Source organism: Terribium retamae (assembly GCF_022347545.1).
GTDB classification, from domain to species: Bacteria; Pseudomonadota; Alphaproteobacteria; order Rhizobiales; family Rhizobiaceae; genus Mesorhizobium; species Mesorhizobium retamae.
This window is the reverse complement of the sequence record NZ_JAKREW010000022.1, coordinates 1-87,521: the sequence shown is the minus strand read 5'-3', so window position 1 is coordinate 87,521 and position 87,521 is coordinate 1. Positions and strand designations below refer to the sequence as shown.

The window sequence follows — 87,521 nt, the reverse complement described above, 5'->3', positions numbered from 1 at the left end:
TGCCTCCGCCGATCAGCGGGCCGGCCGCGCGGGCCGGACGCAGCCGGGTGTCGCCATTCGGCTCTGGCGAGCCGAACAAACCGCGGCGCTGCCAGCCTTCACTCCCCCCGAGATCCTCGAAGCCGATCTGTCGGGCCTGATGCTGGACTGCGCCGCTTTCGGCGTCGCGGATCCGACCAGCCTTTCTTTTCTGGACACGCCGCCAGCGCCGGCGCTGGCGGAAGCGCGCGCCTTGCTGAAAGCGCTGCATGCGATTGATGAGGCGGGGCGTTTGACGGCAGCCGGCTCCGCCATGCGCAAGCTCGTACTACCGGTACGGCTCGCCCATATGGTTGCCGAAGCAGCCAACCACGGTCGCGCGCAGGATGCCGCGCGGCTCGCGGTTTTGCTTACCGAACGTGGGCTCGGCGGGGATAGCGCCGACCTGGAGCGGCGGATGACGCGTTTCGCCTCGGATCGGTCGCCGCGCGCCAACGCGGCACGGCAACTTGCGGAGAAGCTGGCGCGCTCTGTCTCTTCCGCTGGACATGAAACCGGTACAGCGGGCGCACTGCTTCTCGATGCCTGGCCCGACCGCGTCGCCAAGGCACGTGGCGAGCGCGGCCGTTTCGTGCTCGCCAATGGCTCCGGTGCGATGCTGGATGCAGCCGACCCGCTCGCCGGCGAGACATTCCTCGTCGTTGCCGACCTGCAGGGCAAGGCACAGAATGCCCGTATCACGGCTGCGGCACCCGTTAGCGAGGCGGAAATCCGCGACGCGCTTTCCGATCGTATCGAAACCCGCCGTGAAACCAGCTTCGATCGCGAGAAACGTTCGGTGCGCGTGCGGGAAACGGTTCGCCTCGGCGCCATCGTGCTGGCCGAGCGGATGCTCCCTGCGCCAAAGGGGGCGGATGCCGACAATGCCGTCCTTCAGGCCGTCCGCGAACACGGCCTTGCCCTGCTACCGTGGAGCAAGGACGCGGAAAGCCTGCGCAATCGTCTCGCCTGGTTGCATCGGGGTCTCGGCGCGCCGTGGCCCGACATGAGCGACGATGCGCTGATCGAGCGGCTGGATGATTGGCTGGCGCCTTTCCTGACCGGCGAACCTTTGCTCAACGCCATTTCGAGTGGAGCATTGACCAGCGGCCTGACCGCGCTGGTACCGCATGACCATCAGCGCAAGATCGAGACACTCGCTCCAACCCATTTCGATGCACCATCCGGCAGCCGCGTGCCGATCCGCTACGATGGCGAAGCGCCGGTGCTGGCCATTCGCGTGCAGGAGCTGTTCGGCCTCGATCGCCATCCTTCGATCGCCAACGGCACCGTGCCGCTGACCCTTGAACTGCTGTCTCCCGCACACCGGCCGATCCAGATGACACGCGACCTTCCCGGCTTCTGGCGCGGTTCCTGGGCCGATGTGCGTTCCGACATGCGCGGCCGCTACCCGAAACACGTCTGGCCGGAGAACCCGCTCGAAGCTGCCGCCACCAGCCGCGCCAAGCCGCGCGGCACCTGATATCTTGCCAAGCGCGACGAACTGGCGCTGCCAAGGCGCCCGCGATAGAAGACCTGATGATCAATATCCAGCGCTCTCCCGACTTCCAGCCGACCGACCGCTTGCGGCTCAACACGTTGATCTGGCTGCGCTGGCTCGCCATCGTCGGCCAAAGCATCACCGTCCTGGTCGTCGCCTATGGGCTGAAATTCCCGCTGCCGGTCAGCTTCTGCTTCACGCTGATCGCCTGTTCCGCCTGGATGAACCTGTTCCTGGCCTTCCGCTACCCTGCCGCGCACCGACTGGCACCCCCGGCCGCCTTCGGCATCCTGGTGTTCGACAGCCTGCAGCTCGCCGGTCTGCTCTACCTCACCGGCGGCCTGACCAATCCGTTCGCGCTGCTGCTTACCGTACCGGTCGTCATCTCGGCGACATCGCTGCCGCTGCGGCTCACCGCATTGCTCGGCGCATTGGTCGTTGCTGCGGCGACACTGCTCGTCTTCTTCCACGAGCCTTTGCCCTGGTATGAAACCATCACGCTGGTGATGCCTGTTCCCTACGTGGCGGGTGTGTGGGTGGCGGTTTTATGCTCGATCGCCTTCACCGGCATCTACGCATTCCGCGTCGCCAAGGAAGCGCGGCAGCTGGCCAACGCACTTGCCGCCACCGAACTGGTGTTGCAGCGCGAACAGCATCTGTCGGCACTCGACGGACTGGCCGCCGCCGCCGCGCATGAGCTCGGCACCCCGCTCGCCACCATCACGCTGGTGGTGCGGGAAATGGAAAAGACGCTGGGCAAGAATCCGAAATACCGTGAGGACGTTTCCCTGCTGCGCACGCAGAGCGAGCGCTGCCGCGAGATCCTGAAACGCCTGACCAATCTGTCGTCGGAAGGCGAACCGCTGCTGGCGCAACTGTCGCTGAGCTCGCTGGTCGAGGAAGTAGTCACGCCGCATCGCGACTTCGGCATCCGAATAGAGCTGCAGCCGGGAGAATGCATCGGCCCCGAACCTGTCAGCCGCCGCAACCCCGGCGTGCTCTACGGGCTCGGCAATCTCGTCGAGAACGCCGTGGACTTCGCCCGCTCTTCGATCACCGTGCGCTGGGGCTGGAACGACCAGCATGTCACATTATCGATCACCGACGATGGCCGCGGCTTTCCGCCGGAGATCATCGACCGCATCGGCGAACCCTATATGTCCACCAGGCAAGGCACGGAACGCGGCGGGGGCGGGCTGGGTCTGGGCCTGTTCATAGCCAAGACCTTGATCGAACGCTCGGGCGCGAACATCGAATTCCAGAACTCGGGCGGTCCGGGCGAGGGGGCAGTCGTTCGCATCGACTGGCCGCGCGAGGTGTTCGTCAACGCCAAGGTCATGTATCCGGCAGGCCTTGATGCGGCGGAATAACGCAGAATAGCTCCAGAACCAGCTGAAAACCGCTCGAAATTGGACAATTAAGGCGTAGTCGCTATATCTGGGCGGAAAATAAAGAAGAAGGACAAGACCCAATCATGAGCGCTGAAGATGCCCATGGCAGCATGGTGACGGGCGACGATACCTCCCTGCTGATCGTCGAGGACGACAAGCCATTTCTCACCCGGCTTGCCCGCGCCATGGAAGGACGCGGCTTCGCGGTCGAAACTGCCGAAAGCGTCGAGGAAGCCCTGGTGAAGGCCCGTGCCAATCCACCCGCCTATGCGGTGGTGGACATGCGCCTCGGCGACGGCAGCGGACTGGATGTGGTGGCAGCTATTCGCGAAAAGCGTGCCGATGCGCGCGCCATCATCCTCACCGGCTACGGCAACATCGCCACCGCCGTGACGGCCGTGAAGCTCGGCGCGGTCGACTACCTTTCCAAGCCGGCCGATGCCGACGACATTTTCGCGGCGTTGACGCGCACCGGCAGCGAACGTGTCACGCCGCCGGAAAACCCGATGTCGGCTGACCGCGTGCGCTGGGAACATATCCAGCGTGTCTATGAAATGTGCGAGCGCAACGTCTCGGAAACTGCACGGCGGCTGAACATGCACCGCCGCACGCTGCAGCGTATCCTGGCCAAGCGTGCGCCGCGCTGATTTCAAGCGACGGCTTCTACAAGTTCGCCCCAGAGCATTTTGCCGCCAAGTGGAATCACTTGGCGTTACAAGAATGCGACGAAAACAAAAACTTAGAGCGTTTCCGCGTTTCCGTGAAAATCGGAACGCCCTATTGTCGCAGACAGCGCGGCTTTGCTTGCCGCGCCTCTCTGCCTTAGGCATCATCCGCCCAGCCGCAACCAGACCTAGAGCGTTTCTGTTTTTCATGGAAACGCGGAAACGCTCTAACATTTTTTGTTTTACGCAATTCCGGACGCAAAACTGTTACGCGCTTTTGCTGGAATTGCTCTAGGAGCAGACATGGCGAATGACAACCCGCGTCCAATCTCGGTTTTCCGTGAGTTTCTAGACGGCGAGGCCGCGGGCGGCATTATCCTGATCGCAGCAGCGGCGCTTGCACTGATCGTCGCCAATTCGCCCCTAGCGGAGACGTATTTCGCGGCTTTGCATGCCTATCTCGGACCGCTCAGCGTGCTGCATTGGGTGAACGACGCGTTGATGGCGGTTTTCTTCCTGCTCGTCGGTCTCGAAATCAAACGCGAGATGCTGGACGGACAGCTGTCGACCTGGCCACGCCGCATGCTGCCCGGCATTGCAGCTGCCGGAGGCATGGCCGTGCCCGCGCTGGTCTATGTCGCCATCAACCGCGACAATGCGGCAGCCCTGCCCGGCTGGGCGATCCCGACCGCTACCGATATCGCCTTCGCGCTCGGCGTGCTTTCGCTGCTCGGCAACCGCGTTCCGGCCTCGCTGAAGGTTTTCCTGACAGCGCTTGCCATCATCGACGATCTCGGCGCCGTCATCATCATCGCCCTGTTCTACACAAGCGGCCTCTCGCTCGCCTATCTTGCTGCCGCACTCGCCGTTATCGTCGTTCTGATCGTGCTCAACCGTATGGGCGTGTTGTCTCTTGCCCCCTATCTCGTGCTCGGCGCCGTGCTGTGGGTGCTGGTGCTGAAATCCGGCGTGCATGCGACCTTGGCCGGCGTTGCCCTGGCGCTGACCATTCCACTCAGAGCAGCGCCAGGCATCGCCCATGATCTGGAGCACTCGCCGCTGCACCGGTTGGAGCATGCACTGCACCGCTTCGTACCGTTGATCATCATCCCGATCTTCGGCTTCGCCAATGCAGGGGTCTCCCTGGCCGGGTTCACGCCTGCGACGCTGGTCGAGCCGCTGACGCTCGGCGTCGCCGCCGGCCTCGTTGTCGGCAAGCTGGTCGGTGTGCTCGGCGCCTCTGCACTGGCCATCAAGCTCGGTCTCGCCGACCTTCCGATGCGCGCCGGCTGGATGCAGATGACCGGCATCGCGCTGCTGTGCGGCATCGGCTTCACGATGAGTCTGTTTATCGGACTGCTCGCTTTCGCCGACAATCCGGCGCTGCAGGACGCCGTCAAGGTAGGCATTCTCGCCGGTTCGCTGGTCGCAGCGTTGGCAGGTGCGGCGCTGCTTCTGGCGGCGCCAGGCGTGGCAGATCAGAGCGAAGACGAATAGGTGAAAAAGCCGGCGCTCGATCACAAGACGCCGGCTTTTGGTTTGAAAGCTGCCGGTTACTTGACGGGATTGGCCGCCAGCCAGGCCTGCATTTCCTTGATTTCGGCCTCCTGAGCGGCAATCACTGCTTCCGCCAGCTTGCGCATCTCCGGATCCTTGCCGTTGGCCAGAAGCACCTTGGCCATGTCGATGGCCGCCTGATGATGCGGGATCATGCCGCGCGCGAAGTCGACATCGGCATTGCCCGAATATTCGATCGCCGCCATCGCTTTGTGCATCTTGTCCATCGCTTCCTTGTAGCCGGTGGTCGATGCGCCTTCCGCGCTGGTGGCCATGGCGCCCATATCGTGGCCGCTATGATCTTCCTGGGCCGGCGCGGTTTCCACCAGCACGGCTGCCAGCATGCCGGCCGCCATCAAGGCGAGGACAATCTTCTTCATCAGGTTCATTCGGTTTTCCTTGTTGTGGGTCCTAGTTGGGGTTCATGCCATCTTCCGTCCAGAGGCTTGACTGCCGCAGGAATCAGAGCTTCAGCGTGCGCAATCTCAACGAATTGGCGATGACCGAGACCGAGGACAGACTCATCGCCGCCGCTGCCAGCATCGGCGACAGGAGCGCGCCGAACACTGGGTAGAGCACGCCGGCCGCGACCGGTACGCCAGCGACATTGTACAGGAACGCGAAGAACAGGTTCTGGCGGATGTTGGCAAGCGTGCCTCTGGCCAGCCTGCGCGCCCGCACGATACCCGTGAGGTCGCCCTTCACCAGCGTGATGCCGGCGCTTTCCATCGCGACGTCCGCGCCGGTGCCCATGGCGATGCCGACGTCCGCAGCGGCAAGCGCCGGCGCGTCGTTCACGCCATCGCCCGCCATGGCGACGATGCCGCCGCGGCTGCGCAATTCCTCGATCAGCGCGCTCTTGTGCTCAGGCAGCATGTTGGCACGCACCTGGTCGATGCCAAGCCGCTTGGCGATCGCCTTGGCGGTGCGTTCATTGTCGCCCGTGGCCATGACCACGGTGATGTTCTCGTCATGCAGGGCGCGGATGGCCTCGGCTGCTGTGGCCTTGATGGGATCGGCGACAGCGACGATGCCGGCCAGCTTGCCATCGATCGCCACATACATTGCCGTCTTGCCCTCGCTCTGCAGCATACCGGCGCGATCGGCGAGAGCGGCGGCATCCAAACCGAGTTCCGTCATCATGGCGGGATTGCCGAGCGCCACCTTGCGGCCGGCCACGGTGCCGGACACACCCTTGCCGGTCACGGCCTCGAAATCGGCGGCAGCCACCACCTTCTGGCCGCGCTCCTCAGCGCCACCAACGATCGCTTCGGCAAGCGGATGCTCGGAGCCTTTTTCCAATGCTGCCGCCAACCCAAGAAGCTCGTCTTCGGAAACACCATCCGTGGCGATGACATCGGTGAGTTTCGGCTTGCCTTCGGTGAGCGTGCCCGTCTTGTCGACCACCAGCGTGTTGACCGAAGCGAACCGCTCCAGCGCCGCAGCGTCCTTGATCAGCACGCCGGCCTGCGCACCGCGCCCCGTGGCAGTCATGATCGACATCGGTGTCGCGAGACCCAGCGCACAGGGACAGGCAATGATCAGCACCGACACGGCTGCAACGATGGCGAACACCAGGCTGGGTTCGGGCCCGAACATAGCCCAGGCGATGAACGCAACGATGGCGACCAGCACCACAGCGGGCACGAAGTAGAAAGAGACGCGATCGGCCAGGCTCTGGATCGGTGCGCGGCTGCGCTGTGCCTTGGCCACCAACTCGACGATGCGGGCGAGCGTCGTTTCCGAGCCGACCTTTTCAGCCAGCATGACCAGCGAGCCATTCTTGTTGAGCGTACCGCCTGTCACCGCATCACCTTCGATCTTTTCGACCGGCACCGGCTCGCCGGTGATCATCGATTCATCCACCGAGGAACGGCCGTCCAGCACGACGCCATCCACCGGCACTGCCTCGCCCGGCCGCACGCGCAGCCGGTCGCCGCCCTTCACCTGATCGAGCGGCACATCCTTCTCGGAACCGTCGGCGTCGATCAGCCGTGCCGTCTTCGGTGCGAGGTCGAGCAATGCCCGGATCGCCGAGCCAGTCTTTTCGCGGGCGCGCAGTTCCAGTACCTGGCCGAGGAAGACCAGCGCGATGATGACGGCGGCGGCCTCGAAATAGACTGGTACCGCGCCGCCATGGCCACGGAACTGATGCGGGAAGATGTCGGGGAAGAGCGTGGCGACCACGCTGTAGATATAGGCCGCTCCAACGCCGAGCGAGATCAGCGTCCACATGTTCGGGCTGCGGTTGACGATTGAAGCCCAGCCGCGTTCGAAGAAGGGCAGTGCCGCCCACAACGCGACGGGCGTCGCCAGGACCAACTCGACCCAGACAGCAGCCTGTTCGCCGAGCCAATCACGCAGGAAAGGCAGCCCAACCATCGGCCCCATGGTGATGACCAGCAGCGGAATCGAAAGCACGGCACTGACCCAGAAGCGGCGGGTAAAATCGACCAACTCAGGATTGGGGCCTTCCTCACCCGTCGGCATCATCGGCTCCAGCGCCATGCCGCAGATCGGGCAGGAGCCGGGCTTGTCCCGGATGATCTCGGGATGCATCGGACAGGTGTATTGCGTGCCCTTGGGCAGCGGCGCGGGTGTCGGCCTGTCGCCGAGATAGGCCTTGGGGTCGGCCTCGAATTTCTTCTGACAGTTTTCCGAGCAGAAGTAGAACTTCTCGCCCTCATGGCGCAGGAAATGCCGTGCGCTGGCGCGATCTACGTCCATGCCGCAGACCGGATCCTTGGCGGTGAGGAATTCTTCTGGATGAGCTTCGAACTTGCCCCGACAACCTTCCGAGCAGAAGTGGAAGAGACGGCCGCCATGTTCGAAAGTCGGCTTGCCGGCATTGGGGTTGACCTCCATCCCGCAGACCGGATCGCGCAGGATATCTTCGCCACCCGATTTGATGCCGCCACTCGAACAGCACGAGCCGTCCTTGGCGTGGTCATGATGGCTGTGGCCGTGATGCCCGTGGTGCGCGTTCGTCATTGCAAAAACCTTCGGATCTTCCGCTTTTGATCGCAGATAGGGCTTCCAGCAACTGGAAGGTCAAGGGGCAAATCAGGCTTTGATTCGAGGCTCGCGCGTGCCCATACCCATAGCCGTCAAAACAGGCTATAGACGCCGCCGGAAAGGCGCTACCGAAGGCCAATGGCGAAGATTCCCCTCAAGTTCGACGAGATCATCGACGGCAGGCTGCTGCGCGAGGAATTGTCGGCGCTGACCGCCGAGACAAATGGCGACGGGTCCGGCCAGCCAGTGCGGACGGCCGTCCTGAAACTGCTCAAGACCAGGATGGCGGAAGGCCGCAAAGTGGCTGAACGCCTGCTGATGGATGACGGCGGCGGCACGGCTTGCGCTGCGAGGCTTTCCCATCTGATGGACGAGATCATCGCTGCGCTCTACGACTTCGCAGTCACCCACGTCTATCGCGCCAAGAACCCGTCCGTTGCCGAACGCATGGCGATCGTCGCCGTCGGCGGCTATGGACGCGGCACGCTGGCGCCCGGGTCCGACATCGACCTGCTCTTCCTGTTGCCTTACAAGCAGACCCCCTGGGGCGAGCAGATCGTCGAATACATGCTCTATATGCTGTGGGATATGGGGCTGAAGGTCGGCCATGCCACGCGCAACATCGAGGAATGCCTCAGGCTGTCGCGATCGGACATGACGATCCGTACCGCCGTATTGGAGGCGCGTTTCATCTGGGGCGAAAAGCCGCTCTGCGACGAGCTGATCACCCGTTTCGACCGAGAAGTGGTGCGCAATACCGGCGCCGAATACGCACAGGCCAAGCTCGCCGAGCGTGACGAACGGCACCGCAAGGGCGGCGAGAGCCGCTATCTGGTCGAGCCCAATATCAAGGACGGCAAGGGTGGCCTGCGCGACCTGCAGACGCTGTTCTGGATCGGCAAATATTTCTACCGTGAGCGCACGGTGGAGGAGCTGGTTGCCCAGGGGGTGTTCACACGCGACGAGTTCAACCAGTTCCAGAAGGCTGAAGATTTCCTATGGGCCGTGCGCTGCCACATGCACTTCCTGACCGGAAAGGCCGAAGAGAGGCTGCATTTCGATATCCAGCGCGATATCGCCGACCGGCTCGGCTACAAAAGCCATCCCGGCCTCTCGGCCGTCGAACGGTTCATGAAACACTACTTCCTGGTCGCCAAGGATGTCGGCGACCTCACCCGCATCTTCTGCGCGGCGCTGGAGGAAGAGCAGGCCAGCCACGTTTCCGGCTTCAACCGGCTTTTCCTCACCTTCTCGCGCCGGCGCCGCAAGCTGGCCGGCACCGCCGATTTCATCGTCGACAACGACCGCATCAACATTGCCGACAACAAGGTGTTCGATCGCGACCCGGTGAACCTTTTGCGCCTGTTCTGGTTCGCGGACAGGCATGCGCTGGAATACCACCCGGACGCGCTGAAGCTGGTGACCCGCTCGCTCAAGCTGGTCGACCGCAATCTGCGCCGCGATCCTGAAGCGAACCGGCTGTTCCTCGACATCCTGACCTCGGATCGCCAGCCGGAGCTCAATCTGCGCCGCATGAACGAGGCCGGCCTGCTCGGCAAGCTGATCCCCGATTTCGGCAAGATCGTCGCCATGATGCAGTTCAACATGTACCACCACTACACGGTGGACGAGCATCTGCTGCGCTGCATCGACGTGCTATCCGAGATCGAACGGGGCGGCGGCGAAAAGATCCATCCGCTTTCGCACAAGCTGATCGGCGAATTGAAGAACCAGCGCGAGGCACTCTACGTCGCCGTTCTGCTGCACGACATCGCCAAGGGCCGGCCGGAGGATCATTCCGAGGCCGGTGCGAGAATTGCCCGGCGTCTTTGCCCGCATATGGGACTCTCCACCACCGACACCGAAACCGTCGCCTGGCTAGTGGAGAACCATCTGGTCATGTCGATGACGGCCCAGACACGCGACCTCAACGACCGCAAGACGATCGAAGATTTCGCCAATGTCGTGCAGTCGGTGGAGCGGCTGAAAATGCTGCTCATCCTCACCGTCTGCGATATCCGCGGCGTCGGCCCCGGGGTGTGGAACGGCTGGAAGGGCCAGTTGCTGCGCACCCTCTACTACGAAACCGAGTTGCTTTTGACCGGCGGTTTCTCCGAAGTCTCGCGTGCCGAGCGCACGGCCGCGGCGCGCGAGCAACTGGAGAATGCCTTGTCGGACTGGCCGCGGGAAGCACGCAAGCGCCTCGTCGGGCTGCACTACGAGAACTATCTGCTCACCGTCGACCTGAAGGATCAGCTGCGTCACGCCGCTTTCGTGCGCGAAGCCGACGCAGCGGGCAAGAAGTTGGCCACCATGGTCAAGACGCACGAATTCGAGGCGGTTACCGAAGTGACGGTTCTGGCGCAGGATCATCCGCGCCTGCTCTCCGTGATTGCGGGAGCCTGCGCGGCCGCCGGCGGCAACATCGTCGATGCGCAGATCTTCACCACCGCTGACGGGCGGGCACTGGATACGATCCTGATCAACCGGGAGTTCGATCGCGACGAAGATGAGCGTCGGCGCGGCGAACGGGTCGGCAAGCTGATCGAGGACGTCTTGTCCGGCCGCGCCTGGCTGCCGGAAATGATCGAGAAGCGTACCAAGCCGAAACGCGGTGCCAAGACATTCCGCATCCAGCCGCGCGCCGAGATCCGCAACACGCTTTCCAACCGTTTTTCGGTGATCGAAGTCGAAGGGCTGGATCGGCCCGGCCTGCTCTCCGAGATCACCGGCACGCTGTCGGATCTGTCGCTCGACATCGCTTCGGCGCACATCACCACCTTCGGCGAGAAGGTGATCGACACTTTCTACGTCACTGACCTGACCAACCAAAAGATCGAAAGCCAGAACCGCCTGAAGACCATCCGCGAGCGGCTGATTGCCACGCTGGAAGGAACCCATGCCGGGCGCGGCAAGACGAAAGCAGCCGCTGAATGAGACAAGTTCAGAGTATCTCCCCCCTTAAGGGAGAGATGTCGCCGAAGGCGACAGAGGCAGTTGTCTCAGAAGGCACCGCCATAAAGCAATTCCAGGAAAAGTGTGTAGCGGTTTTCCGTCCGGAATTGCGTAAAAACAAAGGACTGGAGCGTTACCGCGTTTCGGTGAAAAACGGAAACGCTCTAGTGTTGAGCACTGCCGCATCGACCCTACCCGACCGCTGCGCGGCTACCCTCCCCACAAGGGGGAGGGAAGACGCATGAGCCTCGTCAAGAAATTTGCCACCGTCGCCTCGGGCACGCTGATGAGCCGCATCCTCGGCTTCACGCGTGAGATGTTCATGGCGGCGGCGCTCGGCACCGGACCGGTCGCGGATGCTTTCAACGCCGCCTTCCAGCTGCCCAACACCTTCCGCCGGCTGTTTGCCGAAGGTGCTTTCAACGCCGCCTTCGTGCCGCTGTTCTCCAAGGAAATCGAGGCAAACGGCATCGACGGCGCCAAGCGCTTCTCCGAAGAGGTCTTCGGCGTGCTGTTCTCAGCGCTGCTGGCGCTGACGATCGCCATGGAACTGGCAATGCCGCTGATCGTTCGCTACCTGGTGGCGCCCGGTTTCGCCGACATTCCCGGCAAGTTCGACGTGACGGTGCGGCTTGCCACCATCATGTTCCCCTATCTCATCTGCATGTCGCTCGGCGCCATGATGGCTGGCATGCTGAACTCGCTGCGCCGCTATTTCGCAGCCGCTGTGGCACCGGTGTTCCTCAACATCATCCTCATCGCGGTGCTTGCCTATGCCTGGTACGAAGGCAAGGACGCGCATTATGTCGGGTACGGGCTGGCCTGGGGTGTGCTTGCGGCGGGCATCGTTCAGCTGACGATCGTATGGATTGCCGTTCGCAACGCCGGCATGCGCGTCGGCTTTCGCCGCCCGCACATCACGCCAAACGTCAAACGGCTGCTGTGGCTGGCGCTGCCGGCAGCGATCACCGGCGGCATCACCCAGATCAATCAGCTGATCGGTACGGCTATCGCCTCTGGCCAGAACAGCGCTGTTTCTTCGCTCGCATATGCCGATCGCGTCTATCAGTTGCCGCTCGGCGTCGTCGGCATCGCCGTAGCGATCGTGCTTTTGCCGGAACTGTCGCGTGCGCTGAAATCCGGCAACATGGTCGAGGCCGCCAACCTGCAGAACCGTTCTGTCGAGTTCACCTTGTTCATGACGCTGCCGGCGGCGGCCGCATTGCTGGTGATGTCCGAACCGATCGTGCGGCTGCTCTACGAGCGCGGAGCTTTTGCAGCAAACAACTCGACACCGACGGTAGCCGCCATCCTTGCGATCTTCGGGCTCGGCCTGCCGGCCTTCGTGCTGATCAAAGCCTTCACGCCAGGCTATTTCGCGCGCGAGGACACGCGCACGCCGATGATCTTCGCAGCGATCTCGGTAGTGGTGAACATCACCATCGCGCTCACCTTATTCCCTTCGATGGGCGCACCGGGCATCGCGGTGGCCTCCGCTGTTGCTGGCTGGCTCAATGCCGCGATGCTGCTTGCCGTGCTGATCAAGCGCGGCCATTGGGGCCGGGACGTGCCGCTGCTCACCCGCATTCCGCGACTGGTGCTGGCCGCGGCGCTGATGGGCGTCGCGCTCTATTTCGGCGAGCGATGGTTTGCCGAGGAATTGTCATCGGCATCGCATCTGGCGACCAAGGCCATCGCACTAACTGCGCTGTGTGCGGTGGGTGCCATAGTCTATTTCGTGGTCGCGTTCGCCACGGGCGGCGCCGATCTTGGCATGATCCGCCGCAACATCAAGCGCGGCGATGCCAAGGCGCCATCGACGCCCGGCGAGATGGAATAGGAGAACAGGCCGATTTTTTAAGTTTTCGCGCATATCAGAAGCGAGATTCGCCAGAGCACCGGCCTGGCGCAAAGAGGGCGCGGGGCCCATGCAAGATACCAGGCTTCACTATATCGACTGGCTGCGCGTCTCGGCCTTCGGCCTGCTCATCCTCTATCATTCGTCGTCGGCGTTTCTCTACGACCTCGACTGGCTGTTCAACAGCCCCGAGAAAAGCCAGGCACTATCGCTGGTCACGCTGTTTCCCCGGGCTTGGCGGCTGGCGCTGCTGTTCTTCGTCTCTGGCATGGGCACCTGGTTCGCCTTCCGATCGCAGACGGCTGTGGAGTTCCTGAAAGGCCGTTTTGTGCGGCTGTTCCTGCCGCTCATCTTTGCGATGTGTGTGATCATCGTGCCGCAGGTCTGGTACGAGCGCCTGCTTGACGGCCGCTTCCAGGGCTCGCTGCTGGAATTCTGGGTGACGCGTTATTTCACCGAGGGTCGCTATCCGACCGGCAATTTTTCCTGGGCGCATATGTGGTTCGTCGCCTATCTGCTGGTGATGACGGTTATCTGCACGCCGATCTTCTGGTTTCTCACCCATGCCTCAGGTCGCGGGCTGTCAGACTGGTTCAAACGGACGGCGCGCACGCCAGCCATCTACCTGTTCGTCCTGCTGCCGCTGGTGCTGCACCTGATCTTCCTGCCGTTCTTCCCGCGCGAAACCAATGTGCTCTACAATGACGGCGCCTGGTTTGCCGTATGGGCGAGCTGGTTCGGTCTCGGTTTTCTTGTCGCCAAGCATCATCAGGCGGTGGTGCCGGCCATCATCTCGAAACGGTGGATGAGCTTTACCATCGCCGCCATCCTGACCATCTGTCTGTGGCGATATTCGTGGGTGACCAAAGCCGCCGGTATCGGGGGTGAGACCGGCGGCATGCAGATGGCGCTCTACAAGGCGCTGACCTTCTCGCTGGCCTGGACGGTGATCCTCACCGCCGTCGGTTTTGCAGCGGTCCATTTGAATCGCAAAAGCACCGCACTCACATGGCTGAATGCCAAGATCTTCCCTCTCTACATCGTCCACCAGACCTTCGTGGTGATGGCGCTGTATTATGTGCTGCCGCTTGATCTGTCGCTCTGGAGCAAACTCGCTCTAGTGGTTGGCATCACCACGTTCTGGTCGATCCTTGCAGCGATACTCGCCGACCTTTGGCCCGCGCCCTACCGCATCCTGGTCGGCCTGCCGGATCGGCGCAAAGCCTCCAGCGCAGGCCGGAAGTTCGCGACCGCAGACAGCGGTTCGTCTGGCTGAGATAGTCTTTTTGCGCCTCTGCCGACGCGTCCGGAACAAAGTCGTCCTGCGCCCTCTTGATCGGCATCGCCGCGTCGGCCATAACGCGCCGTCCGAAATTTCGCCGCGCGCGAAACGGCCCTCCACAAGCCAAGGAAACCGCCATGACCGCCTTCAAACCGCTTATCTTTTCCGGCGTCCAGCCAACCGGCAATCTGCATCTCGGCAACTATCTCGGCGCGATCAGGAAGTTCGTCGCGCTGCAGGAAACGATGGACTGCATCTATTGCGTCGTCGACCTGCATTCGCTGACCGCCCAGCTCGTGCACGAAGACCTCAAGGACCAGACCCGACAGATCACCGCCGCCTTCCTGGCCGCGGGGATCGACCCCGACAAACACATCGTCTTCAATCAGAGCCGGGTGATGCAGCACGCCGAGCTTGCCTGGATTTTCAACTGCGTGGCGCGCATCGGCTGGATGAACCGCATGACGCAGTTCAAGGACAAGGCCGGCAAAGACCGCGAGAACGCCTCGCTCGGTCTGCTCGCCTATCCAAGCCTGATGGCGGCCGATATCCTGGTCTACCGCGCCACCCACGTTCCGGTGGGCGACGACCAGAAGCAGCATCTGGAACTGACCCGCGACATCGCCCAGAAGTTCAACAATGACTTCTCCGACCGCATCGCCGAACTCGGCGTCGGCGTGGAGATCCAGATGGGCGACGAAACGGTGAACGGCTTCTTCCCGTTGACCGAGCCGGTCATCGGCGGGCCGGCGGCACGCATCATGAGCCTGCGCGATGGTTCCAAGAAGATGTCGAAGTCGGACCCATCCGACCTGTCGCGCATCAATCTCACCGACGACGCCGATACGATCTCCAAGAAGATCAAGAAGGCGAAGACCGATCCGGAAGCACTGCCTTCCGAAATCGCCGGCCTGGCAGGTCGCCCGGAAGCTGAGAACCTAGTCGGCATCTATGCCGGGCTCGCCGACACCAGCAAGGAAGCCGTGCTGAAAGAGTATGGTGGCCAGCAGTTCTCGGTATTCAAGCCGGCGCTCGCCGACCTTGCTGTCGAGAAGATGGCGCCTATTGCCGGTGAAATGCGTCGCCTTATGGCCGAACCCGGCCATATCGACAGCGTTTTGCGCAACGGCGGCGAACGCGCTGGCGTGTTGGCCGAGGCCAATATGAAAACGGTGCGCGACATCATCGGCCTGCTGCAGGGCTGAGCCAGACGCAGATCAATCCCACAGGGCGGCAACTCAAGGCCGCCCTTCTTTTTTGAAGTGCCTCCGCCTGACCGCATGGCGGGCCGCTTGCAAGGCACCCTACGCGAGTGGCAGATTGCGGGCGAAGCCATCAAACAGGAAAGCCATGGTCTCCAAACGTCTCAGCCGTGAAGCCGGCCACCGCCGCAAATTCCTGTCGGTCATCGACGATACGCCGGAATGCGAGCGCGCGGTTGCCTATGCCTCGAAGCGGGCGCAGAGCACGGGCGGAGTTCTGGTGTTGCTCTATGTCATCGAGCCGGACGATTTCCAGCATTGGCTGGGCGTGGAAAAGATCATGCGCGAGGAAGCCAATACCACGGCCCGCACCGCACTCGACGCCTACGCCGGAAAAGTGCGCCAGAAGGCCGGCATAGAACCGGAACTGGTGGTGCGGGAAGGCAAGCGCGCCGAGGAGATCCACAAACTGATCGAGGAAGATCAGGACATCGCCATCCTGGTTCTGGCGGCCGGCGCTGGAAAGGAAGGACCTGGCCCGCTGGTTGCCTCGATCGCAGGCAAGGGCGCCGCCTTTCCTATTCCGGTCACCGTCGTGCCGCAAAACCTTTCCGATGACGATATCGAAAGCCTGGCCTGATCTCCCTATATTAGATTCGACAGCCTCTCCGGCTTTTGCTTGAATGCCCGCCGGATTGGGCCTATTTAGAACCATTCCAAACTATCGCCCGTGCTTCGCGGGCCGGAGACCGCCATGTTCATCCAGACCGAGTCGACGCCAAACCCGGCGACGTTGAAGTTCCTGCCCGGCAAGGAAGTGTTGCGTGAAGGCACTGCGGATTTCCGCGACGCCGACGCTGCGGGCGAAGCTTCGCCGTTGGCTGGGCGGCTGTTCGACATCCCAGGCGTGACCGGCGTTTTCTTCGGTTACGACTTCATCACGGTGACAAAGGACGGACCCGACTGGCAGCATTTGAAGCCGGCAATCCTTGGCGCCATCATGGAGCACTTCATGTCGGGCCAGCCGGTGATGGCCAGCACCGCTCCATCCACGACCGCCGACCACGAGGGCGAGTTCTACGACAAGGAAGACGAAGAGATCGTCGTCACCATCAAGGAGCTGCTCGACACCCGCGTGCGCCCCGCAGTCGCGCAGGACGGTGGCGACATCACCTTCCGCGGCTATGAAAAGGGTACGGTGTTCCTGCACATGAAGGGCGCCTGCGCCGGTTGCCCATCTTCGACCGCAACGCTGAAGCACGGCATCCAGAACCTGCTCCGCCACTTCGTGCCTGAAGTGGAACATGTCGAACAGGTAGCATAAGCGCCGACATCCCTGCGATGACGAACCCCGAGATGACCTCTCGGGGTTTTTTGTTTCCGCACACAGCTCCAATCAACAAAAAACCGGGCTTCATGCCCGGTCTTCTGTCTGGGACGTCCGTGTTGCCTAGACGGTCCGCGTACGAACTCTTGCCCGTCCCGTTTCGGACGGACGAAATCACATCACGATGACCTTGGCGCCGACTTCGGCGCGGTTGTAGAGATCGATGATGTCCTGGTTCATCAGCCGGATGCAGCCGGAAGACATGGCCTTGCCGATCGACCACCATTCCGGGGTGCCGTGCAGTCGATAGCCGGTGTCGCCCTTGTTGAACAAATACAGCGCGCGGGCGCCCAGCGGATTTTTCAATCCAGGGTCCATGCCGTTGCGGAACTGAGCCAGTTCCGGTTGGCGCTTGATCATCTGTGCCGGCGGCGTCCAGGTCGGCCATTCGCGCTTGATCGCCACGCGTGCCGTGCCGTTCCACTCGAAACCCTCGCGGCCGACACCGATGCCGTAACGCACGGCTTCGCCTTCCGGCAGTACGAAGTAGAGGAATTTGTTGCTTGTATCGACAACGATCGTGCCAGGCTTCTCATTGGTGTCGTAGGCGACGATCTGGCGATGATACTTGCGCGGCACCTTTTCGATCGGAATGCGCGGCAGTTGGTAGCCCGCGTCGCTTACACCACCATAATCGTTTGAGAACAGCCGCATCTGCCCGATAGTGCTGCAGCCGGCAAGCGAGGCGGCCAACGCCGCAACGACAATGGCAGATTTCAAGCGCATGAACCGTTTCTACGCTCCGTCCCGTTGATCCGCGGCGATTCGGTAAAAATCGTTAACGCATTCATGCTGGCATTTCTTTTGCTTGCCAAGCAGCCGATGCTTATATGGATGGGTGTGCCTGCCGGTAAGGCTCCGGCTATGGCATTTTGGCAACATCTACCGTGGGATTATCAAACAAAAACAAAGAAAGCGGTCCGAGGAATACTCCCCGTTGAGACCGCCAGAGGACGAAATCATGAATATCGGCGATGCCGCGCGCCGTTCCGGACTGCCGGCCAAGACCATCCGTTACTACGAGGAGATCGGACTGATCTCGCCCGAACGCTGTGACAACAGCTACCGCGACTATTCGAGTGACGACGTACACCGCCTGGCCTTCCTGAAGCGCGCCCGCAACCTTGGCTTTTCCATCGACGACTGCCGTCAGTTGATGGCGCTTTATCAGGATCGAGAACGTGCCAGCCAGGATGTACGCGCAATCGCATCGGCGCATGTCGCGGCGATCGAGGAAAAGGTCCGCGAACTGCAATCCATGCGCGCGACCTTGAACAAGCTGATCCACGCCTGCCATGGCGACAAGCGTCCGGATTGCCCGATCCTGGAAGAGATGGCAGGGGAGGTCGAAACGGTAGGCTGAGCAACAGCGGTAGCGGATGTCATCCGCGAGACGCTCGATCGCTCGAGCACGGTCATCTAGGGTGCCGCACTGACTGGATCGTCAGCAATTCGATTCGCCGAGGCGTTGCGGCTACAAACTAGCCGGCAGTCGGCGCGATGCTGGGCTCAGTGAGCTGCCGAAGCTGTTCGGCGCCGATTGTTGCACGCAACTGTTCGGCACGGTTGCTAAGCGGGCAACCTTTTCGGGCGAGGATTTCGATCGCCTCGGCGGCGTTTTCGAGACTCGCAGCGTTGCCCGCGAAATTGCGCCAGGATCCGTGAAAGTCGATCACGATGTTGACGGTGCCGATTGTTGTCCTGACATCGACCCGCGATACATCCGAATAGGGTCGCGACTTGAAGCGGATGACCCGGTATTCCAACCGATCCGGGCCGAGACGCAGAAGCGGCGCGATGTCGGAACTCGTGGCGGCAATCCACGGGAGGCCCTTCCATCCGCCAAAGGCGGCGGCAAGAGGGACTTCGACGTAACCATCGGAGCCGAGGGAAAGCTTCTGCGCCGCAACGCGCCCAAGCTTCGCTCGGGTCAGCGCGAACACAGCCCAGAATATCATCCCGAGAGTGAGTACCACGACGACCGTCAAGACGAGGAACAACGCTTCCGGCATCTTCTGCTCCAATGGGGACAGGGCTCAAACGGCGGCCATCATCGCCGCTAATATCGCTATCGTCACGCCCAAACGTCGTTTGTGCGTAGACGGGTTCAAACCGTGAACGGAATCGGGCATTATGAGCCATGCCCATTGTTTCTCCGGTTTTGCAAAATCCCCTGATCGACGGTCGCCAGTCGGAGCGCGCCATGCTGGTGCGGCGCGGTGTGCAGCGGCTGCTCACTCAAATGGGCGCGCATGTGTTGCCTGAACTCTCTCTGGCGACGGGGCGGCGCGCCGACCTCGTTGCGCTTACCCGCCAAGGGGATATCTGGATCATCGAGGTCAAATCGTCGATCGAGGATTTTCGTGTCGACCGCAAATGGCCAGATTACCGGCTGCACTGCGATCGCTTCTTCTTCGCAACACATCCCGGTGTGCCTGCCGATATCTTCCCCGACGAGTGCGGCTTCATCCTATCCGATGGCTATGGTGCCGAAATGATGCGTGACGCGCCGGAACACCGCATGGCCGCCGCCACCCGCAAGGCACTGATGCTGAGGATCGCGCGCGCCGGAGCTGCCAGGTTGCTGGCCGCCGAGCTTGCCGGCGTTTCCGTACCGGCGCTGGACGGCGAAAGCGAATAAAGCCTGCCAGCAGGCTCCCGAAAGACAGCCTCATCTATCGCAGCGTTCGTGCAATCTTGACTCTGCGCCATTTCGTAACATATAAAGTTGCATGAAAAGAGACAGTCGACTCTCCGGCGTCCTGCACGTCCTGCTTCATATGGCCGAAGAAGGCCGGCCAATGACCTCAGAACAGCTTTCCAAGACGCTCAGCACCAACCCGGTGGTGATCCGGCGTATCATGGCCGGCCTGCGCGACATGGGCATCGTGCAGTCCGAACGCGGCCATGGCGGCGGCTGGACGATCAGCCGGGACCTCGCCACAGTGTCCCTGCGCGACGTTTACACGGCACTCGGCGAACCGATGGTCTTCGCGCTGGGCAACCGGCAGGAGATGCCGGACTGCCTGGTGGAGCAAGCTGTCAACGCAGCGCTTGATGATGCTTTCCAGGCGGCGGAAGCGCTGTTGATCCAGAGGCTCGGCGAGGTGACGCTGGCCGACCTGGCGGCCGATTTCCACGAGCGCTGGAAGCACAATAAGACAAAAAAGGCGAATCCCCATGCAGCCTGACATGCAGATGTTTGCAACGCCCTTCGACGCCGTCGTGATCGGCGGCTCCTATGCCGGCCTGTCCGCAGCCATGCAGATCGCACGCGGCCGCCGCAACGTGGCCGTCATCGACGCCGGCAAGCCACGCAACCGCTTTGCCACTGCCTCGCATGGCTTCTTCGGGCAGGACGGCGCCGAGCCTGCCCGCATGATCGAGTCGGCCCGCGAAAAACTCACCGCTTATCCGAATGTCTATTTTATCGCGGACGAGGCCGTCGGTGCGTCCGGACAGGAGGGCGCATTTGTCGTCACCCTGGCCTCAGGACCCATGCTGGAGGCTTCCCGCCTCGTGCTGGCGACCGGCATTGCCGATATCCTGCCGGATATGCCGGGCCTTGCCGAGCGCTGGGGCGTCAGCGTGCTGCATTGCCCTTACTGCCATGGTTATGAATTCGGCGGCGCGCCGCTTGGCGTGCTGGCCACCACGCCGCATTGCGCGGAAAAAGCGATGATAATCACCGAATGGGGCCCGACGACGCTGTTCCTCAACGGCCAGCCGATGCCGGACGGCGACATCCTGGCAAAGCTTGCAAAGCGCGGCGTTACGGTCGAGCCGGTAGCCGTCGACACTTTGGAAGGCGAGGCGCAGACGCTGCGGACCGTCGTACTTGCCGATGGCCGCCGTATTGCCATGACGGCTCTCTACTTGACCCCGCGCACGGTGATGGCCAGCCCGCTCGCCGAAAGCCTGGGCTGCGCCTTCGAGGACGGCTTTTTCGGCCCGGTCATTGTCACTGACGGCAAGAAGGCGACCAGTATACCCGGCGTTTTTGCCGCCGGCGATGCGGCGCGCGGGATGCACAATGCCACCTGGGCTTCGGCAGACGGCGTCACTGCCGGTGCCGCCGTCCATCACAGCCTGATCTTCGAGGGTCTGGACGCAGCCTGAAAGCGGACGCCCGACGCATCAGATATCGGCAGCGCCCAGCCGTTCGCGGATGCTCGCCATCGTGCGGGAGAACACGTCGGGATCGTCGAAAGCCCGTGCCAGCGTCAGCGCGCCCTGAATGCCGGCGACACTCTCCTCGGCTAAACGTTCGGCTTGCGCCTCTTGCCGGCCTGTTCGCCGCAGCGCACCGGCAAGGTCCGCGACCCACCGTCCAAAGTAGGACCTGATCTCGGCGGCAAAACGGTCGCGTGCGTCATCCAGCGCAAAGGCACCGACCAGGCAGACGCGACGGCCGGAATGGAAATAGGCGTCTGTCGCCGCAAGCATGCGACTTATGCCCTCCTGCGGGTTTTTCGTTTCACGCAGCGGCGAGAACACTTCGTCCTCGAACCAGTGGTCGATATGCGCCATTACCGCGGCCGCCATCTCATCCTTGCCGCCGGGAAAGAAGTTATAGAGGCTGCCCTTGCCGAGCCCCGTCGCCTCGGTGATCAGCGCCAGGCTGGCGCCGGCATAGCCATGCGCGCGAAATACTTCGGCAATCGCCGCTATCAACTCGTTCCGGCCCGACGCACCCTTGCGCATCTAGAGCCCGAGATCGCTGAGGCCGGGATGATCGTCGGGCCGGCGGCCGAGCGGCCAGTGGAATTTGCGCTCCGATTCGGCAATTGGCAGGTCGTTGATCGAAGCGACACGCCGGCGCATCAACCCGGCGTCATCGAATTCCCAGTTCTCGTTGCCGTAGGAGCGAAACCAGTGGCCGCTGTCGTCGCGCCATTCATAAGCGAAACGCACGGCGATGCGGTTCTCATTCCAGGTCCATACTTCCTTGATCAGGCGATATTCCAGCTCACGCGCCCATTTGCGTGTGAGGAAGGCAACAATCTCCGGCCGGCCCCTGACAAATTCGGCGCGGTTTCGCCAGAGACTATCCTCGGTATAGGCGAGCGACACCTTCTCGGGATCGCGGCTGTTCCAGGCGTCCTCAGCCTTGCGCGCCTTTTCGGCGGCGGTCTCGGCATTGAATGGCGGAAGTGGCGGACGACTCATCGCGGTCTCCTTCGGCTCTTGTCAGGCGCATTGCGATGTTTGTACCGATTGGTACAAACGAGTCAACTGCTCTGAAACCGATTTGCGCGTGAAGCCTTTACGCGTCCCACATTTTGCGCGATCTCACTGTTATTCCGGGGAGGGCAGCCATTCCATGTTCAATGTCCTGAGCATCGCTCCGAAATGGGGGGCTTCAGCCATTGTCGGAATTCTGACGGTGATATCGGTCACGAAAGGCAATGCCGCACCTGCCTGTGGCGAGCTGACCCTGGCTGGCGAACGAGCCAGGATGACCAAGCTGCTATCGGCCACTGGCTATTCTAGTGAACAGACCTCATTCCTGATACGCGGCTATCGCGCTGCATTTTATCCTTTTCCCGCCGCATCGATGACACCTGAAGCTAAGACATGCGGCCGAATGGCCATTCAGGCCTTGGTGCTCAACTGCACAGGCAGCATGCTGAAATCGTCGCTTGCAGAAACATCCGACCCCGATGCGATGAAGGCGGTCAGCTATTGGGGTCGAAAGAAGCTCGCGGTACGAGAACTGCTTTTCATTGGACTTTTTCATGCCTGCCAGGCCGCCGCTCGCGAGCGGTTCGAGAGGCGATGATTTCTTCGCATGCTGCGTTCGCAGCTGAGGCAGGCTGTGTATACCGTCGTGGCTTTAGTGCCGCTGACGCTCGCCGTGCGACGCTGACCGAGGCGTGCTGAGCGACTATATTCCGCTTAACACCCATCACGGACAAGCCATGCAGCTCAGGCATTTGAAGACATTCGTCGCCGTTGCGTCCGACCTCAACATCACGCGCGCTGCGGAACGCATCCACCTTGCCCAGTCGAGCGTGAGCGAACAAATCCAGTCGCTGGAGGCGGATCTGAATGCCCCGCTCTTCGACCGGACTGGGCGCAAGCTGAAACTGACCGAGGCAGGCCAGCGCCTGCTCGATCATGCTCACGATCTTCTGGCCCGCACCGAGGAAGCGCGGGCGGCGGTGGCAGCAGCCACCAACACAACGGCTGGCACACTGGCGATCGGCGGGCTGGAAACGCTGTGTGCCAGCTATCTGCCACCGCTCCTGGCGCATTTCGGTGCCGCGCACCCGGCGGTGCGGCTGCAACTGAAAAGCGCCGGCAGCGGCGAGCTGCGTAGCGGTGTGAAAAGCGGCGCACTCGACATTTCCTTCGCGTTCGGCGAACCGCCGCAGACGCCGGAACTCAAACATGAGGTGGTGGCCGAAGAGGAGCTCGTCGTCGCATTGCCGGCCGGCCATCGGCTCGCCGGACAAGTCACGGTAGGCCCCAGCGACCTGCGCACCGAACCCTTCCTGGTGACGGAGCAAGGATGCGTCTATCGCCAGATGTTCGAAACCGCTTTCGCGCAAGACGGGATCCGGCCACGCATTGCTCTCGAACTCGGCTCGATCGCAGCGATCCAGAAGCTGGTGGCGGAAGGCGCCGGATGCGCCCTGATCCCACGGGTTGCCGCATCCGGTGACGGGCGTATCGTGACGCTGCCGTGGACCGGTGACAATTCGCAGGTCCCCGTCTCCATGATCTGGCATGGCGGGCGCGGCAAACGGCCCGCTGTGCGTCTCTTCCTGGAGGCTGCGCGCCAGCAATTCAAACCAGGCGATGCCCGCCCTCGGCGTGCAACACCGTTCCGGTGACGAAGCCGTTCCGCATCAGGAACCGGATGGCATCGGCGATATCTTCCGGCTGACCGATGCGGCCCACCGGCAGGCGGGCAGCCATGGCATCCAACGTGGCTGCCTTGGCATCGCCGGCGACATGCCGCCAGATCGGCGTATCGACCCAACCGGGCGAGACCGCATTGACGCGGACCGGCCCGAGTTCGACCGCAAGGGCACGCACCAGCGAAGCGAGCGCGCCGTTCATCGCCGACGTCACCGAACCGCGCGCCGCCGGACGATAAGCATTGATGCCCGATGTGAAGGTGATGGAACCCTTCCCGGACAACACCGGCACGCCGTGCTTGGCGAGCAGCAGCGGCCCGAAGAATTTCGAATCGACGACCCTGCGCGCTTCCGCGATGTCGAGTTCCGGCAAAAGCCGATAGGATGCACCGATGTCGGCCGCGGTCGAGACGATGTGATCCAGCTGGCCAGTGCCGGCAAAAAGCCGGCTTACCTCACCTTCCCTTGCAATGTCGGCGACCGCGACGTGCAAAGTGGGCGGATTGCCGAGGCTGCCCCTGGCTTCATCCAGTTTCGCTTGTGAGCGCCCAACGATCGTTACCTCCGCGCCCTCGGACAAAAGCTGCCTCGCGAGCGCCAGACCCATGCCCGAGCTGCCGCCGACGATGAGCACGCGCTCGTCGATGTTTCCAATAGATGTGTTCATGGACTCTCCGTTGTGACCGCCGATCGATGGGGCGGCTCTGTTCGGGAGTTGTCTGCTCGAAAGGGTGCGAAGGGAAACGGGAAGATACGAATGTTTCCATCGGAAACTCCGATGATGGCATTCGACCCACCGCCGATTGCACATTCGCCAAAGCGCAATATGGTGTTCCTACAATTCTCGGGGCTGCACCGGACGCGAGCCTGTTCCGCTCAAGGAAGGACGAAACGATGACCCTTTCGGGTTTCCTGGCCTATTCCGGGGCGCTGGCCATCGCTGCCGCCATTCCCGGCCCGCAGATTGTCGCCATCGTCGCGCAGGCGATGAAAAGTGGCTACCGCCAGGCCATCTGGATGACGCTGGGCATGGTGGTCGGCGACGTTCTCTATCTCGCCGCGGTGCTGGCTGGCTTGGCCTATATCGCCGAGAGCTTCACGCTGGCGCTGATCGTCATCAAATGGGCAGGCGTGGCCTATCTCGTCTGGCTGGCATACCAATACTGGACCGCCGATTTCGACATCAAGACCGAAGGCACGGAAGCCGGCGCCGGCGGCCGTTGGCGCGCCCTGACCTCCGGTGTGCTGGTGACCTTCGGCAATCCGAAGTCCATCCTGTTCTACATCGCCATCCTGCCGACCATCATCGACCTGAATGCGGTCACGATCTTCGATGTTTTCGTGCTGGTGGCACTGACCGCGACGATCCTGACCCTGGCGCAGCTACCCTTCGTGCTGGCCGGAGCCAAGGCACGCCACGCATTGAAGTCGCCGAGAGCCGTGCGCCTGATGAACCGCAGCGCCGCCGTGCTGATGGGCGGCGCAGCAGCGACAATCGCTACGAGGCAGTGAGCCTGTTCGTCGGCACTTTACGAGAGGGCCGGCGTTCATCCGGCGCTGCGTGCCACCACCGCCAAAATGACCTGATAGAGTTCCTCGCTGGCGTCTTTAGTTGTGATTTCGCCCGAGGCGGCGGCCGCAGACAGGCCTGCAGCAGCTCCCAGCATGCCGCATAGGCGCGCCGTGGTGAGGCCGCGCGCAAAGGGCGCCAGCGCTGTGCGGCATTTCTCCAGGAATGCGGCTTCATGCTCGCGTTTCATGGTCGCCAGCTCCGGCGTGCCGACAAGGGCTGCGACCACACCGGGGATTTCGCGGCCCTGCTCCAGCACGCAATCGACATAAGACGAAGCGATCACTCGCGCGCGCCCCTCGAGCGTCGGCTCGCTGACTGCCAGGGCGGCGTCGATCACCATGTTCTGGTGCTCGTCGAATTCCTGGTAGAGCGCTGCAAACAAAGCGGGGCGCGTTGGGAAGTGATCATAGACAACGGGTTTGGTCACCGCCGCCTGTTCAGCCAGCCGGCCGAGCGTCAATGCCTCGGTGCCGTCTTCCCGCGCGATGCGCCAAGCGACATCGAGAAGCTGGCGATGCCGCTCTTCCCGCAGCAGGCGCTGACGGCGCGGACGTCCATCCTTCACATGACCGCTTGACATTGCTATATACCAAAAGTAACTTACTAAAAGTATATAAGACGAACCCTTTTTCTGCAACACCTCCCAGGGAGCCCTGCCATGCACGCGCTCATCGTCGTCGCGCACCCCGATTCCAAGTCGCTAACCCACGAGATTGCCGCTAGCGTCGGCGAAGGCGTCGTCGCTTCGGGCAACAGTTTCGAGATTGCCGATCTGGCCGCCGAAGGTTTCGATCCCCGCTTCAACACAGCCGACATCGCCACCTTTCAAGGCCAGGCGCCGACCGCAGACGATATCGCCGCAGAGCAGGCGCGCATCGACCGCGCCGATGCATTGGTGCTGGTCTATCCGGTTTACTGGTGGTCGATGCCCGGACTGCTCAAAGGATGGATCGACCGTGTGTTCATGAACGGCTGGGCTTATGACGAGCCCCCGGGGGGCAAGCTGACGAAGAAGCTGCAGCGGCTGAACGTGCATTTGGTCGCGATTGGTGGGGCCAGCCAGCGCACCTATGCCAGGCACGGTTATTTCGGCGCTATGAAGACCCAGATCGACCATGGCATCTTCGATTATTGCGGCGCCAAGGTGGTCACGTCCGAACTGCTGCTTTTTCCTGAGGCGCAAGATCATGCACAACTTCCCGCGGAAGCCCGCGGGATAGGTAACCGGCTGTTCCTGAAGCAGCAGCGCGCCGCGGCATAGAATCCTCCACCGCACGGGAACTCCAGGGGAAGCTCCCCTACGGAACCCATATCAACCCTGCAAAGGGAACCGTTTCTCCCCGAGCGCATGCGCTTGTCTTTCAAACTTGTTATGTTACAACATAACGACTGCTGAGCGATTATTCTCCTCGGCAGAATTCCACGAACTTTGGAAACACGCATGCCCACGCACGATCGAAAGCGCCTCCCGGTAACCGTCCTTTCCGGCTTCCTCGGTGCCGGCAAGACCACGCTTCTCAACCACATCCTGCACAATCGCGACGGGCGCCGGGTTGCCGTCATCGTCAACGATATGAGCGAGGTGAACATCGATGCCGCACTGGTGCGCGAAGGCGGCGCCGATTTGTCGCGTACGGACGAACAGCTGGTCGAGATGACCAATGGCTGCATCTGCTGCACGCTGCGCGACGATCTCCTGGCCGAAGTACGCCGTCTCGCCGGACAGAACAGGTTCGATTACCTGCTGATCGAATCGACGGGGATTTCGGAACCCCTGCCCGTCGCCTCGACTTTTGAATTCCGCGATGAGGCGGGCAACAGCCTTGCGGACGTTTCCCGCCTCGACACCATGGTGACGGTTGTCGATGCCGCCAACCTGCTGAAAGACTATTCCTCATCGGATTTCCTGCGGGATCGTGGCGAAGCACTCGGCGCTTCGGACGAGCGCGTCCTCGTCGATCTTCTGGTCGAGCAAATCGAGTTTGCCGATGTCATCGTGCTCAACAAGATTTCGGAGAGCTCGGCCAAGAACCTCGATCTCGCCCGCAAGATCATCCGTTCGCTCAACCCGCAGGCCGAACTCATCGAAACGGACTTCAGCCGTGTGCCTCTCGAGAAAGTGCTCGACACCGGACGTTTCGACTTCGAGCGGGCTGAACAACATCCGCTCTGGTTCAAGGAGTTGAACGGCTTCAAGGATCATATTCCCGAAACGGAAGAATACGGCATCCGCTCCTTCGTCTATCGGGAGCGTCGCCCTTTTGACCCGACAAAACTCAAGGCATTCATCGACCGGCCCTGGCCGGGTGTGGTGCGCGCCAAGGGCTTCTTCTGGCTTGCGACTCGTCCGGATCATGTCGGTGAATTGAGCCAGGCCGGAGCCCTGGTGCGGACCGGCAGACGCGGCCTCTGGTGGGCAGCGGTTCCACGCAACCGGTGGCCCGACAATCCGTCCTGGCAGGAGGCGATGCAACCCTATTTCGATCCGATGTGGGGTGACCGCAGGCAGGAACTTGTCTTCATCGGCTGCGACCCGATCGACGAAAGCCTTATTCGCGCCGAACTCGATGCCTGTCTCGTCGATGATCCGGTCTTCGCGCCGCAACTGTGGCGCGGCTTGCCCGATCCGTTTCCGAATTGGAATGGGCAAGCGGCATGATCGTCAAATCACTGCTCGCCTTGTTCAGGAGCCATCAGCCGGGCTGCGACTGTCATCCGCGACGCGCTCTCTACACTCCGCCGGCAGAGCGACACGCGACGAGGGGTCCCGACCAAGAATCGCCATTGCCACGAGCGAGCGGTCACAATAGGGTCCCCCGCGATGGTGCCTCGAATCGAAAGGTCCGGGGTGAAAAGGGAATACGGTGAGGTTCCACAAGAACCAAGACCGTGGCTGCCCCCGCAACTGTAAGCGGTAGCAAAGTCCGAAGACGCCACTGGCCAAGCGCCGGGAAGGCAGGACAGCGCAACGATCCGCGAGCCAGGAGACCTGCCATCACAGTGAGTTGACCGGACGGGGTGTGCCGGGAGGAAGCTGCAAGGGCGCCCGCCGCCATTCTGGCCATCCTTCCGCACCTGATCGAACGAGGGATCAGTTGGAAGGCTTTGGCGTTTTTCACCGCGATGTCGTCCTGCAGGCGCGCGACCTTTGCTATCGGCCGGAAGCGGGCGTCACACTTGTCGAACATGTCGACCTTGATGTACGGGCCGGCGAAAGGCTCGCCATCATCGGTCCGAACGGCGCCGGCAAGACGACGCTGATGCGCATGCTGTGCGGCATGCTCAAGCCCGGCAATGGTCTTGTGCATCTCGATGGCGAATCCCTCGATCGGCTGCCAATGGCGGAGCGGGCGCGCCGCATCGCCGTGGTCGGCCAGTCCGACCAGCCGGACGCCCAGCTTGCCGTACGCGATTATGTCGGGCTCGGCCGCATTCCACATGCCGGTCTCCGCCGCCGCAGCGACGACCGGGACGTGGTGCTCGACGCGCTGGAGCGAACCGGCCTGCTTGCCCTGCGAGAGCGTCGCATGGGATCCCTATCCGGCGGCGAGCGCCAGCGTGCGCAGCTTGCACGCGCCATCGCGCAGCAGCCGCATTTGCTGTTTCTCGACGAGCCCACAAACCATCTGGATCCACGAGCCCGCGGTGAACTGCTGGAATTCGTTGCCAGGCTGGACATCGCCGTTGTCACCGTGCTGCACGATCTGCCGCTGGTTGCTCCCTTCGCCACGCATGTCGCCGTGATGAGCAAGGCACGCCTCGTCGCGCTCGGCACGCCGCGCGAGACCTTGACCGCAGCACTGGTGCGCGAGGTCTTCGGCATCGATGTGCTGAGACTGCCTCACCCCGACGAACATGACCGCGAACTGACGGTCTTCGACGTCCCGATCCGCCTTTCCCGCTGAACCCATCTCCGACGGAGCCGCTATGACACGCCTCGCCCTTTGCCCAAGCAGACTTACGTGGCTTCGCCAACGCTTCGTCAGCCTGGCTTTTTATATTGTCGCAGGTTCTTATCGCAAAAGCGTGAGCCGCTTTTGCGGAACCTGCTTGGCCGCCACGCTTGTTTCGTCGGCGGCATTTGCCTTTCCGGTCACTGTCGACAATTGCGGCGTTCCGCTGACCTTCGACGCTGCGCCGAAACGCGCCGTGATCAACGATCTCAACATGTCGGAAATGGCTTTTGCGCTGGGCCTGCAGCCGGAGATCGTCGGCCTGACCGGCATCACCGGCTGGTACAAGGTCGATGACGCATTCAAAAAGGCGCAAGGCTCCATTCCGGAACTCGCGCCGAAATATCCGACCTTGGAAAACCTGCTGGCTGTCGAGCCCGATTTCTTCTTTGCGGGCTGGTACTACGGCATGAAACCCGGTGGTGACGTGACGCCCGACACCCTGGCGCCGCACGGGATCAAGACACTGGTGCTCAGCGAAAGCTGCATCCACCTCGACAAGAACCGGCCGGCGGCTTCAATGGATCTCTTGTTCGGCGATGTCGAAAAGCTCGGCAAGATCTTCGGCAAGGAGAACGAAGCCAACGCCCTGGTTGCCGGATGGAAGGAAAGACTTTCCGACATCGTCGCCAAGGTCGGTGCCCGCAGCGGCACGCGTGTGTTCCTCTATGATTCGGGCGAGGACAAGCCTTTCACCGCCGGCAAATTCGCGATCCCGACCGCGATGATCGAAGCTGCCGGTGGCAAGAACATCATGGCCGACATGGAGACCAACTGGGGCAATACCGATTGGGAAACGGTCGCAACCCGAAACCCGGAATTCCTGATCCTGCTCGACTACCAGGACGACGCCGGCTACCGAAAGCTGCTGAATTTCCTGAAACAGCATCCGGCCATGAAAGAAACGGATGCCGTGCGGAACGAGCGTTTCATTGCGCTGCGTTATGCGGAGCTGACGCCCGGCCCAGCCAATATCGAAGCCATCGACAAGATCGCAAAGGCAATGCACCCAGAGGCATTCTGAGCGTGCCCAGCCGATCCTACGGTGCATCCATCGGTATAGGCCTGGCGCTCGTCGCCTTGCTGGCGCTGCTGTCCATTGCCTATGGTTCGACCGTCATTCCCCTCGGCGACGTCATCGCAGCGCTTGCCCATGCCGTTGGGCTCGACGCAGGAAGCGTGACCGCGCCGGTGGAGAAGATCATCGTCGATCTCAGGCTGCCGCGCGCCATCCTCGCCATCTGCGTCGGCGCCGGTCTTGCCGTCGTCGGGGCGCTCCTGCAGACGGTGACACGCAATGACCTGGCCGACCCGTTCCTGTTCGGCCTGTCGTCGGGCGCCGCCGCCGGTGCGGTTTCGGTCATCACCGTCTTCGGCGACCGCCTGGGCTTGTGGACGCTTCCGGTCGCTGCTTTTGTCGGCGGCATCCTCACCGCCCTCGTCGTGCTTCTGCTCGTCAACCGCATTCGTGGCCAAGGGCCGGAGCGGCTGATCCTTGCCGGCCTTGCCGTATCCTTCCTGTTCGCGGCGCTGACCAACTATCTGATCTTTGCCGGGGACCAGCGTGCAGCCCATTCCGTGCTGTTCTGGACAATGGGCGGATTGGGGCTCGCACGCTGGGGCAATATCGGCTTGGCGGTCGCCGGACTTGCCATCATCCTTTTTTTCGCGCTGCGCTATCATCGCTGGCTTGACGCCTTCCTGGCCGGGGAGAACACGGCCGAAAGCCTCGGCGTTCCGGTGGCGCGCTTCCGCACACTGACGTTCCTGGCCGCGGCTTTGTCGACGGCAATCCTGGTTTCTGTTGCCGGTGTCATCGGTTTCGTGGGGTTGATGATCCCACATATCGCGCGCCGCTTTGCAGGCCCGCTGCATCTGCGGCTGGCCATTGCCTGTGCGGTCTTCGGGGCAGTGCTCCTGCTCGCAAGCGATCTTCTGGCACGCACATTGCTGCCGCCCCAGGAACTGCCGATCGGCATTATCACCAGTTCGATCGGCGCCTTGTTCGTGGTGGCCACCCTGTTGCGCAAACGGTTCTGAGCAGCCCTCATTCGGCGCGATCCGGAATAGCGCCACACTTGTTACTCACACTGCTCGGCCTCCGAGGGCACACTGACACCAGCACCGAGTGACGCGCGACCGCGCTTCGACCTCGAGGCACGACGTCGCCCAGACAAGGAGGTTCAGAACGATGACTGCATCAACCGAAAAACGTGACAGCAAGCTGGCGGCCATGCACAGGCCACCGGTGGTCACACCAGAGGCTTGGGAGCAAGCGCGCCAGCAGCTTCTCGTGAAGGAAAAGGCCCACACCCGAGCCCGCGATGCGCTGGCAGCCGAACGGCGCCGCATGCCCTGGGTGGAGGTGACCAAAGACTATGTGTTCGAAACCCCGACCGGCAAGGCAAGCCTGCGCGACCTGTTCGCCGGCCGGCGCCAGTTGATCATCTACCGCGCCTTCTTCGAGCCAGGCGTCTACGGCTGGCCGGAGCACGCCTGCCGCGGCTGCTCGATGGTAGCCGACCAGGTCGCCCACGTCTCGCATCTCAATGCTCGTGACACCACGCTGGTCTTTGCTTCCCGCGCGCCGCAGGCAGACATCCAGCGCGTGAAGGCGCGGATGGACTGGGACCGCATCCCATGGGTGACCATCGTCGACAGTTTCGATGCCGACTTCGGCGTGGACGAATGGCACGGCCACAACGTGTTCCTGCGTGACGGCGACCGTATCTTCCGCACCTATTTCATCGCTGATCGCGCCGACGAGCAGATGGGCGGCACCTGGAACTATCTCGACATCACGCCGCTTGGCCGCCAGGAGGTCTGGGAGGATTCGCCTGAAGGCTATCCGCAGACCCCGGCTTACAAATGGTGGAACTGGAACGACAGCTACGTTGCCGAAGCCGAACCCGACAAGGGATGGGTCGAGATTTCGGACGCTGGCGAAGAGGCCATGCGCGCCAAAGCGACGAGTGCGAAGTCATGAGCCGCTCCTGCTGTTCGATCTGGTCCGACGAGGAAACACCTCCTCGGACCGGCACCAGTACAGCCGAGGACGTGAAGGCCGCCGGCAATGCCGCCGTGCTCACAACGACGACCGGCGAGACAACCAGCCGCGCCCTGACGGGCTCAGATTGGCTGGGGCTGGCGGCGTCGCCGACCTTCGCTGCCATGGCTCTGCTGACCGGCGTCACGAGCGGACCAGCCGAGATGCTTTGCTCATCCGGAGCGGGCATGCCGCTCGGCAGCATGGTGGTGATGTACCTTCTGATGAGCGCCTTTCATCTGGCGCCCTGGTTGAGACTCGCGCGGACAGCTATCTGACGGCATAAGTCTGACCAAGGCGGAACGGCTCGAACATGCCGCCCGCCACCGCCGACATCAGAGCTGTCCAGCGATCGCTGCCTTGTCGATGATCGACCAGACCCTTTCGATCCGGGCTCCGGCAAATTCGTAAAATACGTTCTCGTCGAACTGGACACGCCTGCCGTTGACGGGCAGGTCGAACAAGGTACCGACAGGCGTGCAGTCGAAATGCAGGCGGCTGGCGATGCGGGGAGGATCGCAGATCAACAAGTCGATCTGGAAGCGAAGATCGGGGATCGCGCGAAAATCGCCCTCGAGCACCGAACGGTACCCATCGAGACCCACCCGGATGCCGTTGTAGTGGACGTCGTCGTCGACGAGCTCGCCAAGTTCGTCCCAGTCTTGCCTGTTCAGGCAGTCGATGTATCGGCAATAGATTGTGCGGAGTTCGTTGCGGGTCATGGAATGTCCATGCTGTTTCGAAACAAACAACGCAGCGACCGCCATCCGGTTGCCGGATCCCACGATTCACCCAACCCGTCAGGTCCCGCGTAGCACCTTGATCACCGCACTCGGTTCTTCAGCGCCAAATCCAGCGTCCTTCGCACGCTGGAAAATGCCAGCGGCGAAATTGGGAAAGGCCGTTTCAATCTTTAGATCGCGTGAAGCTTCGACAAGGCCGCCAAGGTCCGACGTGACGGTTTTGATCGTGGCTTCGGGTTCATCGAAGCGGTCCTCCGCGATGACACGCCCCATGTGGCGCAAATCTTCGCCGAAAAACGGCGCCATGTCTGCCATAACTCCACTGAAGGTGCCGACATCGATGCCCTCCGCCTCGCAGACCGCAGCGCCATGGCTGAAGCCGATCCAGTGTGCGGCAAAGTAGGCCAGGCCAGCATTGGCCAGGGCTTTGGCATGACCGATGTTGGGCCCGACATAGCTGAGGCCTCCGCCAAGCAGCTTCAAGAGGGGCTCGGCTGACGTAAACACGGCCTCATTGCCGACGATGAGCAGCCCGGCTTCCGGCCCGCCGATCTGACGTGGCCAGGCGCCGATGGCGCCGTCGAGATAATTCGCACCGTTCGCTACCGCCAACGCGTCGAGTTCGCGCGCCTGGCGCGGTGTTCCCGAACCCAGTTGCACGATCAACCGGCCACTGAGATTCTCAGAATCGACCTCGCCGAGCAGGTGAGAAGCCGCTGCATAGCCGGACAGGCAAATCACCACGACCGGGCTGGCCGAGACGGCGTCGGCAACGGTGGACTTCGGTAGGGCGCCCAGTTGCTCCAGGGTTGCGGCTTTCGCTGGCGTACGGTTCCAGACGGTGACGGACTTTCCACCCGCCAGAAAGGCACGGGCAAGCGCGCTGCCCATCTCGCCAAGGCCGATGACGGTTACATCGCTCACAGCACATCCTTGCTTGCTTCTAATTCCTACAAAGTGTAACTTACAAAATGTAGAAATCAAGCGGGAGACATATCCTGGTCAAGCTGCCGAAAGACAAACGCCGCGAACAGCTGCTCGATGCAGCCATGGCGATCGTTCGCCAGGACGGTGCCGACGCATTGTCGCTCGTCACGCTTGCTGCAAAGGCAGGTGTGAGCAGGCCGGTGGCTTACGACCATTTCTCGACACGCGCCGGGTTGCTCCTTGCGCTCTTCCAGCGGCTGGAGGCCCAATATGTGCAAGCGCTGCACGAAGCGCTGGCCACAGCCCCCCCGGAACTTGACGCGACGGCGGACATCATGAGCAAGGCTTATTTCAATTGTCTCGCCAATCTGGGCCCGGAGGCACCGGCGATTTCGGCCGCTCTCAAGGGCAGCGAAGAGATGGCATCGCAGCAGCGCGCCATGATCGACGAGTATGTCGGGATCATGTGCCAAGCCTTGAAGCCGTTCACTGGGCTGGACAGCAAAGGATTGCGCCTTGCCTGCATCGGTCTGCTGGGAGCAGCCGAAGCGATCGCACGCGAGCAGCAGGAGGGACGGACAAAGCAAGCGGCCGCAATCGCCGCCTTTTCCTCGTTGATCGCCAAAAGCGTTGGGAAATGACCGGGCGAGAACCGAAATCGGGCAGGCAACGGACTCGACCGCATTAACTATTGGCGCTATCAGAATATTAGCGATTGCTTGGCAACGTCTGCGGGACCGGCAGTTGCGGTTTGGATGCGGCAACAACCAAACGACAATTGTCCTGACATAATGGCGCCGAGGGGGGCGTTATTCATGCGTGTCGTCTCATGCCTCGTCACAGAGCATAATCCGTGGCTCGTATTGCTTGCTGTCTTCGTCTGCATTGCAGGCAGCTGGGTCACATTCCGGCTCTTCCGGCAGGCTGAGGCGCGCGGCGGCTGGCCACGAGCCGGCTGGATCTTTCTCGCAGCGCAGGCGGCTGGTTCTTCGATCTGGTGCACCCATTTCATCGCCGTCATTGCTTATGAACATGATGCCCCTGTTACTTTCGACCCGACATTCACGATGATATCCCTGCTGGTCGCTGTGGCCGGCTGCGCCTACGGTTTCTGGCTATCCCTCAGTTTCCGCTTTCCCCTGGCCGCGGAGATCGGAGGAGGCGTCGTCGGCATCGCCATATCGGCGATGCACTACAGCGGCATGCTGGCCTATCGCGTCGACGGCCTGATCGAATGGAACACCGACTATGTGCTGGCATCGATAGCGCTATCAGTTCTGTTCGGCGCCATCGCGATGCGGCAGGCGGCGAAGCCGCTATGGGGCGAGACCAAATATGTGCCCGTCGGCTTCTTCGTACTTGCCGTGGCTTCTCTCCATTTCACCGGCATGACCGCCATTTCGGTGACGCCATTCTCGACTGCAACCGACAACACCGCCTCGTCGACGCTGGCCGCCTTCGCGGTCGTCGGCGTCGGCATGCTGGTGCTTGGAGCAGGCGTGATCAGCTATCTGATAGACGAACAGACCTCGCAGGAAGCATTTGATCGGCTGCAGAAGCTGGCGCTGACCGATTCCCTCACCGGCCTGCCAAACCGCGCCAGCGCCATCGAGCATCTGGATCGCGCGCTCGAACAAGCTCACTATACCGCCGCAAAGGTCGCGATCATCGGCATCGACCTCGACCGGTTCAAGGAAATCAACGATCTGCGCGGGCATCAGGCCGGCGATACGGCGCTCGCAACGATCGGCTTTCGTCTTGGCCATCTTCTCCAGGACAGCGAATTTGCCGCTCGCATTGGCGGCGACGAATTCATGTGCGTCAAACGCTTCGTCGACCGCCATCAGCTGGACAATTTCCTGACGCGCCTCGAAGAGGCCTTCTCGCAGCCGCTTCGCATCGGCAATGTCGATTTTGCCGCGGGTGCCAGCCTCGGCGTGGCGCTCTATCCCGATGACGGTCACGACCGGCAGGTCCTCATAAGCAATGCCGATCTGGCCATGTATCGCGCTAAGAGCGACATCACCCGTGCCGTCTGCTTCTACGAGCCCCAGATGGACAAGGCGGCGCGCGAACATCACGCTTTGGCCTCGGATCTCAGCCACGCCCTTGAGCTCGGTCAGCTCGAACTCCACTATCAGGTGCAGAAGTCTGCCCAATCCGGAGATGTGCTGGGATATGAGGCACTGCTGCGCTGGAGCCACCCAAGCAGAGGGCCCATTTCGCCTGCCGTTTTCATACCCATCGCGGAAGAGACCGGCCTGATCCTTGCCATCGGCGAATGGGTGTTGAGAACGGCCTGCCGGGACGCCGGCAAGTTGGGCAAGCCCCACAAGATTGCCGTCAATCTTTCGCCGGTCCAATTCGTGCACAATGACCTGGCCGGTCTGATCCGCGACATCCTGGTCGAGACCGCGTTGTCGCCAAGTCGGCTGGAACTCGAGATCACGGAATCCACTTTCATTGCCGACAAGGCCCGTGCTCTGCACGTCCTGCGCCAGATCAAGGCGCTGGGCGTGAAGATTTCGATCGACGATTTCGGCGTCGGCTATTCGTCATTCGACACCCTGCGCAGCTTTCCCTTCGACAAGATCAAGCTGGATGGTTCCTTCACACGGGAAATGGAGCGCAACGCGCAAGCTATGGCCATCGTCCGTTCCGTGCTCGCACTGGGACAGAGCCTGGGAATTCCGGTGCTGGCCGAAGGTGTGGAAACGGCGGCCCAGCTGCAAATCCTGCGCGTCGAAGGCTGCCATGAAGCCCAAGGCTATTATCTCGGGCGACCTGGGCCTAAGGAAAACATCCTCCCGACCGCGGCGGACCAGCTCCAGAAGGTGATTCCAAATCGCGGAACGGGCCTCTCGGTCTCGACCGCCTGAGGGCGGTCCCTACATCCATCCAATGAAAAACCCCGGCCACGCAGCCGGGGTTTTCATACCTAGAGCGTTTCCGTTTTTAACAGAAACGCAGAAACGCTATAAGCTTTTGTTTTCGCCGCATTTTTGTAACGCCAAGTGATTCCACTTGCTACAAATGCTCTAGATTAACGCCATACCCGTTCGCGCCAGCAACGAACGCGCCAGCGGCCGCGGCGCCAGACACGACGGCAGACGCGCCGCCAGCGGGGCCTGCGCCAAGGCCGACGTCCCGGACGATGCCATGGGCGATGGTAGACGAGTTCGGCATCGGCATCGTTCTCGTCATCGAGAACAGCCGCCTCCGCATGTGATTGTTCCAGCTCGTCCAGTATACCGCCACGCGCTGCAGGCACACCTGCAACCGCCTGAGCTGGACGCATTGCCGTAGCGACGACTGCGGCCCCCGCAACGCCGAGTATTCCCGTCAGAAATAGCCGTCGATCCATTGGTTCCTCCAATCTGTGCTCCCCGCCACCCCGGTTAACATAGCGGCAACCGAATTGTTCCTGAATGGTTTTTCGTTGGGCCTGTCCGTTAACGGATTTGCCGAGCCTATGGGGTGATGCGCTATCAGAATTGCGAGCTCAACCCGCCCCACCGGAACCGAGCGCCGGCGCAGTCGTCCTCAGCGTCCGATCAAACCCTTGAGTCGATAGATTGCTTCCAGCGCCTCGCGTGGCGTCATCTCATCGGGGCTGAGGGCAGCCAGTGCCTCGCCAAGTGCATCGGACTGGACCGGCTTGGGCGCTTCCCGCTTCACCGCCACCGAAAACAGCGGCAGGTCGTCGACCAGCCGATCGGCCTTGCCCGAGGTTTCGCCTTCCTCGAGCTGGTGCAGCACCTGCTTGGCGCGCGCCACCACGGCTTCCGGCAAACCCGCAAGCCGCGCTACTTGCACGCCATAGCTGCGGTCCGCAGCGCCCTTGCCGACCTCATGCAGGAAGACGACGTCGCCTTCCCATTCCTTGACCCGCATGGTGACGTTGTGAAGCCGGTTAAGCTTGTTGCTCAGCGCCGTCATCTCGTGGAAATGGGTGGCGAAAATCGAGCGGCAACGGTTCTTCTCATGCAGATATTCGACCGCCGCCCAGGCGATCGAAAGCCCGTCGAAAGTGGCGGTGCCGCGACCGATCTCGTCCAGGATGACCAGTGCGCGTTCACCCGCCTGGTTGAGGATGGCGGCGGTCTCGACCATTTCGACCATGAAGGTCGAACGGCCGCGCGCGAGATCGTCGGAAGCGCCGACGCGCGAGAACAGCCGGTCGACCACCCCGATATGGGCGCTTGCCGCCGGCACGAAGGAGCCGGTCTGGGCCAGGATGGCGATCAGCGCATTCTGGCGAAGGAAGGTCGACTTGCCACCCATGTTCGGGCCGGTGAGCAGCCAGATGGCGCCGTTTTTGGCATCGCCTTCCGGTGACAGGTCGCAATCATTGGCGACGAAAGGTCCTTCTCCGGTGCGGCGCAGCGCCTGCTCCACCACTGGGTGGCGGCCACCGACCACTTCGAAGGCAAGCGAGGCATCGACCTGCGGCCGGCACCAGTTCTCGCTCGCCGACAGAGCAGCGAGTGCGGCCGACACATCGAGCACGGCCAGTGCATCGGCACCGGCGCGGATGGCATCCGCCTCGGCCACGACTTCGGCAAGCAACCGATCGAAGGCGGCAAGTTCGATGGCAAGCGCACGGTCGGCAGCGTTGGCGATCTTGGTCTCCAGCCCCGCCAGCTCCGTCGTGGTGAAGCGCATGGCATTGGCCATGGTCTGACGGTGGATGAAGCGCGCCTTGGCTTCGTCGGTACCCGTCATGATCGCCTGATGGTTGACCGTCACCTCGATGTAATAGCCCAGCACATTGTTGTGCCGGATCTTGAGCGAACGGATACCGGTCTCTTCGATGAGGTCGCGCTCCATGCCGGCGATGACCTTTCGCGTCTCGTCGCGAAGCGCCCGCATCTCGTCGAGCTCGGCATCGTAGCCGCTGCGCAGGAAGCCGCCGTCGCGTTTCAGCAGCGGCAGTTCGTCGGCCAAGGCTCCGGCGAGATGTTCGGCAAGCGGCTTCGGCAGCGCGTCGATCGCGGCAAGTGCGCCAGCCAGTTCAGCAGGCGGCGCGACACGCGCAAAGACCCGCGCTATTTCGCCGGCTGCAAGGAAACCGGCGCGCAACGCGCCGAGGTCGCGCGGGCCGCCGCGGTTCAGCGCCAGCCGCGACAGCGCACGCGGCATGTCGGCGACACCTTTGAGCGCCATCCGCAAGGCCTCAGCAAGACGCGTCTCTTCGCGGAAGAAGGAAACCGAATCGAGCCGTGCTCCGATGGCCGCCGCGTCGGTCAGCGGCGCCATCAGCCGGTCGGCCAGCAGCCGCGCGCCACCGCCGGTGACGGTGCGATCGATCGCCTTGAACAGGGACCCCTCGCGGCTGCCGGAAAGGGTGCGCAGGAGTTCCAGATTGGATCGCGTTGCCGGATCGATGAACAGCGTTGCCCCGTTCTCCTCGCGCTCCGGCCGCGACAGCGGCGGGCGCTCGGCCTTCTGCGTCTTCTCGACATAGGCAATCGCGCCGGAGATGGCGGAAAGCTCGGCGCGGCTGAACGTGCCGAAGGCGTCGGGCGTCGCCACGTTGAAGAAGCGGGCGATGCGCGCCGTTGCCGAGGCCGAATCGAAAAGGCTGGCCGGCTGCGGACTCGCGACGCGACCGAGCACGTCGAAAACAGGCTTCAGTTCGGGATCGTAGAAGACCGGTTCGGCAACGATTAGCTCGCGCGGATCGACGCGGAAGATGTCGGCCAGCAAGCGCTCGGCATTGGTTTCGGCGACACGGAAGACGCCGGTGGAAATCTCGATCCAGGCCAATGCGAAGCTTTGGTCGGCGCCGCCCTTGATCCGGCCGAGCGTCATCAGGAAGCTCGATTCCGAAGGCGCCAGCAATTTGTCTTCGGTGATGGTGCCCGGCGTGACGAGACGGATGACGTCGCGCTTGACCACCGACTTCGAGCCGCGCTTCTTGGCCTCGGCCGGATCTTCGATCTGCTCGCACACCGCCACGCGGAAACCGAGCCCGATCAGCTTCTGCAGATAGTCGTCGGCAGCATGCACCGGCACGCCGCACATCGGGATCTCGGCGCCCTGATGCTTGCCACGCTTGGTGAGCACGATGCCCAGCGCCTGGCTTGCCTTCTCGGCATCCTCGAAGAACAACTCGTAGAAATCGCCCATGCGATAGAACAGCAGCGAATCCGCATTCGCCGCCTTGATCTCGAGATACTGCTCCATCATCGGCGTGGCGCCGGCCGTGGAAGGTACCGGCGCCGCACTTGCCGGCAGCGGTGCGCTGTCTTCCGTCGCGATGGGGGTTTCGTCGTTCAAGAAACTGTTTCCAAAATTTCCGAAGGCAATTGCTTGGCGCTTTACTCACCCGAAGTGTAGCCTTAATCCCGAACGCTCCACAAAGAAATTGAGTGCGCCTCAGGCACGCCGAAGGGGAAGAAACAAAAGCATGGCTCGCAAGAATGGACAGGACGGACAAGGCCCTTCGGTAAGCTCCGAGGAGGCGCTGGAATTCCACGCCATGGGGCGGCCGGGCAAACTGGAGATCGTGCCGACCAAGCCGATGGCGACGCAGCGCGACCTGAGCCTCGCCTATTCCCCGGGCGTCGCCGTACCGGTCAAAGCGATCGCGGAAGACCCATCGCGCGCCTTCGACTACACCACGCGCGGCAACATGGTCGCCGTCATTTCCAACGGCACCGCCATCCTCGGCCTTGGCAATCTCGGCGCGCTCGCCTCCAAGCCGGTGATGGAAGGCAAGTCGGTGCTGTTCAAGCGCTTCGCAGACGTCGATTCGATCGACCTCGAAGTGGCGACCGAGGATGCCGACGAGTTCATCAACTGCGTCAAATTCCTCGGCCCTTCCTTCGGGGGCATCAATCTGGAAGACATCAAGGCGCCGGAATGCTTCATCATCGAGCAGCGCCTGCGCGAATTGATGGATATTCCGGTCTTCCATGACGATCAGCACGGCACCGCCATCATCGCGGCCGCGGGCCTGATTAACGCGCTGGCGATCACCGGCCGCGACATGAAGACGACGAAGCTCGTTTGCAACGGCGCCGGCGCCGCCGGCATCGCCTGTATCGAGCTGGTGAAGTCGATGGGTTTCTCGCCGGAAAACGTCATCCTTTGCGACACCAAGGGTGTCGTCTACCAGGGCCGCACGGAAGGCATGAACCAGTGGAAGTCGGCACATGCTGTGAAAACCGAGGCACGCTCTCTGGCCGATGCGCTGGACGGCGCCGACGTGTTCTTCGGCCTTTCCGCCAAGGGCGCGCTGACGACGGCGATGGTGCAGTCGATGGCCAAGAACCCGATCATCTTCGCCATGGCCAATCCCGATCCGGAGATCACACCGGAGGAAGTGGCCGAGATCCGTACCGACGCGATCATGGCCACCGGCCGTTCGGACTATCCGAACCAGGTCAACAATGTGCTGGGTTTTCCCTACATCTTCCGCGGCGCGCTGGACGTGCGGGCCACCACCATCAACGACGCCATGAAGGTTGCCGCGGCGCAGGCTCTCGCCGAACTCGCCCGCAAGGATGTGCCGGACGATGTTGCTGCGGCCTATCAGGGCAACCGGCCGAAGTTCGGTCCCAACTACATCATCCCGGTGCCATTCGACCCGCGCCTGATCTCGGCCATCCCGATCGCGGTGGCGAAGGCGGCAATGGAAACCGGCGTGGCGCGCAAACCCATCCTCGATCTCGATCGCTACGCGCAGGAACTGTCGGCTCGCCGCGACCCGATCGCATCGACGCTGCAGCGGATTTACGACCGCGTGCGGCGCCAACCCAAGCGCATCGTCTTCGCCGAGGGTGAAGAAGAACAAGTGATGCGCGCAGCTGTCGCCTATGTGAACCAAAAGCTCGGCACCGCCATCCTGCTCGGCCGCGATGACATCATCAAGGAGAACGCTCGCCATGCCGGCATCGAGCTGGACAAGCCGGGACTGGAGATCATCAATGCGCGGCTGTCGCGCAAGAACGGCATCTATGCCGACTTCCTCTACGAGCGACTGCAGCGCAAGGGCTACCTGTTCCGTGACAGCCAGCGCCTGATCAACAACGACCGCAACCATTTCGCGGCCTGCATGGTGGCGCTGGGCGATGCCGACGGCATCGTCACCGGGGTGACGCGAAACTATTCGACGGCGCTCGACGACGTGCGCCGCGTCATCGACGCCAAGCCGGGTCATCGCGTCATCGGCGTTTCGATCGTGCTGGCCAGGGGGCGCACCGTCCTGGTGGCCGATACTGCCGTGCACGACATGCCCAATGCCGAACAGATTGCCGACATCGCCGAAGAAGCAGCCAACTTCGCCCGGCGCATGGGCTATGAGCCGCGCGTGGCGATGCTCGCCTATTCCACCTTCGGCCACCCGCAGGGGGAACGTTCGGAGCGCGTGCAAGAAGCCGTGCGCATCCTCGACCGGCGGCGCGTCGATTTCGAATATGACGGCGAAATGGCCGCCGACGTGGCACTGAACCCCCGCGTGATGGCCCAATATCCGTTCTGCCGGCTGACCGGACCGGCCAATGTGCTGGTGATGCCGGCGTTCCACTCGGCTTCGATCTCGACGAAGATGCTGCAGGAACTCGGCGGCTCGACCGTGATCGGTCCGCTTCTGGTCGGCCTCAACAAGCCGGTGCAGATCGTCGGCCTCAATGCCAAGGACAGCGATATCGTCAACATGGCGGCCATCGCGGCGTATTCGGCGGGGACCTGAGACGCATTTCAATTTGACATCCATGTTCCATTCTTGGGGCCATGACCGACGAACCCATCGTCATTGAAATGAAACGCACCGACCAACTCGCCGTTTTCATCGCAACGGTGATCGGCGGCGGTGCGTTTGTCGCCTTCCTGCCCGACCTTGCTGGTTGGCTGCTGGAGTTGCCTTGGGTGCCATGGCACGACCCGCTCAGGCTTGCTTTGACGCTCGGCCAGAAACTGTCCCCCTGGGCGCTTGCCATCATCGGCGGCCTGCTCGGCGTCGGCGCCGGCTTCCTGATCGTGCATGGCGAACCGACGGTGAGCGCCTCGGTCGGTGAGCTGATCATCCAGAGGGGTGATAGGCGCCACCGCTTCGCGCGCTCACAGGTGCGCACGGCGATGATCTCGAACAAGCGTCTCACCGTGCGCGACCGTGACGATGTCGAATTGCTCTCCATCAAACTCCACCCGCGCAGGGAGGTGGCCACGGCACTGCGCGAGAAGGGCTGGACGGTGGGTTGATCCTTGCGTTCTCACGCCTCGACAGCGTCGGACAGCACCTCCGGTCCGGTCTTCCGCCCCATGAACAGGAACACCACGACCGCCGTGACGATCGTGATGACGGTGAGCACAACGAGCAGGCTGGAAAAAGCGAAACCGTACTGCGCCACCACTTGGTCGTGGCCAGCATCCGGCAGCAATATCTGCGCAGCTGAAAGATCCCCCGTAACCAGCCGCTGCGCGGCCGCCATCAGTTTTTCCGACGGCGCGTGGGCGGTCGCGGCGAGATGGCCGGCGGTAAACGCCGACAAAACAGCGCTGACCACGGCCAAAGCCAAGCCTTCCCCGGCAACACGGGTGGTGTTGAAGATGCCGGTGGCCATGCCGGCGCGCTCGGTCGGCACCACTGAAACAGCAAGCCCGTCCATCAACCCCCAGGGCAGGCTGATGCCGACACCGATGGTGAGCATGGGCAGGACCAAGGCCGCTGCAGGCGCACCCGCCGGTACGCCGGACAACCAGAACAGGCCTGCGGCTGAGACGAGGAGGCCGGTGGCGCACAGCACCGAGGCCGGCAGCCACCGCGTCAACCAACCGGCCACCAGCGGCAGGATCAGCAACGGGGCCGACAATGCGATCATCAGGCGGCCGGCGGCGATCTCATCCATTCCCTCGACGCCGACAAAGCGAACCGGAAGCAGCACCAGCAGCACCACGAAAGCATAAGCAGGCGCGGCGGCCAACAATTGCACGCCGACAAAACGCGGATAACGGAACAAGGAAAGGTCCAGCATCGGCCGCGCCACCTTGCGCTCGATGATGGCGAAGATGGCGAAGGACAACACGGCACCGGCGAGCAGACCAATTACCGCCGGATCGCTCCAGCCAGCTTCCGGTGCCTTGAGGAAGCCGTACGTCAGCAAAGCAAGTGCGACGGTGAAGCTTGCGGCACCAGGCCAGTCGAGACCGGTTGCGGCGGGATCCCGACTTTCCCGCATGAAGCGGGCGGCAGTCAGGAAAGCGAAGGCGGCGGCAACGACCACGGGCAGGAAGATCGAAGCCCAGCCGAAGGCATCGATCAACAGGCCCGAGGTGATCGGGCCGAAAGAGAGACCGATGCCGAAAGAGGTGCCAAGCACGGAAAAGGCACGCATGCGCCCGGCCCCCTCGAACTCCTGGGCCAAGGCCGCTGCACCGCCTGCGAAGGCAAGCGCGGCAGCCAGGCCTTGTGCGGCACGGGCAAGGTCGAGCCAGATGATGGATGGCGAGACGGAAGCAAGCGCCGAAAACAGACCAAAGGCGGCGACACCGGTCAGGAACATGCGCTTGCGGCCATAGGCGTCAGCCAGGGCGCCAGCTGCCATCAGCGACGAACCGAAGGTAAGCATAAAGGCGTTCGTCACCCAGTTGAGCGCGATCGGGCTGCCGCCAAGCGCGCGGCCTATCGCCGGAAGCGCCACGGCAGGCCCGGTGAAGGTAAGCGGCATGGAAAGTGCTGCAAGGCACACGGCGACGAGGACGAGCGCTTTTTCGGCCGCGCCCGCGGCCTTGTACGAATTTGCCATGATGTCCACGGAGGTTGCCGTGACGGCCGCGTCGCGCGAACCAATCAACGGGGTTGTTAAAGACTGGGCTCTTGTTGACAGACTGACCCATGATAAATTTGCACTAATACAAGCAGAATAGAGCTCTCATTCCGCATATAATGGAGAAAAACGCTCGAATGGATCGTTCACTGGACCGGCTGAGCGGACTTGCCGCTTTCGTGCGTACTGCCGATCTCGGCAGCTTCGTCGCCGCTGGACGGGTGCTGCGGCTTTCACCATCGGCGGTCGGCAAGGCGGTGACCAAATTAGAAGAGCAACTGGGTGTCCGCCTGCTGCAACGTTCGACGCGCAGCCTGAGGCTGACCGAGGAAGGGCGATTGTTCCACGATCGTTGCCGGCGCGTGCTGGACGATCTCGACGATGCTCAAGCGATGCTGGCCGAGGCGATCGAGACACCGCGCGGGCGCCTGAGGGTCAGCGCGCCGGTGGTGAGCTATCACCTTTTCCTGCCGGTGCTGCCAGAGTTTGCCGAGCGCTATCCCGAGGTCGAGCTCGATCTCGATTTCAACGACCGCATCGTCGACCTGATCGACGAGGGCGTCGATGTCGCGCTGCGCAGCGGCGACCTGCCGGATTCCCGGCTGATGACGCGCTCGCTGCGGCCATTCCAGCAATTGCTGTGCGCGGCGCCCGCCTATCTCGAGCGCCATGGCACACCCACCTGTCCGCGCGATCTCGACGGCCATCACTCCGTCCGCTTCCGTTTCCCCAACAGCGGCAAGCTTTATGATTGGCCACTCGTTTTGCCGGCCGGCGAGGTGGAGCCGCGCCCCAGGATCGTCCTGACCTGCAACAATATGGAAGCGCTGCGCGGCGCCACCTTGGCCGGGCTCGGCATCGGTTGCATGCCGGACTTCCTGGTGCGTGGGCCGATCGCCAGGGGCGAACTGGTAACGCTGCTCGACCGCTATCTTGATGCGCCCGGCCAATTCCGGTTGCTGTGGCCTTCCAACCGGCAGTTGTCGCCCAAGGTCAGGGTGTTCGTGGATTTCCTGTCGGAGCGGCTCTTCGCCGATCGCTGCGAGACACTCGCCCGGCCGCAGCCAAATGCCGCCGCCTTATAACCAGCAGAGCCAGATCAACTCTGGTTCCAGCGGCGAACCACCGGCTCGCTCATATCGTGCTCGTAACCGAGGACGGAGATGCTTGCCGTATCGAGCACGAACAGCGCTCCTTGCGAAGCCGGCAGGCCAAGCCAGCGTGCGGTGAGCGTGCGCAGGAAATGGGAGGAGGAGAAGACGAGCACGTTGCCGCCCGTTTCGCGCAGCGCCTGTACGATCCGGTCGGCGCGTGCGCCCGCATCGGATACACTCTCACCGTCCGGGCAACCGTCCCGGAACAGACTCCAGCCGGGGCGCTCGACCAGGATTTCCTTGGTCTTCAGCCCCTCATAGGCACCATAGTCCCATTCGGCCAGATCCGGTTTGATTTCGGCCGAGCCGAAACCGGCCAATTCCGCGGTACGACGGGCGCGGGAAGACGGGCTCGACCAGATCGCGGTGAAGTCCTTGCCTTGCAGCCGCGTGGCAAGACCGGCTGCGGCTTCTTCGCCTTTGGCCGTCAGCGGAATGTCACTGCGGCCGGTGTGCTTGCCGCTGGCACTCCACTCGGTCTCGCCGTGCCGAACCAAGGTGATTTCGGGGTAGGGGCTGGCCATGACCTTGTCCTTGCTTCTGGTTAGACCAGCCCGGCCTGTTCGGCTTCGCGCTTGAGGTTCTGACGTGGGCGCGGGCCGATCTGCTGGATGACGAGGCCAGCGGCCAGCGAGCCAAGGTCGCCGCAGGTCTTGAGATCGCGGCCCTGAGTATAGCCGTGCAGGAAGCCTGCTGCGTAGAGGTCGCCGGCGCCGGTCGTATCGACCAGCTCTCTTATTTTGGTCGCCTCAATGACGAAAGTGTCGTCGCCGCTGACAATGACGGAGCCTTTTTCCGACCGGGTCACCGCGGCGATACGGCAATCCTTGCGGATCTGCGCCAGCGCCTCATCGAAGGACGACGTCTGGTAGAGCGACTTGATCTCGTGGCTGTTGGCGAAAATGATATCGACCGTGCGCGAACGCATCAGGTCGAGGAACTCGGCTCGATAGCGATCGACGCAGAAACTGTCCGACAGCGACATCGAGACCTGACGACCGGCAGCGTGCGCGTGCTGGGCGGTGAGGCGGATGGCTTCCTTGGCGCGCGGCGGATCCCACAGATAGCCTTCGAAATAGGTCACCGCCGCGCCCGACGCCTTGTCTGACTCCACATCCTCGGGACCGAGCTCGACACAGGCGCCGAGATAAGTGTTCATCGAGCGCTCTCCGTCTGGGGTGACGAAGATCATCGAACGCGCCGTGGGTGGTGTGCCGACCAGGGGCTGGGTATCGAAGGCAACGCCCTGGGCCTGGATGTCGTGGGTGAAGATCTCGCCGAGATGATCCCTGGAGACCTTGCCGAAATAGGCCGCACGACCACCGAAACTGGCAATTCCGGCTGCCGTGTTGCCGGCGCTGCCGCCGGAAGCTTCCACAGCAGGGCCCATGCGACGGTAGAGAAGTTCCGCGCGCTCGGCATCGATCAGGTTCATCGCACCCTTGATGATGCCGTTGTCGGCGAGAAAGGCCTCATCGCATTGGGCGATGATGTCGACAATGGCATTGCCAATGCACAGAACGTCGTAATCCGGCATCCGGGTCTCCGCGCGCGAGCTCTTATGGCCCAAAACCCTGGCTTTCTGCCACGCCGGCCGGGCGCGGGTCTAGCCGAATGCCGATTTTTTGCAAGCTATTGCTGTGGCGCTGGAGGGATTTCTGATGGATCGAAAGTGACAACAATTTCGCTCCATACTTCGGGATCATATGGCAGCAGCATTGTATAGGGAGCACATTTTTCAATGGCTCGGATGGCGCTGGCTGCGAACAATTGAAAAGTTTTTCCCTCTTTTGATCTTCGGACCACCGGCTTTTCGGCCAACGAACCATCTGGCCTAAGATGGACGACGATCTCAGTCTGAAACGCATCGAGCTCTTCAGGAACGGCTTTGGCGGGTATTGACCAACATCCGGAGATTTTATCTCTCATGGCAGCCATCGCTGCCACGCTGACTCTTCCCTTGGCGGGAGACGTTTTGCTCTCAGCGCAGGCAACCGATGTCAAAATCCACGTCGAAGAGATCGCTAGAACGCACCAAATCCATGATCGCATGCCGCTGCCCCCAACCGATACCTACTGTGCTCATCGTAGATTGAACTAGGATCTGCACACAATGATCGTTTCGAACAGCATGGGTGCTATCTAAAATACCGGCGCGAAGTTGAGCTTCAGCTCACGCCAGCGCTCATAAGGAACACGGGTGCGTTTCATGCTGCGGAAAGGCGCGCACCGCTCCACGGCGCGCACCGCGCTGGCGGCGAGCAGCTTAGCCTCCTTCGCCTTGGGCGGGTTTTCAACCGTAGGCCTGGCGGCCAGCGACCCGTCGCGCTTGAGGCGCACCTTGACGACAATGGGCCCGGGTTTCGCGCCTTTCATATCCGGCGGCATCCAGCAGCCTGCGATCTCGTTGTGCAATGCCTCGACCAGCGCGGCAAACTCGCCCTTGGTGTCGGCGAGCGCCGCGGAGCCGGAACCAACCGACAGCGCGGCGGCGAAAAACACGGCACGTATCGCAACATTCATCTGAGCAGGACCCTTGGCACGCCATCCGCCTTGATGATGAAGTCGGCGCGACCGCCATAGTAGGCGCCAGCGCCGACCTCTGCAACGATGGCCGCATGCGGGCCTGCTCTAGTTCTACGCGACGGTGCCCGACGACAAGAGCTCGGTCATCCTCCTGTAGGTCATGGTGTTGGACCGATTGAAGGTGAACGACCCGACATCGAGCAGCTCGCGACCTGCCCGCTCGAGCGCACTGAAGGCGACGCAAGCAAGCTGCGAGCCGACGGAAATGCGCCTGGCACCAGCCTGTGCCAGCGCTGGAACGGTGAAATCTGCCGTCGACAGCACGTTGACCGGCTTATCCAGGGCCTGACAGACCGCGCGAACCGATGCGATGTCGGAAAGACCCGGCGCGTAAAGCACGTCGGCACCTGCCTTCTCATAGGCTTGCAGGCGTCGGATGGTGTCGTCGAGATCGGGGCGACCATGCAGAAAGTTCTCGGCGCGCGCGGTGAAGACGAAATCGCGCTTCAAGGCGCGCGCGGCTTCTGCCGCTGCAGCGACCCGCTCCACCGCCTGCGTAAAATCATAGATGGGCCTTTCGGCATCGCCGGTGTGGTCCTCGATCGAACAACCCGCCAGCCCCGCCGCCTCGGCGGCGAAAATGGTCTCACCGGCGCTCTCTGCGCTGTCGCCCTTACCCTTTTCCAGGTCGGCCGAGACCGGCAGGTCGGTCGCCGAGACGATGTCACGGCAATGCTGGATCATCTCCTCGAAACCGATCGCGCCATCCGGGAGGCCACGCGAGAAGGCATAGCCGGCACTGGTGGTGGCCAACGCCTTGAAGCCCATGGAGGACAGCAGCTTGGCCGAGCCGAGATCCCACGGATTGGGAATGACAAAGGTCTCGGCGTGCAGGTTTCGGAAAATCTTGCCCTTATCCATAGAAGTCTCTCCACAAAGACGCGCCGGCCACAGTTCAGGTCTGATGATTTTCGATGTTTGCACCCCCGACCCAGCGCGCCGAGCGAACTGCGAAAACCCAAACAACAGGCTGTGGCAAATTTCAGGACTGGAACCCTAGCGAGCGAACTTTGGCCCGGCAAACAAATGCGATTGGTTCAGGCGGCCAGTGCGGAACACTCCTGCCAATGCGCTGGCAGCAGGCGAGATGAAACCGTCATGAAACCAACGATGAGGGCGCTTAGCGCAGCGGCACCAGTCCCGGCAGATCGCGCATGTCCGAGAACAGAACGCCGCCCGCCCTTTCCAAACCTTCGGGATCGGAATGCGGATCGCCGTGGTAGGAAAACACGCGCATGCCAGCGGCAATGCCGGCTGTCGTACCGGCCACCGAATCCTCGATGACGATACAATCGGCTGGGTTCACACCCATTTCCCTGGCGGCGTGCAGGAACAAGTCCGGGAACGGTTTCGAGCGCCCGACCATGGTGGAGCTGAACATGGCGTGCTCGAAGAACGGAAGCAGCCCGGTGACGCCCAGCGTTATATGCATCTTGGACACGCGCGCCGAAGAGGCGACACAATAGGGAAGGTTGGCCGCTCGTACGGCATCGATCACGTCGCGCACATATGGAATCTCGTCGACACCGTTCGCAAAAAGCTCGGGCAGGCCAACATTCCAGCGGTCGGCGAAATCTTCGCCAAGATCGATGCCTGCCACTTCCAGGATCTCGTTGCGCACGGAGATCATGGAGCGGCCGGAAAACTGCTTGCGGCAATAGTTGAAGTCGACGGGATAGCCGGCTTCGGTGAGCCACAGCGCCAGACGTTCGTTGGCCATGTTCTCGGTATCGACCAGGATACCGTCACAGTCGAAGATGACCAGCCCGGGCAGCGGCATCACGCGGTTCCGGTCGATCCGAAACCGCCGCCGCCACGCTCGGTGCCGCCGGCGAGGCTGCGCTCTTCGGAGCGGACCTGGACCGCGGGAGCGAAGACGATCTGAGCGATGCGCATGCCGCGCTCGACATAGAACTCTTCGTCACCGTGATTGATCAGCAGCACCTTCACCTCGCCGCGATAGTCGCTATCGACGGTACCGGGCGTGTTGAGGCAGGTGATGCCATGTTTCAGTGCGAGGCCGGAGCGAGGGCGAACCTGACCTTCCAGGCCTTCCGGTATTTCCAATACCAGTCCCGTCGGCACCAGCGCACGCTTGCCGGGCAGAATGAGCAGTGGCCGATCCTCCGGAACGGCAGCCCTGAGATCCATGCCGGCAGCGCCGGCGCTTTCGTAGGCCGGCAACGCCAGCCCTTCGCCGTGCGGCAGGCGGACGAAACCGACCGTCTGGCCGAAGACGGATTGATTTTGAGGTGTCGGGTGCATGGCGCGATCCTATCGGGCGAGCAGTGCATCAAGTCAACCGGTTACGGGTATTTCAACGCGAATCTTTCATTGAGGCATCGACAGCCGGGCTCGCAACGGCAGCAGGCCGACGAGCGCCACAACAGCAAAAACGGCGCCGGCAAGGAAGGTGGCTTCAGGACCAAACTGATCCCACAGGAAGCCTGCCAGCACGCTGGCGACGAGCAAGGCGATGCCGGTGATCAGATTGAACATGCCGAATGCAGTGCCGCGCAACTCCGCCGGCGCTGCATCCGCAACCAGCGTTGCCAGCAGCCCTTGCGTGAAACCCATATGCAGTCCCCACAGCACGACGCCGATGAGGAGCCCGACGATGTCTGGCACAAGGGCGAGGACGAGATCCGCTGCCACGAGGAAAAGAAGACCGACGGCGAGAAGCATAGACCGGCTAAAGCGATCGGCGAGCACGCCGGCAGGATAGGCCGACAGCGAGTAGGCGAGGTTCATCACCACCAGCACGACCGGCACCAAAGCCAAGGAAAGGCCGATCGACTGCGCGCGCAAGATGAGAAAAGCTTCGCTGAAACGGGCGAGCGTGAAAACCGCCGCCACGGTTACCACCAGCCAGAAGCCCGCGCCCAGAAGGCGCAGCTCGGAGCGCCTTAGCGGCATGCGAACCTTGCGCTGGCCCGCCGGGCGCTCGGGCTCCCTCACCGCAAAGACGATCAGGGCAACGGCGGCAAAAGCCGGTAGGACGGCGATCCAGAAAACCGTCTGGAAATGATTTGCAGTTGTCCACATCAGCGCGATGGCCAGCAGCGGGCCGGCAAAGGCGCCGATCGTGTCGAGCGATTGCCGCAGGCCGAAGCCGGCACCACGCTGTTCCAGCGGCGTGATGTCGGCGATCAGCGCATCGCGCGGGGCGCCGCGGATGCCCTTGCCGATGCGGTCGATGAACCGCGCCGCAACCAGCCAGCCGATCGATGGCGCCAGCGGAAAGATCGGCTTGGTGATCGCCGCCAACCCGTAGCCCAGCGCCGCCAGTAGTTTGCGCTTGCCGAGCCAGTCGCTCAGTGCTCCCGAAAAGATCTTGGTGATCGAAGCGGTTGCCTCGGCGATGCCTTCGATGATGCCGACGGTAAGGCTTGCGGTGCCCAGCACAGCCACCATGTAGACGGGCAGCAGCGCGTGGATCATCTCCGAGGAGATATCCATGAACATCGATACGAAACCGAGCGCCCAGACACCGGCGGGAAGACTGCGGCGGGTCACCGGGGTGATGTTGTTGGTAGAACTCATGCCTAGCGCACTTCCACCGGCACCACCGTCGTTTCCTTGATCTCCTCCATGACGAAGGAGGCGGAAACGTCGGACAACGGCACCTTCGCAATCATGCGCTGATAGAGCCGGTCGTATGCCTTGACGTCCGCAACGCGAGCACGAAGCACATAGTCGAGATCGCCGGACATACGGTAGACACCGGTGATCTCGGGAAAAGATGTCACCGCGGCCCGGAACTTGGCCAGCCAGTCCGGATCATGGCTCGACGTGCGCACGATGATGAACACCGAAAGACCGAGGCCAAGCTTGTCGGCATCGACCAGCGCAACCCGGCCGGTAACGACACGCTCGTCCTCCAGCCTTTTCACCCGGCGCCAGCAGGCATTGCGAGACAGGCCGACGCGTTCCGAGAGCTGGTCGACCGACAAGGTTCCGTCCCGCTGCAGTTCCGCAAGGATTCTTCGATCAATCGTATCGATTTCATAAGCCATGTTGGGATATTTGTCCCAATTCTAGATGCACAACAAGGACAAATTGGGATCGATGTTCCGACATGGCATGGGAGGATAGTGCAGAGAATGGGAGAATCACCATGACGACGCGCATCGCCCGCCTTTTCACCGACCATCCGCACTCGGTCGATGAGAGCTACTTCGAACACATGCGCTTCGCCGGCTGGTTTGCCAGCAGGTTGTTCATGGCCGGCGGCGCCGCACTCATTCATGCTTTTTTACCCTTCCTGTTCGAGACTACGGCTAGCAGGATCATCCGCCAGCTCTACGAGCGTACGCACAATCGCCGTCCGCAGGCATGATCCCGAGGCCGGCTGGAGCCGGCCACTGTCCAGACGTGCCTGAGGGGCGTTGACGCATGTGCCGATGGGCGGCCTATCTCGGTGAAGAGGTCTTCCTCGAAGACATCGTCAGTGCGCCTTGTCATTCGCTGATCGCACAGAGCCATTGCGCGCAGGAGGCGAAATCGCCCACCAATGGTGACGGTTTCGGCCTTGCCTGGTATGGCGGGCGCGCGGAACCCGGTCTCTACCGCGACATCCTGCCGGCCTGGTCGGACCCCAATCTCAAAAGCCTCTGCAAGCAGATCCGCTCCGGCCTGTTCCTGGCGCATGTGCGCGCCTCGACCGGCGGCGCAACCAGTCGCGCCAACTGCCATCCCTTTGTCTCCGGCCGCTGGTCGTTCATGCACAACGGCCAGATCGGGGGCTTCGAGCGTATCCGCCGCGCGCTCGAGGCAGCCTTACCGGACGCACTCTACGATCAGATCGAAGGTACGACCGATTCCGAACTGTTCTTTTTCCTGATGATGGACGCGGGGCTGGAAACCGACCCGCAAGGCGCGCTGGAAAGGGCAACCTCCCAGGTGATTGCGGCCGCCGAAAGGGCGGGTGTTGATCCAGCCCTGAAGTTGACCGCCGCCTTTTCCGATGGGCAGGCCGTGCACGCGGTGCGCTATTCGACTGACGGCCAAGCACCAACACTCTACACCTCCGCATTCCATGGCGGTCGCTGCATCGTGTCGGAACCCTTCGACCGCGAGAGTGCTGAATGGCAGGCCATTCCGCCGGCGAGCTTCGTAACCATGACGAGGGCGGGAATCCGCATCCGTCCGTTCGCGCCGGCTTCAGGGATGGCGATCGCGGCCGAGTAGGCGGAGGTCAGCCGGCGAGCCTCACCGTCCCATACGGATTGAACTTGAACTCGTCCTTTTCGTACTGGGATTCGAAAGAGAGGCGCGCTCCGCGTTTCCTCAGCACCTCTTCCAGGCCGCGCACGGCAATTTCGTCCGCGACAGCGTCCATGGTCGCCACAGCCTCGCGCTCGCTCGCCTGGGATATCGGCACATAGACTTCCGGCAATCCCACGAGGTGGAAGCCGACACTTTCCAGATATTTCTTGGCCGACAGTGGGCGCTTGGCGAAGGCGAGCCGGCCAATGCGCCTTTGTGCAAGAGCATCGTCAGCCTCCAGGGCAGCAGCACCCTGGAGCGCAAGCCGTTTCCAGCGCGCCAGCCCATGGGCGATGCCCGCACTTTCGCCCTTAACGGCCACCGCGCCCTTGTCGACCATGTGAGCGACGAGGAACAAGGCTCCGATGGAAACGGTGACCGCATTGTCTCTCGTCATCGGCGGGCCGAGCACATAGAGAACGGATCGATGGCTGGCGACGGCAGCTTCATCGGCCTCGGTCCAGGCATCTGGCTCGACGCGGTCCCAACACACATCGAAGGATCGGACCATGCGGTCATCCGGTTCGGCCTGAGAATAAGTGTGGTCCACGCCGAAACCGGTGGCGAATTCTTCAATGCCGCCCAGGGCTGCGTCCGACAGCCGAGACAGATCGCGATCCTTGCCCAGGAAGCAAAGAACATGTCGTGGTTTCACCACCTCCGACTCGGATGGTTCCATCGGTTTCTCCTTCGTCCCGAGCTTTGCCGCAAATGAGGATCGCCAGGCCGGCAACGTCCCCATCAGCCCCAGAAATGCGCGCCGCCCGATACCCACGAAACTCTTCTCCCGATGATTCAAACCGCCGCTCACTTGCGGGACATCATAACGGTCAGTCGATTGCACGACGATGAAATAGGAATCCGCTCGGATTTGGTCATTCCAACATTGCGCGGCATGGTATAGCCGAGGGCCAGTCAGCCTGCGGAGGTACCATGACCGAAAAACTCATCCTGGCATCAGGCAGCCCGTTTCGGCTGGCCATGCTGAAAAATGCCGGCGTCCATGTCGAAGCGGTACCGGCAAAGGTCGACGAGCGCGCGCTTGAAGCGCCGCTGGAGGACAGCGGCGCCTCCCCGGAAGATGTCGCGACGATCCTGGCCGAAGCGAAGGCGACCGAGGTGAGCGAGCGGATGCCGGGAGCCCTGGTGCTGGGCTGCGACCAGACGCTGTCGCTGGGCGACGAAGTGTTCCACAAACCTGCCGACATGGAGGGCGCCCGCCGCCATCTGCTGGCTCTGTCGGGCAAGACCCATCAGCTGAACAGCGCCGCGGTGCTGGCGCGGGACGGCGCGGTGTTGTGGCGCCATGTCGGCATTGCCAATCTCACCATGCGCAGACTCGATCCCGCCTTCATCGGCCGCCATCTGGCACGGGTCGGCGCGAAAGCGCTTTCCAGCGTCGGCGCTTATCAGATCGAAGGCGAGGGCATCCAGCTGTTCGAAAAGGTCGAGGGGGACCATTTCACCATCATCGGCCTGCCGCTTCTGCCGCTGCTGACCGAACTCAGGTCGCTCGGTGCCATCGATGGCTGACATGAAAAAGGCCTTCGTGATCGGCCATCCGATCGCGCATTCGCGTTCGCCGAAAATCCACGGATACTGGTTGAAGAGCTACGGCATCGCTGGCAGCTACGAAGCGATCGATGTGGCACCCGGCGATCTGCCTGCGTTCCTGTCGACGCTTGCGGAGAGGGGCTTCAGCGGCGGTAACGTCACCATCCCGCACAAGGAAGCCGTGTGCGCAGCCGTCAAACGCCGGGATGAAGCGGCCGAGCAGATCGGCGCCATCAACACGCTGTGGGTTGAAGACGGCGAACTCCGCGGCGGCAACACCGACGCACATGGTTTCGCGGCCAATCTCGACGAATTTGCGCAGGGCTGGGCTGGCAACGGTCCGGCTGTGGTGCTGGGCGCCGGTGGCGCGGCACGTGCCGTCATCCACGCGCTGAAGGAACGTGGCGTTCGCGACATCCGTATCGCCAACCGCACGAAAGCTCGGGCAGAGGAGTTGCGAGACCAGTTCGGAACCAACGTGTCAGCACATGGCAGCGAGGCGATTGGCGAATTGATGGCCGACGCCGGACTGCTGATCAACACCACGGCGCTCGGCATGCACGGCAATGAGGGCCTGCCCGCCGATCCCACCCGCCTGCCGACGCATGCGATCGTCACCGATATCGTCTATGTGCCGCTGGAAACCCCGTTGCTTGCCGCGGCAAGGCAGCGCGGGCTGAAAACCGTCGATGGGCTGGGCATGCTGCTGCATCAAGCGGTACCCGGTTTCGAACACTGGTTCGGCAAGCGGCCGGAAGTCACGCCGGAACTGCGCGCGCTTATCGTCGACGATCTGGAGGCCAAACATTGATCGTGCTCGGCCTCACGGGTTCCATCGGCATGGGCAAGTCAACCGCCGCGAAGATGTTCCGCGAAGCCGGAGTTCCGGTGCACGATTCGGACGAAGCGGTGCATCGGCTCTATGCCGGCAAGGCAGCTCCCTTGATCGAAGCGGCTTTTCCGGGTGTGACCCGGGACGGCGCGGTGGATCGCGCGCTGCTCGGGCAACGCGTTCTGGGCGATGCCGCCGCGCTCAAGGCATTGGAAGGCATCATCCATCCTTTGGTGCGCGCCGATGCCGATGCCTTTCTGGCCCATCATCGGCAAACCGGCGCACCGCTTGCCGTGCTCGACATTCCGCTGCTGTTCGAGACGGGTGGCCGCGGCCGCGTCGACAAGGTCGTGGTGGTGAGCGCACCTGCAGAACAGCAGCGCGAGCGCGTGCTGGCACGGCCCGGAATGACCGAGGACAAATTCGAATCAATTCTCACCAAACAGGTTCCCGACGCCGAAAAGCGGCGGCTGGCCGACTATGTTGTCGATACCGGCAGCGGCTTTGAGGTCACCCGGCAGGCAATCCAGGCCATCATCGCCGAGCTATCAGGGGAAAATGGCAGCAATCACGCCGGTTGATCTTGCGGGAAAGCCGGCCGGACTCCATTTTCGATCCAAACAAACAAGCGCCGACGTCTTTGACTGGACGGCTCAGGCCGCGGAGCATCGCCGATGCGCGAAATCATCTTCGATACGGAAACAACAGGGCTCGATGCGCGCGAAGACCGCATCATAGAGCTCGGCTGTATCGAGTTGGTCAATCGGTTTCCGACCGGCAACACCTTCCATCATTACATCAACCCAGAAGGCCGCATGATCAATGCCGAGGCGGAAGCCGTTCACGGCATCAGCGCGGCACAGCTGGTCGGCAAGCCGACTTTTTCGGAGATTGCGGATCTTTTCCTGGAGTTCATCGATGGCGCCAAGCTGATCGCGCACAATGCCGGTTTCGACATGGGCTTCATCAACGCTGAATTCGCCCGGCTCGGCCATCCTCCAGTCGGACCGGAGCGCGTGATCGATACGCTGGCGCTGGCGCGTCGCAAACACCCGATGGGTCCCAATTCGCTGGACGCGCTATGCCGTCGTTACGGAATCGACAACAGCCACCGCACCAAACACGGGGCGCTGCTCGACTCCGAGCTGTTGGCAGAAGTCTATGTCGAGCTGATCGGCGGCAAGCAGGCCGCGCTCGGCCTGGATGGAGGACTGTCCCAGACGGGACGCCGAGGCGGCATAGAGATCGAGCTTACCATCGCCGCGCGGCCGGTACCGCTGGCCTCGCGGCTGACCGAGGCCGAGCGCGAAGCCCACAAGCGGCTGGTCGAATCGCTCGGCGAAAAGGCACTGTGGGCGAAATTCGCCGGCGAAAGTTCGGAAGCAGCCGAATAGTTTTCGTCCTGTCAGCGCATCGAACAAAAAACCCGGCGCGAGGCCGGGTTTTTCACTGGATATCGGGGCAGCTTAGCTGACCATCACCTTCGAGGCAGCCTGATCTTCAGCCAGCTTCTGCTGGAACATCTGCGCGAAGTCGATCGGATCGAGCATTAGCGGCGGGAAACCGCCGTTGCGGGTTGCGTCCGAGATGATCTGACGCGCGAACGGGAACAGCAGGCGCGGGCATTCGATAAACAGGATCGGCAGCATGTGCTCCTGCGGGAAGCCGGCGATGTTGAAGACGCCGCCATAGACCAGCTCGACGTTGAACAGCACTTCCTTGTCGAAGGAAGCCTTGGCGTTCAGCGTCAAATTGACGTCGAACTGCTCGTCGGACAGGGGATTGGCGTTGACGTTGACGCTGATGGCGATGCCGGGCGCCTTGTCGCGGCCACGCAGCGAGTTCGGTGCACCGGGGCTTTCGAACGAAAGGTCCTTCACATACTGGGCCAGAACGTTCAGCGTCGGCTGCGCTCCGTTGCCGTTGCTTGCCTGCGCTTCATTGTTGTCGGCCATGAGCCAAAATCCCCTTGTTGGGCCATCTGGCCCCTATTGAAATCGGGCGTTGGCTATCACGGCAGGCGCCTCAAGACAAGATTTGGCGCCTGTTCATTCATCCTTAAGCCGCCGCCAGGGCGAATTCGGGTTGGGATCGCGCGAAAACTCCTCGGTGTCGAGATCGATCGTTTTCTCGCGCTGACGCGTCCTGAAACCACCACCTTCGCCGAAGGAAGACACCACCGAAACGCGGGATTTGAGAAAACCCCAGGCGAAATCACGCACGGCAGGAACCAGGAAAACCAGGCCGATGATGGAGGTGATGAAACCAGGCACCATAAGCAGAAGCGCGGAGAAGATCGTCATGGCGCCATGCGCCAGCGGACGGCTCGGATCGCGACCGGCCTCGATCTCGGCGCGCGCATTGACCATGGTACTGAAGCCCTGGCGCTTGAGCAGCATGGCGCCGGCAATGGTCGAGGCAAGCACAAGGGCCACCGTCGCCAGCGCGCCGATCTGTTTCCCGACCACGACAAAGCCGGCGATCTCCAGCAAGGGAAGCGCCAGCACGAAGAAAGGGAGAAAGGAAGTACGCAAAAACCCGCCCAATCGTTGTATAATGGCCAGGCGACCAATCGCCGCTGGCGTTCACTGTATCAAATAGGTATGCGCTGCTTGCGTTTGAATGATGGCGCGGCACGTTCTATATGCTTTTATAGTTTTATGATCAGTCGCGAACTGGAGGCGCGGCCGGTTGAGTTGATTGGCCGCTTCGAGGGTGATTGGCACAGGACATGGCATTTTTCGACTTCGGCACGATATTCTTCCTGGTCGCGGCGGTCGTGATCTTCTTCCAGCTGCGCAATGTGCTGGGCCGCCGCACTGGCAGCGAGCGTCCGCCGTTCGATCCCTATACGGCTGGCCGCAATCGCGACAAGGATGCCGCCAAGACTTCGGAAAATGTCGTTTCGCTGCCGCGCAAGCGTGCCCCTGGCGATGCGCCGGCGCCGGATGCCTATGCAGCAATCGACGCCTTCGCCAAGCCTGACACCGATCTCAACAAGGGTCTGCGCGCCATCAAGGACGCCGACGCCAGTTTTGACCCGAAGGGTTTCGTCGACGGCGCCAAGATGGCTTACGAAATGATCGTGATGGCCTATGCCGACGGCGACCGCAAAACGCTGAAGAATCTTCTGTCGCGTGAAGTCTATGACGGTTTCGTCGCCGCCATCAGCGAGCGCGAGGCAAAATCCGAGAAGATCCAGTCCTCCTTCGTCGGCATCGACAAAGCCGACATCGTCTCGGCCGAGATGAAGGGTTCGGAAGCTCATGTCACGCTGCGTATCGTCAGCGAGCTGATTTCGGCCACCCGCGACAAGGCTGGCACCGTCATCGACGGCGACCCTGAGACGGTTGCCGAGGTCAAGGACGTATGGACGTTCGCACGGGACACCCGTTCGCGCGATCCGAACTGGAAGCTTGTCGCCACCGAGGAAGAAGATTGAGCCGCTCAGGTGTCGCTGTCGCCTTTCCTTTCGGCGCGATCCTATGACGATCTGCCCGGTTGGGCCGACGACAACCACCTTGCCGCCTTCGATGCGTTTCGACGTTCCGCTTTCCACGCTCCGGTAAAGCCATACCGCACCGGTTCGCTCGGCATCGATTTCACGGCTTTCCTGCCTGCCTATGAAGCTGCAAGATCCGCGCCGCCGAAGGATCGAGCCGGTGCGCGGGCTTTCTTCGAACGGTACTTCGCTCCGGCCCAAGTCTCCCCTGACAATGAAGCCGGTCTGGTCACGGGTTTCTATGAGCCTGTGGTCGAAGCTTCGCCGGTGCGCAGTGAGCATTATCGCTGGCCGTTGTTGTCACGCCCTGCCGATCTGATCGATATCGACGACACCAATCGGCCCGACGGCATGGATCCGTATCTTGCATTCGCCCGCCGGACGACGGACGGACCCGTGGAGTACCATGACCGCGGTGCGATCGAACGGGGCGCACTCGTCGGGCAAGGCCTGGAGATTGCCTGGTTCGCCGACAAGGTCGATGTCTTCTTCATCCATGTGCAAGGCGCAGCTCGGCTCAACATGACCGACGGAAGGCAGTTGCGCGTCACCTATGCCGCAAAATCCGGGCAGCGATTCACCGGGCCAGGCCGGGTCTTGGCCGATGCGGGCGAAATCCCGCTGGAAAAAGTGACGATGCAGTCGATCCGCGCTTGGTTCAAGGCGAACCCGGATCGCGTTGACGATATCCTTTGGCAGAACCGCTCCTTCATCTTTTTCCGCCCGGCGGCAGTGGACGATCCGGAACTGGGGCCCATCGCGGCAGCAAAAGTGCCGCTTTCGGCAGGCCGTTCCGTGGCTGTGGACCGGCTGCTGCACACATTCGGCACGCCTTTCTACATCAACGCGCCGACGCTGACCGCCTTCGACGGCAAACCTTTCCGACGATTGATGATTGCACAGGATACCGGTTCCGCCATCACCGGACCGGCACGCGGGGACCTTTTCGCCGGTTCCGGCGATGCTGCCGGCGAAATCGCCGGCGTGGTGCGCAACGCCGCCGATTTCTACGCGTTGGTGCCGCGTTCGCTGTTCGACGGAGCAGCGCGATGAGCCGGCGCCGCGACCTTTCCGAAGAAGACCGCGTTCTGTGGAACCTGGTCGCGCGCTCAGCCAAGCCGCTCAAGGGCAAAGCAATCGTGGAATTGCCGGACCCGATCGAACCGAGACCACCACAGCAAGAGCCGGCTCCGGCCAGCATCGTCACGGTATCGCCGGCAAAGCCAAAGGCGCAGCCCGTACGCCATACGCTCGACGAGCCGACCCTGGACAAGTTGTCGAAGGGACGGCTACCGATCGAAGGCCGCGTCGATCTGCACGGAATGACGCAGGACGAAGCCTATTCGCTTCTTTTTTCCTTCCTGCATCGCGCCCACGCCAATGGCGTGCGCTTCGTACTGGTCATCACCGGAAAGGGGTCGTCCTCCGGCGGGGACGGGATCCTGAAACGCTCCGTTCCGGCCTGGCTTTCGACACCGGCATTCCGGACGCTGGTCTCCAGCCACGACCACGCCGCCCGGCATCACGGCGGAGCCGGTGCGCTTTACGTGCGCTTGCGGCGGACACGGCCATGACCCCGCTTGGCGAACGCATCCGCGTGCTGCGCGAAGAACGTGGAGTGAGCCAGAAGCAGATGGCCGCAGCAATCGGCGTCAGTGCCGCCTATCTGTCTGCGCTCGAGCACGGCAAACGTGGCGTGCCGAGCTGGCCGCTGATCCAGAAGATCATCGGCTATTTCAACATCATCTGGGATGATGCCGAGGACCTGCAGCGGCTGGCTGAAAATTCACATCCGAAGGTCAAGATCGATACGGCCGGTCTGTCCCCAGCCGCCACCGAACTCGCCAATCTCCTTGCCGAAAAGATCGATCGGATAGACGAGGCAGATATCCAGCGCTTGACCGCTCTGGTGCGGGAAATGGCGGCAGCGAAACCCGCTTAAGCCGCCTGGTCCCGCACCTGGTAATCCTTGATGGCGGCAAAACGGATGGCTTTCCAGCGCTCTGCCTCGTAGTTCAGCGAGAATTCGTGCTGCGCCAGGAAAACCGGATCATTGTCGAGGTCACGGGCGATGTCGCCGCGATGCGCATCGACGAAGCGTTGCAAGTCAAGCTTGTCTTCGGCGCTGATCCAGCGGCAGACCGAAAACCGCGACATCTCGAAATCGACGGGCAGCGAATACTCGATGTTGAGGCGTTCCTTCAGCACGTCGATCTGCAGCGCGCCGACGACACCAACGATGGCCGGAGAGCCGTCTTCCGGCTGGAACAACTGAACCACGCCCTCCTCAGCCATCTGCTGCAGGGCTTCCTTCAGTTTCTTGGCTTTCATGGCATCGCCGAGGCGCACGCGGCGCAGTATTTCCGGCGCGAAGTTCGGCACGCCGCGAAACAGGATGTCCTCGCCTTCGGTCAGCGTATCGCCGATGCGCAGCGTGCCGTGGTTGGGAATACCGACGACGTCGCCGGCATAGGCTTCGTCCGCGGTGATGCGCGACCGCGCGAAGAAGAACTGCGGCGCAGTTAGGGACATCGGCTTTCCGGTACGCACCAGCTTCGCCTTCATGCCGCGCTGCAACGTGCCGGAGCAGACACGCACGAAAGCGATGCGGTCGCGATGATTGGGATCCATGTTGGCCTGAATCTTGAAGACGAAGGACGTCATCTTCTGTTCGGTGGCCTCTACCTTGCGCGTATCGGCTTCCTGAGCGCGCGGCGCCGGGCCGAAGGCGCCAAGCGCCTCGATAAGATCGCGTACGCCGAAATTGCGCAGCGCCGAGCCGAAATAGACCGGCGTGAGGTGGCCCTGACGGAAGGCGTCGAGATCGAACGGCCGGCAGGCTTCCCGCGCCAGCTCCAGTTCCTCGATGAAGGCAGGGCGGTCATTGTCGGGCAGCAAGCCTGCAGCGCGGTTGGAATCCGGCCCGTGGACCGGCGTGCGCTCGACTTCCTCGTCGTGGCGGCGCACGGCATTCTCGGCGAGGTGATAGGTGCCTGCGAACGTCTTGCCCTGGCCGATCGGCCACGTGATGGGTGCGGTGTCGAGCGCCAGCTTCTGTTCGATCTCGTCGAGGATTTCGAACGTGTCGCGCGCCTCGCGATCCATCTTGTTGACGAAAGTAATGATCGGAATATCGCGCAGGCGGCACACCTCGAACAGTTTCAGCGTGCGCGGTTCGATACCCTTGGCGGCGTCGATGACCATGACGGCAGAGTCGACGGCCGAAAGCGTGCGATAGGTATCATCGGCAAAGTCTTCGTGACCCGGCGTGTCGAGCAGGTTGAAGACGTTGTCGCCATATTCGAAGGTCATCACCGAAGTGACGACGGAAATACCGCGCTCGCGTTCAATCTTCATCCAGTCCGAGCGGGTCTGGATGCGATCCTTCTTCGCCTTGACCTCGCCGGCCAGCTGGATAGCGCCGCCGAACAGCAGAAGCTTTTCCGTCAGCGTGGTCTTGCCGGCGTCCGGGTGCGCGATGATCGCGAAGGTACGGCGGCGTGCAACCGCCTTCTCGATGGTTTCAGTCATTTTAAAGGAATTCCGTTCGTTGCGCCGGCTTCTAGCAGCGACAAACCCGCCTGTCGAACGGAAACGCGGATCTAAAGCACCGCCAGCAGCCTGTCATAAGTCGGCGCCAGTTTGAGGAGTTGAGCCGCCGCCGCCTTGTCGTCGCGAAATACCAGCGGATGCTGCAGGCTGCCGATGAGGCGAGCCTGTTCGGCGGCGACACCCGCTGCCTCATGTCGGCCGATGCGTGCAAGGCAGGCTGCAGCATCATTGGCACGGCGCGCGCCGACCCGCACAGCGAAATGGATGAGGTGCGCGCGTAGCCCTTCGTCACAGCCCTTGCCGACCAACCCCGCCAGTGCCTCGGCGGCCGCGCCGTTTCCAAGACTGCCTTCAGGCATGCTTGGAACATCTTTCATGGAAAGCCACCGGCGTGCTGCGGGTAGCGAGCCCCGGATGGCGTCGACGTCGGATACGTCTCGCTGCCTGACGAAACCCGTCCGCATCGTGTAGGACGTCCCATAACTCAACGTCCTGGCGGCCCATGCTTCCATGAAGTCTTTCAATGGCAGCGTGGCATAGGGATAACCCTGCGGGTCGTGCATCAGCACCCAATCCCTATCGATTTTGAGTACCACCACATAATGGTCGGCCTCGATCGGGCCGGACATGCCCGGCTGATGTCTGAGATGCCCCATCTCCACCGGGCCAACCCAGACCGGACCATCGGCAAGCGCAGCCCTGAGGCGAAGCAAGGCGTCATCCGCACTGCCTCCTTTGACGACATCGGATGTCCAGCCGAGCGCCGTGAGCGTGTCTTCGAAACTCCGTTCGGGATCCCACCCGTAAGGATCGAAGAAGGGTAGCTTGCCGCCTATCAGCTGCATGCCGAACGGGCTCGATGTGGCAAACTCGATGACTGCGGTCGACGGCGCTGCCTCGCCGAACATCATCGCGAAGGAATTGGCGTAACAATAAGGACCGGAGCCGGTATAGGAGATGTGCATGGTCGAGGCTTTCGTCAGGAATTGACCGGATAGGCGATGTCGAAATCCGCGGCTGCGCTGCCGGGGTAGATCTCATAAGGGCTGTCGATGGCGATCAGGCCCTGCCTGTCGATCCAGGCTTCCAGCGCTTCATAGATGGACAGCACCAGCGGGAAGTTTTCGTGGCCCGCCGGCACCGGCACGAACGCCTCGCGACGGCCTGGCAACAGGCGGATGAGCAGGTCGCCAATCGGTTCGACCGGACCTTCGCAGGCAATCGCGACCTCGACCGGGCCTTCATTGTCGCGCGTGGTGAAATCGTGGTGGTGCACACTCATCAGCCCGTCATGCGCCAAGCCCGAGGCAGCAAGATGTGCGCGGATGTCGGCTTCCGCTTCCGCCATATAAGCGTCGAGATCGACCACGGTCACCAATCGGCGCCGGCTGACGATCTTGGTGGCGGCAACATCACGCAGCGCAATCGTCAGCGCTGGGAGCGCCGCTTCATCCTGGCGGGCCATCGCCTCGACCAGTTCCGCATGATCGGCAAGGCGTTGATTTTGCGCTTCCAGCCAGGTACGCAACTCGATCGTCCGCGCCTGTGGCGATAATTCCAGCAATGCTGCGATGCGCAACACCGGCAAGCCAAGCTGGCGCAGCCGTGCGATCAGCCGGGCGCGCGGCGTCTGTTCAGCCGCATAGTAGCGGTAGCCGGTCTGTGGATCGGTATGGGCAGGGACAAGCAGACCCTGCTCGGCATAAAGCCGCAGCGCCTTGGGCGAAAGCCGGGTGGCCGCACCGAAGCGACCGGCAAGCAGATGGGAACGTGTCATGGAGCCTCTCTAAGGCCTGCCCCAAGGGCGAGGTCAAGCGAGCGAATGGCACTGTTTTTTCGGAGCGCTTTCAGAGCCTAAAGCGCGAGATCGAATCCGCTGGTGGCCAGGGTGTCGCCATTGATGATCAGTTCGACGTGATGATGGCCGGCATGGTGCTTGCGCGTGGTGAAGTCGCGAACGACCTGGCTGATGGACAACTCGGCCCTGGCTGCCGGCGCCAGTTCGATTTCCTTTAATTTGAACACTTTCTTCGAGGCGGTACCCGCCTTCTTCACATAATGCACGGCATAGTCGATCACGAGCTTCTGGTTGCTGCTCGCCGTGGAGGCAATTCGCGCATCGAGCGTGATGCGTTCGCCGAGACGAATGCGTGCCGGGGTTACCGAGAAGTGGTTAACGCTGACATCAGGTTTACCTGTGCTGCCGATAAGTCGAAGTGCGTCCGCATCACCTTTCTTGATCAGCGTGCGCAACGCATGTTTGACGATCCAAGCTGTGTGGGCGTTCTGCATATCCCAGCCGCCGACACGTTCGAGGACCCGCAGCGGATTGTCCTTAGTGATGTCGTTGAGATGATTGGCCACTGATTTGCGGACATACAGGCTGTGATCGCTTTTCAGTGCTTCGAGGATCGGTGCCGTTGGCGAGGGATCCTTGATCAGTGTCTTCAGGTTGAACGACCACGGCAGGCGAGGTCGCGAGCCTTCGCTGGCCAGCCGCCGCACATGCTCGTTGTCGTCTTCCGCCCAATTCACCATCACCGCCAGGGTGCGCTCGAAATCGCTGGCCAGGAAATGGCGGATGGCAAATTCTGCCGAGCCGTAACGGGTGAAATTGCGCAGTGCCTGCATGGAGAGGTCGAAATGAGCCCGGCCGTAGAGTGCGACGAATTCGGACAGAACGATCGAAGCAAAGCCGTGGTTGATGCGCGGAGCGAGCACCTCCAGGATTGCCAGCGCCTTGCTGTAATTTGACGGCAAGGTTGCCTGGAAACTGACCGCAGTCTGGCGCAGCCGCTGCATGATGCCAAGCGCGTCAAGATTGTCGGTGGCGAGCGACAGGAAACGCTCGGCATCGAAGCCGGGTGCGATCGCCGCGGTCTCGCTGGCAAAATGGCCAAGCCGCGCTCGATCGAAGATTTCCTTCAGCGCTGGCGCCGCCTGTTTGTCCGTCATGGTGTTTCGCCTGGTGTGAGCCGCCACTTTGCTCCTAGTCCGAATTGCAGCGCCACGCCATCAGGCCTGCTGACATAGCCTGGCAGGAACCAGGCGAATATTATCGTGTTTTCTCGCGCAGCAACGCGACGATGGCTGCTGCCGTTTCTTCGATGGAACGGCGGCTGACGTCGATCGTCGGCCAGCCATGGCGCCCGCAGATCTGGCGGGCATAAGTCAGCTCCTCATTGATCGAGGCGCGGTCGACATAGGCGGTGGAATCGAAGCCGGTGGTCGACCCCAGGAGGCGGTTCTGCCTGACATGTGAAATACGTTCGGCTGTGGCCACAAGACCGACCACCAAAGGTGTCTTGGCGTCGATCAACGCCTGTGGCAACGGCACGCCAAGCACGATCGGAATGTTGGCCGTCTTGATGCCGCGATTGGCCAGATAGATCGAAGTCGGCGTCTTCGAGGTGCGGGAGATGCCGATCAGCACGACGTCCGCCTGCTCCATATCGAGCGGCAGCTGACCGTCATCATGCTCCATGGTGAAATTCAATGCATCGATGCGCCGGAAATATTCGGCATCCAGCACATGCTGGGCACCGACGCGCCGGCCAGCCGGCGTGCCGAGATAGGACTGGAACACCGAAAGCACCGGCTCCAGTACCGAAACGCACGGCAGGCCCATGGCCGCGCAGCGCTCGTCGATGCGGTGGGCAAGCGCCTGATCCACAACCGTGTAGAGCACGATGCCCGGCTCCTCCTCGATATCGTCGAACACCTTCATCAGCTGCTTGTCGGTGCGGATGAGCGGATAGATATGCTCGATGGCGCGCGCGTCCTTGTATTGCGCCGAAGCAGCGCGGCCGGCGGCCAGCAAAGTCTCTCCGGTGGCGTCGGAAATCAGGTGCAGATGGAAGAAGCTTTGCGGTTTGTTCACAACGGCTCGCGTGATGCTGTGGGTGGATGTGGATAAGTCGGGACCAACCCGGCGGGTGTGCAAAAGCGACTGTATCAGATGGCTGCTTGTCCACAATTGATGCCGCTGTCAGCTTTTTTGGGCGGCTGGGGACAAGTCTGGGGAGGACGGAATCTGACCTGAGACCACCCACAGGCGAGACAAAAGATCACAGCGGCTAGGGTTTTGATTCCAAACACCGATTCGAGTTTTCCCCGCTGTTCCCAACACCGCGAGGAAAAGCGCGCGACATTATGGAGACTGGCGTTTTGGTGCCCGATAATGGACAGCTCGACATCCCCGATTCAAACAGACTCGTAGAATCAGAAGACTCTTTAAGAATCCTTTTTAGTTATAAATAGGCTTTCGAAAGCGGGCTCATGACTGCCAGACGGACTGTGCTTGAAGTGCTGAAAGGGGAGACGGTTTCACCGCCTCCGCTCTGGATGATGCGCCAGGCTGGCCGTTATCTGCCCGAATACCGCGAGACGAGGAAGCGTGCCGGCAGCTTCCTCGATCTCTGCTACAATCCGGATCTCGCGGTAGAAGTGACGTTGCAGCCTATCGAGCGCTTCGGCTTCGATGCCTCTATCCTGTTCTCCGACATTCTGGTGGTACCGCACGCGCTCGGCCGCGATCTGCGTTTCGAGGAGGGCCGCGGGCCGCTTCTGACGCCGATCCAGGCTCATGAGATCGATGCCCTGAATACCGAACTGTTTCACGTGAATCTGGCACCGGTTTACGAAACGGTGCGACAACTGCGCCGAAAACTGCCGGATGAAACCACCTTGATCGGCTTCTGCGGCGCGCCTTGGACAGTAGCGACCTATATGATCGCCGGCCACGGCACGCCGGATCAGGCACCAGCCAGGCTGTTTGCATATCGCGAGCCAGATGCTTTCAGGCGGCTTTTGAAAACCCTGGCCGACCAGTCGGCGTCTTATCTCATCCGCCAGATCGAAGCCGGTGCGGATGTCGTGCAAATATTCGATTCCTGGTCCGGTGTGCTGGACGAGGGCTCTTTCCAGGCCTTCTGTGTCGAGCCGGTCGCCGAAATCGTGCGGCAGGTCCGTGCCGCGTATCCGGAAGTTCCAGTGATCGGTTTTCCAAAGGGCGCTGGCGCCAACTATGCTTCCTACCGTTCCAAGACAGGTATATCAGGCCTTGGTCTCGACTGGACGGTGCCGCTGACCGCCGCCGAGACGCTGCAGAAGGATGGTGCGGTGCAGGGCAATCTCGATCCATTGCGTCTCGTTGCCGGCGGACGGGCCTTGCAGGAAGGCGTCGATGCCATTCTGGACGCTTTGGCCGATGGACCGCTGATCTTCAACCTTGGCCACGGCATCACGCCGGAGACGCCGATCGCGCATGTCGAGGCGATGGTAAAGCAGGTGAGGAGCCGCCGATGACCGACAGCAACAGCGCAGCCGGCGGTGGGCAAGCCCTGAGGCGGGCGGCGATCGCGATCGCCATCTTCCTGTTCCTGGCCGCGCTGCTCTATCTGGTGGCGCCGGAGGACTTCTATCCCTGGGCCAAGGCCATCCATGTGATTGCCGTCATCTCTTGGATGGCAGGCATGCTCTATCTGCCCAGACTTTTCGTTTACCATGCCGAGACGGAACGCGGTTCGCAGCAGTCGGAAACCTTCAAGGTGATGGAGCGGCGCCTGCTGCGCGGCATCATCAATCCGGCGATGGTGATCAGCTGGGCCTTCGGCCTGTGGCTGGCCTGGAAGGGGTTTGGTTTCCAGGGTGGCTGGCTGCATGCCAAGCTTGCGGCCGTGGTGGCGCTGTCTGCCGTCCACGGCTATCTTTCGGCTGCCGTGCGTAAATTCGCGGAAGATCGCAATGAAAAACCGGCCAGGCACTGGCGGATCGTCAACGAGATCCCCACATTGCTGATGATCATCATTGTCGTGCTGGTGATCGTAAAGCCGTTCTAAGCGGCGAAAGCCTGGCAGAAGCTACGATTTCGCGCCTTGCTCTTTGAATGGTGTGGCGGTAAAAGACGGGTCTCTCCTCGTCACGCGCCCCATTCAGTTTCCTACCTTTCGGTCGCGTTCGGCTTTTTCTCTCGCCGGCCATTTTCCCATTTTTACACTTAGGCTCCTCTCATGCAGGAAATGAAACTCCAAGAATTCAAGAACAAGAAACCGACCGATCTGATCGCGTTTGCCGAATCGCTCGAGGTCGAAAACGCCAGCGTGATGCGCAAGCAGGAGCTGATGTTCGCGATCCTCAAGAAGCTGGCGGCGCAGGACATCGAGATCATCGGCGATGGCGTCGTCGAGGTTCTGCAGGACGGCTTCGGCTTCCTACGCTCGGCCAATGCCAACTATCTGCCGGGTCCGGACGATATCTATATCTCGCCTTCGCAGATACGCCGCTTCTCGCTGAAGACTGGCGATACAGTTGAAGGACCGATCCGCAGCCCGAAGGAAGGCGAACGCTATTTCGCGTTGCTCAAGGTCAACACCATCAATTTCGACGACCCGGAGAAGATCCGGCACAAGATCCACTTCGACAATCTGACGCCGCTTTACCCGAATGAGCGGTTGAAGATGGAAATCGAAGCCCCGACGAAGGATCTGTCGGCTCGTGTCATCGATTTGGTGGCACCGCTTGGCAAAGGCCAGCGTGGTCTGATCGTGGCACCGCCGCGGACCGGTAAGACCGTTCTGCTGCAGAACATAGCGCACTCGATTACTGCCAATCATCCGGAATGCTATTTGATCGTCCTTTTGATCGATGAACGTCCGGAAGAAGTGACCGACATGCAGCGTTCAGTGAAGGGCGAGGTCGTGTCCTCGACTTTCGATGAGCCCGCTGCCCGTCACGTGCAGGTCGCTGAAATGGTCATCGAAAAGGCCAAACGCCTGGTCGAGCATGGCCGTGACGTCGTCATCCTGCTCGATTCGATCACCCGCCTCGGCCGTGCTTACAACACCGTTGTGCCGTCATCCGGCAAGGTGCTGACGGGTGGTGTCGACGCCAACGCTCTGCAACGTCCGAAGCGCTTCTTCGGCGCCGCCCGTAACATCGAGGAAGGTGGTTCGCTGACGATCATTGCAACGGCACTGATCGATACCGGCAGCCGCATGGACGAAGTGATCTTCGAAGAGTTCAAGGGTACCGGTAACTCGGAAATCGTGCTCGATCGTAAGGTCGCCGACAAGCGCATCTACCCGGCAATGGATATCCTCAAGTCGGGTACCCGCAAGGAAGACCTGCTGGTCGCGCGTCAGGATCTGCAGAAGATCTTCGTCCTGCGCCGTATTCTCGCGCCGATGGGCACCACCGATGCGATCGAATTCCTTATCGATAAGCTGAAGCAGACGAAGACCAACGGCGATTTCTTCGATTCGATGAACACCTGATCGTCAGGTTCTCGATAAATCGAAACATCTCGGCAAAGCGCGCTCTTCGGGGCGCGCTTTTTCGTATGGGATCACACGCTGGTTTAAGCTCGGCCATGAAGGTGGATCGTATCTAAGGCTCTGTATTTATTGCGCCTAATTGGAGCGCAGCAGACGCTCCAGTTCGCCGGGATCGATGACGGGCGGTAGGCAAGACTGGGACAGGCAGAAATAAGCGCCGGGTTTGTCCGTGGGGGGCAGCAGGTCGCCCGGCAGCTTTGGCGCCGTACCGCCGACGGATACGAGGATGTCGATGCGGCGAGGATCGGGATTTCGATTCGCCACCGCAACGAGTCCTGTCTGGCTGGGGTTCTCGACAATGACAAGCTTCAAGGGTTCCAGTGTCAGGGCGCAGGAATTGACGATGCCAACCTGACCATAGGTTTGTTGGCCTGCGCGGCCCAAGGCGTGTTCGGCCACCGTCAACGCTTTTTCGTGAAGCGCGATGACGCCTGTTGCGGTCGCCAATCGCGTCAAAGCTTCGATAATCTGTCCGGTCGCGGAGGGAATCGCTTCATCGACATCGCCGCGTATGCGGATCGGGACATCGCTGCTATCCGAAGCGGAAAGAAAATAGCCGGTGCGGTCGGTGTCCGCGTGCCATTCTTCGAGCTGTTCCATCAGGCTCTTAGCGGTGTCGATATATTCCGGCTTGCGCGTTGCTTCGAACAGTGCCACCGCGGCTGTGGTCATCGCGGCATAGTCGCTCGACAAGGCCGGGAACAATTTCCTTTCGCCGAGGATGGAGTGCGGCAGGCGACCACTTTCGGCGGCACCGAGGATGCCGGCAAAGGCTTGAGCCGCGAGGTCGATCCAGTCGTCGCGCCCAAAACTTCGACCGCATTCGGCGAGCGCAGTGATCAGCAAGCCATTCCAGTCAGCCAGAACCTTGTCGTCTCGTCCTGGGCGAACGCGCTGGGCGCGAGCGGCAAGGAGCTTGGACTTCAAGGCTGCTGCTATGGGATAGTTTGCGACCTCTTGCGTCCGCTGCTCGTCGTTCTGCCGCGGGATCGGCTTGCCTTCCCAATTGGCAGGAGCCGCTAAGGTGTAATATTCGGCAAAGGCAGGAAGATCGGCCTGGAGAGCGTCTGCGACCTCGCTTTCGCTCCATGTGTAGAAAAGGCCCTCTTCGCCGTCGCTGTCGGCATCCAGGCTGGAAGCGAAGGCGCCATTATCAGTGCGCATCTCTCGTGAGAGCCATGCAATCGTCTCTTCGATTCGTATCCGGAACAGTTCGTCGTGAGTTGTTGCGTGGGCCCAGTTCGCCATCCGCAGCAGCTGGGCATTGTCGTAGAGCATCTTTTCGAAGTGGGGCACGGTCCATTCGGCGTCTGTGGAATAACGGCAGAGGCCTCCGCCAACATGGTCGTAGATGCCGCCGGACAGCATCTTTCGCAGGGACAGCAGAACAGCGTCGCGATGGCTTGTGTTTCTCGTTTTCAGCCACGAAAGCCAAAGTGTCATCATGAAGGGAGCATTGGGAAATTTCGGAGCCCCTTTCAGCCCGCCTTCAGTCCAGTCGATCATCCCCTCGATGCCGACCGCGAGCCTTTGCATGGTCTCGTGATCAAGCAAGGCCTTGGGCTGGGTCGCTGACAGTCGTGCAGCGACATGTGTAATCAATCCGCCTGCGCTCTGATTCAAACTAGCCCGCTTCTCGCGCCATGCCTTGTCGACGGCTTCGAGCACCTGCACGAAGCCCGGCCGGCCATAACGTGAGCGAGGTGGGAAGTAGGTTCCTCCCCAGAAGGGCTTGCCGCCGGGCGTGAGAAACATGGTCAATGGCCAGCCGCCTTGCTCGCCCATCGCCGAAAGCGAAGCCATGTAGATCTGGTCGATGTCAGGCCGTTCTTCGCGATCCACCTTGATGTTGACGAAGAACCGGTTCATGACGCCGGCGATTTCATCGTTTTCGAAGCTTTCATGCGCCATGACATGGCACCAATGACAGGCAGCGTAACCGATCGAAAGCAGGATGGGGCGATCCAGAGTGCGTGCTTCGTCCAGGGCTGCCTGTGACCAGGCTCGCCAATGAACGGGATTGTGCGCATGTTGGCGCAGATAGGGGCTCGCCTCGTCAGCGAGCAGATTTTTCTGCGGTAAGGTCACGGTTCCTGCCTGTTATCTCATAGGGAAGTTAGGGCATTTCGAAGAGCGGACAATGAGATTTTCGGATTCGATTGTTGCGTTATCGAGCGGAAAGCTGCCGGCAGGCGTGGCGGTGGTAAGGTTGTCGGGCTCAAGGACTCGATTCGCGGTCGAAACGATTGCCGGAAAGTCCGCACCTGAGCGCACGGCCTCGCTGCGAAAATTGAGGCAAACCGACGGATCGCTCATCGATACGGGACTGGTGATTTTTTTCGCAGGGCCCACAAGTTTTACAGGGGAAGACGTCGCCGAATTTCAAGTGCATGGGGGTAAGGCGGTGGTGGCAGCGCTTTTACAGGCGTTGACGGCCATTGAAGGGATACGTCATGCCGAGCCCGGTGAATTCACGAGACGCGCATTCCTGAACGGGAAGCTTGACCTCGTCGAGACTGAAGCCCTAGCCGACCTGATCAACGCTGAAACGGAATCGCAGCGTCGCTTCGCTCTGCTTAATGCGGGAGGCGCCCAAAGTGAACTCTATGAAGGGTGGCGCCGGCAGTTGATCCATGCCCGCGCCATGATCGAAGCCGAAATCGATTTCGCGGATGAAGATGACATTCCTGGATCCGTGTTGGAGGCTGTCTGGTCTGGTATGCGTAAGCTTTCCAGCGACATTGCAACGCATATTGATGGGTTCCACGCGGGCGAAATTATCCGAGAAGGCTTCGACGTGGTCATACTGGGCGCGCCGAACGCCGGGAAGTCGAGCTTGTTTAACGCACTCGCCAAGCGCGAAGCCGCTATTGTCAGTGACGAACCCGGCACGACGAGGGACCTGATCGAGGTCGCGCTGGACCTACACGGCCTCAAAGTTCGGCTGACCGACACGGCTGGCCTGAGAGAGCAGGCCGGAACAGTCGAGGGAATAGGGATCAAGCGAGCGAAAGAGCGTGCGGAGAGCGCCGATTTGATTGTGTTGCTCCAAGATATGACGATAGCGCCGCCGGATATCGAATTGCCGGAAGGCGCGCGTGCGCTCCGGATTGGAACCAAGGTCGATCTGCTCGCCGAGGAAGAACAAGGAAAAGAGGCCGAATTCGATCTGGTTGTGTCTGGTAGGACGGGCCAAGGGCTGGACAAACTTCTCGAGAGGCTGGGCGAATTGGCGGAGCGCGCGGCTGCGTCAGCTGGTGATCTGCTGCCGACACGCCTGCGCCATATGGAGCTGCTGAACGAAGGCAAGGCGTTCATAGAGCGAGCGCTGTCTGGGACGGATCTGGAGCTCCAGGCTGAAGATCTACGGTTGGCTGGAGAGCGATTGGGCCGAATTGTTGGCGCTGTCGATGTCGAAGACTTGCTGGACGTCATCTTCTCGCAGTTCTGTATCGGGAAGTGACTCACGTGAAACGCCTCAGATAGGCGGAAGCCTGACTCACGTGAAACAATGCCCGGCACCGCGGACATGATTCACGTGAAACAACCCCACAGGACGCGTTTTGCAACGGATACATGTTTCACGTGAAACGTTCGGTTTTTCTTGACAGGAATCGCTAGCGGGAACATGACAGCGCAAAGCGAAACTCCAGGAGCGCAAGCAAAATGATCAGCAGCTACGACGTCGTCGTGGTTGGAGGTGGCCATGCCGGTTGCGAAGCAGCCAGCGCCGCTGCACGCGCGGGTGCGCGTTGTGCGCTGGTAACGCTGCGCTTCGACACAATTGGAGTGATGTCCTGCAATCCGGCGATTGGTGGTCTTGGCAAGGGCCATCTCGTTCGCGAAATCGATGCGATGGACGGCCTGATGGGTCGGGTCGCGGATGCTGGTGGCATTCAGTTTCGTCTGCTCAATCGCCGGAAAGGACCTGCGGTGCGTGGTCCTCGAACCCAGGCAGATCGGAAGCTCTATCGCCTGGCTATGCAAGAGGCCATCCAGGCTCAAGCAAATCTCGACGTCATTGAAGGCGAAGTTTTCGATCTTGAGGTTGATAACAACGCCGTTTCAGCCGTAGTTCTGGCAGATGGCCGCCGGCTGTCTTGTGGCGCCGTGGTGTTGACAACGGGCACGTTCCTGCGCGGTTTGATTCATATCGGAGATCGTAAGATCGTTGCCGGGCGCATGAACGAGCAGGCTTCCGTCGGTCTATCGGCCACCATGGAGCGCATCGGCTTCAAGCTAAGGCGTTTGAAGACCGGTACACCGCCTCGGCTAGACGGGCGCACGATCGATTGGAAGGCACTCGAAAGCCAGGCCGCGGACGAGAACCCAGTTCCTTTCTCCCTTATGACGGATCATATCCGCAATCCGCAGATCGATTGCGGGATAACGCGCACGACCCCGGAATCGCACGCCGTTATCCGCGCAAATCTCAATCGTTCTGCAATGTATTCGGGAGAGATCGAGGGCGTGGGGCCCCGCTACTGCCCCTCTATAGAGGACAAGATCGTCAAGTTTGGCGATCGTGAAGGGCATCAGATATTTCTCGAACCGGAAGGTCTCGACGATCCGACGGTTTATCCAAACGGGATTTCGACATCGCTTCCGGAGGATGCGCAGCTTGAACTGCTGAAGACGATCCCGGGCTTGGAGCGTGCGACCATGCTGCAGCCAGGTTACGCCATCGAGTATGACCATGTTGACCCGCGCGAACTGCATCAGTCGCTTGAGAGCCGCAAGATCCAAGGGCTATTTCTCGCTGGCCAGATCAACGGCACGACCGGTTATGAAGAGGCGGGAGCGCAGGGTCTTATCGCAGGCCTGAACGCCGCGCGTCGCGCCGGTGGTGGCAACCAGGTCGTGCTCAGCCGGACGGAAGCCTATATCGGCGTCATGATCGACGACCTGACAAGCAGAGGCATCGCGGAGCCCTATCGCATGTTTACTTCGCGCGCGGAATTCCGCTTGTCGCTGCGCGCCGACAACGCGGATGAGCGCCTGACGGCCAAAGCCATTGATCTCGGCATCGTATCGGCCGACCGCGCTCGTCGTTTTGAAGAGATCAGAACGCGGATCGATCGCGCTCGCGAATTGGCCAAACGGGTTCGGCTCACGCCGAACGAAGCCGCCAGTCACGGTCTCGAGATAAACAAGGACGGGGTGCGACGCTCGGCCTATGAGTTGCTGGCATATCCAGCTGTGGATGTAGCCTGGCTATCAAAGATCGATTCCCAATTCGCCGGCATTGATGCCAAGACGGCGGAAGCGCTCGAAATTGAGGCGAAATATTCGGTATATCTGGATCGCCAGAAGGCCGATGCTGAACAACTGCGGCGGGAAGAGAATCGAATGATCCCGGGGGAGTTGGATTTTGGCGGGGTTTCAGGCCTGTCGAATGAACTGAAGCAGAAGATGCGGGATCGAAAGCCCCGGTCGATTGCCGAGGCGCAGCGCATGGAAGGCATGACGCCTGCTGCCCTGGCCGTAATCGTCGCTCACATCCGGAATGCGGAGATTGCCGAGAAGGGTGCCGCTTGAGCGACGCTTCCTATGAAAGCCTGCGGGCGGTAGCCGGAGACGTTTCACGTGAAACGTTTGCGGCGCTGGAGGCGTTTGAAGCGCATTTCCTGAAATGGAATAGAAGCATAAATCTCGTCGCTGCATCCACTGAAGGTGATGTGTGGCGACGCCACATCTTAGACAGCGCCCAGCTTGCAGCGCTTGAGCCGACCGCCAAGCGCTGGGCTGATATCGGTTCTGGGGGCGGATTTCCCGGCTTGGTAATGGCGTTTCTGCTTAAGGATCGTGATGGTTCGATTGATCTTGTCGAGAGCAATCGAAAAAAGACTGGGTTCTTGCAGGCCACTGTCGGGCAGTTTCGTTTGCCCGCTCGGGTCATCGCAAAGCGCATTGAAGAGTCGTATTCACTCGTGCGTGCCCCGGAGATCGTAACGGCTCGTGCGCTGGCTTCGTTGACCGATCTTCTTGACCTTACCGAGCCCTGGTTGGGCACCGGTGCCCGCGCTCTATTCCACAAAGGCCGGGATTATCAGCGGGAAGTCGAAGAAAGCACTCACCGCTGGCGCTTCGATCTGGTAGAACATCAAAGCATGATCGACCCACAAGGGGTTGTGCTTGAACTGCGAAATGTTCGCAGACTTTGATTCAACGTGTGATGCTAGCGAAATGAATTTGTGGCGGAAAACCATGACCACCACCGGACCCAGGATCATTACCGTTGCCAATCAGAAGGGCGGCGTCGGCAAAACGACGACCGCCATCAACCTGGCGACAGCGCTTGCCGCGATCGGTGAGCGCGTGCTCATCGTGGACTTGGACCCCCAGGGCAACGCCAGCACCGGGCTCGGAATAGAACGCCGGGATCGTACGGTGTCTTCCTATGATGTGCTCACTGGTCAGCTCGATCTGGAAGCTGCAGCCATGCCGACGGCCGTGCCCGGTCTGTCGATTGTACCTTCGACGCTCGATCTGCTCGGCATCGAGATGGAGATCGCCTCGGCTCCGGATCGCGTGCTGCGGCTGCGCAACGCAATCCATGCGTCGGACCAATACAGCTACGTGCTGATCGATTGCCCGCCATCGCTCAACTTGCTGACGCTGAATTCGATGGCGGCGGCTGATTCTGTGCTGGTTCCCCTGCAGTGCGAATTCTTTGCGCTGGAAGGTCTTAGCCAGCTTCTCGAGACCGTCGAGCAGGTTCGTGGTTCGATAAACCCGAATCTGAGCATCCAGGGCATCGTGCTCACCATGTTCGATGGCCGCAACAATCTCGCCAACCAGGTCGTGCAGGATGTGCGCGCCTATATGGGCGACAAGGTCTATGAGACGGTCATCCCGCGCAATGTTCGCGTGTCCGAAGCGCCATCCTATGGCAAGCCGGCCATCCTCTACGACCTGAAGTGCTCAGGCAGCCAAGCGTACCTGCAGCTGGCTTCCGAGGTGATTCGCCGCGAGCGTCAGCTACGGGCTGCATGAGACTCAGATTTGATACGATAGCGAAACGACCTGGAAGACTGAGATGAATGACGATCCTTCGAGAAAGCGGCTGGGACGCGGGCTTGCGGCGCTGATCGGCGAAATCGATCGGCCGGTTACAGCAGCTTCCGAACAGCCGCGTGCTGCGGCGGACGGCAAAGTGCCGATCGAATTCGTCTCCCCGAACCCGCGCAACCCACGTCGACATTTCGGCGATGCCGAACTGACGGACTTGTCCCAGTCGATTCGCGAACATGGGGTCGTCCAGCCTGTGGTGGTGCGGTCGTCGCCGACGCAGCAGGGCCGCTATGAAATCATCGCCGGCGAGCGGCGCTGGCGGGCTGCGCAACGTGCCGGCCTGATCGAGATCCCGGTCATCGTGCGCGAAGTCAACGATCGCACTGCCCTGGAGCTGGCGATCATCGAGAACGTCCAGCGTGCAGATCTCAACGCCGTCGAAGAGGCGCTCGGTTACCAGCAGTTGATTGACGATCACGGCTACAGCCAGGCCGATCTCGGACAGGTTATCGGCAAGAGCCGCAGCCATGTCGCCAACACGTTGCGGCTCTTGAAACTGCCGGATGTCATTCGCGACATGCTGGTGGATGGTTCCCTGTCGGCTGGCCATGCGCGCACGCTGGTCACCGCGCAGGATCCGGCCGGGCTTGCCAAGCGCATCGTTGAGGAAGGGCTTTCCGTTCGTCAGGCCGAGGCGCTTGCACAGATGCCGGTTCAGGCGCAACGCGAAGCCAAACTTTCGGCCCCCACGGAAAAGGATCCGGATACGCTGGCGCTGGAAAAGCTTTTGTCCGATGTCACCGGCATGAAGGTGGTGATCGCACATAAGAGCGGTGGTGGCGAATTGCGTGTATCGTATCGCTCGCTCGACCAACTCGACGATCTCTGCCGACGACTGAAGCAGGCCTGAGCATTTAGCTTATTGTAAATGAACGATCTTTTGATCGTCTCGCTGATTCATCTTAGCGGCGTTGCGCGAGCCGGGCGCTTTCCACGGCGATGCCGAGCAAAGCCTGACGGGCAATCGGCTCGGCCAAATCGGACCGCCGCCGCGTCTGCAGGATAGCGGCCTGAAGTCGTGCCAACGCCCGGTTCAAGCCTTCGGAACTCCAACGCTCCAGCGCGGTTTCGATCAGGCGGCGACGGGTGAAGAACACCGGCGGTTTATGCGCGGCAACGACCGCTGCTGCATTGCGCCCACCGCCAGCTTCAACAGCACCGCGCATGGCGTGCAAAGCCTGGAACTGGCGCATCGCTGCAGCCAAAGCCAGAAACGGTTGGCCACCCGCCTGACACTGCCGGGTGAAAGCCGTATCGAAATCTTCCAACCTGCCAGCCAGAACCGCGTCCACCGCGTCGTCAAATGATTGTCCGGAGACGTCGCCGGTGAGAACGCGCACGTCCTCCAGCGTGATTTCGCTGCGGCCATGCGCGTAAAGCGCCAGCTTTTCGACCTCGCCACGCGAGGCGAGGCGGTCGCCGCCGAGGTTGCGGCGCAAGGTCTGGCGGGCTTCGAGTGTCATGGTCATGCCAGCCTTGCCGAGCTCGTCATCGATGACGGTTTCGATGTCGCGTGCATCGTCGGCATAGCAGGGCAGCGCCATCGCGCCAGCGCCGGCCTCCACGGTTGCGCGCAGGCCGACACCTTTCTTCAGGTCTCCGGCCTCGATGAGCACGATGGCATCACGGGGTGGCTCGGCCAGCAAGGCTTTTACATCATCCGCGAGGTTCTTCTGCGCGCCGGCGTTGCGCAGCCAAAGCAGTCGCCGATCGGAAAACATCGGCACAGTGCGCGCTTCATCAAGCAATCGGCCCTGATCCCGGTCGGCGTCGCCGGCATCGAGTTTTACCACGGAAAAAGGATCATCGAGCGGCAACCCTGTGCGCGCTGCGAAAGCCCGCGCCCTTTCCGCAACTAGTCCGCGGTCCGGGCCATAGATAAGCACCAGCCAGGTGCCGGAGTCCGGCCGGGCCAGCCACGAATCGACTTCTGAGGCTTTTTTCTGTGCCATGTCGGCGTCCCTAGCACGAAGCGGCGGTCAAAGCATGTGGCGTAAAGGAGTTGCGCGAAATCGAGGATTGGATGGCGAGGGCGAATCCGAGCGCTTGCAAAGCGTGGTTGGCGCCTCACAGCGCTTGCGGCAGCTTTCGGAATGAAAGTCATGACAACCGATCTCATTTGTTGCCGCAACGGACATGGATGAGACGAGATATTACGCGCGTTTCCTGCAACATTGCGCCGCCGCCGGAGCCGAACGCGCCGTGCAGGGAGAAGGCAACGCGGTGGGAGGTACTTTGGCGCTGCTTCGGCGTCGAAGATATGCCAACATCGCAAAGTGAAAGAGATGGAGTACCGTTCGGGCGTCCGCATGGACGCATGGCACTCCAATGCAGTGGAGGACGAGAGCCTATGGCCGAAGCCGGGAAGTTGCGCTTTCATGTTCCGGAACCGGAGGTAAGGCCGGGTGGAACCCCGGATTTCTCCAATGTTCCCATCCCGAAGGCCGGCTCGGTGCCCAAACCGCCGATCGATGTCGATCCGCGCGAAATCCGCGACCTGGCATTCTCTATCATCCGTGTCCTGGATCGCGCCGGCGAGGCAGTAGGTCCCTGGGCCGGTATGCTCAGCGACGAAGAACTCCTGGAAGGCTTGCGTCACATGATGACGCTGAGAGCTTTCGATGCGCGCATGCAGATGGCGCAGCGCCAGGGCAAGACCTCCTTCTATATGCAGCATCTGGGCGAGGAGGCGGTGAGCTGCGCCTTCCGCAGGGCGCTCGACAAAGGCGACATGAACTTCCCGACCTATCGGCAAGCCGGCCTTTTGATCGCCGACGACTATCCGATGGTCACGATGATGAACCAGATCTACTCGAACGAAGCCGACCCTCTGAAGGGACGGCAGCTACCGATCATGTATTCGTCGAAGGAGCATGGCTTCTTCTCGATTTCCGGCAATCTGGCCACACAGTATATCCAGGCGGTGGGTTGGGCTATGGCCTCCGCGATCAGCGGCGATACGCGCATCGCTGCTGCCTGGATCGGTGACGGCTCGACCGCGGAATCGGATTTCCATTCGGCGCTGGTGTTTGCCTCGACCTATAAGGCTCCGGTCATTCTCAACATCGTCAACAACCAGTGGGCGATCTCGACCTTCCAGGGCATTGCCCGTGGCGGCGCCGGCACTTTCGCGGCGCGTGGCCTGGGCTTCGGCATCCCGGCTTTGCGGGTAGACGGCAACGACTATCTCGCCGTGCATGCGGTGGCGAAATGGGCTGCGGAACGCGCGCGCGCCAATCTCGGGCCGACGCTGATCGAATATGTGACCTACCGCGCCGGTGCGCATTCGACGTCGGACGATCCCTCGGCCTATCGGCCAAAGGCGGAATCGGAGGCCTGGCCACTTGGCGACCCGGTGGTCCGCCTGAAGAACCATCTTATCCATCGGGGTGTCTGGTCGGATGAACGCCACGCACAGGCTGAGACCGAGATTCTCGAGACCGTCATAACGGCGCAGAAGGAAGCCGAATCGCACGGCACGCTGCATGCCGGCGGCAAGCCTTCGATCCGCGACATGTTCGAGGGGCTCTATGCCGAGATGCCGCCGCATCTCAAGCGCCAACGCCAGCAGGCGGGGATCTGAACCATGGCACGCAAGACCATGATCGAGGCTATTCGCGACGCCATGGACGTCGCGATGGGGTTGGACGAACGTGTCGTTGTATTCGGTGAGGATGTCGGCTTTTTCGGCGGCGTGTTCCGCTGCACGCAGGGACTGCAGGCAAAATACGGCAAGAGCCGTTGCTTCGATGCCCCGATCAACGAATCCGGCATCGTCGGTGCGGCAATCGGCATGGCGGCCTACGGCCTGAAGCCATGCGTTGAGATACAGTTTGCCGACTACATGTATCCCGCATATGACCAGCTGACCCAGGAGGCTGCGCGTCTCCGCTATCGCTCCAACGGTGATTTCACTTGTCCGATCGTCGTACGGATGCCGACGGGTGGTGGCATCTTCGGCGGTCAGACCCACAGCCAGAGTCCCGAAGCCCTGTTCACCCACGTCTCAGGTTTGAAGACCGTGGTGCCGTCCAATCCGTCCGACGCCAAGGGGTTGCTGATCGCAGCGATCGAAGATCCGGATCCGGTCATCTTCCTGGAGCCCAAACGGCTCTACAATGGTCCCTTCGACGGCCACCATGACAAGCCGATCACGCCTTGGTCCAAGCACGATTTGGGTGAAGTCGCCGACGGTCACTATACCGTGCCGCTCGGCAAGGCGGTGATCCGCCGCCCCGGCAACGCGGTCACGGTGCTCGCCTACGGGACCATGGTCTATGTCGCGCAGGCTGCTGCCGAGGAGACCGGCATCGATGCCGAGGTCATCGATCTGCGCACGCTGTTGCCGCTTGATCTCGATACCATCGTGGAGTCGGTCAAGAAGACCGGCCGCTGTGTCGTGGTGCACGAGGCGACGCTGACTTCCGGCTTCGGCGCCGAGCTCATGTCGCTGGTGCAGGAGAACTGCTTCTATCATCTCGAGGCACCGGTGATGCGTGTAGCCGGGTGGGATACTCCTTATCCGCATGCACAGGAGTGGGATTATTTCCCGGGCCCGGCCCGGGTTGGTCGCGCGCTTATCGCCACGATGGAGGCCTGACATGGGTGAGTATGTCATCAAGCTGCCCGATGTCGGCGAAGGCGTGGCAGAAGCAGAGCTTGTCGAATGGAGTGTCAAGGTCGGCGATCTCGTGCGCGAGGACACCGTGTTGGCTGCTGTCATGACCGACAAGGCGACCGTAGAGATCCCTTCGCCTGTCGATGGCGAGATCCTGTGGCTGGGCGCCGAAATCGGCGACACGGTGGCGATCGGCTCGCCGATCGTGCGGCTCAAAGTGGCCGGCGAAGGCAATGTGACGGCTGCCGCCAAAAGCCAGGCAGAAGAACCAGCGACGGTCGAGATCGCCAAGGAGGCTTCGGTCGAGGTTGCGCGCAAGGAGCCGGTCGAGGCCAGGCCGGCGCCAGCTCCGGCAACAGCGAAGAGTGTGTCGCGCCCATCGGCGTCGATCGGCGGCGCGCCGCGTCCGGAAGGTGAAAAGCCGTTGGCGTCGCCGGCGGTGCGGCTTCGCGCCAGGGAAGCCGGCATTGATCTGCGACAGGTCCCCGGCACCGGTCCAGCAGGCCGGATCGGGCATGAGGATATTGACGCGTTCCTCGCCCGCGGACCGCAAGCGACGCGGCCGCCGACCGGTCTCTTGCGCAACGAGAGCGTCGATGAAATCAAGGTCATCGGACTTCGGCGCAAGATCGCCGAGAAGATGAAGCTCGCCAAATCGCGTATTCCGCACATCACCTATGTCGAAGAAGTCGACGTGACGGCGCTGGAAGAGCTGCGTGCTGCCCTCAACAAGGAGAAGCGCGCCGATCGGCCAAAGCTGACGCTGCTGCCATTCCTGATGCGGGCCATGGTCAAGGCGATCGGCGAGCAGCCGCTGCTCAATTCGCTGTTCGACGACGAGGCCGGTGTTATCCACCAGCATGGCGGCATCAACATCGGTATTGCTGCCCAGACCGCAAACGGGCTGGTCGTGCCGGTGGTGAAACATGCCGAGGCGCGCGACCTGTGGGATTGCGGCGCCGAGGTCAATCGCCTGGCCGAGGCCGCCAAGAATGGAACGGCGACCCGTGACGAACTTTCCGGATCGACCATCACCATCACTTCGCTCGGCGCCATGGGCGGTGTGGTGACCACACCGGTGATCAATCATCCGGAAGTCGCGATCATCGGCGTGAACAAGATGATGGTGAGGCCGATGTGGGATGGCACCCAGTTTGTCCCGCGCAAGATGATGAACCTGTCATCCAGTTTCGATCACCGCATCGTCGATGGCTGGGATGCAGCGGTGTTCGTCCAGCGCATCAAGACGCTTCTGGAAACCCCGGCGCTGATCTTCGTGGACAACTGACCATGCACTCATTTCACGATCATCAGCCAGCGAACCTTTCAGAGCAGGGATCAGTGCAATGAAGGATATTTCCTGCAAACTGCTCGTCATCGGCGCCGGCCCCGGCGGCTATGTCTGTGCCATCCGTGCCGGCCAGCTCGGCATCGATACCGTCATCGTCGAGGCAGCGAAGCCGGGCGGCACCTGTCTCACCATCGGCTGCATCCCGTCGAAGGCATTGATCCATGCCGCGGAGGAGTTCGAGAAAGTTTCGCACATGGCCGAGGGCACCAGTCCCCTCGGCATTGCGACGACAGCTCCGTCGCTCGATTTCGGCAAGACCGTCGCTTGGAAAGACGGCATAGTAAGCCGGCTTACAAATGGCGTTTCCGGATTGCTCAAGAAGGCCAAGGTCAAGCATGTTTCGGGCTGGGCGACTTTTCGCGACGGCAAGACTGTGGAAGTCGAGACCGAAACCGGTCTCCAGGTGATCCGCGCCGAAACCGTGGTCATTGCCACCGGCTCGACACCGGTGGAGCTGCCGTTCCTGCCGTTCGGCGGTCCGGTGATCTCGTCGACCGAAGCGCTCTCGCTGGACAAGGTGCCGGAGCGGCTCGCCATCGTCGGCGGCGGTTACATCGGGCTCGAGCTCGGCATGGCCTTTGCCAAGCTCGGTTCGAAAGTGACCGTGGTCGAGGCGCTGCCGCGCCTGCTTGCGCAATATGACGCCGAGCTGACCAAGCCGGTGATCAAGCGGCTCGCGGAACTTGGCGTCGACGTATTGACCGAGGCCAAGGCCAAGGGCCTTTCGACAAAGGGTGATGCGCTGCTGGTGGAAACGGCTGCCGGCAAGGACGTGAAGATCGAGGCCGACAAGATCCTGGTTACCGTCGGGCGCAAGCCGGTGACGGAAGGCTGGGGGCTCGACCAGATCGACCTCGACATGAGCGGTCGTTTCATTCGCATCGACGAGCAATGCCGCACCTCCATGCGCGGCGTCTTTGCGATCGGCGATGTCACCGGCGAGCCGATGCTGGCGCATCGCGCCATGGCGCAGGGCGAGATGGTGGCCGAGATCGTGGCCGGCCACAAACGTGGCTGGGACAAGCGAGCCATTCCGGCGGTCTGTTTCACCGATCCGGAAGTGGTGAGCGTGGGACTGTCGCCGGAGGAAGCGAAAGCCCTGGGCGGTGAGATCAAGACCGGACTGTTTCCGTTCACCGCCAATGGCCGTGCCATGACCAAGCTCGGCGAAAGCGGCTTCGTCCGTGTTGTCGCGCGCGCCGACAATCATCTGGTGCTGGGCATACAGGCGGTCGGCACCGGCGTTTCCGAACTGGCTGCCGCATTCGGCCTTGCGCTGGAGATGGGTGCGCGTCTCGAAGACATCGCGGGCACGATCCACGCGCATCCGACGCAGGGCGAGGCGTTTCCGGAAGCCGCACTCAAGGCGCTCGGGCACGCGTTGCATATCTGAGCAAGCGTGCTCCCAGCGACGATGCATTCCAACAAAAACCCGCCGGGACCAGCCGGCGGGCTTTGTTTGGTCAGCCCTGATCAGGCATGCCCAGGTTTAGCTGGCCATGCGGTCGGTGCGCTCGTGCTGCGCATAAGCGCGGCCGAAGCGGTTGGCCAGGAAGCTGTCCAGGGCGATGTCTTCCTGCTTGACGAAGCCGGTTGCCGGCAGCGTGCCGTCGGCCAGCATGTCGAGCACGGCGCAGATGCCGGAAGCGGTGGTGATCTGGATGGCGCTGCGCACCGTCTGGCCAGCGCGCTGGCTATAGACTTTATTGGCGTAGGTCTCTTGCAGAAGGCGGCCGTTCTTGCGGCCCGACACCGTCACGAAGACGATGACCACATCCTGCATGGTGGCCGGCAGTGCATTCTCCAGGATGTCCTTAAGCACTTCGCGGCGATGGCGCAGGCCGAGATCGTTGAGCAGAGCCTTCATGATCGCGGCGTGGCCCGGATAGCGGATGGTGCGGTAGTTGAGCGTGCGCACCTTGCCCTTCAGCGTCTCGGCCAGCGTACCCAGGCCGCCCGAGGTGTTGAAAGCCTCGTAGGTGACGCCGTCGAGCGAGAATTCCTCACGTTCCTCCAGTGGCGGCACTTCGATCAACTCACCCTCGACGATGGCTTCGCAAGGCTCGCAATATTCGTTGATGACGCCGTCGGTGCTCCAGGTCAGGTTGTAGTTCAGGGCATTGGACGGATATTGCGGCAGCGCGCCGACGCGCATGCGCACGCTTTCGAGACTGTCGAAACGGCTGGCGAGATCGTTGGCGACGATCGAGATGAAGCCTGGAGCGAGGCCGCACTGCGGGATGAAGGCGGTCTTGGCGGTCTTCGCCAGTTCCTTGACGCGACGGGTCGAGGCTACGTCCTCGGTCAGGTCGAGATAGTGGACACCGGCGGAAGCCGCCGCTTCTGCGATGCGGGTGGTGAGATGGAAAGGCGCGGCGCTGAGCACGGCGAACTTGCCAGCGAGCACGGCTTCGAGGGCGCCGGCTGCTTCGATGTCGGTTTCCACCGTGGTGACGCCGGCACCAACTTCAAGTGCCGCGAGCTGCGCTGCGGAGCGGTCGACGATAGTGACACGATAGTCACCGCTCGCGGCCAACATGTCTGCGATGGTCGACCCGATCTTGCCCGCGCCGACGACAACGATTTCCTTCATGGCCAAGCCCTTTCCTATTGATGTTTCTGGGGCAGGAATCGCAGTTTGCCTGACGAATGGAAGTGTGCGATTGAACAAAACGCCGACGCTTTTCGACAAAATCGCCGAGGCCGTTCGTCAGAATGCGAAGTCACTGGGAAAATGCTAAGCCAAGCCGACAGAGACCTCATCACATTGCTGCGTGAAAACGCGCGCGCGTCGACCGCAGAGCTCGCCCGAAGACTGGGCGTTTCGCGCACGACCGTGCAAAGCCGTATCGAACGGCTGGAGGCGCGCGGCATCATCATTGGCTATGGCGTGCGGCTGGCGCCGGACTACGAGCAGGGGCTGGTGCGCGCGCACGTGCTGCTGACGGTGGCGCCGAAAGCGGCCGAGCGCGTCGTGAAGGATCTGCGGGCGCTTGGCCAGGTGCGCTCCCTGCATTCGGTCAGCGGCAGCTTCGACATGATCGTGACGGTCGAATCGGCTTCGATCAGCGATCTCGATGCACTGCTCGACCGAATCGGCGCAATGGACGGCGTGGAACGCACGCTGTCTTCCATCATCCTCTCGACGCGGATCGACCGGTAAAATCCGTCATCTTTCTACCGGACCCTGGAAACCATGCAGGATCGCATGACAGACACGGGAAAGTGCAAGCCGGCAGGCAAGAACCACGATGTGGACTAAGGAATTGTGGACTAAGGAATAGAGCGCCGGGGAATGTTGACGCCGCTGAGGGCGTGGGCCGCGATGTCGTTGCGCTTGCCTTCCCGTTGATCGATTCGCGCATTGTGTTCGAGCCGGTTCATCGCGATGGCAGCCATGCTCCTCCGGGAACGCTCGTCGCGACAGCATCACTCGAGACGGTGCTCGCAGCCGGCGTTGATGCGGTGCTCCTGGACAATATGCGCCGTGTGACGTCAGCTGCGCCCGGCCATTCCCGCGTCCGGCGTCGATGTCACCTCATTTGTTGGCTCATCCACAGCGCGCCGATTCTCGATCTCGGACTGGGCCGCGAACAATCAGGGTGGCCGAAGAGGGGCATGTCTTTCATGTTTAGTTGCCGGACGCCGGCAAACCACAATCTCTTGATGGCGAACCGACTTCTAGGCGCTTCGGCGAGAAAAAAATCGAGAAGATCGCAAAAATCTTCAAACGGCTGTTGACACCGGAAGAGGCCATCCCCTATATGCCGCTCACCAACGACAGCGGCGACGCTGCTGGCGACCAAGAAGTTCGCTTCTGAGTTTCGCAAGGTTGGACAAATTCAAGAGAGCCGCGTGAGCGACACTCTGTTGGCCTGGAGCTGAGAAGCGGAACGGGCCATGACACCGCGTCTGTGGTGTCTGTTCTTTGACAATTGAATAGAGAAGAAAGAGAAACGTGGGCGGCAGAGTTCCTGCGGATTAG

General features: G+C 61.7%; 87 protein-coding genes and 1 riboswitch. Of the genes, 53 read left to right on the top strand and 34 right to left on the bottom strand.

Features of this window, described 5'->3' with window-relative positions; genetic code table 11:
• The 4 genes from L4923_RS19970 to nhaA all read left to right on the top strand — a co-directional run.
• Window positions 1–1,501, top strand: a 1,501-nt coding sequence (locus L4923_RS19970) for an ATP-dependent helicase C-terminal domain-containing protein (protein WP_275448489.1), incomplete at its 5' end; no start/stop codon positions are given.
• A 56-nt stretch (window positions 1,502–1,557) separates the two neighbouring features.
• Window positions 1,558–2,889, top strand: a complete 1,332-nt coding sequence (locus L4923_RS19965; protein ID WP_239368341.1) for an ActS/PrrB/RegB family redox-sensitive histidine kinase — start codon at window positions 1,558–1,560, stop codon at window positions 2,887–2,889.
• A gap of 104 nt (window positions 2,890–2,993) precedes the next feature.
• A complete protein-coding gene (locus tag L4923_RS19960; RefSeq protein ID WP_239368339.1) occupies window positions 2,994–3,557 on the top strand; it encodes an ActR/PrrA/RegA family redox response regulator transcription factor in 564 nt (187 codons plus the stop codon).
• A 321-nt stretch (window positions 3,558–3,878) separates the two neighbouring features.
• A complete protein-coding gene (gene nhaA / locus L4923_RS19955; protein WP_239368337.1) occupies window positions 3,879–5,072 on the top strand; it encodes a Na+/H+ antiporter NhaA in 1,194 nt (397 codons plus the stop codon).
• A 56-nt stretch (window positions 5,073–5,128) separates the two neighbouring features.
• On the opposite strand, the gene copM is transcribed toward nhaA, so the two are convergent.
• Window positions 5,129–5,521: a CopM family metallochaperone gene (copM, locus tag L4923_RS19950; RefSeq protein ID WP_239368335.1), complete on the bottom strand. Its 393-nt coding sequence runs from the start codon at window positions 5,519–5,521 to the stop codon at window positions 5,129–5,131.
• A 73-nt stretch (window positions 5,522–5,594) separates the two neighbouring features.
• Window positions 5,595–8,123, bottom strand: a complete 2,529-nt coding sequence (locus tag L4923_RS19945) for a heavy metal translocating P-type ATPase (RefSeq protein ID WP_239368333.1) — start codon at window positions 8,121–8,123, stop codon at window positions 5,595–5,597.
• Between the two features lie 162 nt (window positions 8,124–8,285).
• Between L4923_RS19945 and L4923_RS19940 the strand changes: the two genes are divergently transcribed.
• The 6 genes from L4923_RS19940 (at window position 8,286) to L4923_RS19915 (ending at window position 16,768) form a co-directional block, all read left to right on the top strand.
• The gene (locus L4923_RS19940) at window positions 8,286–11,084 is read left to right on the top strand and encodes a [protein-PII] uridylyltransferase (protein WP_239368331.1); all 2,799 of its coding nucleotides are present in this window, start codon (window positions 8,286–8,288) and stop codon (window positions 11,082–11,084) included.
• Window positions 11,085–11,343: 259 nt separating this feature from the next.
• Window positions 11,344–12,942 (top strand): murein biosynthesis integral membrane protein MurJ, encoded by a 1,599-nt coding sequence (murJ, locus tag L4923_RS19935; RefSeq protein WP_239368329.1) that lies wholly within the window; start codon window positions 11,344–11,346, stop codon window positions 12,940–12,942.
• An 88-nt stretch (window positions 12,943–13,030) separates the two neighbouring features.
• On the top strand, window positions 13,031–14,236 hold the full coding sequence (locus L4923_RS19930) for an acyltransferase family protein (protein WP_239368327.1): 1,206 nt from the start codon (window positions 13,031–13,033) through the stop codon (window positions 14,234–14,236).
• A 143-nt stretch (window positions 14,237–14,379) separates the two neighbouring features.
• Window positions 14,380–15,447 carry a tryptophan--tRNA ligase gene (trpS, locus tag L4923_RS19925; RefSeq protein ID WP_239368325.1) on the top strand — a complete coding sequence of 356 codons (1,068 nt, stop codon included), beginning with the start codon at window positions 14,380–14,382 and terminating at the stop codon, window positions 15,445–15,447.
• Between the two features lie 145 nt (window positions 15,448–15,592).
• Complete coding sequence (locus L4923_RS19920) at window positions 15,593–16,084, top strand: universal stress protein (RefSeq protein ID WP_239368323.1); 492 nt, start codon at window positions 15,593–15,595, stop codon at window positions 16,082–16,084.
• Between the two features lie 114 nt (window positions 16,085–16,198).
• Complete coding sequence (locus L4923_RS19915) at window positions 16,199–16,768, top strand: NifU family protein (protein WP_239368321.1); 570 nt, start codon at window positions 16,199–16,201, stop codon at window positions 16,766–16,768.
• Between the two features lie 177 nt (window positions 16,769–16,945).
• Here the strand turns inward: L4923_RS19915 and L4923_RS19910 are convergent, their stop codons facing one another.
• Window positions 16,946–17,557, bottom strand: coding sequence for a L,D-transpeptidase (locus L4923_RS19910; protein ID WP_239368319.1), 612 nt, complete (start codon window positions 17,555–17,557; stop codon window positions 16,946–16,948).
• Window positions 17,558–17,792: 235 nt separating this feature from the next.
• Between L4923_RS19910 and cueR the strand changes: the two genes are divergently transcribed.
• Window positions 17,793–18,194, top strand: coding sequence for a Cu(I)-responsive transcriptional regulator (gene cueR, locus L4923_RS19905; RefSeq protein WP_239368317.1), 402 nt, complete (start codon window positions 17,793–17,795; stop codon window positions 18,192–18,194).
• Between the two features lie 118 nt (window positions 18,195–18,312).
• On the opposite strand, the gene L4923_RS19900 is transcribed toward cueR, so the two are convergent.
• Window positions 18,313–18,843, bottom strand: coding sequence for a hypothetical protein (locus L4923_RS19900; protein ID WP_239368315.1), 531 nt, complete (start codon window positions 18,841–18,843; stop codon window positions 18,313–18,315).
• Between the two features lie 128 nt (window positions 18,844–18,971).
• Here L4923_RS19900 and L4923_RS19895 point away from each other — a divergent pair, with 128 nt between their 5' ends.
• From L4923_RS19895 to L4923_RS19885, 3 genes are all read left to right on the top strand, one after another.
• Window positions 18,972–19,472 carry an MmcB family DNA repair protein gene (locus tag L4923_RS19895; RefSeq protein ID WP_239368313.1) on the top strand — a complete coding sequence of 167 codons (501 nt, stop codon included), beginning with the start codon at window positions 18,972–18,974 and terminating at the stop codon, window positions 19,470–19,472.
• Window positions 19,473–19,563: 91 nt separating this feature from the next.
• The gene (locus L4923_RS19890; protein ID WP_239368311.1) at window positions 19,564–20,022 is read left to right on the top strand and encodes an Rrf2 family transcriptional regulator; all 459 of its coding nucleotides are present in this window, start codon (window positions 19,564–19,566) and stop codon (window positions 20,020–20,022) included.
• Complete coding sequence (locus L4923_RS19885; protein ID WP_239368309.1) at window positions 20,012–20,950, top strand: NAD(P)/FAD-dependent oxidoreductase; 939 nt, start codon at window positions 20,012–20,014, stop codon at window positions 20,948–20,950. Before L4923_RS19890 ends, L4923_RS19885 begins: the two co-directional genes overlap by 11 nt.
• Before the next feature lie 18 nt (window positions 20,951–20,968).
• Here the strand turns inward: L4923_RS19885 and L4923_RS19880 are convergent, their stop codons facing one another.
• The gene (locus L4923_RS19880) at window positions 20,969–21,535 is read right to left on the bottom strand and encodes a TetR/AcrR family transcriptional regulator (RefSeq protein WP_239368307.1); all 567 of its coding nucleotides are present in this window, start codon (window positions 21,533–21,535) and stop codon (window positions 20,969–20,971) included.
• Window positions 21,536–22,000: a nuclear transport factor 2 family protein gene (locus L4923_RS19875; protein WP_239368305.1), complete on the bottom strand. Its 465-nt coding sequence runs from the start codon at window positions 21,998–22,000 to the stop codon at window positions 21,536–21,538. It lies immediately after the preceding gene.
• 154 nt (window positions 22,001–22,154) lie between these two features.
• Here L4923_RS19875 and L4923_RS19870 point away from each other — a divergent pair, with 154 nt between their 5' ends.
• Window positions 22,155–22,613, top strand: coding sequence for a hypothetical protein (locus L4923_RS19870; protein WP_239368303.1), 459 nt, complete (start codon window positions 22,155–22,157; stop codon window positions 22,611–22,613).
• Window positions 22,614–22,752: 139 nt separating this feature from the next.
• On the top strand, window positions 22,753–23,670 hold the full coding sequence (locus L4923_RS19865; RefSeq protein ID WP_239368301.1) for a LysR family transcriptional regulator: 918 nt from the start codon (window positions 22,753–22,755) through the stop codon (window positions 23,668–23,670).
• On the opposite strand, the gene L4923_RS19860 is transcribed toward L4923_RS19865, so the two are convergent.
• Complete coding sequence (locus L4923_RS19860) at window positions 23,624–24,364, bottom strand: SDR family oxidoreductase (protein WP_239368299.1); 741 nt, start codon at window positions 24,362–24,364, stop codon at window positions 23,624–23,626. The two genes, L4923_RS19865 and L4923_RS19860, sit on opposite strands and share 47 nt — an antisense overlap.
• 227 nt (window positions 24,365–24,591) lie before the next feature.
• On the opposite strand from L4923_RS19860, the gene L4923_RS19855 reads away from it, so the two are divergent.
• On the top strand, window positions 24,592–25,209 hold the full coding sequence (locus L4923_RS19855) for a LysE family translocator (RefSeq protein WP_239368297.1): 618 nt from the start codon (window positions 24,592–24,594) through the stop codon (window positions 25,207–25,209).
• Window positions 25,210–25,244: 35 nt separating this feature from the next.
• On the opposite strand, the gene L4923_RS19850 is transcribed toward L4923_RS19855, so the two are convergent.
• Window positions 25,245–25,850 carry a TetR/AcrR family transcriptional regulator gene (locus tag L4923_RS19850; RefSeq protein ID WP_239368295.1) on the bottom strand — a complete coding sequence of 202 codons (606 nt, stop codon included), beginning with the start codon at window positions 25,848–25,850 and terminating at the stop codon, window positions 25,245–25,247.
• A gap of 78 nt (window positions 25,851–25,928) precedes the next feature.
• Between L4923_RS19850 and L4923_RS19845 the strand changes: the two genes are divergently transcribed.
• From L4923_RS19845 to L4923_RS31110, 7 genes are all read left to right on the top strand, one after another.
• Entirely contained in the window at window positions 25,929–26,531 is a 603-nt protein-coding gene (locus L4923_RS19845; protein WP_239368293.1) for an NAD(P)H-dependent oxidoreductase, read from the top strand.
• A 180-nt stretch (window positions 26,532–26,711) separates the two neighbouring features.
• On the top strand, window positions 26,712–27,929 hold the full coding sequence (zigA, locus tag L4923_RS19840) for a zinc metallochaperone GTPase ZigA (RefSeq protein ID WP_239368291.1): 1,218 nt from the start codon (window positions 26,712–26,714) through the stop codon (window positions 27,927–27,929).
• A 146-nt stretch (window positions 27,930–28,075) separates the two neighbouring features.
• Window positions 28,076–28,281: riboswitch (cobalamin riboswitch) on the top strand.
• Between the two features lie 84 nt (window positions 28,282–28,365).
• Entirely contained in the window at window positions 28,366–29,175 is an 810-nt protein-coding gene (locus L4923_RS19835) for an ABC transporter ATP-binding protein (protein WP_239368289.1), read from the top strand.
• Window positions 29,176–29,320: 145 nt separating this feature from the next.
• Window positions 29,321–30,247, top strand: coding sequence for an ABC transporter substrate-binding protein (locus tag L4923_RS19830; RefSeq protein ID WP_239368287.1), 927 nt, complete (start codon window positions 29,321–29,323; stop codon window positions 30,245–30,247).
• Between the two features lie 2 nt (window positions 30,248–30,249).
• Window positions 30,250–31,263: a FecCD family ABC transporter permease gene (locus L4923_RS19825; RefSeq protein ID WP_239368285.1), complete on the top strand. Its 1,014-nt coding sequence runs from the start codon at window positions 30,250–30,252 to the stop codon at window positions 31,261–31,263.
• 151 nt (window positions 31,264–31,414) lie between these two features.
• Window positions 31,415–32,209 carry a DUF899 domain-containing protein gene (locus tag L4923_RS19820; protein WP_239368283.1) on the top strand — a complete coding sequence of 265 codons (795 nt, stop codon included), beginning with the start codon at window positions 31,415–31,417 and terminating at the stop codon, window positions 32,207–32,209.
• A complete protein-coding gene (locus L4923_RS31110; protein ID WP_343303699.1) occupies window positions 32,206–32,547 on the top strand; it encodes a hypothetical protein in 342 nt (113 codons plus the stop codon). The genes L4923_RS19820 and L4923_RS31110 overlap by 4 nt, the downstream gene beginning before the upstream one ends.
• 57 nt (window positions 32,548–32,604) lie before the next feature.
• Here the strand turns inward: L4923_RS31110 and L4923_RS19810 are convergent, their stop codons facing one another.
• Both L4923_RS19810 and L4923_RS19805 read right to left on the bottom strand, forming a co-directional pair.
• A complete protein-coding gene (locus L4923_RS19810) occupies window positions 32,605–32,991 on the bottom strand; it encodes an ester cyclase (RefSeq protein ID WP_239368281.1) in 387 nt (128 codons plus the stop codon).
• Between the two features lie 78 nt (window positions 32,992–33,069).
• Window positions 33,070–33,936: an NAD(P)-dependent oxidoreductase gene (locus L4923_RS19805; RefSeq protein WP_239368279.1), complete on the bottom strand. Its 867-nt coding sequence runs from the start codon at window positions 33,934–33,936 to the stop codon at window positions 33,070–33,072.
• A gap of 71 nt (window positions 33,937–34,007) precedes the next feature.
• Here L4923_RS19805 and L4923_RS19800 point away from each other — a divergent pair, with 71 nt between their 5' ends.
• Window positions 34,008–34,580: a TetR/AcrR family transcriptional regulator gene (locus tag L4923_RS19800; protein ID WP_343303715.1), complete on the top strand. Its 573-nt coding sequence runs from the start codon at window positions 34,008–34,010 to the stop codon at window positions 34,578–34,580.
• Between the two features lie 174 nt (window positions 34,581–34,754).
• A complete protein-coding gene (locus L4923_RS19795) occupies window positions 34,755–36,818 on the top strand; it encodes a putative bifunctional diguanylate cyclase/phosphodiesterase (RefSeq protein WP_239368275.1) in 2,064 nt (687 codons plus the stop codon).
• 164 nt (window positions 36,819–36,982) lie between these two features.
• On the opposite strand, the gene L4923_RS19790 is transcribed toward L4923_RS19795, so the two are convergent.
• Window positions 36,983–37,303, bottom strand: a complete 321-nt coding sequence (locus L4923_RS19790) for a protamine-2 (modular protein) (protein ID WP_239368273.1) — start codon at window positions 37,301–37,303, stop codon at window positions 36,983–36,985.
• 179 nt (window positions 37,304–37,482) lie between these two features.
• On the bottom strand, window positions 37,483–40,221 hold the full coding sequence (gene mutS, locus L4923_RS19785; RefSeq protein ID WP_425530978.1) for a DNA mismatch repair protein MutS: 2,739 nt from the start codon (window positions 40,219–40,221) through the stop codon (window positions 37,483–37,485).
• A 130-nt stretch (window positions 40,222–40,351) separates the two neighbouring features.
• Between mutS and L4923_RS19780 the strand changes: the two genes are divergently transcribed.
• Window positions 40,352–42,637 (top strand): NADP-dependent malic enzyme, encoded by a 2,286-nt coding sequence (locus tag L4923_RS19780; RefSeq protein ID WP_239368271.1) that lies wholly within the window; start codon window positions 40,352–40,354, stop codon window positions 42,635–42,637.
• Window positions 42,638–42,678: 41 nt separating this feature from the next.
• Window positions 42,679–43,146 (top strand): YqeB family protein, encoded by a 468-nt coding sequence (locus tag L4923_RS19775; protein ID WP_239368269.1) that lies wholly within the window; start codon window positions 42,679–42,681, stop codon window positions 43,144–43,146.
• 11 nt (window positions 43,147–43,157) lie between these two features.
• Here L4923_RS19775 and L4923_RS19770 read toward each other — a convergent pair whose 3' ends face one another.
• On the bottom strand, window positions 43,158–44,690 hold the full coding sequence (locus L4923_RS19770) for an MFS transporter (protein WP_239368267.1): 1,533 nt from the start codon (window positions 44,688–44,690) through the stop codon (window positions 43,158–43,160).
• 170 nt (window positions 44,691–44,860) lie between these two features.
• Here L4923_RS19770 and L4923_RS19765 point away from each other — a divergent pair, with 170 nt between their 5' ends.
• Window positions 44,861–45,796: a LysR family transcriptional regulator gene (locus L4923_RS19765; protein WP_239368343.1), complete on the top strand. Its 936-nt coding sequence runs from the start codon at window positions 44,861–44,863 to the stop codon at window positions 45,794–45,796.
• A gap of 14 nt (window positions 45,797–45,810) precedes the next feature.
• On the opposite strand, the gene L4923_RS19760 is transcribed toward L4923_RS19765, so the two are convergent.
• The 9 genes from L4923_RS19760 to L4923_RS19720 all read right to left on the bottom strand — a co-directional run bounded on the left by L4923_RS19760 (window position 45,811) and on the right by L4923_RS19720 (window position 52,467).
• Complete coding sequence (locus L4923_RS19760) at window positions 45,811–46,389, bottom strand: histidine phosphatase family protein (protein WP_239368265.1); 579 nt, start codon at window positions 46,387–46,389, stop codon at window positions 45,811–45,813.
• 20 nt (window positions 46,390–46,409) lie between these two features.
• A complete protein-coding gene (locus L4923_RS19755) occupies window positions 46,410–47,402 on the bottom strand; it encodes an adenosine kinase (protein WP_239368263.1) in 993 nt (330 codons plus the stop codon).
• Window positions 47,403–47,497: 95 nt separating this feature from the next.
• On the bottom strand, window positions 47,498–47,812 hold the full coding sequence (locus tag L4923_RS19750) for a TonB C-terminal domain-containing protein (RefSeq protein WP_239368261.1): 315 nt from the start codon (window positions 47,810–47,812) through the stop codon (window positions 47,498–47,500).
• Between the two features lie 195 nt (window positions 47,813–48,007).
• Complete coding sequence (locus tag L4923_RS19745) at window positions 48,008–48,367, bottom strand: hypothetical protein (RefSeq protein ID WP_239368259.1); 360 nt, start codon at window positions 48,365–48,367, stop codon at window positions 48,008–48,010.
• A 135-nt stretch (window positions 48,368–48,502) separates the two neighbouring features.
• On the bottom strand, window positions 48,503–49,312 hold the full coding sequence (locus L4923_RS19740; RefSeq protein WP_239368257.1) for an isocitrate lyase/PEP mutase family protein: 810 nt from the start codon (window positions 49,310–49,312) through the stop codon (window positions 48,503–48,505).
• Between the two features lie 259 nt (window positions 49,313–49,571).
• Window positions 49,572–50,231: an HAD family hydrolase gene (locus L4923_RS19735; protein WP_239368255.1), complete on the bottom strand. Its 660-nt coding sequence runs from the start codon at window positions 50,229–50,231 to the stop codon at window positions 49,572–49,574.
• Window positions 50,231–50,716, bottom strand: coding sequence for a dUTP diphosphatase (dut, locus tag L4923_RS19730; RefSeq protein ID WP_239368253.1), 486 nt, complete (start codon window positions 50,714–50,716; stop codon window positions 50,231–50,233). Before dut ends, L4923_RS19735 begins: the two co-directional genes overlap by 1 nt.
• 66 nt (window positions 50,717–50,782) lie before the next feature.
• Complete coding sequence (locus L4923_RS19725; RefSeq protein WP_239368251.1) at window positions 50,783–51,994, bottom strand: MFS transporter; 1,212 nt, start codon at window positions 51,992–51,994, stop codon at window positions 50,783–50,785.
• A 2-nt stretch (window positions 51,995–51,996) separates the two neighbouring features.
• Window positions 51,997–52,467, bottom strand: coding sequence for an Lrp/AsnC family transcriptional regulator (locus L4923_RS19720; protein ID WP_239368249.1), 471 nt, complete (start codon window positions 52,465–52,467; stop codon window positions 51,997–51,999).
• 101 nt (window positions 52,468–52,568) lie between these two features.
• Here L4923_RS19720 and L4923_RS19715 point away from each other — a divergent pair, with 101 nt between their 5' ends.
• Together L4923_RS19715 and L4923_RS19710 are read left to right on the top strand one after the other, a co-directional pair.
• Window positions 52,569–52,790: a DUF6356 family protein gene (locus tag L4923_RS19715; RefSeq protein WP_239368247.1), complete on the top strand. Its 222-nt coding sequence runs from the start codon at window positions 52,569–52,571 to the stop codon at window positions 52,788–52,790.
• A 56-nt stretch (window positions 52,791–52,846) separates the two neighbouring features.
• Window positions 52,847–53,641, top strand: a complete 795-nt coding sequence (locus L4923_RS19710) for a class II glutamine amidotransferase (RefSeq protein WP_239368245.1) — start codon at window positions 52,847–52,849, stop codon at window positions 53,639–53,641.
• Between the two features lie 7 nt (window positions 53,642–53,648).
• On the opposite strand, the gene L4923_RS19705 is transcribed toward L4923_RS19710, so the two are convergent.
• The gene (locus L4923_RS19705) at window positions 53,649–54,461 is read right to left on the bottom strand and encodes a hypothetical protein (protein ID WP_425530979.1); all 813 of its coding nucleotides are present in this window, start codon (window positions 54,459–54,461) and stop codon (window positions 53,649–53,651) included.
• A 191-nt stretch (window positions 54,462–54,652) separates the two neighbouring features.
• On the opposite strand from L4923_RS19705, the gene L4923_RS19700 reads away from it, so the two are divergent.
• The 4 genes from L4923_RS19700 (at window position 54,653) to dnaQ (ending at window position 57,499) form a co-directional block, all read left to right on the top strand.
• Window positions 54,653–55,252 carry a Maf-like protein gene (locus L4923_RS19700; RefSeq protein WP_239368241.1) on the top strand — a complete coding sequence of 200 codons (600 nt, stop codon included), beginning with the start codon at window positions 54,653–54,655 and terminating at the stop codon, window positions 55,250–55,252.
• Entirely contained in the window at window positions 55,245–56,084 is an 840-nt protein-coding gene (locus L4923_RS19695) for a shikimate dehydrogenase (RefSeq protein ID WP_239368239.1), read from the top strand. Before L4923_RS19700 ends, L4923_RS19695 begins: the two co-directional genes overlap by 8 nt.
• Entirely contained in the window at window positions 56,081–56,686 is a 606-nt protein-coding gene (coaE, locus tag L4923_RS19690) for a dephospho-CoA kinase (protein WP_239368237.1), read from the top strand. Before L4923_RS19695 ends, coaE begins: the two co-directional genes overlap by 4 nt.
• 93 nt (window positions 56,687–56,779) lie before the next feature.
• Window positions 56,780–57,499: a DNA polymerase III subunit epsilon gene (dnaQ, locus tag L4923_RS19685; RefSeq protein ID WP_239368235.1), complete on the top strand. Its 720-nt coding sequence runs from the start codon at window positions 56,780–56,782 to the stop codon at window positions 57,497–57,499.
• A 72-nt stretch (window positions 57,500–57,571) separates the two neighbouring features.
• Here dnaQ and secB read toward each other — a convergent pair whose 3' ends face one another.
• Together secB and L4923_RS19675 are read right to left on the bottom strand one after the other, a co-directional pair.
• The gene (gene secB / locus L4923_RS19680) at window positions 57,572–58,060 is read right to left on the bottom strand and encodes a protein-export chaperone SecB (protein WP_129412371.1); all 489 of its coding nucleotides are present in this window, start codon (window positions 58,058–58,060) and stop codon (window positions 57,572–57,574) included.
• Window positions 58,061–58,153: 93 nt separating this feature from the next.
• Window positions 58,154–58,639, bottom strand: a complete 486-nt coding sequence (locus tag L4923_RS19675; protein WP_239368233.1) for an FxsA family protein — start codon at window positions 58,637–58,639, stop codon at window positions 58,154–58,156.
• Window positions 58,640–58,836: 197 nt separating this feature from the next.
• Here L4923_RS19675 and L4923_RS19670 point away from each other — a divergent pair, with 197 nt between their 5' ends.
• Genes L4923_RS19670 through L4923_RS19655 form a run of 4 tightly spaced genes read left to right on the top strand, consistent with a single transcriptional unit; the run spans window position 58,837 to window position 61,549 of the window.
• Window positions 58,837–59,547 carry a Tim44/TimA family putative adaptor protein gene (locus tag L4923_RS19670; protein ID WP_239368231.1) on the top strand — a complete coding sequence of 237 codons (711 nt, stop codon included), beginning with the start codon at window positions 58,837–58,839 and terminating at the stop codon, window positions 59,545–59,547.
• 9 nt (window positions 59,548–59,556) lie between these two features.
• Window positions 59,557–60,660 (top strand): murein transglycosylase A, encoded by a 1,104-nt coding sequence (gene mltA, locus L4923_RS19665; protein ID WP_239368229.1) that lies wholly within the window; start codon window positions 59,557–59,559, stop codon window positions 60,658–60,660.
• Window positions 60,657–61,181, top strand: a complete 525-nt coding sequence (locus tag L4923_RS19660) for a Smr/MutS family protein (RefSeq protein WP_239368227.1) — start codon at window positions 60,657–60,659, stop codon at window positions 61,179–61,181. The genes mltA and L4923_RS19660 overlap by 4 nt, the downstream gene beginning before the upstream one ends.
• On the top strand, window positions 61,178–61,549 hold the full coding sequence (locus L4923_RS19655; protein ID WP_239368225.1) for a helix-turn-helix domain-containing protein: 372 nt from the start codon (window positions 61,178–61,180) through the stop codon (window positions 61,547–61,549). Before L4923_RS19660 ends, L4923_RS19655 begins: the two co-directional genes overlap by 4 nt.
• Here L4923_RS19655 and L4923_RS19650 read toward each other — a convergent pair.
• The 5 genes from L4923_RS19650 to L4923_RS19630 all read right to left on the bottom strand — a co-directional run bounded on the left by L4923_RS19650 (window position 61,546) and on the right by L4923_RS19630 (window position 67,039).
• Window positions 61,546–63,138: a peptide chain release factor 3 gene (locus L4923_RS19650; protein ID WP_239368223.1), complete on the bottom strand. Its 1,593-nt coding sequence runs from the start codon at window positions 63,136–63,138 to the stop codon at window positions 61,546–61,548. The two genes, L4923_RS19655 and L4923_RS19650, sit on opposite strands and share 4 nt — an antisense overlap.
• 71 nt (window positions 63,139–63,209) lie before the next feature.
• Window positions 63,210–64,124 (bottom strand): cysteine peptidase family C39 domain-containing protein, encoded by a 915-nt coding sequence (locus tag L4923_RS19645; RefSeq protein ID WP_239368221.1) that lies wholly within the window; start codon window positions 64,122–64,124, stop codon window positions 63,210–63,212.
• Between the two features lie 14 nt (window positions 64,125–64,138).
• A complete protein-coding gene (locus L4923_RS19640; RefSeq protein ID WP_239368219.1) occupies window positions 64,139–64,936 on the bottom strand; it encodes a MerR family transcriptional regulator in 798 nt (265 codons plus the stop codon).
• A gap of 77 nt (window positions 64,937–65,013) precedes the next feature.
• A complete protein-coding gene (locus L4923_RS19635; protein ID WP_239368217.1) occupies window positions 65,014–66,114 on the bottom strand; it encodes a DNA alkylation repair protein in 1,101 nt (366 codons plus the stop codon).
• Between the two features lie 100 nt (window positions 66,115–66,214).
• On the bottom strand, window positions 66,215–67,039 hold the full coding sequence (locus tag L4923_RS19630) for a pyruvate, water dikinase regulatory protein (RefSeq protein WP_239368215.1): 825 nt from the start codon (window positions 67,037–67,039) through the stop codon (window positions 66,215–66,217).
• Window positions 67,040–67,437: 398 nt separating this feature from the next.
• Here L4923_RS19630 and hemE point away from each other — a divergent pair, with 398 nt between their 5' ends.
• The 3 genes from hemE (at window position 67,438) to rho (ending at window position 70,433) form a co-directional block, all read left to right on the top strand.
• Window positions 67,438–68,466 carry a uroporphyrinogen decarboxylase gene (gene hemE, locus L4923_RS19625; RefSeq protein WP_239368213.1) on the top strand — a complete coding sequence of 343 codons (1,029 nt, stop codon included), beginning with the start codon at window positions 67,438–67,440 and terminating at the stop codon, window positions 68,464–68,466.
• Complete coding sequence (hemJ, locus tag L4923_RS19620) at window positions 68,463–68,999, top strand: protoporphyrinogen oxidase HemJ (RefSeq protein ID WP_239368211.1); 537 nt, start codon at window positions 68,463–68,465, stop codon at window positions 68,997–68,999. The genes hemE and hemJ overlap by 4 nt, the downstream gene beginning before the upstream one ends.
• 171 nt (window positions 69,000–69,170) lie before the next feature.
• Window positions 69,171–70,433: a transcription termination factor Rho gene (gene rho / locus L4923_RS19615; RefSeq protein WP_239368209.1), complete on the top strand. Its 1,263-nt coding sequence runs from the start codon at window positions 69,171–69,173 to the stop codon at window positions 70,431–70,433.
• A 135-nt stretch (window positions 70,434–70,568) separates the two neighbouring features.
• On the opposite strand, the gene L4923_RS19610 is transcribed toward rho, so the two are convergent.
• Window positions 70,569–72,581 (bottom strand): thioredoxin domain-containing protein, encoded by a 2,013-nt coding sequence (locus L4923_RS19610; RefSeq protein ID WP_239368207.1) that lies wholly within the window; start codon window positions 72,579–72,581, stop codon window positions 70,569–70,571.
• A 52-nt stretch (window positions 72,582–72,633) separates the two neighbouring features.
• Here L4923_RS19610 and mnmE point away from each other — a divergent pair, with 52 nt between their 5' ends.
• The 5 genes from mnmE to L4923_RS19585 all read left to right on the top strand — a co-directional run bounded on the left by mnmE (window position 72,634) and on the right by L4923_RS19585 (window position 78,417).
• Entirely contained in the window at window positions 72,634–73,956 is a 1,323-nt protein-coding gene (gene mnmE / locus L4923_RS19605) for a tRNA uridine-5-carboxymethylaminomethyl(34) synthesis GTPase MnmE (protein ID WP_239368205.1), read from the top strand.
• Window positions 73,957–74,159: 203 nt separating this feature from the next.
• Window positions 74,160–76,031, top strand: a complete 1,872-nt coding sequence (mnmG, locus tag L4923_RS19600) for a tRNA uridine-5-carboxymethylaminomethyl(34) synthesis enzyme MnmG (RefSeq protein ID WP_239368203.1) — start codon at window positions 74,160–74,162, stop codon at window positions 76,029–76,031.
• Entirely contained in the window at window positions 76,028–76,657 is a 630-nt protein-coding gene (rsmG, locus tag L4923_RS19595; protein ID WP_239368201.1) for a 16S rRNA (guanine(527)-N(7))-methyltransferase RsmG, read from the top strand. The genes mnmG and rsmG overlap by 4 nt, the downstream gene beginning before the upstream one ends.
• A 43-nt stretch (window positions 76,658–76,700) precedes the next feature.
• On the top strand, window positions 76,701–77,489 hold the full coding sequence (locus L4923_RS19590) for a ParA family protein (protein WP_239368199.1): 789 nt from the start codon (window positions 76,701–76,703) through the stop codon (window positions 77,487–77,489).
• A gap of 43 nt (window positions 77,490–77,532) precedes the next feature.
• A complete protein-coding gene (locus tag L4923_RS19585) occupies window positions 77,533–78,417 on the top strand; it encodes a ParB/RepB/Spo0J family partition protein (protein WP_239368197.1) in 885 nt (294 codons plus the stop codon).
• A 52-nt stretch (window positions 78,418–78,469) separates the two neighbouring features.
• Here L4923_RS19585 and holA read toward each other — a convergent pair whose 3' ends face one another.
• Window positions 78,470–79,519 carry a DNA polymerase III subunit delta gene (gene holA, locus L4923_RS19580; protein WP_239368195.1) on the bottom strand — a complete coding sequence of 350 codons (1,050 nt, stop codon included), beginning with the start codon at window positions 79,517–79,519 and terminating at the stop codon, window positions 78,470–78,472.
• A gap of 398 nt (window positions 79,520–79,917) precedes the next feature.
• Between holA and L4923_RS19575 the strand changes: the two genes are divergently transcribed.
• From L4923_RS19575 to lpdA, 4 genes are read left to right on the top strand one after another with little or no spacing between them, the layout of a single operon-like run.
• Window positions 79,918–81,150: a 3-methyl-2-oxobutanoate dehydrogenase (2-methylpropanoyl-transferring) subunit alpha gene (locus L4923_RS19575; protein ID WP_239368193.1), complete on the top strand. Its 1,233-nt coding sequence runs from the start codon at window positions 79,918–79,920 to the stop codon at window positions 81,148–81,150.
• 3 nt (window positions 81,151–81,153) lie between these two features.
• Window positions 81,154–82,167 (top strand): alpha-ketoacid dehydrogenase subunit beta, encoded by a 1,014-nt coding sequence (locus L4923_RS19570; RefSeq protein WP_239368191.1) that lies wholly within the window; start codon window positions 81,154–81,156, stop codon window positions 82,165–82,167.
• 1 nt (window position 82,168) lies between these two features.
• Window positions 82,169–83,473 (top strand): dihydrolipoamide acetyltransferase family protein, encoded by a 1,305-nt coding sequence (locus tag L4923_RS19565; RefSeq protein ID WP_239368189.1) that lies wholly within the window; start codon window positions 82,169–82,171, stop codon window positions 83,471–83,473.
• A 58-nt stretch (window positions 83,474–83,531) separates the two neighbouring features.
• Entirely contained in the window at window positions 83,532–84,929 is a 1,398-nt protein-coding gene (gene lpdA, locus L4923_RS19560; RefSeq protein WP_239368187.1) for a dihydrolipoyl dehydrogenase, read from the top strand.
• Window positions 84,930–85,025: 96 nt separating this feature from the next.
• Here lpdA and L4923_RS19555 read toward each other — a convergent pair whose 3' ends face one another.
• Entirely contained in the window at window positions 85,026–86,129 is a 1,104-nt protein-coding gene (locus L4923_RS19555) for a saccharopine dehydrogenase family protein (RefSeq protein WP_239368185.1), read from the bottom strand.
• 141 nt (window positions 86,130–86,270) lie between these two features.
• Here L4923_RS19555 and L4923_RS19550 point away from each other — a divergent pair, with 141 nt between their 5' ends.
• Window positions 86,271–86,699 carry an Lrp/AsnC family transcriptional regulator gene (locus L4923_RS19550; RefSeq protein ID WP_129412399.1) on the top strand — a complete coding sequence of 143 codons (429 nt, stop codon included), beginning with the start codon at window positions 86,271–86,273 and terminating at the stop codon, window positions 86,697–86,699.
• A gap of 110 nt (window positions 86,700–86,809) precedes the next feature.
• Here L4923_RS19550 and L4923_RS30965 read toward each other — a convergent pair whose 3' ends face one another.
• Complete coding sequence (locus L4923_RS30965; protein ID WP_275448487.1) at window positions 86,810–86,935, bottom strand: hypothetical protein; 126 nt, start codon at window positions 86,933–86,935, stop codon at window positions 86,810–86,812.
• 236 nt (window positions 86,936–87,171) lie between these two features.
• Here L4923_RS30965 and L4923_RS19545 point away from each other — a divergent pair, with 236 nt between their 5' ends.
• Window positions 87,172–87,357 carry a hypothetical protein gene (locus tag L4923_RS19545; protein WP_239368183.1) on the top strand — a complete coding sequence of 62 codons (186 nt, stop codon included), beginning with the start codon at window positions 87,172–87,174 and terminating at the stop codon, window positions 87,355–87,357.
• Window positions 87,358–87,521 lie beyond the last annotated feature (164 nt).

Coding starts and splice junctions, on each gene's coding strand:
- L4923_RS19965 (WP_239368341.1), top strand. CDS start 1,558: ATGATCAATATCCAGCGCTCTCCCGACTTCCAGCCGACCGACCGCTTG.
- L4923_RS19960 (WP_239368339.1), top strand. CDS start 2,994: ATGAGCGCTGAAGATGCCCATGGCAGCATGGTGACGGGCGACGATACC.
- nhaA (WP_239368337.1), top strand. CDS start 3,879: ATGGCGAATGACAACCCGCGTCCAATCTCGGTTTTCCGTGAGTTTCTA.
- copM (WP_239368335.1), bottom strand. CDS start 5,521: ATGAACCTGATGAAGAAGATTGTCCTCGCCTTGATGGCGGCCGGCATG.
- L4923_RS19945 (WP_239368333.1), bottom strand. CDS start 8,123: ATGACGAACGCGCACCACGGGCATCACGGCCACAGCCATCATGACCAC.
- L4923_RS19940 (WP_239368331.1), top strand. CDS start 8,286: ATGGCGAAGATTCCCCTCAAGTTCGACGAGATCATCGACGGCAGGCTG.
- murJ (WP_239368329.1), top strand. CDS start 11,344: ATGAGCCTCGTCAAGAAATTTGCCACCGTCGCCTCGGGCACGCTGATG.
- L4923_RS19930 (WP_239368327.1), top strand. CDS start 13,031: ATGCAAGATACCAGGCTTCACTATATCGACTGGCTGCGCGTCTCGGCC.
- trpS (WP_239368325.1), top strand. CDS start 14,380: ATGACCGCCTTCAAACCGCTTATCTTTTCCGGCGTCCAGCCAACCGGC.
- L4923_RS19920 (WP_239368323.1), top strand. CDS start 15,593: ATGGTCTCCAAACGTCTCAGCCGTGAAGCCGGCCACCGCCGCAAATTC.
- L4923_RS19915 (WP_239368321.1), top strand. CDS start 16,199: ATGTTCATCCAGACCGAGTCGACGCCAAACCCGGCGACGTTGAAGTTC.
- L4923_RS19910 (WP_239368319.1), bottom strand. CDS start 17,557: ATGCGCTTGAAATCTGCCATTGTCGTTGCGGCGTTGGCCGCCTCGCTT.
- cueR (WP_239368317.1), top strand. CDS start 17,793: ATGAATATCGGCGATGCCGCGCGCCGTTCCGGACTGCCGGCCAAGACC.
- L4923_RS19900 (WP_239368315.1), bottom strand. CDS start 18,843: ATGCCGGAAGCGTTGTTCCTCGTCTTGACGGTCGTCGTGGTACTCACT.
- L4923_RS19895 (WP_239368313.1), top strand. CDS start 18,972: ATGCCCATTGTTTCTCCGGTTTTGCAAAATCCCCTGATCGACGGTCGC.
- L4923_RS19890 (WP_239368311.1), top strand. CDS start 19,564: ATGAAAAGAGACAGTCGACTCTCCGGCGTCCTGCACGTCCTGCTTCAT.
- L4923_RS19885 (WP_239368309.1), top strand. CDS start 20,012: ATGCAGCCTGACATGCAGATGTTTGCAACGCCCTTCGACGCCGTCGTG.
- L4923_RS19880 (WP_239368307.1), bottom strand. CDS start 21,535: ATGCGCAAGGGTGCGTCGGGCCGGAACGAGTTGATAGCGGCGATTGCC.
- L4923_RS19875 (WP_239368305.1), bottom strand. CDS start 22,000: ATGAGTCGTCCGCCACTTCCGCCATTCAATGCCGAGACCGCCGCCGAA.
- L4923_RS19870 (WP_239368303.1), top strand. CDS start 22,155: ATGTTCAATGTCCTGAGCATCGCTCCGAAATGGGGGGCTTCAGCCATT.
- L4923_RS19865 (WP_239368301.1), top strand. CDS start 22,753: ATGCAGCTCAGGCATTTGAAGACATTCGTCGCCGTTGCGTCCGACCTC.
- L4923_RS19860 (WP_239368299.1), bottom strand. CDS start 24,364: ATGAACACATCTATTGGAAACATCGACGAGCGCGTGCTCATCGTCGGC.
- L4923_RS19855 (WP_239368297.1), top strand. CDS start 24,592: ATGACCCTTTCGGGTTTCCTGGCCTATTCCGGGGCGCTGGCCATCGCT.
- L4923_RS19850 (WP_239368295.1), bottom strand. CDS start 25,850: ATGTCAAGCGGTCATGTGAAGGATGGACGTCCGCGCCGTCAGCGCCTG.
- L4923_RS19845 (WP_239368293.1), top strand. CDS start 25,929: ATGCACGCGCTCATCGTCGTCGCGCACCCCGATTCCAAGTCGCTAACC.
- zigA (WP_239368291.1), top strand. CDS start 26,712: ATGCCCACGCACGATCGAAAGCGCCTCCCGGTAACCGTCCTTTCCGGC.
- L4923_RS19820 (WP_239368283.1), top strand. CDS start 31,415: ATGACTGCATCAACCGAAAAACGTGACAGCAAGCTGGCGGCCATGCAC.
- L4923_RS31110 (WP_343303699.1), top strand. CDS start 32,206: ATGAGCCGCTCCTGCTGTTCGATCTGGTCCGACGAGGAAACACCTCCT.
- L4923_RS19810 (WP_239368281.1), bottom strand. CDS start 32,991: ATGACCCGCAACGAACTCCGCACAATCTATTGCCGATACATCGACTGC.
- L4923_RS19795 (WP_239368275.1), top strand. CDS start 34,755: ATGCGTGTCGTCTCATGCCTCGTCACAGAGCATAATCCGTGGCTCGTA.
- L4923_RS19790 (WP_239368273.1), bottom strand. CDS start 37,303: ATGGATCGACGGCTATTTCTGACGGGAATACTCGGCGTTGCGGGGGCC.
- L4923_RS19780 (WP_239368271.1), top strand. CDS start 40,352: ATGGCTCGCAAGAATGGACAGGACGGACAAGGCCCTTCGGTAAGCTCC.
- L4923_RS19775 (WP_239368269.1), top strand. CDS start 42,679: ATGACCGACGAACCCATCGTCATTGAAATGAAACGCACCGACCAACTC.
- L4923_RS19770 (WP_239368267.1), bottom strand. CDS start 44,690: ATGGCAAATTCGTACAAGGCCGCGGGCGCGGCCGAAAAAGCGCTCGTC.
- L4923_RS19760 (WP_239368265.1), bottom strand. CDS start 46,389: ATGGCCAGCCCCTACCCCGAAATCACCTTGGTTCGGCACGGCGAGACC.
- L4923_RS19755 (WP_239368263.1), bottom strand. CDS start 47,402: ATGCCGGATTACGACGTTCTGTGCATTGGCAATGCCATTGTCGACATC.
- L4923_RS19740 (WP_239368257.1), bottom strand. CDS start 49,312: ATGGATAAGGGCAAGATTTTCCGAAACCTGCACGCCGAGACCTTTGTC.
- L4923_RS19735 (WP_239368255.1), bottom strand. CDS start 50,231: ATGCCGCTGCCCGGGCTGGTCATCTTCGACTGTGACGGTATCCTGGTC.
- dut (WP_239368253.1), bottom strand. CDS start 50,716: ATGCACCCGACACCTCAAAATCAATCCGTCTTCGGCCAGACGGTCGGT.
- L4923_RS19725 (WP_239368251.1), bottom strand. CDS start 51,994: ATGAGTTCTACCAACAACATCACCCCGGTGACCCGCCGCAGTCTTCCC.
- L4923_RS19720 (WP_239368249.1), bottom strand. CDS start 52,467: ATGGCTTATGAAATCGATACGATTGATCGAAGAATCCTTGCGGAACTG.
- L4923_RS19715 (WP_239368247.1), top strand. CDS start 52,569: ATGACGACGCGCATCGCCCGCCTTTTCACCGACCATCCGCACTCGGTC.
- L4923_RS19710 (WP_239368245.1), top strand. CDS start 52,847: ATGTGCCGATGGGCGGCCTATCTCGGTGAAGAGGTCTTCCTCGAAGAC.
- L4923_RS19705 (WP_425530979.1), bottom strand. CDS start 54,461: ATGGGGACGTTGCCGGCCTGGCGATCCTCATTTGCGGCAAAGCTCGGG.
- L4923_RS19700 (WP_239368241.1), top strand. CDS start 54,653: ATGACCGAAAAACTCATCCTGGCATCAGGCAGCCCGTTTCGGCTGGCC.
- L4923_RS19695 (WP_239368239.1), top strand. CDS start 55,245: ATGGCTGACATGAAAAAGGCCTTCGTGATCGGCCATCCGATCGCGCAT.
- dnaQ (WP_239368235.1), top strand. CDS start 56,780: ATGCGCGAAATCATCTTCGATACGGAAACAACAGGGCTCGATGCGCGC.
- secB (WP_129412371.1), bottom strand. CDS start 58,060: ATGGCCGACAACAATGAAGCGCAGGCAAGCAACGGCAACGGAGCGCAG.
- L4923_RS19670 (WP_239368231.1), top strand. CDS start 58,837: ATGGCATTTTTCGACTTCGGCACGATATTCTTCCTGGTCGCGGCGGTC.
- L4923_RS19660 (WP_239368227.1), top strand. CDS start 60,657: ATGAGCCGGCGCCGCGACCTTTCCGAAGAAGACCGCGTTCTGTGGAAC.
- L4923_RS19655 (WP_239368225.1), top strand. CDS start 61,178: ATGACCCCGCTTGGCGAACGCATCCGCGTGCTGCGCGAAGAACGTGGA.
- L4923_RS19650 (WP_239368223.1), bottom strand. CDS start 63,138: ATGACTGAAACCATCGAGAAGGCGGTTGCACGCCGCCGTACCTTCGCG.
- L4923_RS19645 (WP_239368221.1), bottom strand. CDS start 64,124: ATGCACATCTCCTATACCGGCTCCGGTCCTTATTGTTACGCCAATTCC.
- L4923_RS19640 (WP_239368219.1), bottom strand. CDS start 64,936: ATGACACGTTCCCATCTGCTTGCCGGTCGCTTCGGTGCGGCCACCCGG.
- L4923_RS19635 (WP_239368217.1), bottom strand. CDS start 66,114: ATGACGGACAAACAGGCGGCGCCAGCGCTGAAGGAAATCTTCGATCGA.
- hemE (WP_239368213.1), top strand. CDS start 67,438: ATGACTGCCAGACGGACTGTGCTTGAAGTGCTGAAAGGGGAGACGGTT.
- hemJ (WP_239368211.1), top strand. CDS start 68,463: ATGACCGACAGCAACAGCGCAGCCGGCGGTGGGCAAGCCCTGAGGCGG.
- rho (WP_239368209.1), top strand. CDS start 69,171: ATGCAGGAAATGAAACTCCAAGAATTCAAGAACAAGAAACCGACCGAT.
- mnmE (WP_239368205.1), top strand. CDS start 72,634: ATGAGATTTTCGGATTCGATTGTTGCGTTATCGAGCGGAAAGCTGCCG.
- mnmG (WP_239368203.1), top strand. CDS start 74,160: ATGATCAGCAGCTACGACGTCGTCGTGGTTGGAGGTGGCCATGCCGGT.
- L4923_RS19590 (WP_239368199.1), top strand. CDS start 76,701: ATGACCACCACCGGACCCAGGATCATTACCGTTGCCAATCAGAAGGGC.
- L4923_RS19585 (WP_239368197.1), top strand. CDS start 77,533: ATGAATGACGATCCTTCGAGAAAGCGGCTGGGACGCGGGCTTGCGGCG.
- holA (WP_239368195.1), bottom strand. CDS start 79,519: ATGGCACAGAAAAAAGCCTCAGAAGTCGATTCGTGGCTGGCCCGGCCG.
- L4923_RS19575 (WP_239368193.1), top strand. CDS start 79,918: ATGGCCGAAGCCGGGAAGTTGCGCTTTCATGTTCCGGAACCGGAGGTA.
- L4923_RS19570 (WP_239368191.1), top strand. CDS start 81,154: ATGGCACGCAAGACCATGATCGAGGCTATTCGCGACGCCATGGACGTC.
- L4923_RS19565 (WP_239368189.1), top strand. CDS start 82,169: ATGGGTGAGTATGTCATCAAGCTGCCCGATGTCGGCGAAGGCGTGGCA.
- lpdA (WP_239368187.1), top strand. CDS start 83,532: ATGAAGGATATTTCCTGCAAACTGCTCGTCATCGGCGCCGGCCCCGGC.
- L4923_RS19555 (WP_239368185.1), bottom strand. CDS start 86,129: ATGAAGGAAATCGTTGTCGTCGGCGCGGGCAAGATCGGGTCGACCATC.
- L4923_RS19550 (WP_129412399.1), top strand. CDS start 86,271: ATGCTAAGCCAAGCCGACAGAGACCTCATCACATTGCTGCGTGAAAAC.
- L4923_RS30965 (WP_275448487.1), bottom strand. CDS start 86,935: ATGGCTGCCATCGCGATGAACCGGCTCGAACACAATGCGCGAATCGAT.